Source organism: Sphingobacterium sp. GW821-FHT03E03, from assembly GCF_059420745.1.
Genome location: NZ_JBWKUH010000001.1, coordinates 288358 through 403700, shown reverse-complemented (window position 1 = coordinate 403700; position 115343 = coordinate 288358). Strand labels below are relative to the sequence as shown.

Annotated in this window: 94 protein-coding genes (2 of these 94 only partly in view); 57 read left to right on the top strand and 37 right to left on the bottom strand. The window is 39.7% G+C overall.

What is annotated here, in order from left to right; translation table 11 throughout:
- A protein-coding gene (locus tag AC07UV_RS01655; RefSeq protein WP_120257019.1) for a DeoR/GlpR family DNA-binding transcription regulator crosses the window boundary here: on the top strand, positions 1–72 show its final stretch. It extends 675 nt beyond the left edge of the window; only the last 72 of its 747 coding nucleotides appear in the window; its start codon lies off the left edge, out of view; the stop codon is at positions 70–72.
- A gap of 51 nt (positions 73–123) precedes the next feature.
- Here the strand turns inward: AC07UV_RS01655 and AC07UV_RS01650 are convergent, their stop codons facing one another.
- Both AC07UV_RS01650 and AC07UV_RS01645 read right to left on the bottom strand, forming a co-directional pair.
- Positions 124–690, bottom strand: a complete 567-nt coding sequence (locus tag AC07UV_RS01650) for a YceI family protein (RefSeq protein WP_495182498.1) — start codon at positions 688–690, stop codon at positions 124–126.
- Positions 691–909: 219 nt separating this feature from the next.
- Positions 910–1479: a dihydrofolate reductase family protein gene (locus AC07UV_RS01645; RefSeq protein ID WP_495182497.1), complete on the bottom strand. Its 570-nt coding sequence runs from the start codon at positions 1477–1479 to the stop codon at positions 910–912.
- A gap of 609 nt (positions 1480–2088) precedes the next feature.
- Here AC07UV_RS01645 and arr point away from each other — a divergent pair.
- From arr to AC07UV_RS01625, 4 genes are all read left to right on the top strand, one after another.
- A complete protein-coding gene (gene arr / locus AC07UV_RS01640) occupies positions 2089–2502 on the top strand; it encodes an NAD(+)--rifampin ADP-ribosyltransferase (RefSeq protein WP_495182731.1) in 414 nt (137 codons plus the stop codon).
- Between the two features lie 308 nt (positions 2503–2810).
- Positions 2811–3866, top strand: a complete 1056-nt coding sequence (locus AC07UV_RS01635) for an NAD(P)-dependent alcohol dehydrogenase (RefSeq protein WP_495182496.1) — start codon at positions 2811–2813, stop codon at positions 3864–3866.
- Positions 3867–4396: 530 nt separating this feature from the next.
- Positions 4397–5110: a 2OG-Fe(II) oxygenase gene (locus AC07UV_RS01630; protein ID WP_495182495.1), complete on the top strand. Its 714-nt coding sequence runs from the start codon at positions 4397–4399 to the stop codon at positions 5108–5110.
- A gap of 16 nt (positions 5111–5126) precedes the next feature.
- Entirely contained in the window at positions 5127–5405 is a 279-nt protein-coding gene (locus AC07UV_RS01625) for an Ada metal-binding domain-containing protein (RefSeq protein WP_495182494.1), read from the top strand.
- 62 nt (positions 5406–5467) lie between these two features.
- On the opposite strand, the gene AC07UV_RS01620 is transcribed toward AC07UV_RS01625, so the two are convergent.
- Positions 5468–5671 (bottom strand): Lrp/AsnC ligand binding domain-containing protein, encoded by a 204-nt coding sequence (locus AC07UV_RS01620; RefSeq protein WP_495182730.1) that lies wholly within the window; start codon positions 5669–5671, stop codon positions 5468–5470.
- 3 nt (positions 5672–5674) lie between these two features.
- On the bottom strand, positions 5675–5932 hold the full coding sequence (locus AC07UV_RS01615) for an Lrp/AsnC family transcriptional regulator (RefSeq protein WP_495182493.1): 258 nt from the start codon (positions 5930–5932) through the stop codon (positions 5675–5677).
- Positions 5933–6121: 189 nt separating this feature from the next.
- Here AC07UV_RS01615 and eat point away from each other — a divergent pair, with 189 nt between their 5' ends.
- Genes eat through AC07UV_RS01590 form a run of 5 tightly spaced genes read left to right on the top strand, consistent with a single transcriptional unit; the run spans position 6122 to position 12072 of the window.
- Positions 6122–7444: an ethanolamine permease gene (gene eat, locus AC07UV_RS01610; RefSeq protein ID WP_495182492.1), complete on the top strand. Its 1323-nt coding sequence runs from the start codon at positions 6122–6124 to the stop codon at positions 7442–7444.
- Positions 7441–8802, top strand: coding sequence for a glutamine synthetase family protein (locus AC07UV_RS01605; protein ID WP_223582806.1), 1362 nt, complete (start codon positions 7441–7443; stop codon positions 8800–8802). Before eat ends, AC07UV_RS01605 begins: the two co-directional genes overlap by 4 nt.
- A 7-nt stretch (positions 8803–8809) precedes the next feature.
- A complete protein-coding gene (locus AC07UV_RS01600; protein ID WP_495182491.1) occupies positions 8810–9958 on the top strand; it encodes an iron-containing alcohol dehydrogenase in 1149 nt (382 codons plus the stop codon).
- Positions 9942–10718 (top strand): gamma-glutamyl-gamma-aminobutyrate hydrolase family protein, encoded by a 777-nt coding sequence (locus tag AC07UV_RS01595; RefSeq protein ID WP_495182490.1) that lies wholly within the window; start codon positions 9942–9944, stop codon positions 10716–10718. Before AC07UV_RS01600 ends, AC07UV_RS01595 begins: the two co-directional genes overlap by 17 nt.
- Positions 10696–12072: an aldehyde dehydrogenase family protein gene (locus AC07UV_RS01590; RefSeq protein WP_495182489.1), complete on the top strand. Its 1377-nt coding sequence runs from the start codon at positions 10696–10698 to the stop codon at positions 12070–12072. The genes AC07UV_RS01595 and AC07UV_RS01590 overlap by 23 nt, the downstream gene beginning before the upstream one ends.
- A 121-nt stretch (positions 12073–12193) precedes the next feature.
- On the opposite strand, the gene AC07UV_RS01585 is transcribed toward AC07UV_RS01590, so the two are convergent.
- Positions 12194–13456: a metallophosphoesterase gene (locus tag AC07UV_RS01585; RefSeq protein ID WP_495182488.1), complete on the bottom strand. Its 1263-nt coding sequence runs from the start codon at positions 13454–13456 to the stop codon at positions 12194–12196.
- A 95-nt stretch (positions 13457–13551) separates the two neighbouring features.
- On the opposite strand from AC07UV_RS01585, the gene AC07UV_RS01580 reads away from it, so the two are divergent.
- Positions 13552–13920, top strand: a complete 369-nt coding sequence (locus tag AC07UV_RS01580; RefSeq protein ID WP_495182487.1) for a VOC family protein — start codon at positions 13552–13554, stop codon at positions 13918–13920.
- 34 nt (positions 13921–13954) lie between these two features.
- Here the strand turns inward: AC07UV_RS01580 and AC07UV_RS01575 are convergent, their stop codons facing one another.
- The 3 genes from AC07UV_RS01575 to AC07UV_RS01565 form a co-directional block, all read right to left on the bottom strand.
- Positions 13955–14596, bottom strand: a complete 642-nt coding sequence (locus tag AC07UV_RS01575) for a DUF8737 domain-containing protein (protein ID WP_147420299.1) — start codon at positions 14594–14596, stop codon at positions 13955–13957.
- A 131-nt stretch (positions 14597–14727) separates the two neighbouring features.
- The gene (locus AC07UV_RS01570; protein ID WP_495182486.1) at positions 14728–15099 is read right to left on the bottom strand and encodes an alpha/beta hydrolase family protein; all 372 of its coding nucleotides are present in this window, start codon (positions 15097–15099) and stop codon (positions 14728–14730) included.
- A 977-nt stretch (positions 15100–16076) separates the two neighbouring features.
- Entirely contained in the window at positions 16077–17132 is a 1056-nt protein-coding gene (locus AC07UV_RS01565) for a 3-oxoacyl-ACP synthase III family protein (RefSeq protein WP_495182485.1), read from the bottom strand.
- A gap of 761 nt (positions 17133–17893) precedes the next feature.
- On the opposite strand from AC07UV_RS01565, the gene AC07UV_RS01560 reads away from it, so the two are divergent.
- The 3 genes from AC07UV_RS01560 (at position 17894) to AC07UV_RS01550 (ending at position 20448) form a co-directional block, all read left to right on the top strand.
- Complete coding sequence (locus tag AC07UV_RS01560) at positions 17894–18640, top strand: nucleotidyltransferase domain-containing protein (RefSeq protein WP_495182484.1); 747 nt, start codon at positions 17894–17896, stop codon at positions 18638–18640.
- Positions 18637–19695, top strand: coding sequence for a DNA polymerase beta superfamily protein (locus tag AC07UV_RS01555; protein ID WP_495182483.1), 1059 nt, complete (start codon positions 18637–18639; stop codon positions 19693–19695). The genes AC07UV_RS01560 and AC07UV_RS01555 overlap by 4 nt, the downstream gene beginning before the upstream one ends.
- A gap of 387 nt (positions 19696–20082) precedes the next feature.
- Entirely contained in the window at positions 20083–20448 is a 366-nt protein-coding gene (locus AC07UV_RS01550; RefSeq protein WP_495182482.1) for a hypothetical protein, read from the top strand.
- Between the two features lie 17 nt (positions 20449–20465).
- On the opposite strand, the gene AC07UV_RS01545 is transcribed toward AC07UV_RS01550, so the two are convergent.
- On the bottom strand, positions 20466–21308 hold the full coding sequence (locus tag AC07UV_RS01545) for a helix-turn-helix domain-containing protein (protein WP_495182481.1): 843 nt from the start codon (positions 21306–21308) through the stop codon (positions 20466–20468).
- Positions 21309–21438: 130 nt separating this feature from the next.
- Between AC07UV_RS01545 and AC07UV_RS01540 the strand changes: the two genes are divergently transcribed.
- A complete protein-coding gene (locus tag AC07UV_RS01540; RefSeq protein WP_433900636.1) occupies positions 21439–21999 on the top strand; it encodes a GNAT family N-acetyltransferase in 561 nt (186 codons plus the stop codon).
- 972 nt (positions 22000–22971) lie between these two features.
- Here AC07UV_RS01540 and AC07UV_RS01535 read toward each other — a convergent pair.
- Positions 22972–23979, bottom strand: a complete 1008-nt coding sequence (locus tag AC07UV_RS01535) for an AraC family transcriptional regulator (RefSeq protein ID WP_495182480.1) — start codon at positions 23977–23979, stop codon at positions 22972–22974.
- A gap of 128 nt (positions 23980–24107) precedes the next feature.
- On the opposite strand from AC07UV_RS01535, the gene AC07UV_RS01530 reads away from it, so the two are divergent.
- From AC07UV_RS01530 to AC07UV_RS01500, 7 genes are all read left to right on the top strand, one after another.
- Positions 24108–24476, top strand: a complete 369-nt coding sequence (locus AC07UV_RS01530) for a hypothetical protein (RefSeq protein WP_495182479.1) — start codon at positions 24108–24110, stop codon at positions 24474–24476.
- A gap of 1 nt (position 24477) precedes the next feature.
- Positions 24478–24873, top strand: coding sequence for a nuclear transport factor 2 family protein (locus AC07UV_RS01525; RefSeq protein WP_495182478.1), 396 nt, complete (start codon positions 24478–24480; stop codon positions 24871–24873).
- A gap of 226 nt (positions 24874–25099) precedes the next feature.
- Positions 25100–25666 (top strand): RNA polymerase sigma-70 factor, encoded by a 567-nt coding sequence (locus AC07UV_RS01520; protein WP_495182477.1) that lies wholly within the window; start codon positions 25100–25102, stop codon positions 25664–25666.
- An 86-nt stretch (positions 25667–25752) separates the two neighbouring features.
- Positions 25753–26841, top strand: a complete 1089-nt coding sequence (locus AC07UV_RS01515) for a FecR family protein (protein ID WP_495182476.1) — start codon at positions 25753–25755, stop codon at positions 26839–26841.
- A 147-nt stretch (positions 26842–26988) separates the two neighbouring features.
- Positions 26989–30450: a SusC/RagA family TonB-linked outer membrane protein gene (locus AC07UV_RS01510; protein WP_495182475.1), complete on the top strand. Its 3462-nt coding sequence runs from the start codon at positions 26989–26991 to the stop codon at positions 30448–30450.
- A gap of 23 nt (positions 30451–30473) precedes the next feature.
- On the top strand, positions 30474–32255 hold the full coding sequence (locus AC07UV_RS01505) for a RagB/SusD family nutrient uptake outer membrane protein (protein WP_495182474.1): 1782 nt from the start codon (positions 30474–30476) through the stop codon (positions 32253–32255).
- Positions 32256–32275: 20 nt separating this feature from the next.
- Positions 32276–33724, top strand: a complete 1449-nt coding sequence (locus AC07UV_RS01500) for an arylsulfatase (RefSeq protein ID WP_495182473.1) — start codon at positions 32276–32278, stop codon at positions 33722–33724.
- A 132-nt stretch (positions 33725–33856) separates the two neighbouring features.
- Here the strand turns inward: AC07UV_RS01500 and AC07UV_RS01495 are convergent, their stop codons facing one another.
- The 3 genes from AC07UV_RS01495 to AC07UV_RS01485 form a co-directional block, all read right to left on the bottom strand.
- Entirely contained in the window at positions 33857–34924 is a 1068-nt protein-coding gene (locus tag AC07UV_RS01495; RefSeq protein WP_495182472.1) for a 2,3-butanediol dehydrogenase, read from the bottom strand.
- Between the two features lie 293 nt (positions 34925–35217).
- Positions 35218–35454 (bottom strand): hypothetical protein, encoded by a 237-nt coding sequence (locus AC07UV_RS01490; RefSeq protein WP_120257052.1) that lies wholly within the window; start codon positions 35452–35454, stop codon positions 35218–35220.
- Between the two features lie 408 nt (positions 35455–35862).
- Entirely contained in the window at positions 35863–36507 is a 645-nt protein-coding gene (locus AC07UV_RS01485) for a DNA alkylation repair protein (protein ID WP_495182471.1), read from the bottom strand.
- Positions 36508–36812: 305 nt separating this feature from the next.
- Between AC07UV_RS01485 and AC07UV_RS01480 the strand changes: the two genes are divergently transcribed.
- The 9 genes from AC07UV_RS01480 to AC07UV_RS01440 all read left to right on the top strand — a co-directional run bounded on the left by AC07UV_RS01480 (position 36813) and on the right by AC07UV_RS01440 (position 44789).
- Positions 36813–37328, top strand: a complete 516-nt coding sequence (locus tag AC07UV_RS01480) for a hypothetical protein (protein WP_495182470.1) — start codon at positions 36813–36815, stop codon at positions 37326–37328.
- Between the two features lie 157 nt (positions 37329–37485).
- On the top strand, positions 37486–39138 hold the full coding sequence (locus AC07UV_RS01475) for a carboxylesterase/lipase family protein (RefSeq protein ID WP_495182469.1): 1653 nt from the start codon (positions 37486–37488) through the stop codon (positions 39136–39138).
- Between the two features lie 279 nt (positions 39139–39417).
- On the top strand, positions 39418–40551 hold the full coding sequence (locus AC07UV_RS01470; protein WP_495182468.1) for an NAD(P)/FAD-dependent oxidoreductase: 1134 nt from the start codon (positions 39418–39420) through the stop codon (positions 40549–40551).
- Positions 40542–41255, top strand: coding sequence for a methyltransferase domain-containing protein (locus AC07UV_RS01465; RefSeq protein WP_495182467.1), 714 nt, complete (start codon positions 40542–40544; stop codon positions 41253–41255). Before AC07UV_RS01470 ends, AC07UV_RS01465 begins: the two co-directional genes overlap by 10 nt.
- Positions 41252–42304 carry a type III polyketide synthase gene (locus AC07UV_RS01460; protein WP_495182466.1) on the top strand — a complete coding sequence of 351 codons (1053 nt, stop codon included), beginning with the start codon at positions 41252–41254 and terminating at the stop codon, positions 42302–42304. Before AC07UV_RS01465 ends, AC07UV_RS01460 begins: the two co-directional genes overlap by 4 nt.
- A 17-nt stretch (positions 42305–42321) precedes the next feature.
- Positions 42322–42759 (top strand): 3-hydroxyacyl-ACP dehydratase FabZ family protein, encoded by a 438-nt coding sequence (locus AC07UV_RS01455; protein WP_495182465.1) that lies wholly within the window; start codon positions 42322–42324, stop codon positions 42757–42759.
- Positions 42756–44027 (top strand): beta-ketoacyl-[acyl-carrier-protein] synthase family protein, encoded by a 1272-nt coding sequence (locus AC07UV_RS01450; RefSeq protein WP_495182464.1) that lies wholly within the window; start codon positions 42756–42758, stop codon positions 44025–44027. The genes AC07UV_RS01455 and AC07UV_RS01450 overlap by 4 nt, the downstream gene beginning before the upstream one ends.
- 4 nt (positions 44028–44031) lie before the next feature.
- Positions 44032–44286, top strand: coding sequence for an acyl carrier protein (locus AC07UV_RS01445; RefSeq protein ID WP_495182463.1), 255 nt, complete (start codon positions 44032–44034; stop codon positions 44284–44286).
- Positions 44283–44789, top strand: a complete 507-nt coding sequence (locus AC07UV_RS01440) for a 4'-phosphopantetheinyl transferase family protein (protein WP_495182462.1) — start codon at positions 44283–44285, stop codon at positions 44787–44789. Before AC07UV_RS01445 ends, AC07UV_RS01440 begins: the two co-directional genes overlap by 4 nt.
- 166 nt (positions 44790–44955) lie before the next feature.
- Here the strand turns inward: AC07UV_RS01440 and AC07UV_RS01435 are convergent, their stop codons facing one another.
- From AC07UV_RS01435 to AC07UV_RS01420, 4 genes are all read right to left on the bottom strand, one after another.
- Positions 44956–46551 (bottom strand): RagB/SusD family nutrient uptake outer membrane protein, encoded by a 1596-nt coding sequence (locus AC07UV_RS01435; protein ID WP_495182461.1) that lies wholly within the window; start codon positions 46549–46551, stop codon positions 44956–44958.
- Between the two features lie 10 nt (positions 46552–46561).
- The gene (locus tag AC07UV_RS01430) at positions 46562–49819 is read right to left on the bottom strand and encodes a SusC/RagA family TonB-linked outer membrane protein (protein ID WP_495182460.1); all 3258 of its coding nucleotides are present in this window, start codon (positions 49817–49819) and stop codon (positions 46562–46564) included.
- Positions 49820–49966: 147 nt separating this feature from the next.
- Positions 49967–51160: a FecR family protein gene (locus AC07UV_RS01425; RefSeq protein WP_495182459.1), complete on the bottom strand. Its 1194-nt coding sequence runs from the start codon at positions 51158–51160 to the stop codon at positions 49967–49969.
- Positions 51161–51233: 73 nt separating this feature from the next.
- Entirely contained in the window at positions 51234–51746 is a 513-nt protein-coding gene (locus tag AC07UV_RS01420) for a sigma-70 family RNA polymerase sigma factor (RefSeq protein WP_120257063.1), read from the bottom strand.
- Between the two features lie 544 nt (positions 51747–52290).
- On the opposite strand from AC07UV_RS01420, the gene AC07UV_RS01415 reads away from it, so the two are divergent.
- The 3 genes from AC07UV_RS01415 to AC07UV_RS01405 all read left to right on the top strand — a co-directional run bounded on the left by AC07UV_RS01415 (position 52291) and on the right by AC07UV_RS01405 (position 54065).
- Positions 52291–52818 carry a hypothetical protein gene (locus AC07UV_RS01415; protein ID WP_495182458.1) on the top strand — a complete coding sequence of 176 codons (528 nt, stop codon included), beginning with the start codon at positions 52291–52293 and terminating at the stop codon, positions 52816–52818.
- Between the two features lie 117 nt (positions 52819–52935).
- On the top strand, positions 52936–53331 hold the full coding sequence (locus tag AC07UV_RS01410; RefSeq protein WP_495182457.1) for a VOC family protein: 396 nt from the start codon (positions 52936–52938) through the stop codon (positions 53329–53331).
- A gap of 308 nt (positions 53332–53639) precedes the next feature.
- Positions 53640–54065, top strand: a complete 426-nt coding sequence (locus AC07UV_RS01405; protein WP_495182456.1) for a DUF3995 domain-containing protein — start codon at positions 53640–53642, stop codon at positions 54063–54065.
- A 133-nt stretch (positions 54066–54198) separates the two neighbouring features.
- Here the strand turns inward: AC07UV_RS01405 and AC07UV_RS01400 are convergent, their stop codons facing one another.
- From AC07UV_RS01400 to AC07UV_RS01390, 3 genes are all read right to left on the bottom strand, one after another.
- Positions 54199–54771: a hypothetical protein gene (locus AC07UV_RS01400; protein WP_495182455.1), complete on the bottom strand. Its 573-nt coding sequence runs from the start codon at positions 54769–54771 to the stop codon at positions 54199–54201.
- Positions 54772–55053: 282 nt separating this feature from the next.
- Positions 55054–56640 (bottom strand): discoidin domain-containing protein, encoded by a 1587-nt coding sequence (locus AC07UV_RS01395; RefSeq protein WP_495182454.1) that lies wholly within the window; start codon positions 56638–56640, stop codon positions 55054–55056.
- Positions 56641–56852: 212 nt separating this feature from the next.
- The gene (locus AC07UV_RS01390; protein ID WP_346087331.1) at positions 56853–57569 is read right to left on the bottom strand and encodes a DUF3667 domain-containing protein; all 717 of its coding nucleotides are present in this window, start codon (positions 57567–57569) and stop codon (positions 56853–56855) included.
- 203 nt (positions 57570–57772) lie between these two features.
- Between AC07UV_RS01390 and AC07UV_RS01385 the strand changes: the two genes are divergently transcribed.
- From AC07UV_RS01385 to AC07UV_RS01370, 4 genes are all read left to right on the top strand, one after another.
- Positions 57773–58528: a response regulator transcription factor gene (locus tag AC07UV_RS01385; RefSeq protein WP_495182453.1), complete on the top strand. Its 756-nt coding sequence runs from the start codon at positions 57773–57775 to the stop codon at positions 58526–58528.
- Positions 58529–58602: 74 nt separating this feature from the next.
- Positions 58603–59202 carry an NAD(P)H-dependent oxidoreductase gene (locus AC07UV_RS01380; RefSeq protein ID WP_282253795.1) on the top strand — a complete coding sequence of 200 codons (600 nt, stop codon included), beginning with the start codon at positions 58603–58605 and terminating at the stop codon, positions 59200–59202.
- Between the two features lie 129 nt (positions 59203–59331).
- On the top strand, positions 59332–60453 hold the full coding sequence (locus AC07UV_RS01375) for a vWA domain-containing protein (RefSeq protein ID WP_223582882.1): 1122 nt from the start codon (positions 59332–59334) through the stop codon (positions 60451–60453).
- Between the two features lie 65 nt (positions 60454–60518).
- On the top strand, positions 60519–61985 hold the full coding sequence (locus AC07UV_RS01370) for a sigma 54-interacting transcriptional regulator (RefSeq protein ID WP_495182452.1): 1467 nt from the start codon (positions 60519–60521) through the stop codon (positions 61983–61985).
- A 356-nt stretch (positions 61986–62341) separates the two neighbouring features.
- Here AC07UV_RS01370 and AC07UV_RS01365 read toward each other — a convergent pair whose 3' ends face one another.
- Positions 62342–62740, bottom strand: a complete 399-nt coding sequence (locus AC07UV_RS01365) for a DUF1801 domain-containing protein (RefSeq protein WP_223582884.1) — start codon at positions 62738–62740, stop codon at positions 62342–62344.
- Between the two features lie 513 nt (positions 62741–63253).
- The gene (locus AC07UV_RS01360) at positions 63254–64525 is read right to left on the bottom strand and encodes a sialate O-acetylesterase (protein WP_495182451.1); all 1272 of its coding nucleotides are present in this window, start codon (positions 64523–64525) and stop codon (positions 63254–63256) included.
- 161 nt (positions 64526–64686) lie between these two features.
- On the opposite strand from AC07UV_RS01360, the gene AC07UV_RS01355 reads away from it, so the two are divergent.
- Positions 64687–65532: a DUF5694 domain-containing protein gene (locus tag AC07UV_RS01355; protein ID WP_495182450.1), complete on the top strand. Its 846-nt coding sequence runs from the start codon at positions 64687–64689 to the stop codon at positions 65530–65532.
- A gap of 159 nt (positions 65533–65691) precedes the next feature.
- Here AC07UV_RS01355 and AC07UV_RS01350 read toward each other — a convergent pair whose 3' ends face one another.
- On the bottom strand, positions 65692–66327 hold the full coding sequence (locus AC07UV_RS01350) for a carbonic anhydrase family protein (RefSeq protein WP_223582887.1): 636 nt from the start codon (positions 66325–66327) through the stop codon (positions 65692–65694).
- A gap of 408 nt (positions 66328–66735) precedes the next feature.
- On the opposite strand from AC07UV_RS01350, the gene AC07UV_RS01345 reads away from it, so the two are divergent.
- From AC07UV_RS01345 to AC07UV_RS01315, 7 genes are all read left to right on the top strand, one after another.
- Positions 66736–67461: a hypothetical protein gene (locus AC07UV_RS01345; protein WP_495182449.1), complete on the top strand. Its 726-nt coding sequence runs from the start codon at positions 66736–66738 to the stop codon at positions 67459–67461.
- 45 nt (positions 67462–67506) lie between these two features.
- Positions 67507–68274 (top strand): hypothetical protein, encoded by a 768-nt coding sequence (locus AC07UV_RS01340; protein ID WP_495182448.1) that lies wholly within the window; start codon positions 67507–67509, stop codon positions 68272–68274.
- A 422-nt stretch (positions 68275–68696) separates the two neighbouring features.
- Positions 68697–69800, top strand: a complete 1104-nt coding sequence (locus tag AC07UV_RS01335; RefSeq protein ID WP_495182447.1) for a hypothetical protein — start codon at positions 68697–68699, stop codon at positions 69798–69800.
- Between the two features lie 505 nt (positions 69801–70305).
- Positions 70306–72975, top strand: a complete 2670-nt coding sequence (locus AC07UV_RS01330) for a M14 family metallopeptidase (RefSeq protein WP_495182446.1) — start codon at positions 70306–70308, stop codon at positions 72973–72975.
- Between the two features lie 51 nt (positions 72976–73026).
- Entirely contained in the window at positions 73027–74025 is a 999-nt protein-coding gene (locus AC07UV_RS01325; RefSeq protein WP_495182445.1) for a DUF4369 domain-containing protein, read from the top strand.
- 31 nt (positions 74026–74056) lie between these two features.
- Positions 74057–77218: a SusC/RagA family TonB-linked outer membrane protein gene (locus tag AC07UV_RS01320; RefSeq protein WP_495182444.1), complete on the top strand. Its 3162-nt coding sequence runs from the start codon at positions 74057–74059 to the stop codon at positions 77216–77218.
- A 19-nt stretch (positions 77219–77237) separates the two neighbouring features.
- Entirely contained in the window at positions 77238–78746 is a 1509-nt protein-coding gene (locus AC07UV_RS01315; protein ID WP_282253807.1) for a RagB/SusD family nutrient uptake outer membrane protein, read from the top strand.
- Between the two features lie 217 nt (positions 78747–78963).
- Here AC07UV_RS01315 and AC07UV_RS01310 read toward each other — a convergent pair whose 3' ends face one another.
- Positions 78964–79755 carry a hypothetical protein gene (locus AC07UV_RS01310; protein WP_282253808.1) on the bottom strand — a complete coding sequence of 264 codons (792 nt, stop codon included), beginning with the start codon at positions 79753–79755 and terminating at the stop codon, positions 78964–78966.
- Positions 79756–79936: 181 nt separating this feature from the next.
- Between AC07UV_RS01310 and AC07UV_RS01305 the strand changes: the two genes are divergently transcribed.
- The 3 genes from AC07UV_RS01305 to AC07UV_RS01295 all read left to right on the top strand — a co-directional run bounded on the left by AC07UV_RS01305 (position 79937) and on the right by AC07UV_RS01295 (position 85403).
- Positions 79937–81109 carry an AraC family transcriptional regulator gene (locus AC07UV_RS01305; RefSeq protein ID WP_282253809.1) on the top strand — a complete coding sequence of 391 codons (1173 nt, stop codon included), beginning with the start codon at positions 79937–79939 and terminating at the stop codon, positions 81107–81109.
- A gap of 250 nt (positions 81110–81359) precedes the next feature.
- Positions 81360–84164: a TonB-dependent receptor gene (locus AC07UV_RS01300; RefSeq protein ID WP_495182443.1), complete on the top strand. Its 2805-nt coding sequence runs from the start codon at positions 81360–81362 to the stop codon at positions 84162–84164.
- Between the two features lie 12 nt (positions 84165–84176).
- Positions 84177–85403 carry a Ca2+-dependent phosphoinositide-specific phospholipase C gene (locus AC07UV_RS01295; protein ID WP_495182442.1) on the top strand — a complete coding sequence of 409 codons (1227 nt, stop codon included), beginning with the start codon at positions 84177–84179 and terminating at the stop codon, positions 85401–85403.
- A 90-nt stretch (positions 85404–85493) separates the two neighbouring features.
- Here the strand turns inward: AC07UV_RS01295 and AC07UV_RS01290 are convergent, their stop codons facing one another.
- The 7 genes from AC07UV_RS01290 to AC07UV_RS01260 form a co-directional block, all read right to left on the bottom strand.
- Complete coding sequence (locus AC07UV_RS01290) at positions 85494–88364, bottom strand: TonB-dependent receptor (protein ID WP_495182441.1); 2871 nt, start codon at positions 88362–88364, stop codon at positions 85494–85496.
- 26 nt (positions 88365–88390) lie between these two features.
- Complete coding sequence (locus AC07UV_RS01285; protein WP_495182440.1) at positions 88391–89665, bottom strand: serine hydrolase domain-containing protein; 1275 nt, start codon at positions 89663–89665, stop codon at positions 88391–88393.
- Between the two features lie 29 nt (positions 89666–89694).
- Positions 89695–90717, bottom strand: coding sequence for an alpha/beta hydrolase (locus tag AC07UV_RS01280; RefSeq protein ID WP_495182439.1), 1023 nt, complete (start codon positions 90715–90717; stop codon positions 89695–89697).
- A gap of 12 nt (positions 90718–90729) precedes the next feature.
- On the bottom strand, positions 90730–91590 hold the full coding sequence (locus AC07UV_RS01275; RefSeq protein WP_495182438.1) for a prolyl oligopeptidase family serine peptidase: 861 nt from the start codon (positions 91588–91590) through the stop codon (positions 90730–90732).
- A gap of 20 nt (positions 91591–91610) precedes the next feature.
- Entirely contained in the window at positions 91611–93173 is a 1563-nt protein-coding gene (locus AC07UV_RS01270; protein WP_282253817.1) for a long-chain-fatty-acid--CoA ligase, read from the bottom strand.
- A gap of 124 nt (positions 93174–93297) precedes the next feature.
- Positions 93298–94194, bottom strand: coding sequence for a helix-turn-helix domain-containing protein (locus tag AC07UV_RS01265; RefSeq protein WP_495182437.1), 897 nt, complete (start codon positions 94192–94194; stop codon positions 93298–93300).
- Positions 94195–95557: 1363 nt separating this feature from the next.
- Complete coding sequence (locus AC07UV_RS01260) at positions 95558–95923, bottom strand: luciferase domain-containing protein (protein ID WP_495182436.1); 366 nt, start codon at positions 95921–95923, stop codon at positions 95558–95560.
- Positions 95924–96431: 508 nt separating this feature from the next.
- On the opposite strand from AC07UV_RS01260, the gene dinB reads away from it, so the two are divergent.
- On the top strand, positions 96432–97613 hold the full coding sequence (gene dinB, locus AC07UV_RS01255; RefSeq protein ID WP_495182435.1) for a DNA polymerase IV: 1182 nt from the start codon (positions 96432–96434) through the stop codon (positions 97611–97613).
- A complete protein-coding gene (locus AC07UV_RS01250; RefSeq protein WP_495182434.1) occupies positions 97594–100530 on the top strand; it encodes a DNA polymerase III subunit alpha in 2937 nt (978 codons plus the stop codon). Before dinB ends, AC07UV_RS01250 begins: the two co-directional genes overlap by 20 nt.
- Before the next feature lie 203 nt (positions 100531–100733).
- Here AC07UV_RS01250 and AC07UV_RS01245 read toward each other — a convergent pair whose 3' ends face one another.
- Positions 100734–101336 carry an FMN-dependent NADH-azoreductase gene (locus tag AC07UV_RS01245; protein ID WP_282253822.1) on the bottom strand — a complete coding sequence of 201 codons (603 nt, stop codon included), beginning with the start codon at positions 101334–101336 and terminating at the stop codon, positions 100734–100736.
- Between the two features lie 109 nt (positions 101337–101445).
- On the opposite strand from AC07UV_RS01245, the gene AC07UV_RS01240 reads away from it, so the two are divergent.
- Positions 101446–101832, top strand: coding sequence for a winged helix-turn-helix transcriptional regulator (locus AC07UV_RS01240; RefSeq protein WP_282253823.1), 387 nt, complete (start codon positions 101446–101448; stop codon positions 101830–101832).
- Positions 101833–101984: 152 nt separating this feature from the next.
- On the opposite strand, the gene AC07UV_RS01235 is transcribed toward AC07UV_RS01240, so the two are convergent.
- Positions 101985–102362, bottom strand: a complete 378-nt coding sequence (locus tag AC07UV_RS01235; protein ID WP_495182433.1) for a winged helix-turn-helix transcriptional regulator — start codon at positions 102360–102362, stop codon at positions 101985–101987.
- 104 nt (positions 102363–102466) lie between these two features.
- Between AC07UV_RS01235 and AC07UV_RS01230 the strand changes: the two genes are divergently transcribed.
- The 4 genes from AC07UV_RS01230 to AC07UV_RS01215 all read left to right on the top strand — a co-directional run bounded on the left by AC07UV_RS01230 (position 102467) and on the right by AC07UV_RS01215 (position 106337).
- Positions 102467–103444 (top strand): NmrA/HSCARG family protein, encoded by a 978-nt coding sequence (locus AC07UV_RS01230; RefSeq protein ID WP_495182432.1) that lies wholly within the window; start codon positions 102467–102469, stop codon positions 103442–103444.
- 228 nt (positions 103445–103672) lie between these two features.
- Complete coding sequence (locus AC07UV_RS01225) at positions 103673–104812, top strand: hypothetical protein (RefSeq protein WP_495182431.1); 1140 nt, start codon at positions 103673–103675, stop codon at positions 104810–104812.
- Positions 104813–104879: 67 nt separating this feature from the next.
- Positions 104880–105539 carry a SanA/YdcF family protein gene (locus tag AC07UV_RS01220; RefSeq protein WP_282253827.1) on the top strand — a complete coding sequence of 220 codons (660 nt, stop codon included), beginning with the start codon at positions 104880–104882 and terminating at the stop codon, positions 105537–105539.
- Positions 105540–105542: 3 nt separating this feature from the next.
- Complete coding sequence (locus tag AC07UV_RS01215) at positions 105543–106337, top strand: hypothetical protein (protein ID WP_495182430.1); 795 nt, start codon at positions 105543–105545, stop codon at positions 106335–106337.
- 338 nt (positions 106338–106675) lie between these two features.
- Here AC07UV_RS01215 and AC07UV_RS01210 read toward each other — a convergent pair whose 3' ends face one another.
- The 4 genes from AC07UV_RS01210 to AC07UV_RS01195 form a co-directional block, all read right to left on the bottom strand.
- Complete coding sequence (locus AC07UV_RS01210; protein ID WP_495182429.1) at positions 106676–108217, bottom strand: protein adenylyltransferase SelO; 1542 nt, start codon at positions 108215–108217, stop codon at positions 106676–106678.
- 356 nt (positions 108218–108573) lie between these two features.
- Positions 108574–110202, bottom strand: coding sequence for a SusD/RagB family nutrient-binding outer membrane lipoprotein (locus tag AC07UV_RS01205; protein ID WP_495182428.1), 1629 nt, complete (start codon positions 110200–110202; stop codon positions 108574–108576).
- A gap of 11 nt (positions 110203–110213) precedes the next feature.
- Positions 110214–113264 carry a SusC/RagA family TonB-linked outer membrane protein gene (locus AC07UV_RS01200; RefSeq protein ID WP_495182427.1) on the bottom strand — a complete coding sequence of 1017 codons (3051 nt, stop codon included), beginning with the start codon at positions 113262–113264 and terminating at the stop codon, positions 110214–110216.
- Between the two features lie 520 nt (positions 113265–113784).
- Positions 113785–114768 carry a type I glyceraldehyde-3-phosphate dehydrogenase gene (locus AC07UV_RS01195; RefSeq protein ID WP_495182426.1) on the bottom strand — a complete coding sequence of 328 codons (984 nt, stop codon included), beginning with the start codon at positions 114766–114768 and terminating at the stop codon, positions 113785–113787.
- Positions 114769–115310: 542 nt separating this feature from the next.
- Between AC07UV_RS01195 and AC07UV_RS01190 the strand changes: the two genes are divergently transcribed.
- Positions 115311–115343, top strand: the 5' portion of a protein-coding gene (locus AC07UV_RS01190; RefSeq protein WP_282253836.1) for an endonuclease/exonuclease/phosphatase family protein. It continues 885 nt past the right edge of the window; the window shows 33 of its 918 coding nt (coding positions 1–33); its start codon is at positions 115311–115313; its stop codon lies beyond the right edge, outside the window.

The following is a 115343-nucleotide window of genomic DNA, read 5'->3' as shown; positions in this document are numbered from 1 at the left end:
ATTGTGACAGAACATGAATCAACGAGCCCCCAGATGCGTAAATATATCGCTCAGGGGATTGAGCTGCTTTAGACAAACAATGATGTCGCAGTTTTTTTGCTACATCATTGTTTGTTATCAAAGCTATTTCGCGGCTTTGATCTGAATGTCCAATGTAAATTCGTCCTCAATAGCCCGATTCCCGAGGTCGGAGAAAAAGCTGGCCGAACGATATTGGATATCAAAATCCAATCGATTTACCTTTACACCTAATGCTTCGGCCGAAAGTCCGTCAGCAGTGCTGGTTACCTTTGCGGGAAAAGATATCGCTTTCGTTTTGTTTTTAATGGTAAGATTCCCTGTGATTACTGGAGTAGCCTTGCTGTTATCCACTTTGCTGATAATGAATTTTGCTGTTGGATACTTCGGTACATCAAAGAAATCTTCATTTTTAAGATGGCCAGTTAGCTTTGGCGCATCAGTACATGCCATAGAATTCATATCAATGGTAAATCCACCACCGGTAATTTTACCTTGTTCTGTTTGGATCGTTCCGTCTTTCAAGGCAATGGTACCAACATGACCACCGACGACTTTCTTCGCATCCCATTTGATTATTGATGATTGTGTACTGACTTTATACGTTGTTTTTTGCGCAAAAGCAAAGGAAGTACTGCAAATAATAGCAATGAATAATAAGGTTCTTTTCATAGAGATGATTTGTTTAAAATCAAATATACAAGAAAGTAGGCATATTCAAATGAGTAAGATAATGATTATATAAACGATAGTTTTAAATCAATGATTTTAACCATTCCTGAAAAAAGTGGGTAGACTTTTATAACATGATTTATCCCGTAAAACTAGGAAATATTAGCTCCTAACCCGTATAAAGTTGGCTAGGAGGGGAGCTTATCCATTGTAGGAATATTATCTTTTAAGCGGTCCAATATATTTATAGCTATTGATGAATATGCCAGTCGGGGTTGCCTTTGAGTCGAGGAAGACAAGTTCCTGGGCGTACACCTTATCTGAGAGTAGGCGCTTGCCATGTCCCAGCAAAACGGGGTAGGTAATGAGCACCACTTCGTCGACGAGACCCTGCTCAAGTAATAGAGAGGTCAGTGTAGAACTACCTACAACAATCAGATCGGGACCATCCATTGACTTAAGAGCATGAATAGCGGCGACGATGTCCTCATCCATATTTTTTACTGGCCCCCAGGTTAGACTGTCGGGACGGTGTGTTGCGACATATTTCGTTGCAGCATTTATGGCATTGGCCATAGGGAAATCTCCCGCATTGGGCCAGAAGCCACTAAAGATATCATAAGTCTGACGACCTAAAAGAAGGTCGAAGTCTGAGCTATATGCCTGAAAGAGCATTTCCGCTCCTGCGGGACTTCTATAGGCAGTTGTCCATGCGCCATAGGCGTAATCTCCATCGTGTTCGATGATGCCATCAAGGGAGATGTGTTCGAAAATTCTGATCTTTCTCATTGTTTCAAGTGTTTGATTATCAATTCAAATTTAGTGAAGTTTAGAAGCATGGATGAGGTGCAATTGCGACAATATAAGGGGGGGGAAACCTTTAGGTCAATCTGCTGTTTTTAGGAATAATTACGAATTGTCCGAAGGTCGATGCGAGATGGTTTACGAACAAAATACGGAAAATGTATAAAAATATGTAGAACTTTAATCCTGCAGATACCGGTGCATGTAGATTTTAAATCTCCCTGTGCCAACGGTACATTCGGCGATGTAAAAAAAGATACGCGTATGGAATTTTCACCTTTCAACAACGTTGTTAAACTTTGTCTTCAGGGTATGAGCATGGAAGAAGCCAAGCATACTGAAGAAGCCCTTCACTTATTTATGCAAGCTTGGGACGAAGCCACAGACGATCACGAACACTTTCTTGCTGCTTATTATGTCGCTCGGAATCAAGAGACTATTTCCGACAGATTGACATGGTTGGAGGCGGCCTTGAGCCATGCATTAAAACTAAATGATGATACGGTTAAGAGTGCATTGCCAAATCTTTATTTGAACCTGGCCAAATGCTATGAAGCGCTGGGGGATAGCGATAAGTCTCATGGATATGCTGATTTGGCTGCAGTCTTGGTTGAAAAACCATCAGATACCGGTCCTTTTTATCATGGTACAAGAGCTGATTTACCAGTGGGTGCGCTATTGACAGCGGGAGGTAATTCCAACTATCAATCTGAACTTACCATGAATCATATTTATTTCACCGCATTAGTTAATGGAGCTGGACTCGCGGCGGCTTTGGCGAGAGGCGATGGTCGCGAACGTGTTTATATTATTGAACCAATGGGAAACTATGAAAATGATCCAAATCTAACAGATAAAAAATTCCCAGGTAACCCGACTCGTTCTTATCGCTCCACAATGGCATTGAAAATCATCGGTGAAGTAAGCGACTGGGTCAGACCGAGCCCCGAAGAGCTTAAGCGGTTCCGTGAACGTTTGGCGGATGGTAATGGAGAAATAATCAATTAAATGCAAGAGGAATATTACCTGTCCAGTATTTAGAGAATGCTAGATTGGTGCTTCTAAAGAAAGCTCATGAAGGTGATCAGGGGCTATGAGATTGATTTTGAAAGGGATTAAAATTTGAAAGGCATCAAATTGACTGTTCAGAGCGGTTGACCAAGAACATTTTGCGATTTTCATTGTTTGTTCAATGTCAATAATGCCTGACAGATTCTTTTTTTCGGGCAAATCCCCATTAACTTCGCACAACGTGGTAAATGGATCTTATTTATTGATAATTTGGATCCAATTGGTATTTTATAAAAAACAAAAGAATGATTAAATCGAAAGGTTACGCGGCGAAGGATGGCAATTCCCCGCTTGAATATTGGGAATTTGAAAGAAGAGAACTTGGTTCAAATGATGTGCTAATCGATATCTTGTATAGTGGTATTTGCCATTCAGATATTCACCAGGTGCATGATGAGTGGGGTGGGACACAATATCCAATTGTTCCGGGGCATGAGATCGTTGGCCGCATTAGTGTGGTAGGCAGTGCGGTGACCAAGTTTAAAAAAGGTGATCTAGCCGGTGTCGGTTGTATGGTGGCATCCTGTGGTGAGTGCGATAATTGTAAAACGGATCAGCAACAGTTTTGTTCGGAGAAGAAAACGGTGTGGACTTATAATAGCACGGATGTGATGCACGATCACTCTTGCACCTATGGTGGGTATAGCGATAATATTGTGGCTGATGCAGACTTTGTCTTGCATGTACCGGAATCGCTTGATATCAAAAAGGTGGCTCCTTTACTTTGTGCGGGGATCACCACTTACTCGCCCTTGAAACGATGGAATATCAGCAAGGGGCATAAAGTTGGCGTGCTAGGGTTAGGTGGTTTAGGCCACATGGCAGTGAAGATCGCTGTCGCCATGGGAGCTGAAGTTACGATGATTAGCCATTCGCCCCGTAAAAAAGCAGATGCGGCGCTGTTAGGTGCCCAGAAGTTTTTAAATACGCATGAGTCTTCGGAGTTAAAGGAGTTTTCAGCCTATTTTGATTTTATCATAGACACCGTATCGGCGCCTCATGATTATAATCTCTATTTGGCATTACTAAAAACCAAGGGTGTATACATCTGTGTTGGTATCCCAGCAGCGCCAATGGAAATTAACGGACGCTCGATTATGGGAGGAAATAAAATTTTGACGGCTTCAAGCATTGGTGGTATACAGGAAACACAGGATATGCTTGATTTTTGTGCTGAACATAATATCCTTCCAGAAACCGAATTGATTGACATCGATTACGTGAACGAGGCTTACCAACGTGTATTGGACAGTGATGTAAAATACCGGTTTGTCATTGATATGGCTTCATTAAATAAATAGTGTCAACAACATAAAAAAAATAGGAATCGTCCACTATTGAGGTGAACCTCAACAGTTAGACGGATTAACAAAATTAAGTTTTTTGTACTAGAGCTCGGTATTCCACTGGGCTCTTTCCATTTAACCTATGTTTTATTCTTTAATTTGTTTCCTTAAATTCTCTTTCTAAATATTCATTTCTAAAAGGATTCACTTTTATTTTTTAATCGCTTTTTCTCAAAAAGCTTTCCCTAGCCTGTTTGTCTACGGTTGAAAATCTGCCATTCTGCCGATCTGTATTTATTCCTGATTTTCTGGCTCGTATCTTTAAAACCTATTCTTTTTTTAGTTTTTATACTGAAGCTGCTCATTGTTTTGTTTAAACTGCTCTTTTCGATCGTTTTAGCAAAAAATGGTGCTCGATATGAATGATAATTTGTTGCGCATTTTGTCAAGATTGATGATATATCTCCAAAAAAGGAAAAACAGCAGGTTTCGGATTTTTTACCTTGATTGATAGGCCTAATTTTGAGCTGTTGAAAATTATCGTCATGGAAAATATAGCATCTAGATTGCTGGTCAGGGATTGGACAGTCATCACCAGGGAACTACATGATAAGGGCTTTGTGATTGTACCTGATCTATTAAATCAAGTCGAATGTGATGAACTGGTTGCAGCTTACGGTGCTGACAATAGGTATCGAAAAACTATTGTAATGGAGCGTTATCGCTTTGGTTTGGGGGAATATAAATACTTTCAATATCCCTTGCCCGAGCTGATTACGACAATAAGGGAAAAAGTATACACATTGATTGCACCAGTCGCCAATCAATGGATGCAGGAGCTTAATATGGACCGAAGATTTCCGGCTTCGCATGCTGCCATGCGAGAACTTTGTCAGCAGCATGGACAGGTGGAACCTACCGTCCTTATTTTAAAGTATAATGCTGGCGGATTTAATACGTTACACCAGGATCTATACGGTGAAATTTACTTTCCCATGCAAATCGTATTGCTGTTGGATCAGGTGGATCAGGATTATGCCGGTGGTGAGTTTGTTATCACGGAACAGATACCACGGGCGCAGTCTAAGATTAATGTCTTAAAACCCAACCGCGGTGATATGATCATCTTTACGACTAATTTTCGTCCGGTTAAAGGCGCAAGAGGTTACTATCGCGTAACTATGAAACACGGGGTATCGACTATTCATAGCGGCGAGCGACATACGTTAGGGCTGATCTTTCATGACGCTAAATCATAAAAACTAATCCCAGTCAATGGTCAGACATATAGATTTAGGAGGAACAGCGGCTGATAGAACGAAGTCCTTAAGTTCCTGCATTCGAAAGGGTGAAATTACCTTGGGCGGGTATAAAAAGGCTAAGATTTACGGTCGTTTAAACTGTGCCACGGGTAAACGGATGAAAGTCGAACATCGTGTTTTCTTTCGGGATGAAACTGATGCTGTCAGCCATGGATATAGGCCATGTGGTCATTGTATGCGGGAAAAGTACAAGGAGTGGAAAACCAAGCAGCAGGGGCTGGAGTATGCTTAAAATAAACGCAGATCTCGCTCTGAAAATTTGCAACCACATTTTAGTTTGCCAGATGAAGATCGTTAAAGGAAAAGTGGAAGTCGTGTCGCGTTGACAATTTCTTTCATGACAAAATAGCTTTCCATATGTCTGATTCCTTTAATCGTTGCAAGCTTATTGAAGTTAAATTCATGATAATGGTCGACATCTCTGACCATAACCTTGAGCTGATAATCAAAAGCTCCTGTCACATGGAAGCATTCGACCACTTCCGGAAATTTCTGTATTTCTTACATAAATAGCAAAGCACTTTCGTTTGAATGCTTTTCCATACTGATCGATACAAGAACCATCAGGTTCAGGTCCAGTTTTCTTCGATCCAGCAAATATACCTTTTGTTTGAGCACAGCTGTAGCCGTCAACTTCTTAATCCGTTCGTATACAGGAGTCATGGATAAGTTGACTCGATCGGAAATTTCCTTGTTACTCATGTTGGCATCCTGTTGCAAAAGGTCCAAGATCATAAGATCTTTTTCATCTAATTTCATTGTTGTAGTAATTTAAATCTAAAAACAAAGGGGTATAAGCCTGTCGTTGGAATAGCAAATCTAAAAATAATAATATTTCAATATAATTTTACTAAAATAAGTTTAATTGCAGGTATTTAACACTATAATTTAATTTAAAGTAGTAAATTCATATTACTTAATATCAATTACCAACCTAGAAAAAGAATTATGAGTGATCCCCAATTAAAGAAAGTCCTTGGCCCCGTCATGTTGTGGGGATTGGGGGTAGGGTATGTAATTTCAGGAATGTATTTTGGATGGAACCTTGGTCTGGCAGAAGGAGGGACCTTAGGGTTAGCCATTGCAACTATATTCGTCATAATTATGTACCTCACCTTTACCTTCAGTTATACAGAAATGGCTTGTGCCATACCGAAAGCTGGAGGGGCTTTTGAATATGCCAATAGGGGACTGGGAAAACAATTGGGGTTTGTTGCAGGGATTGCTCAAAATATAGAATTCGTTTTTGCACCGCCGGCCATTGCAGCGGCGATAGGTGCTTACCTTCATTTGCTTCATCCTGGGATAGGCTATCTTACTTTTGCGATCGGAGCCTATCTGATTTTTACAGCAATGAATATTTTAGGTGTGAAACTCGCTGCTTCGTTTGAATTGGTTGTGACAGTCCTTGCGGTTATTGAATTATTGATATTCGCCGGTGTGACGCTGCCAGCATTTGAATTTTCAAATCTTCAACAAAATGCACTTCCCAATGGGTATTCAGGCATTTTTGCATCCATTCCATTTGCCATCTGGTTTTTTCTAGCCATTGAAGGGGTCGCCAATGTGGCTGAGGAAACCATCAATCCACAGAAAAATGTATTGATCGGTTTTGGGTCAGCTATCGTTACTTTGGTCGTGTTGTGTATCATTACATTTTTATCAGCGGTTGGTGTCGCTGGTTGGGAAGCAGTTGTCTATCCACCGGGAAGTACCGAGGCCTCGGATTCTCCTTTACCTCTTGCTATTGCCAACGTCATTGATAGTTCCCATATTCTATACAAATTACTAATTGGGGTAGGGTTGTTGGGTCTTATTGCGTCGTTCCATGGTATTATTTTGGCCGGGGGACGTGCCACTTTTGAATTTGGGCGAGTAGGATATGCACCATCTATCTTAGGAAAAGTTCACTCACGCTTTAAAACACCAGCTAATGCGCTATTGGTCAATATGGCTGTTGGTATAATCGCACTACTGACGGGGAAGACGGCTGGGATCATTACCATTGCCTGTTTTGGGGCAATCAGTCTCTATATTATATCCATGTGGTCTTTTTTTGCCTTACGCAAGAAAGAACCCGCATTAGAGCGCCCATTTAAAGTCCCTTTGTATCCCTTATTTCCTATGCTTGCGCTGATCATCGCCCTGATCTGCCTGGTTGCTATGATTTACTACAACCCATTGACAGCCTTACTATTTTTTGGGCTTGTCATCTTATCATACCTCTATTTCTTAATCTTCCTTGACAAGGATAAAACCATCAAATCATGATCGACAAAAAAGAAATTATTTCCAAATTAAAGGCAAGTACGAGTACACACGTAAAAGTCGCCGTAGCAGATATTGATGGCGTATTGCGAGGCAAATTTATGCACCGTGATAAGTTTATCTCTTCATTGGACAATGAATTCGGCTTTTGTTCCGTCGTGTTTGGATGGGATGTCAATGACCAAGTTTATGACAATGTGGAAATTACAGGCTGGCATACCGGTTATGGAGATTTTCCTGCCCGTATAGATGGGAATACCTTCCGAAAGATACCCTGGCAGGAGGATGTTCCATTTTTTCTGGCTGACTTTGAATCGTCACATGCTACAGATCAAAATGTGTGCCCGAGGGCGCTGTTAAAAAATATCATAGCACAGTCTGAACAGGCTGGCTACAAACCTATTTTTGCACAGGAATTTGAATGGTTCAATTTTATTAAAGGAGATATCAATGCATCACAGAACAGCTTTAAAGAAATGACACCGATTACCTCAGGAATGTTCGGTTATTCCATCTTGCGGATGTCTGATAATTATGGGTTCTTTCGTGATCTTCTTGCGATGCTCGAACAGTTTGGTATTCCCTTGGAAGGTTTGCATACTGAGACTGGACCTGGCGTAATGGAGGCGGCGATTCAATGCAGTAATGCGCTTGAAGCTGCAGATCGGGCTACACTCTTTAAGTCAGCAGTAAAGGAGATCGGTAAAAAACATGGTATTGTCGCTAGCTTTATGGCCAAGCAGACGAAAGAACTACCGGGCTGTAGCGGTCACGTACATCAGAGCCTCTGGGACCTAAAAAAAGAAAAAAATCTATTTTATGATGCCGACGATCAGTTAGGCATGAGTGAACTGATGAAGCAATTTCTTGCTGGACAACTGTATTGTCTGCGGGATATTCTACCCTTATTTGCACCAACTGTTAACAGCTATAAAAGACTCACGGAGGGCGCTTGGGCTCCCACGACTTTAACCTGGGGGATAGACAATAGGACTACGGCCCTGCGGGTCATCGATGGTGGACCAAAGGCTACACGTATTGAGCATCGGGTGGTTGGTTCGGATGTTAATCCATACCTCGCCATAGCGGCCTGCCTAGCGAGTGGACTTTACGGTATCAAGCATAAACTATCCTTGGACAATCCGTATACTGTGGGTAATGGTTATAAAGATTTGCAACATGGCGTTTTACCAAGAAATCTCTATGAGGCTACGAACCGGATGGCGCAGTCTGAAATAGCATCAGAATTATTCGGTGAAAAGTTTGTTGACCACTTCTGTAAATCCAGGTTATGGGAATGGCGGCAGTTTTCAGAACAAGTAACAGATTGGGAAACAAAAAGATATTTTGAAATTATTTAACTGCAAGATGGATACAGATAAAATTTATGGTTTTAATTTTCCGACACCGATTCGTTTCGGTGCAGGAGCGATCAATGAATTACCGGATTACCTATTGCGCAATGGTCTTAACCGCCCTTTATTGGTAACGGATCCAACTATTGCCGAACTTCCTTTTTTTAAGGAAATCCAGCGTAAATTGACGGGCAGAGGGATAGACGTGATTGTGTTTCATGATTTGCACAAAAACCCGGTTAAATCCGATGTGCTGCAAGGTGGAGATGTCTATCGGGGGAACAATAGGGATTCCATTATCGGTGTTGGAGGCGGAGCAGCACTTGATGTTGCGCGGGCAATAGCACTGCGTGCACATCATCATCGTGATCTCTTTGACTACGACGATCTTATCGGTGGAGATATTTATGTAACCAATGAGATCCCACATCTAATCACTGTACCCACTACAGCAGGTACTGGAAGTGAGGTTGGTCGTAGTGCTATTATTTCCGAAGACGAAACCAAAAAGAAACGTATTTTGTTCAGCCCTAGGTTGATGGCGAAAATAGTCTTTGCGGATCCGCTCCTCACGATGGATCTTCCGGCATTCGTCACAGCGGCTACAGGAATGGATGCCCTCACACACAATATGGAAGCTTATTTAGCAAAAGGATATCATCCGATGTGTGATGGTATAGCGTTAGAGGGAATGGCGATGGTGGCAACAGCTATTGAAAAGGCAACCAAGGAATCTGATTTACAGTCTCGTTCGAAGATGCTTTTGGCCTCACTCATGGGGGCAGTGGCCTTTCAAAAGGGGCTGGGTATTGTCCATAGTCTGGCACATCCTCTTTCCTCGTTGTTAGACACTCATCATGGACTTGCGAATGCCATTAATCTACCTTACGGTATGCAATTTAATTATGCGGGATTCGAAGATCGTTTTGATAAAATGGCAGTAGCGCTCGGTATTGGCAATAACGCTGGCGATAAAGTCGTGGATTATTTATTTGAACTGAATACACGCCTGGATTTACCTACCCATTTATCATCCATCGGTGTGCAAAAGCAACATCTTGCACCATTGTCGGAACTTGCATACACGGATTTCTGTCATCCTTCAAATCCGAAGCCGGTGACAACAGAAGACTTTCTTGCTATTTATGAAACAGCATTCTAATAAAAATAGTATGATCAAAATTGGTATAAGCGCCTGCTTCTTTTATCCTGACAAGGAACGTACAGTCTTTGGTCCTAAATCACTGAGCTATATGGAAAATGATATGGCCCGTTGGATAGGGAAAAAAGGCGTACTTCCGGTGCTGCTTCCCGATTTAGAGGGGGAGCTGTTGACGGATATTATTGATCAGATGGATGGTATCATCCTCCAGGGGGGGAGCGATATTGCTCCAGCGCAATACGGTGAGGATCCCATAGGGAAGTGGAGAGGAGACGCTTACCGGGATCAGTATGAACTAAAGATATTGGATTATGCGATCAGGAAGGAGAAGCCCATATTGGGTATCTGCCGAGGATTTCAATTGATGAATGTCTATTTTGGGGGTTCACTTTATCAGGATATTCCTTCACAGAAACCTGGAGCAGGAGCCCATCGGTCGGCAGAATTATACGATACGATTAATCATCCCATAAACTTTGTACCTGGAACCTTGCTTGGGGATTTGTATGGACATGTTGCTAATCCCAAGGTAAACACCGTACATCATCAGGCGGTCAAACAGCTTGGACAAGATTTGGAAGTATACGCTCATTCGGATGATGGTTTTATCGAGGCATTTGGATATACCAAAGCAGCTCCAGGTAAAGTGATGGGTGTACAATGGCATCCGGAGTTTTCTGCTACGCAAGCCGGAGAACTGTTGGATGAAGAATTGATTTTTAATGTTTTTCTAGAACATGCAAAACAACATAGAAATTAGAAACCCCGCTACGGGGGAGGTAGATGCTGTGATCCCTGTTATCACAGCATCCGAATTAGATACAGCGGTCGCTCTTTTAAAAAAAGGACAACTTTCTTGGGCAAAAGTGCCATTACAACAACGTTTAGACTGCATAATTGCCTTTGGACAGTTAATTCTGGCCAATAAACAAGAACTTGCCGAAATACTGACGAAGGAAACGGGAAAACCTATTACCCAGTCGCTAAACGAAATTGTAGGGGCGCAGAACCGTATCGAACATCTTCGGACAAATGCGGTTAAATGGCTTTCTGAGGAACTCATTACAACAACTGGGGCAACCCACGAAAAGATTGTGTATGAACCACTGGGGCTGATCGCCAATATTTCCGCATGGAATTTCCCTTATAATGTTGGGTTTAATGTATTTCTATATGCACTTGTAGCTGGCAATGCGGTGCTTTATAAGCCATCAGAGTTTGCTACTGGTACAGGTATACAGTTTGAGAAATATCTGTATCAAGCGGGTATTCCCCAGGATGTATTCAAATGTGTTGTCGGAGATGCCGAGATCGGCCAGCAATTATTGGAGCTACCTCTGGATGGCTATTTTTTTACAGGGTCATATAAGACTGGTCTCCATATTGCGACCACAGTAGCGCATAAATTAGTTCCCGTCCAATTGGAACTAGGGGGGAAGGATCCGCTGTATGTTGCCGATGATATCGTGGATATTAAGAAGGCCGCAATTCTTGCCGCAGAAGGCGCATTTTACAATAATGGACAAAGCTGTTGTGCTGTTGAGCGGATTTATGTCTCGGACAAGATATACGATCAGTTTGTTGAAGCTTTTGTTGAAGAAGTAGCCTCTTATACCATTGGAGATCCGATGAAGCAAGATGTATTTATCGGGCCACTAACCAGAGCCGCTCAGCTGACTGTGCTTGATGCCCAAGTAAAAGACGCGCTTGCAAAGGGAGCAACCTTGCGCCTGGGGGGGCATACACTGGAAGATACAGGTTATTACTATGCACCTACAGTTTTTGAGTATTGCAATCACGACATGGAATTGATGAAGGAGGAGAGTTTCGGCCCGTTGATCGGCATCCAAAAGGTGACTTCAGATGATGAGGCGATCCATCTAATGCAGGATACCACGTATGGCCTGACTGCAGCCGTATTTTCAGCTGATCAGGATAGGGCCATGGCAATACTGGAAAAAATGAACACGGGAACAGTGTATTGGAATTGCTGTGATCGGGTAAGTCCCAACGTCCCTTGGTCTGGACGAAAAAACTCAGGGCTGGGATCAACCCTATCTGCGCAGGGAATCCGCGCTTTTGTTCAGCCCAAAGCATACCATCTGCGACCATAGATTTTTTGTCTAAAGATCGTTTGTAGGGAATTGATTCCCTAATTTCAAAGTTTTAAGTCGTTTTTTGAAAAAACATCTGTTTATTTCTGTAAGGTTTAATACTGTCGTCTATGACATCGTATTAAACCTTACTTTTTAAATGGAATATCGTGATCTCAGGTAATATTCCCACTCGACTGGGGTAATCCAGGTAGCCGAAACCTACATTCACATAAAGTGATTGATGTTTTTCCCGATACAGACCGGCCCATTCACGATAAGCATATTTAATTGGGCTCCACTGATAATCTGGATTGCTAAAGCCGAATTGACCACCATGTGTGTGTCCGCTAAAGGTGACATCGATCATCGGATATTTTGGTAATACCTCAGCCCTCCAATGTGACGGGTCATGTGAAAGGAGGAAGTTGATAGGTGAAGAAGGATCAACCTTGGACATGGCCAGATCGAGGTCGCCATAATTGTGCGGGTTGTTTGCCCCCCAGTTCTCTACACCTACAAGCGTGATTTTTTCATTATTTACGACAATCTCCTTCGACTCGTTTAACAGGAGCTGCCAGCCAAGTTTGCGATGGATATCTTTTACATTGCTCAGGTTCTGCTGTTTGGTCAACTTACGCTCATTGTTGAAATGGAACCTATTAAAATGATAGTCCCCATAGTCGTGATTTCCCAAAATAGAAAAGACACCCAAGGGGGCCGTTAGCTTACCAAATATGGAGAGGTAGTCATCCATCTCATCGGCAAAGTCATTCACCAGATCTCCTGTGAAGAAAATGATATCTGGCTTTTGTGAAAGCAATAGGCTTATACCCTTTTTTACGGCATTTAAATTATAAAGACTGCCAGCGTGTATGTCAGAAATCTGAGCGATGATCTTGCCCTCGAACGATTGTGGAAGATCGGGTAAAATCAAATTGACCTGTTTGATTTGGTAATCATAGAGATTGGATATAAAACCACGGGTTAAAGCGACTAAAGGGATACTACTTAACAAAAGACCACTTTTGATAATGAAATCAGATCTTCCTATGGTCTTTTTATTTGCATCTGGTATTGTGTTATTGTTTGTTAGTCGTCTGCCAATATTTCTAAAAAATATCGAAAGTATATCCACGCCGATGGAGAAAAGAAGGATTGCCTTTGCAAGTAATAATGAAATAGGGAAGAACATGAAACAAGCGGCGAAAAAATTGTTCCACTCGAAAAATAAATTCAAGAATATGCAGACATAAGAGAAAATACTCAATAACCACCAGATTACATTTGCGATTAATGGTTGTGATTTCCATACGGCCAGTCTACGTAACCTTAAATATATTAAAATATCAAAAAGAAGAAATATAAAGATGATTTTTAAGTAAGTGTATAGCTGTGGGATCATATAAAAGTTTGTTTGTCTGAACCAAATCTTGCCATAGGGCAAGCGTCTTGACTAAATAATTTATTTATCTTGTATTCTTGTTAAAAATAGTAAATATGAACACAAAATTTGAAGCTGGGATTAATATTGCCATAAAAATTCCCAAAAATAAATATGAAAAGACGGTAACTTTTTACAGGGATATTCTGAAATTGGATGTCGAGGAGAAGCCGATCGATAACCCAACGGTCTCCAGGACACATGAGGTGAAGTTTGGGCACAATATTATTTGGCTGGATTGTGTGGATAACTACACCCATTCCGAAACTTGGTTGCAGCTTACTGTTCCGGATGTTGCTGAAGCGACCGATTATCTATTGTCAAGTGGGGTGGAAACCTGTGACGAAATTGAGGAACTTCCGGAAAATATGCATTGGATTACCGACCCTGCAGGTACCGTGTTCAATTTGCAGCAAAAGCGATAAAATGTTGATTTCAGGCTATGTTGTTAGCATCAGTTTATTCTTGGTGTTCAGCAATAGCGCTGTTTCCCAGCAGGTGAAAGTGTGATAACATTACTATAGGTACTATGATTGTTGGAAGCAAGACATAAGGAAACTGTAGCACAGCAATATTAGGTTGATCAAATGCTATTGACTGTAAAGGTAATGGCGATGATAATATGCCAATGACCACAACAGCTAGTAGTGAACAGATGCCCAAAATATTCCATGCTTTGAAAAATGCAGATGTTAGTATTTTTGGATTGAAGCTACTAAAGATTAAAAATAGAACGGCAGTAATGCCGAAAAATAGATCATAGTTCCAACCCAAAAATGTCATTTCTATAGGCAGCATTTTATGCTTAAAAAGTTGAAAAATAATGAATTCAATAGGGAGTCTGATGATATGGATACCAAGCAGATAATAAGCGTTCAAGCTTAAATTTTTTGATAATCTATAGTAACTGATACTCAGTAAGAGCGCGCTCACCAAGACAAGTACAAAAGTAGGTGGGAAAATCAGAAAAATATTAAGGGATGACACCGCTGAGAGTGCAAATGCCCATATTGCAATAGGAATGACCACCATTTTATTGGGAGAAGCGAGTCCAAATAAAATGAGGCATGCTAAAGTGGAAACGGAAAAAACTACAGGCATAGAAATGCAGATTTACGATATAAAACTACAAGAAATTCTCTTTGAAATACTTGTCCTAGGGCAAGTATTTTGACTCTCAGAAAAATTATCCTATAGTTTTGCTAACTTATGCCGTTGGTCGAATCTTAAATTTAATCAGTTGAGCTCAACCGTTTCTCTTTCAGCCATTTTGATAGGTGGTTGGCGACTTCAATATTATTCAGGTCAGAAAAGGGGAAGTGTGTATTTCCATGAATACCGACCTCGTGAAGATGGACGACAGTGGCGTCACCCCCATGTTTATTGATTGTTGCCGCCCATATTCTGGCCATTTCTAGTCCTGAACGCCAGTGATCCATATTCCAGACTTTGCTGGGCTGTTTGGCAATATTATCTCCGTAGTAAATCACGATGGGAATTTTGGTGAGTTTTTCGAAATCTGCTAATGGAATTTCAACACCTTTGAGCTCACCAAAAAGTCCTGTGGATTGGATTGGTTGTGGCAGTTCGCCTTTCGGAAACATGAAGCTGCTATATGGTTCAAAGGCGACAACGGCTTTAACTCGGCTGTTTTTAATTGCCGTAGACCATCCCGGGCCGCCCCCTGTTAATGTGTTACCAATATACTAACACGATCGACACAATTAATCCGTTTCTTCCGAGTGAATGCTTCTCCTTCGGGATATTACCTAAAGTTTAACGCATTTTTTTCTTTAGGATCTTATTGAAATTATATCTTTTTCAAAATTGCGAAATACGCTAGTATATAAAGTTATATGAATTACTGAAATAAATACCATAATTACTGTTCATAGGAAGGTAACAAGATGATCAAAGACAAGTTCCGCAAGCGATAAACCACACAAAAATCGGATACCTTGCTATTTTCTGGATAGGAGATGAGCTGATAAAGCTATGCTATTGTTAATAAACCTTTGGGATTGATGGGATATCAGTTATTATTTGTATCTTTAGGAATAAGGTTTGTTATTCATATAACCCATTCGACAAACCAAACATGATAAAAGCTTCTCGTTTTATCTTTAAATTTCTCCAATTATATCATCGTGAAATTTTCTGTTTAGAACCAACCACACTCAAGTTTAATCCCCACAATTCATGTACCCATGGTTATGGGACGCACCCTCACAATGTAAATATTATAAGTCATGAGTAAAGATCAAAAAAAGGAAAAAAGTACGAAAGAGAAAACACAGTCGTCATATCAAAAAGAAAAGGACTCGATTTCAAAGGATCTAACAGATAATGTCTTTCGTAAAAAAAAGAAATAAGCAATTGTAGAAGTTAGCTTAATTTAATAATGGTAGATTATTAATTTGGAGCGAGTATAAAGAGTGGAATATTAGACCACGCTTTTGCTCGCTCTTTTAGTATAAAATTTAAAACAACTCTTAGTTGTTTAAAAAACTCCTTTCATAAGATTGAGCTTGTTTTGTTTCCGCTCATTGAAAGTAAATTGACTAGACATGTTGACGAATTGCTAAAGTCTATAGGTGAATGCATTGATATTCATTCCTGCACCTACCGAGGCAAATAAGATGATATCATTTTTATTGAATGAATGTCCTTCAATTTTTCCCTGCCTAATTAAATCATAGAGTGTTGGAATAGTTGCAACACTGCTGTTCCCAAATTTATGAATGGACATCGGCATGATATCCTCTGGCGGCTGCATATGATATAATCCATAGAATCGCGAAATAATGGCCTCATCCATTTTCTCATTGGCCTGATGAATTAATATCTTTTTTATGGCATTAATGTCAAGATTAGCTTTCTCTATGCAGACTTGCATGGCTAAAGGAACCTTACTCAGCGCGAATTCATATATCTTTCGTCCCTTCATCTTAATGTAACGGGTGCCTTCTTCATGTTGGCTGTTAAAGGAGCCTCCAAAATAAAGATAGTCGGCCTCATCAAATGCATAAGTTGCACTTTCAAAAGATAGTAATCCTGCCTCCTCTGTTGTCGCTTCTACGATAACTGCGCCAGCACCATCAGCATAGATCATTGAATCACGATCGTATGGATCTACGACACGGGAAAGAGTCTCGGTACCGATAACCAAACAGCGTTTAGCCATGCCTGATTTGATAAACGCATTAGCTTGTATCACGCCTTCATTCCAGCCCGGACAACCGAACAAAAGATCATAGGCGATACAATGTGGATTTCGTATACCTAATTTTTTCTTGACTCGTGTTGCCAGACTGGGAACAGTATCCGATTGAACTTTTCCATAGGGTACATCGCCATAGTTATGTGCGACGATAATATAATCAAGTGTCTCTTGATCGATGTCTGCATTAGTGATTGCCCGCTCTGCGGCAATAGACGCTAGATCAGAAGCCACCTGATCATTATTTGCATAACGACGTTCCTCAATGCCAGTAATATCTTTAAACTTACCTATAATGGATTCAGGGTATTTGATAGGCTCACCAGCCTCATCCAAAAAAATACGATCTTCAAAATTTGCGTTATTGATTTTATTGTCCGGAAGATAGCTACCTGACCCAATAATTTTTATATTCATTAATTTCCCTCCGTTTCTCAATTATTGAGTTTGTTTTTGTATTGTTCTTTGTGGACAGCAGCAATTGGTTACGATGCCCAGTGATTTATAAATTTCAATGTAGACATTTTCTTGACTGAGCCTTCTTTTGCTTAATTTACCAAAATTATTTAAGATATCCCTATACAAGTTAAATAAAAGGAAACTCGATCATTGTTTTCGGAATATATGCTGGAAATGTATACCAAATTCATAATGAGGGGCTACGCATTTCGAGATCTTGGGTCCTCAGATAAGCTTAGTAAGCTGTCTGTCATCGTGATTTCGGGAAATAGCATCTTACATAAATTTACTCCATCGGGGCGGATATCAATCGTGTTATGGCAGCTATCGATCTATATAAAATAGTTTTTATTTTATTTGCAGATTTACTTTCGCTGAACCCCTGATTTTTATAGGTAATACCACGTAATTTAACTGGAAAATGAGTTATATAAAGATCGTTGTCTCTGATCAAAAAAATGGGTGATCAAAAAGTAATGAAATCAAACAATAAGATACCTACTGAACTAAGAGATACCATGCGATGGAAAAACTACGTATTCTACCTGCGTACTTAAGGAATAGCTTATGTAGCGTGTTTTTTTATGTAAAAATATCTTGCTGTAAATAAGTTAGATATAAAAATTTTTATCTGTTTTTTTGGATACGCAAAAAGGCTACAGTATCCCAGTTTGATATTTGTGACAACGAAAAAGGAAAAACACATAAAAGTATCAAACATGGAAACAAAGATAAAAAATAGGCTAAATGAAATAGCGGAAATAGAAGGTATAAGTATACTGTTTGCCTGTGAATCGGGGAGTCGTGGTTGGGGATTCCCTTCAACAGATAGTGATTATGATGTTCGGTTTTTCTACATAAGGAAACCTTCAGATTATTCCAGCGTTTTTCCGTTGGAAACAGAATTGCGCTATCCAATAACCGGAGAACTGGATATATCCGGTTGGGATCTAATTAAAGTCCTGGCGTTGTTGTACAAAAGCAATGTTAGCCCATTCGAATGGATACAGTCACCAATTGTATATCACGAAACTTCCGGATTTAAAGAAGGTTTTCTGCCATTGATCGAAGACTATTTTAGTGCGCGCAGACAAGCGCATCATTATCTGGGAATAGTTCGTAGTAAGATCGGCGATCTCTGCGGTGGGACTATACGACTCAAGACCCTGTTTTATATCTTGCGATCTTTGCTGGCTGCAGAGTGGTGTATCACCTACCGTTCTTATGCACCAATGGCTTTAGTCGATTTATCTGGATTAATGCCAAAGGGTATACGAACCGAAGTCGCGAAATTAGTACAATTGAAGAGTGAGGTAGACGAAGGTTTCAACTTTAGCTGTCCCGCAATAATAAAAGATTATCTGGAAGAAAGATTTAATCATTTGGAACATGAAGTGCATGATCTTCCAATGGTTAAGCTCCATAAGGAGGAGCTAGAAGATTACTTTAAAACTATACTGAAATGACTATACATGAACTTAGGGATAAAGGACTGATCTTGTTTGAGGCAGTGGTCGGAAGTCGGGCTTATGGACTGGCGACCGCTACTTCGGATACAGATATCAAGGGCGTCTTTTATTTACCGCGCGAATATTTTTTTGGAAATAAATATATTGCTCAAGTTGCCAATTCGAGTAATGATGAGGTTTATTATGAAGTGGGGCGTTTTGTGGAACTCCTTTCCAAAAGCAATCCCAATATATTGGAACTTCTGGCTAGTGCCGATGAATGTCTCTTATACAAAGATCCGATCTTTGAACGGTTTAATATTCAGGAATTTATGACTCGCGAGGCGGTGACTACTTTTGCCCAATACGCAATGGTTCAGGTACATAAGGCGAAAGGATTGAACAAGAAAATTAACAACCCCATGGACAAGGAACGTAAAAGCTTGCTTGATTTCTGTTTTGTAGTCGAAGGGAATGGTAGTCAACAGTTGAAACAATGGTTGGTCAATCGCCAATGGAAACAGGAAAATTGTGGATTGGCAAAGATAGACCATACCAAAGGCATGTATGCATTGTTTTATGATTTGACAGGAAAGTTCGGATACAAAGGTATTATCTCATCCACAGCAAGCGATGAGGTCTCCTGTAGCTCGATTGCAAAGGATCAAACGTCCAGTGCATATCTCTTTGTTAACCATGAAGCCTATTCTTCCTATTGTAAGACTTACAATGAGTACTTTACTTGGGTGGCCAAACGCAATGAGGTTCGTTTTCAGGGCACAGTGGGCCATGGTCAGGGGTATGATGCCAAAAACATGATGCACACGATCCGCTTGTTGGAACAGGCAAAAGAGATCTTGTTCAATGGTGAATTGCATGTACATCGGCCAAATAGGGAAGAGCTCCTGCTCATTAAAAGTGGAACATACAGTTATGAGGAACTTTTTCTGCGCTCCCAACAGCTTTTTAAAGAGATACAGGATCTTTCTTTATCGAGCATGCTTCCAGCGGCACCGGATCAGGCTATGCTGACAAAACTTTTGGTGGAATTACGGGAAGAACTCTACTGCTGATGTTTGTCCTACTTCGAGGCGCAACCTCATCGATTGATTGAAGTTCGCCTCAAGTTGCGATAGATCTCCACAATCGATATGTGTGGTCTGTTCAAGAAGCTTAATTTGAAATTAATGATGCTGCAAATAATCGATTATTTTGGACAGATATTAAGTCCTACCCTCCGAATCATAAATCTATCTGGTATTCAGGATCATTACTTACTATATTTATAAAGCTAATTAAAAGTGCATATTTCGGTTGCTGGAAAGGCTATGAGTAAAATTGAATAATGGTATTTTGGGGTTTAATGCGTTACAAGGGATCTTATAGAGTACCACAAGACTCGGTCAGCATTTGTCAAAATATGCCAATTGAAAAAGAATAATAAAAACATTTCAAAACAGATGAGTTACGATATTTCACTATACAGGACTGAAACAAAGGTAAGGGAGGAAAATGCTCATGATGCGGATTTTTTCGAAAAAGAGGAAAACCTTGTTCCTTTTACTGGACAACAGTTTCAAGAGCTTAAAGAGCGACTTTTAAGCTACAACTACAAGATCACAGGAGAGGATGATCATGGTCTACATTTTAGCCATTCCGATGGTGATTTTGGCACTGCCTTATTAACCGGAAATGCCCTCTACTTTACAGCAAGCTGGAATGCAAACTCAATTTTTGAAGTAGGAATGGTCGCTTCAGAATTTACTGACAGTGGGGAATACGCAAAGTATGATTTCCAGCGTGGGGAATGGGAGGTATGGGAATGATCAAGCGTTCCCATAAATTATTCTCTGTATTGCGTTAAGGTCATACCTGTTTGTTTCTTAAAATAACGTGTCAAATACGAACTGTCTTCAAAATTGAGACGGTATGCAATCTCTTTAATGGATAAATCTGTGCTGCGCAAGAGAGCCTTTATTTCCAATGTAACCTGTCTATCAATCAATCCTTTTGGAGAGTCATTCAAGAAATCTTTGATGATTTGTGATAAATAAAATGGGGTAATGTTTAATTTGTTGGCATAAAATGCGACACTGCGTTGCTCAGTACTATACTTACCAACGAGATCCCAAAACTTCCAACATAATCTTTCAGTATGGCTATATTGCCGCATTGTGTTGATCCCCGTTACTGGCATCGCTTCAGCGATATAGAGAAAGATGTTTTGTAAATGATTTCGCAGCATTGTATGCTGATGGACCGTAGATGCCGCCTTTATATATTTGATTTGTTCTATCCACATTTTCAGTAAAATAGCTTGCTCGGGCTGGGGTCGGCACAACGGCGATTGGTGCAGAAATAAGAAAAGTTCATTTGGTAAATCATAGGCGACCTCAGATGCCATTTCTTTGTCTACAAAACAGTAAAAGGCGCTAAAATCACTCGATAAGCGTTGCACACCAGTGATACTGTCTTCCGCTAAAACCATGATATCGTTGGGTTTGAGTAGATAATTTTTAAAATCTACATTCACCACGGCACTGCCTTTAAGGCAAACGATAAGATTGGTGTAACTAAGGGGTAAAGGGTAACCGAGACTTTCTCTCAAGGTACTTTCTCCAAGGCTGACAATTTCCTTTCCTTTAATCATATTGGCAAATAATTTATGCTGGATTGCGATAAGCACTTTGAATATTTTTTTAGCAGTTTATACTTCTTTATAGTTTTCAAAAGTACCCATTTTACACAGGTTTTGTTTATATAAGCCTGTAAAGTCCCTATATCTTTGCAACGTACTAATAAAAAAATAGATTATTATGATTTTAGAAACAGAAAGATTGATTTTGCGACCATTTAAGGAGACCGATGCTGCAGATTTATATCATTATGCCAAAGACGCTAATGTAGGACCAATAGCGGGGTGGCCACCACATACGAGTGTGGAGCAGAGCAGGGAGATCATCAATACAATATTTGCACAGGCTGGGGTATTTGCGATTGCACTGAAAGAAGATAATATTGCCATTGGAATGATTGGTTTAATTTTGGGGAAGAACAGCAATTTCCCAATTACAGAAGCTGAAGGGGAGATTTCCTACTGGATAGGGGTGCCATTCTGGGGACGAGGTTTAATGCCCGAAGCGATCCGTGCAGTAGTGCGCCATGGTTTTGAAGATTTAAGATTGGTGAATATCTGGAGTGGATATTATGAAGGCAATGCCAAGTCTCAGATTGCACAAGAGAAGTGTGGATTTAGATATCATCACACAGAAGAGGGGAGCCATAATGCCTTTTTGAACGAGGTTCGTAAGGAACATATAAGCCGTTTGACACGTGATGATTGGACTATGGCTAATTATGGTAAGGTTTCATTCTAATAGGTTTGCGTGTCACTTCAAAATATATTTTGGGACTGTATTATTAAACTCTATATATAGATATATCAGCTTCACCCAAAAATGGGGCTGATATATTCTGGTAAATACTCATTTTTTTCTTTTGTTGCACGACCATGTTTATTTGTATGAAAGGCTAGAAATAGTTCGTTTGTTTGGATCAGAAATCACTTCCTATGGTCAATAATATTAAAATTGTAGTAGGGGCTAAGAATATTATTGTTCTTATCTATGGGACTTGCCTGTATTCCATTCGCTGTTGGCATAAGCTTAAAGCTATGATAATCAATTTTTGAGCCTTTGAAAGGAGGATCTAACGTTATGGTACTGTCAGTGGTCTTGTATCTTCCATATGAAATATCCGAGCCAACCAAAAATACACTTTCATATATGTAAGTACCATCACTCCGTAGCCCAATACAAATACCATTTATATCACCATTAAAATATAATTCCATTAAAACAGGCCTATTGAGTTCCTTTTTTACACTATGATTCAGTAAAAAGGCAGTGATCGTGATACATATGCACACAAGTGTTAGTAAAAAGGAACTTAACTTTTTACTCGTTTTGTATCCTTGGACATCCTTGAAAATTACAAAAATGGTTAATAGGATATCACATATTAGAATGAATATCCAAACGAAATCAACTATAAACGAAGTTCCATACTGCTGTTGATTAATATAACGGAGGCTTATAAAACCTAAAATCGCGACAATAATAGTTCTTGGAAAACTCATAAGAATTCAGGTTATATTTTTGGCTATTTTAATCATTCAAGTTTAAAAATCCATTAAAACACATTAATTTTCATCTTTTTTTACATTGTGAATTGGATAAATATTTTGTTCTTGGTTCAAGCTCTAACTAAGTGGTTTTGCATGAGCCATTGGAACAGGCTAAAACACGGATATTCTTATAATTTTTATATTATTGTAACACCATACTAATCTAGAGACCAGCTATTCGATATGCTGTAGGAGTTTTCCCTGTCCATTTTTTAAATGCCCGAGCGAAGGCACTTGGCTCAGCGTAGCCCAAAATGGTTGAAATTTCTTTTACCGAAGAACTGCTGTTTTGCATGTAATGGACAGCCAGTGACTTACGCACCTCCTCAACAATTTGTACATAAGATGCTCCCTCATCTTTGAGTTTACGTTGTAAAGTCCTTACACTGACATTGAAATTTCCTGCTACCGCTTCGATCGAGAGTGAGTAAAGGTAAGAGTTCGCTAGAAGGTAGTTAAATATCCTCTTGGAAAGAGCACCTGTTAACTCGTTTGGATTTTGCAATTTGTTCATTTGGTTAATGAGCAAAGTTTGCACCTCATAGTTGGCTGTAATGATCGGAAAGTCCAGGTATTCTTTGGGAAATTCTACCATATAATGTTCTGCTTTAACTATTGGACATTTCAAAATCGTCTCGTAGTCCATGTAGCGATCTTTCTGAAAGCTTGGTAGACCAACCTTCGTGGGGTTTAGATTTTTAAGCAACAGCCCTTTCAATTCATAAATTGTAAACGCTATCAGGAAGTCCCCGAATTGTCTTTGGGTCATCTGGAAATGGTCAAAACCTGCATTTTTAAGGTATTGGATGACACATGTTTTAGGTCCGAGTTCTATTTCCATTGTATAAAGATCCGTAACTACGTGCATCATCGATCGTACCTGTAGAAGAGCGTCTTTCACGGTGCTGCTCGTTTGGATAATCTGTCCAACAATATTCAGTGCCGCTAACTGCATTGTGGCTCCAAAATGCAAGCCTATCAGCTCATCGTTGGAAAACTGAACAATGTTCTTCCACAGATTTTCCACCTGTTGGTTAGAGATATCAAACCTGGCGCTGTTCATTAACTGGGCAATCGAAAACCCAGATAATGCAGTAATTCTAGCATTATCTAGCCCACGCCCGCCACAAAAGGCAATTAAGGCTTGCAACATGGTCTGTCTATAATTCATACTGTAAATCTAATGATATGTTTTACAGTTTGTATCTGATTGTCGCATAATGTCAATACCCTGTCGCTTATAGATAATCCAAAGCCGTCCGTACAGCAGTACTTTTGAGTAACAAAAAGATAGAAATTATGACACTAAAAAATGTATTGCTGACCAATGCGATCAGCTCAGGAATGACCGGGATCTTATTAGCGACCATGCCTTCTTTATTTACACAACTATTTAAAACACCACACAGTAGTCCATTTATCTTGGTGGGAGGTTTTCTGATCGTGTTTTCTGTATTTGTACTGGCAACGGCTATGAAGAAAATTATCTCGAAAAGCTGGACCAAATTTATCATTACGCTAGATGTTATTTGGGTTATTGCCAGCGTTATTGCTGTCATCTCCTTATTTTATACAATCAGTATGATAGGTTCTGTTATGATCCTAGCTGTTGCCGTATGGGTTGGAATGATGGCTTATTTGCAAAACAGAAATCTAAACACTATTTGAGATGGAAAATATCAATGCTTTTGTGGATACCTTCCTAGCTAGCTTGCAGCGGCGAGAACTGAAAAACCTGGTTGATCTTTTTGCTGAAGAGTTTTACCTGGAAATTCCGGGCAATACAGCAAAGATAAAATGGCTGGGATCGAGAAGGTCGAAACCGGAGGTGGAACAACTTTTTAAGTTACTATGGTCAGCTGTTGAACCTGTAAGCGCAGCTATACAGACCGTATTGACCAACGAAGATCAGGCTATTATAAAAGGGAATTTTACCTCCAAGATGTTGGAAACAGGAAAGCTGGTCAGTTCTGTATTCTTTATTCACTTGAAGATACACAACCATAAAATTATCGAATACACGCTCTTGGAAGACAGTTATGCGGTTTCAGAGGCTTTGCTATAAAGGTTGCCTTGTCTAATGAATAGGATAAAATGTATAAATTCAATAAAGAATTTATACATTTTATATAAGGAGGGTCTGTACCAACTGAACAGTTGTATGCAATCTATTAACTGAAACAATTAGCAAACCAAAAATAGTATTTGGCTAAAAAAGTATGGTTTTTGTATTCTTGTATATGTGTAAAAATTAATATCTTTATTTTATATAGACCATTTTTCATAAATAAATGCAGGATTTTAATCAAGCCCCCTTCCTATGGAATGAATTGCGATATGCAATAGCGTTCGATCGAAGTCAGGTTGCATTTAAAACCTTATTCAAAAGCTTTCATCCCGATCTATATGAGTTTGGTGTCGCCATAATTAAGTCGTCGGAACCGGTAGAAGATATTATCTCAGAGATATTTATGAAATTGTGGCTATTGGAAGATAAGTTAATGGAAATAGAAAATATTAAAACTTATCTCTTTAGATCTGTTAGAAACAATGCCATAAAATATCTTGAAAGACAACCCTCTCATGTTGATATTTCTGAGATTATTGATTTCAATTTTCAATCTCCAAGTGTTGAACAGGAATATATCTCAAATGAGAATCTGAAAATTATACAACAAACTATTGAGGAACTGCCCTCAAAATGCAAAATGGCTTTTACCCTCGTAAAAGACCTTGGCTGTACGTACCACGAAACGGCCGCTATTATGGAAATTTCCAAAAATACGGTGGATCGGCATATACAGCTTGCCCTGCGTCGCCTAAGAGAATCAATTTCTTTAAAAAAAATAAATAGCTAGTATACAGTTGTTTGTAGTTTTATTTCATTTTCAATTGGTGACATTCATCCTCTTTTGGCTCTTATTTTAAAGATTCAAGAGGAACTATGAACCAAGATCAATTTCTAGATTTATTAAATAGACAGCTTGAGGGAAGACTAAACCCTGAAGAAAAGCGACTTTTGGAGAAATTGATCAATGAAGATAGTCGAAATAAAGTTCTTTATAATTTTATTGTAAGTAAAGTTCAATCTTCGCAATCGAGTATCCCAAATACTGAATCCGCATTTGATCAAATATGGCAACGGATAGAAAGTACTGAGTCAGAAATCAACACAGTGAAATCCGAGGAGATCGCGACTCCGTCGTTACGCTTATCTTTATTTGAGACGCTGAAATTAAATGTTAAGAAAGTGGGCTATCCTTTTTATTTAGCTGCTGCCTCTGTACTAATTATCCTTTCCACCGGCATTTGGTGGTATAAACATCAAGCGAGATCCATTGAGTATGGAATGCATTATAGTAGTGCTAAAGGAGAGAAGAGAATTCTTAATCTTCCAGATGGCAGTACAGTTTGGCTGAATGGAGATAGTAAACTTTATTTGGCCAAAGGTTTCAACAAAAAGGATCGTCATGTCAAATTAATTGGCGAGGGTTTCTTCTCGGTAGCGAAAGACAAAAGGCATCCTTTTATTGTGTCATACAAAGACGCTGAAGTGAAGGTTCTTGGCACCAGGTTCAATATCAGAGCATATCCTGACGAGCATAAAATACAGACTTCACTCGTAGAAGGTGCGATCGAAATGACAGATAGAACGAATGGTGAAACCTACCGTATGATACCGGGTGAAAAAATAACTATTGCGGAAAAATTAGTTCAGCAGGCCTTGCGAAAAACTCGCATTCCATTGGTACAACGTACAGAACTCCAAATTCAAGAAGGGGAAAAAATGCCATCGGAGACTTTGTGGCTTGAAAATAAGCTCTCGTTTGAAGGCGATCCGATGTCAATCGTCGCTTCTAAAATTAGCAAATGGTATAATCGAAATATTATAATTAACAATACGGAGCTTGAAAATACGACGTTCACAGGAACTATGGAAGGTTATAATCTTGACATGGCTTTAAAGACTATTACACTGGCTAATCCAGCTATACGTGTTAAACATGAAAATGACACAATTATTCTATATTAACCCTAAATAAACGATGAATAAAGACTATACATAACCTATCAAAAAAAGGATACACCAGTTGATGTATCCTCTAAGTTCATGAAATAAAGAGTACAAGGTCCCTGAGAAAGATAATGTACTCTATGGTTCCATAATCAAATTAAAACTATGAAAAATAATTTACATGGTCAGGTATTTTTTGCACGAAAATCAAGTACCATTAAATATGCATTAATGACAAAATTAACGCTAGCGCTCACTTTTGCATTTACCGTAAAGGTTTTCGGAATAAGCACCAAAGCTCAAGAGAAGGTATCTTTAAAAATCAGGAATACTGATCTTAAAACTGTGTTAAAAACGATTGAAAAGCAAACCAAAGTTAAATTCATCTATTTTGACAATGTTGTAGATGATAAAAACCTACCTTTAATCTCAGTTGAAAATCAAAATTGGAACAATGCTTTGGCGCCATTGCTGAATAGATTTCAGCTTCGAATGGAAAACACAAGTGAAAATACTTACGTGATCACCATTAATCGTAAATCACTACAGGGCCTCGATATCAAAGGAAAAGTTGTGGATCGTCAGGGCTTTCCGCTATCTGGTGTAACCTTGGTTGAAAAGGACAAGGATCGCGGTACAAGTACCAACGACAAAGGCGAATTTATGCTCAGAGTAAGTGGCCCCAATGCAATACTGCTCGTTAGTAATGTCGGCTTTATAAGTCAGGAAGTTTCAGTTAGTCAATCTTTTATGGCGATTACCTTACAAGAAGATTTAACCTCTTTAGAAGAAGTTGTTGTCGTTGGTTATGGTACACAGAAGAGGGCAAATCTTACTGGATCTGTGGCTTCCGTTGATATGGAAAAGGTATTGGGCGATAGGCCGGTAACGAGTAGTTCCCAAGCCTTACAAGGTGCATTACCGGGGCTTCAAGTGACATTTGGTGGGGGGCGTCCGGGAACTTCAACCGAATTGAATATTCGTGGTTTACCTTCAATTAATGGTGGATCTCCTTTGGTTTTGGTGGATAATGTACCTATGAATATGGATGATGTCAACCCAAAAGATATTCTAAATGTCACTGTATTAAAAGATGCGGCTGCGGCTTCAATTTATGGTGCTAGAGCTGCTTTTGGTGTTATACTCATCACAACCAAGAAGGGGACTCGAAATCAACCAACCAGCATCAATTACTCCAGTAATCTAACTTGGAGCCGGCCGTCAACTTTGCCGGAAAAGGCAACTCCTTTGGAGTTCGTTCAGGCATTAAAAGACTTCGGAAACAGTTCAAATTGGGCAGGTCAAAATGTGGATACCTGGCTTGAACTGTTAAAGGAATATCAGACCAATCCCTCTAAATATGCCGATGGTATAGCCGAGATAAACAATACAAAATATCCTTTGAAAGAATACGATCTCTATAACGAAGTGTTCCAGACAGGATTTGAGCATTTACACAATCTGTCTATCCGGGGCGGTTCCGAAAAGATAGCATATAGGCTATCCGGTATGTATAGCAATGAAGATGGCATTATGATTACCAAAAAAGACAGCTACAGCAGGTATAATTTTAATGCTTTTGTGAATGCTGAACTGTTTAAGAATTTTAATGCAAGTGTCAATGTATTTTATAAAAAGGATAATCGCCTGACTCCAGCAAATATGGGCGAAATGTTTTACAGAGCTCTCACATTCGGATCCTATCTCAATCCGGGTGAAACTGTTGATAACGATGGAAAAACTATTCCCTATGGAACTCCAAACAATTACCTTAGGTACGAGGATGCCGCACGTAGATATGAGGAAAATCTTAGGCTTTTTGGAAAATTGGAATATAATCCTTTACCCGGCTGGAATATAACCGCCGAGTATACCTTTAGCAAAAATAATCTAAACAATAAAAATGCCCAGAATAGAAATAGGTATATGAATCCGAACAATTTCAATACGGAATATCTATTTAATCAGGATTTTTATACCCGGTCAAATTCGCAAACAGATTATAATGCCTTAAATTTTTATACGAGCTATAGTCGTGCGATAGCAGATCATAACCTGAAAGTACTGGTAGGAACAAATTATGAGAAAAGTTATATCGAATCCTTTTCAGCCACAAGGTACGGCATATTGAGCCCAAATTCGCCTTCATTGGGGACAAGTACGGGGACACAAAATACATCCGATAGTTTCGGTCAATACGCTGTGTTGGGTTATTTCGGAAGAATTAACTATGATTACAAAAACCGTTATCTTTTGGAGCTAAATGGTCGCTTGGATGGTTCTTCCCGTTTCCTTAAAGATAGTAGGTTTGGATTTTTTCCTTCTGTGTCCGCGGGATGGAACGTCGCAGAGGAAGGTTTCATGGAGCATCTTAAAAACAGCATTCCAATGCTGAAATTTAGGGCTTCTTATGGAGAGATAGGCAACCAAGTAGTATTGAGTTCCGATAAAAATCAGGTCTATTTCCCAACAATTCCACAGATGACTACGGGCAATGCCAACTGGATAGACCCTAATACGGGTGTCCGTTATCTGACGATCAATCCGCCCAATTTAATCAGTTCGACTTTTTCCTGGGAAAAGGTTCGCACCTTAAACCTAGGTGTCGATATTGCATTGTTCAACAGTAAACTGAATGGAAGTTTTGATTGGTTCAGACGTCAGACAATTGGCATGCTTTATCAGGGAGCAGATTTACCGGCAGTTTTGGGATCTGCACCACCATTTCAAAATGTGACTGACCTTGAATCGAAAGGCTGGGAGCTCGAACTTTCCTGGAAGGACAAAATCAAAGACTTTAAATATTCTTTTACCTTTAATCTTTCCGACAATAGGGCATTCATTACCAAGATCAATAATAGCGCGGGATTGATAGATGGTTATTACAAAGGGAAAGAAATTGGTGAGATATGGGGCTATGTAAGTAATGGATATTATACAAATGACGACTTTCAGCCTAATACATTGGATGCTAATCTGATGAATGGCAAACTTAAAGAAGGTATACCTTTTTTCAAGGGAGTGGCGCAGAATCCCGGTGACATGAAATACGCGGATCTGAACCAAGATGGTATTATTTTCAATGGCACCAATACGATATCCGATCCGGGCGATATGAAGATCATCGGTAACAGCAATAGACGTTTTCAATTTGGATTAAATAGTAATTTTTCTTATAAAAATATTGATCTGAGCGTTTTCATCCAGGGGGTGGGTAAGCGGGATATTTGGTTAGATAATTTCCTGATGTGGCCCTATAATAATCAGTTTGGAACGCTCTACAAGGGCAATCTTGATTATTGGACTCCGGAGAATACGGATGCGACCTATGCAAGAATATATGCAAATGCTGGATTAAATACCAGTGCCAATAGGCGTCGGCAGACGAAATATCTTTCAGATGCATCTTATCTGCGTGTACGGAATATTACGGTAGGATATACAGTGGACAATAAAATTTTACGCAGTAAAGTGGTCAACAACATCAAATTCTTTGTGTCGGGTGAAAATCTATTTAAAGCCGACCACATGCCCAGAGGGATGGAAGCCGATGGAGAGGACATCGGTTCGGGAGGGATTTATCCATTCCTGAAAAAATACAGTTTTGGTGTCAATGTTACTTTTTAATCATTAGAAAAACGTAAAATATTATGAAAAAGAGATTTATCCAATATATCATTTTCCTTGGTTTGAGCACATCCTTATCCAGCTGTAGCAATTTACTGGATCTGGATCCCGAGGGGACTTTAACCGAACAGAGCACATTCACTAATTACAATAATTTTATTTCGTATGCGTGGCAGTTTTATGGTACCTTCCCAGGATACAACGTTTCTATTCCAGATTCGGAGGTGAACAGCGATTTATTTGCAACTGCTCAAGCCAATAGTACTTCGGACTGGATCTGGCAGCGTATGGTTGTTCCTTCAACGAGCGCAGATTATAAGGATCCATTTATACAGATTCGTTCCATTAATATTCTTTTGGATAATATTGATCAAGCCAACCAATTGTCTGAGCCTGAGAAAAAACATATTCGCAGTATCGGGTACTTTTTCAAAGCTTACCAATACATGGACCTGTTGAACAAATTCGGCAGCGCGATCTGGGTAGAACATACCATCGATGATGGCGATAAGGAAATCTTATATGGTACACCGAGCGACCGCGATGAAATCGCTGCTCATATTCTGGAAATGCTAAGCTATGCGGGAGAAAATATCAAAGAAAACGGTGATGGACCTAATACGATAAACCGTAAAGTTGTATTGGCCTTGACCGCACGCTTCGGTTTGCGTGAAGGTACTTGGCGTAAATATCGACAACTTAAAGATGCTGAAAAATACCTGCGTCTATCAGCTTTGGCTGCGGAGAAGATTTTGGTCAATAATATTCCGTTGATAAACAATTATGATTTGCTTTTTAACAGCGAGTCATTGGCTAATGTCAACGAAGTATTTCTTTACAAACAGTATGAATTGAATCAGATTACACATGGTCTGGCCTCTAGAGCCCGTAATTCAGCTGGTCGTTGGGATCTCACCAAGAAAGCCGTCGATATGTATCTGATGAAAGATGGGCAAACCCGCTGGACAAGTACTGCATTTGATGGGGATCAAAGTGCTTACGACGAATTTCGGAATCGGGATACCCGTTTATACTATACCATTCCACCTCCTTACAGAGTAAAAATGGGGAAAACAAATTTACTATGGGAATATACGGATAATCCAAATGATCGGGAATATATAGATTTAATGGCTACTTTATCTGACGATAAGCATAAAACGTTACCATGGATGAACTGGGAAGGTCTGATATTGAAAGAAGAACCCCATTATGTAGATTTTACAAATGGACAGCCCTATAGTGTAAGTTATACGGGCTATCGTTTCTATAAATTCAGCAATAAAATCAATCGAATCCAAAATGTTGATATCAATGATGCACCAATATTTAGACTTGGTGAAATTTTGGTTGGGTATGCAGAGGCAAAATACGAATTAGACGAAATCAGCCAGCAGATTATTGATCAAACGATAAATAAATTGAGAGCACGGGGTGGTGTAGCGCCATTGCAGTTAATAGCAATTCCACAAGATCCTACACGCGATCAATCAGTGAATGCCATCCTTTGGGAAATACGTAGGGAACGGGCAGTGGAATTGATGGGCGAAGGTTTTCGATTCGACGATCTCAGAAGATGGAGAAAAATGGATTATGCAGTAGCGACAAAATTGGGCCGATATATTACTAAAGGTGTGGACGTTCCGGCCAATACACCTATCCCAGTTGAAAATGGATCGACAAAAGGGTATATCTCTTACGAAGGTAAGGCGCCGTCACCATTTCCGGAGTATTATTATTTATACCCGTTTCCTTCTTCGGAACTTGTACAAAATAAAAATTTAAAACAAAATGAAGGTTGGTAATTACTTAACTTTGGATATACATGAACCTACTAAAATCTATTAATAATAAGAAGGTAGCTGTAGCTGTTTTCTTACTGGTTATCTCAGGAGCCACATTTGCTCAAAATAGGGCGACAAGACCCAATATTGTTTTTATTATGGCGGATGACCTCGGTTATGGGGATCTTGGTGTATATGGTCAGATAAAAATTGAAACCAAGCATATTGATTCACTAGCCAATAAGGGAATGAAGTTTGAGAACTTTTATGCTGGTACCTCTGTCTGTGCTCCTTCGCGTTCTTCCCTAATGACAGGACAGCATACTGGGCATACCTATGTAAGAGGAAATAAAGAAATCGAACCAGAGGGACAACAACCGTTAGCAGATTCGGTACAGACAATCGCTATGTTGTTGCAGAAGGCGGGTTATGCGACAGGAGCTTTCGGAAAATGGGGGCTAGGGATGGTCAATACTACCGGAGCGCCAGATCAGAAAGGATTTGACGAGTTTTATGGTTACAATTGTCAACGTCAATCCCACCGTTATTACCCTACTCACCTTTGGCATAATAAAGAGCGGATTGAGCTTGATGGTAATGGATTATTGGCCAAAGGTCAATATGCACCAGCATTGATCCAAGAGAAAACTCTTGCCTTTATTGATGCGAATAAAGACAAACCTTTCTTTCTCTTTGTACCTACTGTGCTTCCCCATGCCGAACTTTCTGGTCCAGAAGATGAATATTACCAGCAATATGCCAATTCATTTGATGAAAAACCACATAAAGGAAATGATTACGGACCAAAGGCAACAGTTCCGGGTTATGCTGGTGTAGAGAAACCGCATGCTATGTATGCAAGCATGGTAAGTCGTATGGATGCTTATGTTGGTCAGATCGTAGAAAAACTACGTCAAAACAACTTGCTTGACAATACCATAATCATATTTACAAGTGACAACGGTTCGCATAAAGAAGGGGGAGCAGATCCTAATTTTTTCAATAGTTCTGGAGGTTTGCGTGGAAATAAGCGCGATTTGTATGAAGGAGGTATCAGGACCCCGTTCATTGCCTATTGGCCTGGAAAAATAGCCGAAGGAAAGACATCAAACTACTTGGGTGCTTTTTGGGATATCATGCCGACTATGGTCGAACTTGCTAAGGCGGATAAACCCAGATATACAGATGGGGTTTCTTTTGTTCCTACTTTATTGGGACGGAATAAACAACAAAAGCAACATGATTATCTTTATTGGGAATTCCATGAAGATGGTGGACGTCAGGCCTTACGAAAAGGTGACTGGAAACTCATTTTGCAGAAAGTAACTACTGGTACTCCGATTAAAGAGCTGTACAATCTCAAACAAGATCCAAAAGAACAGAACAATGTTGTGAATAGCAATCCGAAAAAAGTACAGGAATTGCAACGCTTGATTGAGAAAGCGCATGTGGAGAGTGCTATCTTCCCGTTGACCAATAATACCAAATAAAATGTAAATCATTTACAAAAGATTTGGCAAACCGAATAAATATGGCCGCTTGAGTGTCCCAAGCGGCCATATTTATAGCGATCACATTATTTTTTCGATACGTTGCTTATTATTGTCTGTATCCTGACTGCGTTAATTTTTCTGTATATCAATTAAGATTTTGACTTCAGTGGGATCATTAACCAGAGCTTCAAATCCTTCTGAAACGATATTGTCTAAGCTTATTTTGCGTGTTACAAGTTTTTCTACGGGCATACGTCCACTATCGATAAGCGCGATAACTTGTGGAAAGATATTGCGATAAGCGATAATACCTTTAATGGTGATTTCCCGCAAGACTTGATCCAGTGCATCGGTAGTTACAGGTTTGCCAAAAAGTGCAACTAAAACAGCCGTTCCACCATTTTTTAAACTATCAATTCCAGTTGTATAGGAGGCTTGTACACCCGCGCAATCTAGAAATACATCCACTCCGAGCTCCGTGATGGACTTAATTTTTTGTGTTAAGCCTTCTTCTTTTGCATTGATGATATGGGTAGCACCGATGGCTTTAGCCTTCTCCAAACGCTTGTCAGCGATATCAGTCACAATAACTTTTGTTGCACCTGCGGCAAGTGCTGCCTGAACGCACAGTAAACCTATTGGACCAGCTCCAGAGACCAATACCGTTTCTCCGATTTTAAGTCCACTTTGGAGTACTGCATAAACTGCTACAGCTGCAGGTTCCACTAATGCCCCATTTTCGAACGACATGCTATCAGGTATTTTGTGTACCATATAGTCTTCGACGACAACATACGGCGCAAATCCACCATTGCTGGATAGGCCTACAAATCCCAAAGGTTCAGATAAATTATATGCACCATTTGCGATAAAAGGACTATCGAAGTTTTTAAAAATCGGTTCTACGACCACACGGTCACCTACTTTTAAATGATGGACGCCCTCACCAATCGCATCTATTACTCCTGAAAACTCATGCCCTAATGTAGTGGTTCCTTGATGCCCATTTAGTGGATAAGGTTGATCTACTGGGATTAATTGGGGACCGTGTACATATTCATGTAGATCAGATCCACAGATTCCTGCGAAATGAACAGCTATTTTAACTTGACCAGACTTCGGTTCAGGAATTTCTGTTGATTCTACTCTGATATCTTTTGCAGCATACCAACGTGCGGCTTTCATTGTATTCGTCATATTATCTCCTTTTTTGAATATAAACTAAGGTAAGCAGAATGATTAGGGATCATCGTGATCCATATCTCGAACGTAAATGAGATGGATCATTTTAGCCGAAAATTAATAGAGGAGATCTTATAATTCGAAATTGTTTATCAGGATTTTATCATCTCTAAAAGTTGATCGTCAATTTCGTTTACCCCTATGTTGCAGGGCTGATACTTTATTATCCATCTGTTTTCATACGTCCCGTTTTAAAAGGGGTATGAAAACAGGTGAAGTGTATTCAGTATTGAACGATTTAGTTCATCTTAATCATTGTCATGATTTTCAGTAGCATAGGAAAACTTAATTGATTTTTGTGGATAAGTTTCCATACTCATACGGCTGGTATTTTTGATGATACTTTTTAAGCTGACCCGATCACCTAATTTAAAATAAGCTTCTACGATTTGATAATCCAATAGATAAGGGCCACAAAAGTAATTTCCATTGGCATCTTTTTCTATGGTTCCCTGATAAAGTCCCGCTTTTGTTTCTTTTGGCATATGTGTTTAATTTGAAAACAAAGGTAGGAAGAGTAATTGGTAATTCGGTGTCAATTGTCATATTCCTTTCGCGACTGTCAATATTTATAGCCAATAATGGTATTATCGTCATTTATTTCGCATGTTGGTTTGATCTTAATATCGTGCTAATCCATTTCAGATAAACTTTGTTTTTCGAGAAGTCATTATGCCCTTCATTGTTTAATGTGATGAAACGATCTGAGCTTTTTAACAGTTTGGAAAGTTTCGTAGAGGAACCATAATAAACAGCCTTGTCACCGCTGCCTTGGAAAATAATAATCGGACATTTTACCGCTAATATCTCAAATTGAGATTTTCCGCTGTGCGATCTCAATTTTTGGCCACCGGGATATATTACCGGACAGCTTTATGAGAAATCCAGTGATTTTATTTATTAAGTTTTGCAACCTGAATGGCGATGAACTTTGGTAAATAGTTTGGTGTACAATTTTTAGCCACCATTTCGTCTTTATAAAGCCCTGTTTGCTCACCGATATTGATACATCTTTTTCTGAAAATCTCCTGAAAAATACCGATTTGAGCAGCAGTAAAATTCATCGCCCACTGGACTTCAGATACTTCATTTTCAATTCGGGTTTCAATCTTCGAAAGCAATTCCTCGCTATTGGGCGGCGGCGTTTGTCCCACCCATCGCAATCGGGCTTGATGGTACCAAAAAGTACGTCTTTGAAGGGGAGATGTACTATTTTCCCAACTTTCCATTAATGCAATTGTGCGTTTGTCTTTGGCAAGTTGATTCGCCATAAGCCAATCAATCAGCTGCAGTTTTTCCTCCTCCCGATGTTGTTCAATATCACTGACCAACCTGTCAATAATTTCTTTAGAAAGTAATTTCTTGTCCATCAGTAAGATCGCCAATTGTCGGGCAAGATAGTGTGTAGTAGACCACAGTTCCATGGCTAGTTCGTGGTCTTTTTTTATAACGTTAGCAATTTTACGCAAGTCACCAAGTTTGGTCTTTTTGTCGCTAATTTGCGTGATAATATTTTCTGCTGTCGATGATAGTTCCATAATTGTTTTCCGATAAATAACAGATGTAGGACATTTCCTTGCTTACTCATTGTCAAGACACCAGTGTAAGGTGCATCTTATTATATTTATGTGCTGATCAAGCGTTATTATATAGTGAATTTACTAATTTTTTAACTGCCGATAACATGATAAAATATAATCGGTATAAATTATTATTCTATTTTTGTTTGCTGAGCTCGTCTTTTTTGAGCAAAAGACAAGAACCTACCTTGTTTGGTATAAAGCTAAGGATGTGCGGAGGCCGTTCAACAAGATGAAGTTACTTTTGATGTTACATTTGGATAATGGAATTAAGAAAAGAAATTGAACCTGATTTTCAAACATTGGAAAAAGGCTATCCGGAAGTTCTAAAACTCATTCTAGCATATTCTGACTATTGTGAAGAGAACGGGGATGAAGATAATACCGAATATCAAAAGCTTGAAAATACGCTTCATGAAATGACCGGTAAAGATATGTCTCAGTTTAATCTTTGGGAATGGTGGGAGGAAGAAGGCGCTGAAGTTTTGGCATTCAGAATATCACTTCCCGCTCCGAAAATTATTGAACATATCACAAAGGATGAACTGGTAGAAATTGTGCGACGTCAAAAGACTTTTGTTATGCAGGACGAGGATGATAAAAGTTTGAAAGGGCAGTTTCATTATCATCTTGATGATTATTTCATTGATTTTCTAACCTTAAATTTTACAACTTTTGACCGCTGTCTTTTTCAAAGACAAAAAGATAAACAAGGCAATTATTTTGAATATAATCAAAACGAAATTGTTGAAAAATTATGGAATGACGGTGCGAGATAAGGTAAAGGCATTTGATTTTGTAATTTGACAAATGCCTACAAGCGAGAGTTTATCTAATTGGTGCAGTCCTGTGTAAGATATTGAAAACCTGTTCGTTTAATTTTATTTTAGTATTTTAACTGAATGAATACTAAAGCATAAACTAAGCGACATTATTATGATAAAGACTTTTTTTACTGTCACAGCGTTCCTGATTATATCATTTGTTTTTGCCCAACAGCCTCAAGTAAAGGTTGAGGAGGGGATAATGGAGGGAATTACGTTATCCAGCGGAGTGCAGGCATTCCGTGGGATCCCTTTTGCAAAACCGCCGGTTGGCAATTTGCGATGGAAAGAACCACAACCTGCCGATCATTGGACAGGGGTTCGAAAGGTAGATCGCTTTGGAAATTCACCAATGCAGAAACCGATCTATGGGGATATGAGATTTCGTTCTCCGGGTATAAGTGAAGATTGCCTCTACCTGAATATATGGCGACCAAAGGCGGGGGGATCTGGTAAACTTCCTGTTTTAGTTTATTTTTATGGTGGCGGCTTTAATGCCGGTGATGGATCAGAAAATCGTTACGATGGAGAGAGTTTTGCCAAAGCAGGCATTATTGTCGTTACGGTCAATTATCGTTTGGGCATCTTTGGTTTCTTTGCGCATCCGGAACTAACCCAAGAATCACAAAAAAATGCATCAGGGAACTATGGTCTCCTGGATCAATATGCGGCATTAAAATGGGTCAAAAAGAATATAGCTGCCTTTGGAGGTAATCCTGATGAGGTCACCATAGGTGGCGAATCTGCAGGAAGCATGTCTGTTTCTGCTCAGATGAGCAGTCCGCTTTCTAAAGGGCTATTTAAGCGTGCTATCGGTCAGAGCGGAAGTGTTTTTAATTTAAGATATGGCACTATTTCCCTTGGGGAGCAAGAACAACGAGGTGTTACATTTGCGGCCAAAGTCAATGCAGGCAATCTCAGCCAATTACGTGAAATTCCTGCCGCAGAACTACTTGACCGGGCCAGTGAGCCCGGCGCCTTTATGACACGTCTGATCATAGATGGTTATTTTCTCCCCAAATCACCGTTGGAAATATTTGAAGCAGGGGAGCAGTCCAAAGTTCCTCTACTTGCGGGCTGGACGTCTACAGAGGCTCCTTATCTCGCCTTCACAGGCAAGTCTTATCCATCACCGGACAACTACGAAAGGTTAGTACGCGAACAGTTTGGCACTGGAGCTGATGAAGTGCTCAAATTGTATCCCGGAAAAACAGAAAGTGAAGTCCTCAAATCGGCGACTGGACTAGCCAGTGATAATTTTATTGTTTACAGTACTTGGAAGTGGCTCGATTTGCAACGAAAAAACAGTGGTCAACCTGTTTATGTTTACATATTTAGCAAAGCGCGGCCACCGATGAAAGCAGCTTATAGCAACGTGGAGACAGGGCTCGCTGGTGGGATAAATAAAAAATCTGACAATACGGACAAAGAGAATCTGCCACCAGCCCTCCCAGGAGCATCCCATGCCAGTGATATTGAATATCTATTGGGCAACCTGAATAGCAACGATGTTTTTGACTGGACGAAGGATGACTATAAAACTTCACTACTGGGACAGCGCTACTTCATCAATTTTATTAAGACCGGTAATCCCAATGGGAGAGACCTTGCTGTGTGGCCAAAAACCACAGCAACAGATAAATTTATGAATATACTTAACATAGCTATTGAAGCAAAGGCATCTCCCGAGCAATTCAGAGAAAGGTATCTTTTTCTTGACGGTTTATTTGTCGAAAAGGAGCAAAGATTTCTAAAAAGTCCATAGCCAATCCAGTTAAAGCTCTGATTGATGAAAAATACAAGGGTGAGGGGAAGCTCTTGGTTTTCTATTTGCCGCAAGATCAAAACTATTTATGGTCATCGCTGTTATCAAAGAAACTTTTCATAAACCAGATTAATCATAAGGCTTGTGAGTTACATTGCTGATTGTGCTTATTTTTTGGCGTTATTTTGTTTGAATCAAACGGGAGTGACCAATTGGAGACTGTAATGACTTATGAAGATAATATGTTAAAGATTACCAATGTAAAGCGAATTGTGATGTATGACAGTAAATCCTGATGTGATAATTATAGGTGGCGGTCTTGCCGGGCTCACGAGTGCACTTCATCTATCCAAACAAGGATTAAAAGTAACATTAGTCGAAAAGCACAATTATCCTCACCATAAAGTGTGTGGAGAATATCTTTCTAATGAGATTGTACCCTATTTGTGCTGGCTTAACGCCAATATAAATGAATTGCATCCAACCTATATTCAACATCTTAAATTCACGACGCAAAATGGAAAATCGGCTCAGGTCAAATTGCCCTTGGGCGGTATCGGCGTAAGCCGGTATTGTTTGGACGATTTCTTATACCACAAAGCAAAAGCAAATGGATGTACGATTGTGATAGCCAGCGTTTCTGGAATATCTTTTAGTGACGATATATTTGAGGTTTCGGTTCAAGATCAGATTTTAAGAGCAAAGATTGTGCTTGGTGCTTTTGGAAAACGTGCCAATATCGATCAGATTTTAGCTCGTGATTTCATGAAAAAGACATCGAAATGGATGGCGGTTAAAGCACATTATTCAGGTGATTTTCCGGATGGCCTAATTGCGTTACATAATTTTCCGGGAGGATACTGCGGCATTTCAAAAATCGAGCATAATGCGATAAATTTATGTTATCTGACAGATGTAGAGACGTTTAGAAAATATAAAAATGTCGTCGATCATCAGAAGCATGTCTTGTTTACGAATAGTCATCTTAAATTTTTTTTTGAACGCAATACGGTACTTTTTGATAAACCGCTTACCATTAGCCAGATTTCATTTGAAAAAAAAACAGTGATAGAAGATCATATCCTGATGGTCGGCGATGCGGCGAGCCTGATCCACCCCTTTTGCGGTAATGGGATGGCGATGGCGATACACAGTGCAAAAATAGCTTCCGAACTTATTGTGGACTATTATGCTGGCAAAATAATCTCACGTGAAGGACTGGAAAAACGTTACATCAACCAATGGCGAAAAAACTTTGCGAGACGCCTATTTTTCGGAAGGATTTTAGCAAAAGTGCTACGATACGAAGTTGGTATTAGGGTCTTAATGTGGCTTGCCACAATTTTTCCCCCAGGGTTGACATGGATAATCAAACAAACTCACGGAAATATGAAGCAAATAAAATGGGAATAAATACAAAGTTTAGAACTGAGAAAAACGAAATTATGGACGATTTTTCACTTGAAGGTGATGAACTTCGCGTTACTTTGGACGAAATATCGAGAATAAATCATTTTTTGGGGGGCAACAAGATTACTTTAAATGGTGTCCGGACATTGTTGTTAAAAGCCGATACAACCAACACACTAACCATTGTCGATATCGGCTGCGGTAATGGTGAGATGTTACGTATGTTGAGCGACTATGGTTACAGTAATAATATAGATCTTAAAATAGTGGGAATAGATGCCAATCCATTCACTGTTAACTATGCTCAAGTTTTATCAAAAGATTATCCCAATATTTCATACCTGTGCGGCGATGTATTCGATAAGAGTTTTGAAATGGCAAAGTTTGACATTGCGCTATGTACTCTTACATTACATCATTTTGATAATGATCAGATTATAGAACTAATAAATATCCTTGTCAAAATTTCAAACATAGGGATAGTAATCAACGATTTGCAGCGAAGCAAAATTGCCTATCGACTTTTTCAAACCATTTGTGTTGTTTTTAAGTTAAACAATATGACCAAGAAGGATGGACTTATTTCAATATTACGTGGCTTTAAGAAAAATGAGCTTGAGGAGTTCTGCAAACAATTACATTTAAAAAACTATATGGTCCAGTGGAAATGGGCATTTCGTTACCAATGGATAATTTCCAATATATGAATATTAAAATAACAAGTGTTGCCAAGCAACTGCCCAAATACTCCAGCACAACTGCTGAAATACTTCCGCTATTGGATATATGGCTTAAGGGCCAGGAACACCGGTTTATAAAAAAAGTAAAGAAACTTTTTGAGGGTTCGGCTGTCGACACAAGGTATGCTATTATGGATCCGCATGAGGTTTTTACTGCAACATCATTCGAGGAGAAAAATAATATTTACATGCGGGAATCCATAGTATTAGGTGAGGAAGCACTTCGTAAGGCTCTCGAAAAGGTAGGATGGACCCCCCAATCTCTGGATTATATCATCACCGTCAGCTGTACAGGGATTATGATCCCCTCATTGGATGCATATCTTATCAATAGGATGAAACTCCGGCAGGATATTGTCAGGCTGCCAGTTACTGAAATGGGTTGTGTTGCTGGAGTTTCCGGTATTATTTACGCCAAAAATTTCTTGCAGGCCAATCCTGGAAAACGTGCAGCTGTAATTGCCGTCGAAGCACCAACAGCAACCTTTCAGCTGTCAGACTTTTCAATGTCCAATATAGTTAGCGCTGCGATATTTGGAGATGGCGCCGCCTGTTGTTTACTTTCATCTCATGAAGCAGATCGAGGCCCTGTGATACTCGACCAACAGATGTACCATTTTTACAATACTGAAGACATTATGGGTTTCAAGCTAACAAATGGCGGTATGCAGATGATATTGGACGTTGAGGTTCCCAATATGATCGCATCGCATTTTGATGCAGTCATACATCCATTTTTACAGGAGAATAGTTTAGAAATTGAAGATATAAAATATATGATTTTTCATCCTGGTGGTAAAAAGATTGTCGCAACAATGGAGCATATTTTTGCCGAGTTTGGCAAAGATATTACAGATACCAAGGCCGTTCTGGCCCAGTATGGCAATATGTCAAGTGCTACAGTTCTTTATGTTCTCGAGCGTATCATGGCACACGAGCCCCAGGCCGGAGAACTAGGGTTAATGTTGAGTTTTGGCCCCGGTTTCTCAGCACAGCGAGTTTTATTACAATGGTAATCTTAAAAAACAAGTCGATGGATTTGAATGATATTATTGCGCAATTGCCTTATGGGGAGCCATTTTTATTTGTGGATGAATTGGTGCATGTAGATGAAGAAGGTATTATAGGAAACTATACTTTCAATGAAAATCTGGATTTTTACAAAGGGCATTTTTGCGGTAATCCAATTACTCCGGGTGTTATTTTGACCGAAGTAATGGCTCAGATAGGGCTGGCCTGCTTTGGAATTTATTTGCTCGGTAGTGATTTAAACAATGGTATTGCGATGGCATTGACCTCAAGTGAAATACAATTCTTAAAACCGGTGTATCCTAAGGAAAAGGTTACCGTTTTTTCGGATAAGATATATTTTAGGTTCGGGAAGCTCAAGTGCGCTGTCACACTGAAAAACGAAGCTGGATATGAGGTTTGCAAAGGAACCCTGTCAGGTATAATGAAGAGAGAGCTATGAATAGAGTTGTAATAACTGGACTAGGGGTGGTTGCCCCAAACGGAGTAGGAGTACCCGCCTTTTCAACGGCCATAAAAAATGGACTTTCGGGGATAATGCATGATCCACTACTGGAAAGGCTACAATTCTCTTGCCAGATAGCAGGAACGCCAGCGATATCTGAAGATCTCAAAAGACAGTATTTTACCGACTTGGAACTGAGAGGATTTAATAGCACCGGAATATTGTACGGTGTCATTGCTGGTATGCAAGCATGGGCAGATGCAGAGCTACCAATAGATGTTTCTTCTGAACCGGATTGGGATAGTGGAACTGTTTTTGGTTCAGGTACCTCCGGCATAGATAAATTTCGTGAGAGCATTTATAAAGTAGACGATCTGCAAACACGGAGACTAGGAAGTACAGTAGTGGCACAGACGATGAACAGTGGAGTCAGTGCATACCTAGGGGGAAAACTCGGACTTGGAAATCAAGTGACAACCAATTCATCAGCCTGTGCTACGGGTACGGAAGCCATTCTGATGGCCTATGACCGCGTTCGTTCGGGAAGAGCAAAACGGATGGTAGCAGGAAGTACAGGAGATAGTGGCCCTTACATCTGGGCAGGTTTCGATGCCCTGCGGGTCTGTAGCTCTCAATATAATGAGCATCCACAACAAGGGGCCCGGCCAATGAGTGCAACCGCCGGAGGGTTTGTCCCCGGTAGTGGAGCAGGGGCTTTACTATTAGAAGATTTGGAAAGCGCCTTGTCGCGTGGTGTAAGGATATATGCAGAATTACTTGGGGGCCAGGTCAATTCAGGAGGTCAGCGTGGAATGGGGAGCATGACAGCTCCTAATAGCGATGCTGTGCAACGATGCATCATCGATGCACTTAAAAATGCTGGCATTTCTGCTATGGATATTGATGCCATCAATGGGCATCTTACTGCAACAGCCAAGGACGCGCTCGAAATAGAAAATTGGACTAAGGCGCTTGAACGTAACGGGAAAAACTTCCCTTACATCAATTCGCTCAAAGGCTTGATCGGACATTGCCTCAGCGCGGCAGGTAGTATTGAAAGTGTCGCTACAGTATTGCAACTGTACGAAGGGTTCTTGTTCGGTAATAGCAACTGTAATGACCTACATCCCGACATCGCTGCTCTTATAGATCCGCTGAAAGTGCCGCTGAAAACAACCTACTTGAGACCTAATATTGTAGCCAAAGCCAGTTTTGGCTTTGGCGATGTAAATGCCTGTCTAATATTTAAAAAATTTAATAACTAAGTCTATGAACAGAGAAGAACTAATTGACGCATTAAGGCCTATCATAGCACCATATACTGCAAATGATGACGCTTTTGGGAGCCTTAGCGAGAATACTGATTTCATTCACGACCTCCAAATCAATTCTGCCAATCTGGTTGATATAGTATTGGATATTGAAGAGAAATTCGATATTGTTATTGACAATCCCGATATGGAACGTATGCTCAATGTAAAGGCAGCTATTGATATTATAGAAAGCAAACTTCAAATGAAATGATTGGTAATGACGTCATCGATCTGGCGCAATCCCGCAAAGACAGTAATTGGCGACGTAGGGGATTTATTCCGAAATTATTTGGTGCTAATGAGCAATTGTTAATAGCAAGTAGTCCAGATCCCGAGACTACGCTATGGCTCTTATGGAGTATGAAAGAGGCAGCTTATAAGATATGGAATAGAGAAACCAAGATCCGGAAATATATGCCTAAAAAACTGGTTTGTACAATATTCCAGCAGTCGATCAGTAATGCTTATGGCCGGGTTTTTTGTGAAGGGAATATCTACTATACAGAAACAATTCTTGCGCCTGATTTTGTACATTCCATAGCCGTTAGCGTTTTTAGTCTTCTAGACTACGTTATTGAAATCGAAAAAAATGAAATTGTCAAAGACCATTTTGGCATTCCATATGTTGCTGTAGAGGGGGGGACAGAACTATTTGCAGCTTCAGTAAGCAATCATGGTCGTTTTGAAAAAGTTGTTGCTATTTTGCGCATATAAGGTAAGCTACTTCTTGGCATTGCTCGGAAAGGTCTCTCTTTTCGCTTAGGTAGGCTATTCCTATTAAAAGTTGTGTTGAACAAAAGAAAAATAAAAATGCAAAAGCGACATTCCATAAGGCATGCCGCTTTTGCATTATCGGATAAAAGAATATTGTTGTATTGGATTAGTAACCCGGATTTTGCACCAAGTTAGGTTCTACCTGAAAACTACTTTCGTGAAATGGCCATAGGTATTGGTGATTTAAGAACTTTCGATCCTCAATTTTAAGTACCTCAGACTGTCCAGCACCATTCAAACGCATGTGACCGAGAGCTGCTTGATTAAGTACCGTTTCTGCCGTTTTCCAGCGCAAGATATCGCTATAGCGTAATCCTTCGCCAGCAAATTCGATTCTTCTTTCGTTGCGGATGAGCGCAATCCATTCCTGCTGCGATTTTGCAACTAAATTGACATCCGCAATGCTCATATCAAGTCCGGCTCTTTTGCGAATTTGGTTGATACAACTTTTAGCCAGTTCATCTATTTCATTCAACATAATCTTAGCTTCGGCATAGGTTAAAAGTACTTCGGCATAGCGGGCTAAAGAAAAATGCATATTTCCACCAGTACGGAACGCATCGGCTTGGTCCACAAATTTCTTAAACCAGTATCCCGATCTACTACTGCGTAGGTTTTGGTAGTAAAAAGCGCTTTTGGAATCATAGATGTCTATTTTTTCATTATTGAAGAGATCGCCATGACCAAATACACTGGCTTCATACCGTGGATCGCGGTTTAATTTTGGATTAAGCTCATAGGCTTGCTTGCTGTGTAATGGACAGTTGTCAATTGGTCGCCCCTGTAAAGTCCAATAACTATCCACGAGTGCTTTTAGAGGAACGACATAAGATTGTCCATTTCCGGTTCGATATTGTGGTGCCAGATGTTGAAATGACGCCGTTGCTGAGTTGTTATGACTCTCCATATCGAACTTGATAATAAACTCTTTGTTGGTTTTATCTGCTTGATAATTAAATAGATTGGCGTATTGAGGGTGCAGTTGATATTTTCCACTATCCATTATTTCCTTAGCAAGCCTCGCCGCCAGTTCGTACCTTCCATTATAGAGCGCATAGCGCATAACCAATGTTTTAAAGGAATATTTATTGAACATATATGCATTTGTAGTACCTTCATTTTCCGGAAGTCTATTGGCGACATCTTCACTCATTTCAAAGAGTTTGTCGAGGATTTCGGCTTTAGGGGTAACAGCTGGTGTTGCCTCTTCCAGTTTAACAGGTGTAAGCACAAAAGGGACATTATCCCAAAATTCTGTGATCCTGAAGTAATGCCAGATGCGCAAACCTTCAAGAATTGCTTTATACCTTTGCCTTGTAGATTCATTTTCGACATAGGGTACATCAACATTTGCCAAATAGGTGTTAATACGTCCTATATGCTGATTGTGTAAATTCCAGTAATAAACAGCTAAAGCAGAGTTGCTGGTCATATTGCCGTTGGCAATGATCATGTGGTGGTCTGTCTCAATGCGGGCATAAGCATTGTCCGAACGACCTTCGGTCATGTAAAAAAGGAGACGACGTTCACCAGGGCCCATAAAAGCATCCAAATAACTGCTATAGACCACACGACGTAGATCCTCCTCTGTGTTAAAAAACTCATCAAAGGAAGTTGCTGTTGGATCTCGTTTATCAAGAAATTTTTCGCAGCTACTAAGTGTCGCCAATGCTATTATCAGGGTAATAATTTTCTTTTTCATTGTTATGATATTAAAAAATGCTCGCACTTAATCCAAAACTGTATGTTGCCATCCGCGGGTAATTTCCATTACCACTACCGATCCGCTCAGGGTCTAGTCCTTCCCACTTTGTCAAGGTGAATACATCTTGGGCGTTTACATAAATCCGCAGGTTTTTGACACTTTTACCAATGGATGGAAAAGTGTATCCAAGTTGAAGTGATTTAACACGGAAATAGGCCGCATTGCTGAGCCATACATTACTCAAAAGTGTGTTCGGCGTAGAGCCTGTCCATAAACGTGGGAAACGGCTATTTGGATTTTCCGGACTCCAATGGTCGGCAACATATTCAACACGTGGCGCCCCTAGATCATTGCTGTTTCCATCTACATAAACTGGATAGGCTTCCTGACCAGCTAGCCTACCAGTTCTCTTACCCACACCTTGACCTAACGCAGAAAAATCCCAGCGTTTATAATGCAGGTCAATATTGATAGCGTAATTGTAATAGGGAAGAGGATCCGCCAGATAAACACGGTCATTGTCGTTAATGAGACCATCCTGGTTTTGATCGACATAACGGATATCACCAGGTCTAGAATTGGGCATTTTTGCTGCTGTTTCATCAATTTCTTGTTGATTCTGAAAGTAGCCATTTGATTGAAAGCCATAATAATTATTGATTGGGATCCCTTTATACCATATCTGATCATTATTGCCTTTGAAAATCAAGCGGTCATTTTCATTATAGCCAGCCTTGAGTATGCGATTGCGATTATTGAATAGCATCGCACCGACTTTATAGGAGAAATCATCTTTCTTGTCAGACCAGTTTATCGAAACTTCCCAGCCATTATTCTCTACCGCACCAATATTTACTGCTGAGACTAAGGTGTATGAGCCTGTTAGGGGCGGAACAGCAAATTGATCATAGATTAAATCATACGAATTCTTATGGTATACCTCGGCTGTTAAAGAAAGTCTATTTTTGAAGGCATTCATATCGAGACCAAGATTCCATTGTTTTTGTTTCTCCCATGAAAAATTAGAATTAGGAACGCGCATTGTCCATCCCCAAGTATTGACAGATTCCTGCCACAGATACGGGGCTACATTTTCATTACCAATTAAACCGTATGAGGCACGGATTTTAATATTGTTGATCGCCTCGGATTCGAGAATAGGTTTGAAAAAGCGTTCATTATGCAGGTTCCATGCAAAGGCCCCTGATGGAAAGAATCCCCAGCGATGACCCGGTGCAAATTTACTGCTTCCATCCGAACGACCTGTTAATTCAAATATATAACGGTTATCAAATGAATAGTTTAATTTACCAAAAAAAGAAGCCTTGCTAATTTCTCTAAAATCGGTGAAGGTATAGCTCATGATCTCAGAACCTGCGGTGAGATAGATTTTGTCTTTGTCCTGACGTAGTTCTTTATTGTAATTTACCAATGCTCGCGCAGTTAGTTGGCTCTCGCTTACTCCCTGTGAGGCATTCACATCGTTACCCCATATGCTGATTGGCGCCCCTTTTTCATCAAAGAATTTATAGGTTAATCGCTTTTGTTTGTCGGCAGATTTATTGATCATGTATGATACATTTCCTTCGATATTTAGGTTACTGTTAATATTGTATTTAGGTCGGAGATTGATCGTACTACGGTCATGCATATAGTTTTTGGTACCACCATGTTTAATCGAAGCTATCGGATTAATGTTGTTATGCAGAATGAATGGTTCAGGCCTGTCTACATCATAGTAGATCTGTTGTGTTGGGTTTAGGCGCCAGGCTTGTTGATAGAGCCCGTGACCATCATCATTTGCCATCAGCCTATTGACTTGTAAACGATGCGCGTAAAAATCGGCCATCAAAACAAATTTATCTGCAATATTGATATTTGTGTTGAATCTGGCCGAGAATTTTTGCGTCCCTTCAATATTGTTAAGGCCATTTTCCTTAATATGACCCAACATCAGGTTAAAAGTACCTACACCTCCACCACCAGAAATACTAGCGTTGTTGTTGATTGCTGTAGAGGTGCGTTCCATTATTTCATCCAGCCAGTTAACTCCTTTTATTTTTCCACTCGCATATTGTTCAATTGTTTCATCAGAATAGATCGCTGGTTGCCCTTGTTGGATCAGTGTTTCATTTCGCAATTTCATAAAATCAACTGCGCCAACAAATTCTGGAAGATCTATCGGTTTGTTTATTGCATACCAGTTATTTGTAAAAACCTTGAATTGGCCAGTTTGTCCACGCTCCGTTTCGATGATGATAACGCCATTGGCACCGCGGGAGCCATACATAGATGCTGAAGCCGCATCTTTAAGTACCGTAATACTTTTCACTTGGTTAGGATCGATATCGTGGATACTCTGTTCCATTCCATCTACGATGACCAGAGGATCGGCATTTTGTAATGTACTGATACCACGAATAGAAATGGTGCCAGGTACACTGCCAGGAAGGCTATTCCCTCGCATCATTGTAACACCAGCAATTGTTCCCGAAAAGGCATCCTGCATTTTATAGATTGGACGGTTTTTTACTTTTTCCATATCCATTTGGGATACGGAGGAGGCTAGGTGCTTTTTATCGACCTCTGAAAATCCAACGACCACCACCTCTTCAAGCCCAATTTCGTCGTTGTCCATGACGATATTGAGCTCAGTTTTGTTGTTGATGGGAAGTTCAAGTTGCTTAAAACCCACCGCGCTGAAGATCAACGTACCTCTATTCCCATTTGGGAGAGAAAGTTGAAATTCACCTCTAGCATTTGTTGAGGTTCCAATGTTTGTCCCTTTGAGCAAAATGCTGACTGCATTTAATAGATTTCCTTTTGTGTCATGTATTTTCCCTTTAATAGCTCGTTGCTGATACAGCATTTCGCTACTTGATTGATCATCAGGTACATTTTCCTGTTTCCGTTTTATGACGACAGTACCACGATGTACCATGTAATAGAATGCGCTATTTTTAAAGAGCTGATCAAGTGTTTTATTCAGGGTTGCATCTGTTATTTCAAGATTTGCTTTTTCATTATTCAGTAAGCCCTCCATAAAGATGAAACGTACTCCTGTCTGCTTGGTGATGTTTTTGAGGACCGTTTCAATCTTTGCATTTTTGGCGTGCAGTGTAATCTGAGCAGAGCTTGAAGCATAGGCACCCATCATGGATGTTGCTAATAATATTCCTGTCAGTTTCATTTTGATTAGATTGTTCAAAATTTTTCCTTTGTCTATAGGACAAAGAATTCCTTTTGAATAAAATAAATTATTCATAATTTGGTAGAGAATTAATAGTTTATGATCAGTTGTTAATTCAGTTAGATGCAGGAGTATTGGAGTACTTCTGCATTCTTTTTCATACAATATTTAGGTATTTATCTTCTTACATATTATAAGTCCTCCTTTTCTTAGTTAGATAGTTTATTTATTTTTGTCAGTCAGTTTGTTAACGATTAATTTTTCTTTGTCGATTGTTAACTGATAGCCGGTAAGGTCTTTCAGTAGATTACAGACCTCTGCAAGGGTCACATCTCTTTTTATACCTCCTTTGTAACGCCTTTTGTCTAATGAAACGTTGGATTCAATGTTGATACCATACCATCTGCTTAATTCATCGAGAATCTGCTGCATATTTTTATTATCGAAATAGAAATAGCCGTCTTTCCATGCCGTTGCTTCTTCCATATCTGGTATAGGAAAGGCTACCAATTGACTGTTAACCATTTTTACTCCATTTCCAGCATCTATAAAAATCTCTTTTTCTTGTCCATTGACTTTTAGGCGTCCTTCTGTTAATAGTACTTTGGCGTTGGGCTTATAGGAATTGATATCAAAAGCTGTTCCTATAGCTTGAATACTAAGGTCATTAGCCTCTATGATGAATGGTCGTTTTTTGTCCTTGGCAACTTCAAAATAAGCTTCACCTTTTAATGTTACCTTCCGTTCATTTTCAGTGAAATTTGCTTTATAAATCAGTTCTGATTCCGAATTCACCCATACACGTGTACCATCACTTAGCGTTATCGCTATAGTAGATCTCTTGGGCACAATTAAGGTGTGTATCGGGTTAGACTCTTCGGTTTTGAGCTGTGAGTATAGTAATTTTCCATCTTTTAATTCGATACCTTGAGAAAGGCTTTGATCGACTTGTTTATTCATTAAGTTAATGTCTTCTTTTCCTTTAATCTTCAGGATAGCACCGTTTTCCCCTGGAAGGACATCATTTTTCTGTCCATAGACCTTATCTGGGATAAGATAATTGATAGGTTTTAGATAGGATCTCCAGATCCAAACAAAAGTAAAGAGTAATAGTAGTGCAGCAGCTACTCCGATAGTAGTTTTCCATTTTCCATTCCACCGACGATAATTTGGAGCAATTTTTCTTTCATTATATTTGGTTTTTAAAATTTCCCACTCCTGATCTAGATCGGTGCTGCGTAAATCAAATGGAACTTGGATATCCGTATTCGCAAGACGGTGGCGTAAACTATCCTTTGCCTGGGGATATTTTTCCAACAAACGTTTTAGCTCATTTTCCTGTGCAGTAGATAATTGTCCATCTTTCAGGAGTAATGAAGCCAATTCAGCCAATACTATTTTATCGGTTTCTATCATAATTCAATAACTAAATAACTTGAGGAATCAAAAAGGGTGACTCGGGATAAAAAAAAATAAAAAGGAATAATCTTTAAAACAAAAGGAAGTTTAAAATTAAATTTAGGAATTTGGTTTTCAAAAGGTTTATTGCACGCATGCGTTGGGTTTTTACGGTGTTGACGGACACATCCAATTCCTGCGCTACCTCGTCATATTTCATGCCATCCAAGTAGATTAAACGGCAGATTCGTTGACAGCCTTCAGGTAATTGGTCAAGTTCGCGGTGTAATGCGCCAATCAGTTCGGAATTGATAAGATCGTCCAGGATATTATGATTGTCGGATTCTTCTACGGTGATGGAATTGCGTATCTTATCAAATACCATATCCCGTCGTTTGGTGTTCATTGCCATATTTTTTACGGAGGTGTAGAGAAAACTTTTTATAACCCGTTCTCCTTTCTCCAACAGCTCTGGTCTATCCATTAGGACAATAAAAGCATCTTGTACAATATCCTTGGCTATTTCCTCCGAGTTGACCCATGGAAAGGCAAACGTACAGAGCTGTAGAAAATATGTTTTAAAATAATATTCGATGGATAACATTACCTAGCTATTTTTTAAAAATATAGCTATTATACAAAAATATTGGGAACAATGTGCTTAATTCATACAAAGCGATACCAGAGCTGTTTTTGTCAATAAATAATTGAAATGAACATTTTTAAGCGTTGTTTTTTTGCTTTAGTGGGATGATTCGGCTGTTGTTTTTATCTTGTTTGCCCTAAAATTGTAACAAAAAAAGTTTTGTATTTATCCCAAGAAACTTCCAACATCGGCTACAATTATTTCACCAGTTTTGAAACCTGCGCGGATTTTCCTCCTTCCACTTCAGGTAGATGCCTTAGGAGATTTGTTTTGACTATTCCTATGCATACTGCATTCACTCTTATCGGTGCAAGCTCAATTCCAAGCATACTGTAATGCTCTCAACAGCAGGTGTATGTCATTAATTGAATTTGGGTTAATCCACCGCCGAAAAATCAGGAATCAATTTTAGTCTGAAAGCTAGAAAAACCGCCATTTTCAGGGATATATTAGTCGGACACCTTTAGCTATTTTTGATATCTAATATGATTAAAATAGTGCGATGAAACAGATTCTGGTTTTAATTTCCTTTGTAGCATTTGCTGCCTGTAAAATCAATACACAGAAATTGCAGATTTCTGCTATTCAAACCGTACCAAAACGAGTGGCAAAAGAGAATCCCGAAACTGGTACAACATATACTTTTACAAGCCGTAACGAAATAACAGAGCGGCTCGCGCCCCAGATTTTTATGCTTTCCAAAACAGCTGAAACGCTAGAATTTCGTATACAAGGAAATATTCATTCCAGTGGACATTCGATGAGTCGGGTCAGAAAAATTCGTTTCGAAAAAGGCGAACAATATGGTAATACCATTACACTGCGCTACTTTGTTGAAATCAAGAAAATCCCGGGCAAGGAAAATGCAGATGTACGCGGTTATAATTTTACAAAAGATGAAAAGTATAAAATACCGAATGATGTTAAATTGATAAAAATCGAATTGTATGAAGATCGGTTTAATGAATCATCAGTTACCAATCCATCCCTTATCGCTCAACATACCTTTAATTTTTTTGCGAAAATATAAAGGGCATGGAAAGGTGCATTTTTTTGATAAAGCAAGAGAAATGCAAAAACTTGCCACATGGCAATCTTTAGTCTGGTAAAAACCTACTAAATTTATACTGTACAAAAATAAGATGATATGAAACCTAAAAAGATATGGGCCAATTTGGCGGTTGCTAATCTAGAACGCACACAGAAATTTTATGAAGTACTGGGATTTAAGCCCAATAATCCACATTCTTCTAACGACCTGGTCAGCTTCTTTTTTGGAGAAAATGATTTTATAATTCATTTTTTTCTAAAAAATATACTGGAATCGAATGTAAAAGATGTCAATTTTGGTGATTCACAGATAAGCAATGAGATTATATTCACGCTTTCCGCCGAAAGCAAAGAGCAGGCCGATCAATGGGCCAGTGAAGTTGAAAGTGCTGGGGGAACGATTGTATCCAAACCGACCAGTTTCGGTAATAACTATTATGGATTTGTCTTTGCTGACCCTGATGGTCATAAGTTTAATGTCTTCAAGATGTAGGCGAAATTTGGCGTTATGAATGCTTCTTTTTTTGAGTTACTGCTGGCCAGCTTAATGATTGTGGTGCAGCAAGGTTCAAAAAAATGCACTTTGGTTATACGATATCTATAAAGCGGATACCTAACTACAGATAACAGCCGTCTACTGGAAGAGTTCAAATTAGCCTATGGGAAAATGGCACTCATTTGCAGTTCATCCTATCAATTCATGCAATAACAGGACAGGGGCTAGCTGATACCATTGTTATATGTTTGGTCAGTATGTATTTAAAGACGGAACTATTCTAAAGAATATTTTATATTTATCGAATGGAATTTATATTATCAATAGTAATTGCCAATATCTTTATTTTTCTAGCATTACTTCATCTCTTTTGGGTATTCGGAGGTCAGTGGGGGATTAGTGCTACCATACCTACGGACTTGAATGGAAGAAGGTTATTTAATCCTGGTTGGCAGGGGACTTTACTTGTCGCCATTGGATTATTATTTTTTGCATTGATAAACCTCTCTGCCATAGGGGTGGTAAAGGTTCCTTTCGAGAATCACTATGTTCTTTATGGTATGTATGTGATTAGCGGTATTTTCTTTTTGCGATTTATAGGTGATCTGAAATATGTTGGAATATTTAAGAAGTATAGACAGTCGGTATTTGCATCACGGGATACCTACATCTATAGCCCCCTGTCCTTGTTTTTATCACTTTCCAATGGACTTTTAGCCGTTTTATTATAAGGGATACGGCCCTGTTTTTCTGCCCTTGTATTAATGATCTGTTTGCCCATAATTTTTAAATTACACAGAGCACATTTTGCCCTTAATAGCTATTCGATTTCTTTTGGGGATATGCTTCCTTGTTGAAGGGTCTCTATAGTAGGTCTTTTCTTTTTTGAATTATTTCAACAATTTCCTGCGCCTTATCTCCCGAAATGTTTCCGCCAAAATTTATTTCTTTATTCTCATAGCTGAAGGTAATACAGCCATAGGTTTGTAAATTGATCAAACTACCACGGGAAACAAGAAAATTTAAAAAACTGAACTTATAATCAACCAATTTTAAATTTCTTACCTTATTTAAATCATATTTCTGTGGTCTGGTGAGGAATGTCCCCTTTTTTTCGATCGTTAGTCCATATGTTTTTAATTCAACCTTTGTATTGCCAAACAGATTCCAGAGAAAACTACGATAGACTGTGACAAGAAAGAAAGTCCAAATGAATGTACCTGCCAGTAATTTGAAATCACCATTCACAGTATACAAATTGCTTATTAACAAGATATCGATACCTGTGAAAAATATTAACAACGGAATAAATACAAGCATCGTGGCTGGAATTCTTTTCTCTGCGAATTCGAATTCCAATAGTTGAAGATCGGTCATTTGATTTTTAATATAATTTGTTTTACTCTCCTCGGGGTATTTTACTTGTTTTTGGTCCATGATTAACTTTTCATCATTTTATTAAGACATACAATAACTAAAATAGTGATTTATCGATTGAAATCCATATTCCAGATTTAAAGGGACAGTTTTATCGTCATCGGTCTATATTGGCGGTCGATACCAATATATTAGAATAAATAAAAGGAGCAGTTCAAAAATCAAAAATGTGCTCTAGGAATTGAATATTTGAAAAAGATAGTGTAGACGGTTACGAAATAAAAAAAATAGGAGTGTCCGACCTTTGTGGACACCCCTCTATAGGTTTAAGCGAATTGAAGACTAATTAGAGAAGACTCCAAAGTCCGCAAGGTGTGAATAGAAGAAATCACCCCAAGAATTCACAGACTCTATTTTAAGATAGCGCGTGCTAATTGTTGAATCAAGATTAACATTGATCCAGGAACCAGAAACTTTGCTAAGCTGAGCAGATTTAATTAAGGTCCAACTTGTACCATTGGTGCTGGTATAAATATTAATATCTTTCATTGCTCCATTCAGATTATCGCGGTTTCGAAATGCAAGTCCTTTTACCAACCGTAGAGCACCCATATTCACAGAGAAGAAGTGAGGTTGTGGTGTTTGGGCTGAAGACCATGGTGTATGCCAGATTGTACTTCTGTTCATATCTAACACATTGCTTGCGGGAGCACCAGATTCGTTGCTGTCACTGCCTAAGATTGACCAGCCTGTTGTTGGCAATAGTTTATGAGTGACAACTTTGCTGAGATCAGGAACATTATTGACAAAGTTGTAAGCATAACCTAATGTTGAGCGGCTTCCGTTGACATGCATAAAGCCGATACGCATTTCATAATTTCCATTTAAATCATAAAAATCTGCCAGCGGGCACTCGAATCTGAAGCTATCTTGGCCAATGATTTTTGTCGCCCATTGTACTGCATCATAATCATTATTGCCACCAAAAGGTTCCCTGTCATGCCAAACGACGATATCATTTACAGGTTTGGTTGTGGTAAATTTTCCGGAAATAATGATTTTGTCGTTGCTGTAGCTTGAGGATAATGAAGTGATCTCCGCAGATGCCGCACCATACCAGTCATTTCTTGTCACAGTGCTAAACACTTGACTGTTATTAAAGGTTGCTGCTGTGGTAGCTGTCAATGAAGTGGTGGAGATTCCATAAGTTGAATTACCAGACCCCATCAATGCAGTACCTAAAGTCGGAGCCAATGTCTTGTTCATCCGGTTATGGCTAGCATTTAAGCCGTGGCCAAGTTCATGAATCATTCCACCTATCCAGACTGTCGCTTTCCAGCCAATATCTCCACCTATCCCGAGGTTTTTGGCATCCAGATTAATGTAATCCAATGCATAACAGGTCGTGCCAGTACCATAGAATGGCGGCCCCCCTGGATTGGCCGGATCGGTATTATAAGTAGGAATAATAATCAGGTTATGCTCACTTTTTTTGAACGTGGGGTTCTGTGCAAAATAGGCATCTACTTCGGACTTTACAGCACCGCTACCACCTGAATAGGGGTAAGTTGACTTACCAAATTTTCCGGCAATGTAATGGATATTGATCAGGGTGTCATTTGTCAGATCCAATCCGAAGGATTTGCGCCCAAAACCTTCGCGGTTCATATTCGAGGCAAACATTTCCTGTGCATCAAGAAGGATTCTACTGATTCGTTTTCTAAAGTTAGGGATTGAATCGACATCATTAGGCACGAAGTAAATGACATTGAGTTTGTACGGATTTTGGCGCCATTCATTCGTAATCGTCGCGCTGGATGCTTTTAGTTTTAGATTTTCACTGTTTTCATCCGTTGGGATGAGCGTCTTATTACACGACGCTACACCCAGAGCCAAGGTGGCAATCAATAAATTTAAAAGTTTTCTCATAATGGTTTATATTGTATAATAATGAATATAAACCATTGAGCTTATTATCTAGAAAAAAAATTATATTTTTTATCCAATATTGTTTAGTCAATCGATTGATATATGGATTTTAATAATTGTTTTGTAACATTTATTAATTCAGTTGATAAAAATTAAGTTATAAGACGGAGGTGATTTATCCCTTTTATAAATAGATCCGAAAACTATTATTGTCAATGAAAGATAAGATCTATCGTCGAACCAATAATAAAAGCCGTTATTATAAACATTATAAATCCTAAAATATGGGCGACTAATGCTTTTAAATAGCTAGCTATTTTAGGGGGATCGAAAAACTGTCCCATTGCCCAAGCACAGTATATGAATGCAATTTTACTAGCATACATCATGAGATGTATATGGGTAATACCTTCTATTATTGCAAAAACACAATATATTAACATAGTCATTCCCAAAGTAAAACACAACAGGATGATAATTTCAAAGAGATTGAAACCATATTTTCTAAAAAATAGTTTAGCCCAAAATGCAATAAATATCCCTATCATAATATTAGCATAACCATAATGAGTTTGGATCCAGATAAATATAGTGCCTGTAGTGGAGTGTCGGGAATTATAGTAACTAATATATTTGTCTTCGATATGAAAATAATGGCTTACAATCGAGTAGATCAGTGATGTGACAATAATAAAAATAATAGGTTTGACCAAGCGACTTCGATTTTCGGAAATGTAATTCCGTATATTTTTTCCCGGAGTGGTGACTAGTTCTCGAATAGTATATAAAATGCCACGTTCGAAGTGAAGGACGTGTTCGATCTCATGGGCGATATAGTGCGCATCTATCCTTTTTAGGACCGCAGGCTGGCCACAATTTGGACAAAAATTGGAGATGATATTAGTTTCACAGTTTTTGCAATTTGTCATTTTTAAGGTAATTAAGGCTGTAATGATATGTTTCGGTTTGTTGTTCGCCAAAGCTCTCCGATTAGGGATAATTGTTGTCCACGTAGTCAATAGATTTTTGGCTGCCTATTGATTTCTATTTTGCTCAAAATTATTACAGATTATCATAATAAAAGCTACACCTGAGTGTAGTTTTATTTATTTTTGAAGTATAGAGTTTGAACATGGATGTTAACGATTTATTTTCACCCAAAAATACGGTGGATAGTCTTTCAGCAAAAGATTTAGAACAGACCAAAGATTATATAGAAATAGTTAAAGCTTTCGCACGTATTACTTACCAAAGTATCTATGTGATAGATTATCAATCGAAAGCATTTGAATTTGTTTCAGATAATCCGTTGTTTCTGGCAGGTTTAAGTTCAAAACAGGTTGTTGAGATGGGATACGGATTTTATCAAAAATATGTCCCCGCGACGGATTTTCAGATGCTCATTCAGATCAACAATGCTGGCTTTAATTTCTATGAAAATATTCCATTGGAGGAGCGGAAGCTTCACGTTATATCCTATGATTTTCAAATACAAGATGCAAATAAGAAATATATTTTGATCAATCACAAGTTAACACCGTTTTTTCTAACCGAGAAGGGAAAGATATGGAAGGCCATGTGTATCGTATCTCTATCTTCAAATGTATCTTCAGGAAATGTCACCATAGAAAAACTTCATTCTGATTTATTGTGGGAGCTTGACCTATTGACCGGTAAATGGATCGCCCGTAGAAAAATTAATCTCACAGAACGTGAAATCGAAATATTACGTTATTATCATCGCGGACTTACTATCCACGAAACTTCCGAGAAGATCTTCATTTCAATAGATACGGTGAAATTTCATCGGCGGAAATTATTTGAAAAATTGGGCGTAAGCAATATGAATGAGGCCTTGACCTTTGCTTTGAATAATAGGTTGTTATGAGTGTTCCGTTGCCAATCTCGTTTTGATTAAACGACAAGATTCGCAAAAGAAAATGTAATTCTAATCGTATCATTATGAATATTTTAATTGTTTACAGTCATCCGAGCGAGAAATCCTATACTTTTGAGATATTCACCCATCTGAAGAATATATTGGCAGCCCAAAAATGGAATGTTGAAGTTTCTGATTTATATGCAAATAATTTTCAGGGTATTATGACCGCAACGGAATACCAAAGAGAAGGGAATGCGGATACAGCGCTGCCAGTTCCTAGGGATGTGATTGAAGAGCAGCAAAAAATTGAAAATGCTGACTGTATTATCTTTCTCTATCCGGTCTGGTGGAGCGATTGTCCGGCAATGATGAAAGGTTGGTTTGACCGGGTATATTCGGTTGGCTATGCCTATGGACAAAAGCCAGACTTGCCTAAAATGAAAATAGTCAAATATGGAATAGTCATCTGTACTGCAGGTCATCCCAATAACTTTTTAGAGGAAATCGGCATTGCCCAAAGCATGGAGAAAGTTATGCTTGAGGACAGGTTAGGGAAACGCTTTCAGCACAAGGAAATGCTAATACTAGGGGGCACCTTGGCAATTGACAATGTGCGGGAAAAACATCAGGAACAAGTCAATGAATTAGTGAAAAAGATGAGCATTAACCCGTTGTTGTGATTGGCATAATCGGGGCGAAATTTTGAATATACGGCTCTTTATAAGAATTATTATTTCGTAAATTTATCCTATGAAGCGATTCCGATGTCTATAGATAAATTGCTTCTTCATTCTTAATATAACAAATGCATGGACAGCACGAAACGAAATAGGGGCTTTCTCTTCACACAATATACCGAGCCGTTTCAGACACCTTTTGATAAATTATTTAATATTTTCAAAGAACTGATTACACATACTGCCGGTGATTTTGATGAAGCTATTGATTGGCTGCGTCAATTGGATAGAGAGTTCAAATTGACCACTCCAGAATATACGATCGACGATTTCATTGCGGATCTCAAGAACAAAGGATATATCCGAGAAAAATTGGGCTTTGGTGGTGATGGCGGTGTAGATCTTACCTCCAAGCTGGAAAAAGCTTTGCGACAGAATGCGTTAGATCAGATTTTCGGAAAGATGCGAAAAGGATCGTCAGGTAACCATAAAACCAATCATCAGGGGCGAAGCGACGAAAATATGGGCGATTTTAGAAGCTTTCAGTTTGGAGACAGCCTAGAGAAAATCGTATTGACCGAGAGCTTGAAAAATGCACAGATCAATCACGGGATAGGAGAGTTTAGCTTATCAGAAAATGATCTGGTTGTAGAGGATACGCAGTTTAAATCGCAAATGAGTACGGTATTGATGATTGACATCAGCCATAGTATGATTCTATACGGGGAAGACCGGATCACACCCGCGAAGAAAGTGGCTATGGCCTTATCGGAGCTCATCATCACACGTTATCCCAAAGACTCCCTTGACATCATTGTCTTCGGTAACGACGCCTGGCCGATAGCGATCAAAGATCTGCCTTATCTGCAAGTAGGACCTTTTCATACCAATACTGTCGCTGGCCTTCAGTTGGCGATGGATATACTCAGACGAAAACGGCATGCCAATAAGCAGATCTTTATGATTACTGACGGAAAGCCGAGTTGTTTAAATATGCCGGATGGCACTTACTATAAGAATCCGATGGGTTTGGATCCTTTTATTACCAGCAAGTGCTATAGCATGGCAGCACAAGCCCGAAAGCTGGGGATACCCATTACCACCTTTATGATCACTTCAGATCCTTATCTGCAGCAATTTGTCAACGAATTTACAGCTTCAAACCAGGGCAAAGCATACTACACAGGACTTGGAGATTTGGGCGGAATGATTTTTGAAGATTACGAAGAAAATCGCAAAAAAAGAATACGATAAACACATCGTTTATCGATAATAGGATATCATCTTGCGCAACGTTTGCGCCTCATCATTAGGAATATATGGATTATACGAAGATTACAACATTTGGCGCATTGAAAACATCAGGTTACAAACCTAAGACGATAAAAGAAGAATTGCGCCAGAATCTGATTACAAAAATAAGCAAAGGCGAAAACGTTTTCACCGGCGTACATGGTTATGAGGACACAGTTATTCCCGAACTTGAAAGAGCCATTCTCTCCAAGCATAATATTAATTTTCTAGGTCTTCGTGGTCAGGCAAAGACACGCCTGGCTAGGCTTATGATTAATCTGCTGGATGAATATGTACCTGTGGTACAAGGTTCGGAGATCAATGATGACCCGTTTAATCCTATATCGCGCTACGCGCAGGAATTATTGAAGGAAAACGGGGATGACACCCCGATAAGTTGGCTTCATCGAAGCGACCGTTTTGCTGAGAAACTTGCCACTCCTGATGTGACCGTAGCAGATTTAATCGGTGATGTAGATCCTATCAAAGCCGCTAATCTGCGGTTGAGTTATGCGGACGATCGTGTGATTCATTTTGGCATGATTCCACGGGCAAACCGTTCGATATTTGTGATTAATGAGCTGCCCGATCTTCAAGCCAGGATTCAGGTGGCCCTTTTTAATATCTTGCAGGAGGGAGATATTCAAATTCGTGGATTTAAGTTACGTCTACCATTAGATGTACAGTTTGTGTTCACTGCAAACCCAGAGGATTATACCAATAGGGGAAGTATTGTGACACCGTTGAAGGATCGGATAGGATCCCAGATACTAACACACTACCCCGCATCTGTTGAGGTGGCAAAGGCAATTACTGCCCAAGAGGCCAATTTGGAAGCTGCGCAGAAGGAGCGAATATATGTTCCCGAGCTGGCTCGTGAATTAATTGAGCAGATCAGTTTTGAAGCCCGAAATAGCGAATATGTTGATGAAAAAAGTGGTGTCAGCGCACGGATGAGCATTACAGCATTTCAAAATCTGTTAAGTACAGCTGAATTGCGCATGCTTAGAAATAAAACAAAAGCGACTGCGGTGCGCTTGAGCGATTTTATGGGTATTGTACCGGCTATAACCGGTAAGGTGGAGCTGGTTTACGAAGGTGAACAGGAGGGGGCTGCTACTGTGGCGTTGCAGTTGATCGAAAATGCCGTAAAAAGTATCTTTCCGATCTTGTTTCCCAAAATTGAGAAGCTGGAAAAGGAAAACGAGCGTTATCCCTATGATGATATCGTTCGTTGGTTTTCGGAATCGGAAGGTATTGAGCTGTCCGATGAACTCTCTGATGCGGATTATGAGAGCTTATTAGATCAAATGACACCTATCCAAACGCTGATACAACAATATCAGCCAGAGACCAAGACAGAGGATCGCTACTTCCTGACCGAATTTGTACTTTGGGGGCTAGCGCTAAATAACAAATTAAGTAAATATAGGTTAGGCAATGGCCTGCAGTTTCAAGATAACTTTCAAGGATATCTGAGAAACAATCTATAACAATCGGATAAAAACTTCCCTCTGTTAGTTCGAGGGAAGCTTTTTTGTTTTATGTGTTTATCCTTTGTAGGATATATAGCAGGGAATAAAGATAAGCCTTGACTGTTTTTCCAAACGAATATAAATCCATTGATAGTGAAATTTGCAGAATATTTAGTCCCTGATTTCTCTCGGCTGCTGGCTGCATACTTACCTGTCGACCTTATCATAGTTTACTCCAAGATAAATTTGATGCATTTTTGTTGGCAAATAGGGATAGGCAATACGCTTCTTTTCCCATTCAGATCATATATCAAATAAAAGGACAAACTGAGCACATCCCCCAGTTTTGGTCAATCTATAAATTCGCATGTGTTTTACTTCTTTTTCAGGTAACGGTTTATTACTGGACTGAAATCTATTTTGGAGGATATCTGCATATGGTCTACCAAAATTGATTCCGGAAATTCATCCAACGATTTAAAATTAATACAGCCTTTTTGGAATTTGGCTTTGGGCAATTTTGATTTTAGCTCATCCATGAGTTGTGGCTTGGAATACATCACCAACGAGTGGAATGAAATATAGTTTTTAGCAACTGTAAGTCCATATTTGAAAACACCCTGTTCATTATAACTGATCGCATTGGGATTAGACATGAATTTTCCAAAGCTTTCAGAAACAGCTTTGTCATTTTCTAATATTACTTTTCGGAATTGACTAATCGCTTGTTGTTCGGTTTGCGAAAGTGTACTGATATATTGTTCTATTTCCATAATTTTTTATCGTCCCTAGGTCTTTTGTTTACCATCTAAAATTATTCAATTTTCTTTGATTCAGCTATAGTTCTAGATTAAAAAAATAAACTCCTAAGTTTAAAGACTTGCTGGTCGAAAGGTACGATTTCTAAGGTATATCAAACGTTTATGACGACAGAAGGTCTTGATCAAATCTGGACTAAAAAGCTAAATGTAAAATCAGAGGTCCGTTATATCAATGCGTTCGATTTTAATAAGGGCGAAACAACCAGAATGAAGGGCCTTGAATTGAAAACAGAGAACTATATTCTGTGGGAATATATAACCTAAGATAAGGAATCGACGGGGGCAAAGTGTCATTTTTGAGCCTCTGGGAAAGAACAATAAAATTGCAGCAATACTAAGACACGCTAATTGGAAGGAAATCATGGAATACAATAGATGCTGCAACTATAATTAGTCCATGTTTCTCCAGCGATTGAAGATTACTGTGAGGATGGAGCCCTGAGATAGGCTAACCTCTGCTCAAAATCACCGTTCTAAATGTTGCGATTGTTTCTCATATTCATCCTGCGAGAGCAGCCCTGAGGCATACCTAATTTCCAGCACCGTTTTCTTTTCTGCTGCTGTCAATGGTCGTCGTTCTAATCTTTGGACTGTTTCTTCCTCATTGTCCAGCGCACCAAGTATATTGGTCTGCCGATAAAATGCCTGAAAATATCTCAGCCCAAATTTTCGCAGGGATGGCGCATCAAAATGCAATCCATCCGGATTGGAATTTAGCTTGCTAGCACTCACAAAATAACAATTGTCACTATTTTCGGTAAAACCTAATAAAGCTTCATTCACCTCGCGGGATTCAGGAAAGTATTGTCCGTAGCGCCCCAATGGTAAAAAGTCGCCAAGGCCACCCGAAATAAAAGGAATGTCGGCCGCTTCCAAGGCATTTCGGAATGCATCGACTATATTTTTCAATTTTTCAGCATATTGCTTTGAACGTCCCATTAAACTGTCATTTTCACCCTGATGCCAGAGTATGCCATCCAAGGAACTGTTTTCCATGGCTAGTTTGGCCTGAAAAATAGCATTTTTGAAGAGTGGACCATCGGTGCGCCAGTCATCCAGACTACTTCCGCCATCAGCACATGGAATAAGTCCGATCTCACGATCTGGATTCTTCTCCAGCCAGCCAGCGGCGAAGCTTGATGCAAGACTGATTCCAGACGTTGGACGGTCGCAATTGATAGGTTCCCACATCGTTTGCCAACATCCGTTGCGGAGCATTTTTATTCTTTCATCAAAAAGTAGGGGAACCTGATTTAAAAATCCTCTTCCAGCCATATTAGATTGGCCAACCATCAGAAAAGAATGTACCATATGTTTGTTATTATCTTGTTGTCCGTTTAAATACTCATCCACAATAGGCAGATCTGCTTCTGCCCAGTCGTAATGCTTTAGCTCAGCGGCATCTACCCATATCGCTTGCGCATGTTCCAGTGTATCCACTTCACCCGAATGCAGACTGCATACAAATGGATAGAGCTGTAGCGAGAATTCGGCGTAATGGTGCTCTATCACCGTGAGCGCTTTATGTATAGTAATATCAATATTGAGTTCCTCTTTGATCTCCCTGCGTAGGCAGTCTTCTTTAGACTCTTCGGCTTCAATCTTCCCACCCGGAAATTCCCATTTCAATGGTAACTTCATCGACGCAGAGCGTTGGCAAATCAGAATTTTATTAGCGTGTTGTATAATCGCACAGGTTACTTGCAGCATAGTGCTCAAAGGTATTAATTTTTTCATAATTTGTCTTTTTGCATATTAAAGCTGTTCTGGAAGCTTTCATTAGCCATAAATAATGAGCTAAGCTATTCCGCCTAGGCCCACCTATAAAACTACACCCAAGTGTAGCCTGTATTCGAGCAAACTGTGATATTTTTGAATCAATAAGAACAAACTAACACATGAAAAGCCTGAAAAACACAGCACAGTTGATTCAATTATCTAACAGAGCAAAAGGGATCAATTTAAAAATCATCCTCATATTGCTTTTTGGAATTTTTTTTGGAAAAGTTTATGCGCAAAAAATTGAAGTCTTAAATTTTGCGACTTTTCACATGACATATACACCTGATGCACATAAAGTAAAATTTAATGAAAAGGATGACAAAAATAAGAATGAGGCTTATAAAATAGCAAAGATGCTGGCGGAATTCAAACCGACAATAATTTGTGTGGAAGTACTTCCAACCAAAAATGAGGAATTGAACGCAGACTACAGGAGTTTTAAGGAAATTAAAGATTATACCCCAAAATATGGAGGGGAGATCGCCTTAATTGCTTACGAAATTGGTAAAATGACTGGCGTAAACAAAATATATGGTATCGACGAGCAGCAGACAGCAGCTTATAACTATAATATAGGAAATGAACTGGAAAATCAGGTGGACAGTATAACCTCAAAAAAATACAACGCCAATATTCTTAAAGAATTTATGGCCGCAGAAAACCTTTCTGTGCTAGAAAAATTGAAGCTATTTAATCGCAAAGCGACTTTCCAAAAATTTATAAATCTAAATGCTGATATATTAACTCACAACAGTACAAAAGGCAATTTCGAAGGGGCAGATGAAGCGAGCAAATTTTATAGACGAAATCTGCGGATATTCTCCAATTTAAACCAAATACCAGTCAATAACGATGATCGAATTTTTATAATAATGGGAGCTACCCATAGCGCTTTTTTGGATGAATTCATGCAGAGAAGTCCTAAATACCAGCTTGTTGATATTGAAAATTATCTGAAATAAATAGTAGGAATACAAGGTAATTTAAGGCCATTTGGATACTTTCCAAACGGCCTTTTTATATTTATAGCATAACCCATGTCTTCGTGTTATGCTGTATAGTTCTTTGAATAAGTCCTCAAATTTTGATCCTCAAAAGAGTAATCACATTGTTTAATAAGCTTATAACCAATTTACACTTCCTGTTTCAACATCATAATTGGCACCAACAATCTTGATCTTACCTTCTTCTTCAAGTTTACGAAGTGTTGAACTTTGTCTGCGAATATCTTTAATTGCATGTTTAATATTCTGTTGGTTAAGTTTCTCCAGCAATACACTATTTTTTGATGAACGCTCTTCATTCTCATCAATCACTTCATTGATAATAGGATCAAAATGATTAACTAAATGGTTCAAGTTGTCCATTCCCATTTTTTCGATTTGTGCAGCATCCAATCCACCTTTCAAAGCACCACATTTGGTATGGCCTAAAACGACAACCAGTTTAGATCCAGCAACATTACAGCCAAATTCCATAGAGCCTAGAATATCTTGATTGACAAAATTTCCTGCAATTCTGATACTGAAAATATCACCCAAACCCTGGTCAAATATAAGTTCAGCAGAAGTGCGGCTATCGATACAGCTTAACACCACAGCAAATGGCCATTGACCCTCACGAGTAGCATTCACCTGTTCGAGTAGATCCCGGTTTGCTTTTAGATTATTGACAAAGCGTTGATTGCCTTCTTTTAAGAAGTCTAATGCTTTTTCAGGAGTAATTGTCGATTGTGTTTCGTACGTATGTGCCTTCATAAAATTTAAATATTTGAATATTAAAGATAGGATAAATTCGTTAAATTTTAATGGCAAAAAGAGCTCCAATTTCTTCTCCCTTGAATTTTCTGGCTGTACAAAGCAATGCACAGCACATGTAGGACTATTTTTTCGGTATCTGTTAAACGGGTAGATAGAAGCCTAATATATACTAGATTGCCCTCAAATTTGCTGATACAATGACTCATGTCACCGTGAAGCAAAAAAAGCTTATGAATCTGCGAATCATAAATAGCTATAAACAAATATTAAATAGCCTTTAACTTTTGTTGTTATGTAAGTTACCTTTATATCGAATTGGTTTTTAATTCTTTTAGGAAGTTATAAATCTGCTTGACAAATAGTATCAAGAAAACTTTTCTTGCTACACATAATCGAGAAATAAATATGAAATTGATTTTTATTATTCTTTTTTCCATAAGCCTTGTTTACGGGCAGTCCGATAAAAATATGACCGTCGGCTATGGAGATCGGTACGACAGCTTGCCTAAAATAAATTTCAAGACCGCGGCAGCAGAAAACTATGAAAAGGCATTCAGCGCCAATACCGTCATCGATATCAGGCCTGCAGTTGAAAAGAAAAATTTTGTGATTCCAACAGGAAAAGGTAAGTTAAAATTTAAAAAGTATGATTCCTCAGCAGGCCAAGGAGATGGATTCCGGGGTTGGGAGTATAACCGCTATTTTCCACAGCTGAAAATGTATATTTTGATAAGCCATTCTGTTGCTGAAAGTTTGGGCTTTAGCGATTTGGTTTTGTTGGATAGCATTGAGGGTTGCCAACATAGGATTGCTTCGGTAGGTGATGGTGCTGTTGAAATTCCTATTCCATCTCCTGACGCACGGTTTCTGGCATATTACTACAATGAGATTTACGCACCTAATAGCTGTTTTATAGGAATTCTTGACGTGCGAAAAGGAACTCCATTTCGGATTCGTCTTTCCGAAAACAGTAGTTTTCAAACCGAAAACTGGGCAGTCGAAAATATTAGATGGATCGATCAGAATACCATAATTGTAAAAGCTTATACACTTAAAAAGGTCGGCAATGAGAGAAGCAAGCAGTTTACTTATTACACTGCTGAGTTAAACAATAAGATAAATATCGAGTAAAGTACCATTCATTGTGGACGTTCTGGATTTTAAAATAACTTTATCATGTGGAAAAATATTACGCTTACTATACTCGCGCTAATGGCTTTAAGCTGTAGAAACGAAAGAGAACAAAAAAACCGAACTGATCCACAACATGCAGTTATCACTGGGGACGAAAAGAAAGATACTGCAGGAATTCTACTGACTGAAAATAAGAATATGCAGCTAGGAGGTAGCGATAGCGTGGACCTATCCGCTGTACACAATACGAATGAATCTAACACAATTACAAAAATAAAATTCAATGAACTTGTAGTAGTCATTAATGGCATGGCTATTTTTGATGCAGAAAAAATGGAACGGATTCAAAAAGATACTGCTGAGATCGAAGCTGAAGTTGGAGAAACCATTGAAGGACGTACCATCTCCATTTCGAGCGAGCAACTTATCGGTTTGAACATTGAGCAACGGTATGAAACGAGTGTAACCATTATGAATGAAGGGCCTCACTGTGATCTTATTGATTGGGAGCATTTTAATTCCAACTGGAAGTCGTTAAAACAAAATTCAAATGGGCAATTTGTAGGTGATAAATACACCGAAGAGGATTATAATACTTTTCCCGAAGTCTCGATGGATGAGTTGAAACAAACAGTAAAAGAGCAGTGTGGAGAGGATTGGTTTAAACTTTTGGAAAAAACAAATTCTCCACGTGAATATCCTTGTGCCATAAGTCTAAGTCGATATTTCTTACGAATCGTAGGTAAGCGGAAAGACAATGGACAAAAAGTAACCAAATTAATTATTATTAAAACCCCGATGGGATGTTAATGGTCGAATGAACCATTCTATTTTTGCCGTTATTTTCCGAAAATCACACTTTCGCAATCTTAAACAATATCCCCATAACTATTGTGAAAATGGTCTTCGCAACTGCTGTAGTCTTTAGGTTACCAAATTGCATAATAAGTATCAATAGAAAACGTAAACGCTAAAGTATGTATGAACGCCTAAAGCATCTTGTTTCGCCGCTTTTTATTTTTTTTCTTGTTCTATTAATTATCAATGATTTTTTTCTCAAAGCGGTATTCCATAATACGTTTACCGGAAAACTATCTGATTTCAGTGGACTTTTTATTTTTCCTATTTTCTGGTCCGTTATCTTCCCTAAACAAAAATTAACGGTTTTTATATCCACAGCAGTCTTATTTGTCTTTTGGAAAAGTGAATATTCCTCGGTTATCATACAATTTATGAAGCCCTACTTTGGTATTGGAAGAACCGTGGATCTTTCGGATCTGATCGCATTACCCATGATATTGTTGGCATGGTTCTACACAAAAAGGAGGGCACAACAGTCCGTCAATCCAGTCTTAATGACGCGATTGAGCACATATTTTAGCGCAGCTGTCGCAATTTTCTCTTTCTGTGCTACCAGCCAGCAAAGATATATCCAATCTTTTGATCAGCCGCAGTATGTACTGTTAAAAGATCCGACAATCCAGCATCTTAATTTTGATGATGAATTGGAATTTCATAAAAGCGATTCCTTACTTGTTGTCAAAATAAATTATCTATCTACCAGTAGGCCTGAGCGGAACGATGACTACAATAAGAACCAATCGATCAAAACTCTTGATCTTGCCGTTTTACATCGTATAGCAGATAGTGCCAGTCTGATTTCGCCCGGAAAAACAACCTTGCTCACCGTCAATACCAAGGAGGGGATTGATTCTTTAAGATTTAACGGTGGGCGACTTGATGGAAGGTTCATCAGGACAAAAGGAGGTAAGACTATCATTGAAGGATTTTATAAGATGGGATTGGAAGACTCCACCTGGATAATCAGGGACACGATCAGTGTCGATAAGGTCATAAAGACATTTGTTAATGGAGAAACAATCAATATCAAACACTATAACCGTGATAAACTCCAATACTCTTCAAATATCAACACCCGTTCTGACACCATTTTTAATATTTATTTGCAGTTGGTAATTCAGGTCTTATGTATGGCGGGTATATGTTATTTATTATATAGAAATTATCGCAGGACCATCCCGGATCATTTTAAGCTCAAATTACTGTGTAGGTTGCTGTTGTGCTTTATTTCACCGCTCGTCGTCTGGCTGTTTTATATCGGGATCACGTTATTGCTTATGCATTATAGTCAAGATATTTTCGAGACTTTGGCGACAATTATCATTATTTTTATCGCAGTTTGCCCATTGATGTTTGTCATAGTTTTTTTGATCAAGCTCAGAAGGCCAATAGATATTCTCTGGTACTGTCTCTTATTCGCTCTAGCAGCCAGTATCTGGACAACGTATCTCACACTTGGAGCGCTTTCACAATGAAATGATAAACTCACCTCTTTTGAAGTCCTAAGACAACGAATAATAATCTAAAGGAAATTACTACCATTGCTTCGGATAAATGTAGGTGCCCCGAAGAGTTTATAGCTATCCTTGGTTTGGCATCTTAGGTGTATTGGGCAATGATATCCTTGTCACAAAATCGTGATTCCTGATAAAAGCAAAAAAGACTACTTATTTAGTAGTATTTATCAATAAGATGTTTTATATTTGTGATCAAATCGTTTATCAATTGGCGTTGGCAGCGATACAACCTAACAAAAACAAAGTTCAAATGAAACCACAAAGATCAACCTTTTCCGTCATTCACAACATGAAAAACATTCGATTTAACCTTACTCCATTTCGAATGCGCTATTGCGCTTAAATTTTTCCTTCTAGACTTTTTTAATGGATAGTAGGGGATAGTATTTCTCTTATTATCACTCATGCCACAAGTAGCATCATCCTACTTGTCTGTATTCACTTATTAAACTAATTCATCCCTATGAAAAAATACGAAGTATTTTTCCAGTGCTCGTTATTGCTTTTTTTTCTGTTGAGCAGTATTCTTTTTGCTTCTGCCCAGGAGGGCTCAGTGCCCAAAGTGTTTCAAAATGAATCCGGCGGGCAAAACTTGGAGAAAGATTATTATTTTCCGGCAGGAAGCCTTTTTGCAGCAAATATCCCCACGCCAAGTCAATTTTTCAATCATCAAATAGGTCATAGTCATACCCGTTATGACCAGATTGTTGATTATTTTAAGATACTTGAGCAACATTCCAGCCGGATAAAGATAGATACGATTGGTCGTACCTGGGAAGGACGACCGTTGATCGTGCTGAAAGCTTCTTCACCTGAGAACATACGCAATAGTGAACAAATTCGTCAACAACATATTGAAACGATTAACAAAGCAAAAGAGAACCGGATCGTATCTAATGAGGCACAGCCCGCATTGGTGTTTTTGGGTTTCAGTGTGCACGGTAATGAAACCTCAGCAGCCGAAGCATCTATTTTAACAGCTTATTACCTAGCTGCTACTGAAGATCCGGCTGTTGCAACTTCACTTACAAAGGGAATATTTTTTATAGACCCTGTCCGTAATCCAGATGGTTATGATCGTTATGTCAATTGGGTAAATGCTAATGCAGCATTTCCACCAAACGGAAGCCCCCTGGATAGAGAGCATAACGAAGTTTGGCCTGGAGGCCGAACAAACCACTATTGGTTTGACTTAAACCGCGATTGGATCAATCAGGTAAATCCCGAAAGTAAGGCGCGTGTCAGCTTCTTTCAACATTGGCTACCCCATTTTCAAGGTGACTTCCATGAGATGGGAGCAGCATCTTCCTTCTTTTTCGAACCCACAAAGACCGATGCTCAAGAATCTCCTTTAGTCCCTAAAAGTACGTATCAGCTAAATCAAAAATTCGCTGCTTACTATGCGAATGCATTGGATAAAATAGGATCTTTTTATTTCACCAAAGAACAATTTGATAATATTAATCCAACCTATGGATCTACTTATCCTGATCATGTCGGAAGCCTTGGAATCCTCTTTGAGCAGGCAAGTCCACGGGGACTCTTTCAGAAAACAAGCAATGGCGATCTAACTTACCCCTTTGCTATTCGAAATCATTTCAGAATAGCCTTGGCGAGCATTACAGCATCTATTGATCATCGTACGACACTTTTGGAAAATCAATTGAGATTCTTCCAGTCGACGTTCGAATTAGCTCAAAAAGATCCAGTTAAAGGTTACTTGGTAGATCTAAAGTACAATAATAACACAGCAGCACATTTCAAGGAACTTCTTGCCAGGCATCAAATCCGCTACCTAACGAACAATCGTGACCGTAAGGTAGATGGTAAAGATTTTGAGAAAGGAACTTCCATCATTATTCCGACAGCGCAGGCAAACTATCGGCTGGTCAAAGTCATCTTTGACGAAACCAAAACATATGTGGACAGCGTTTTTTATGATGGCTCGGGCAATTCCATTGCTTACCTCTATGGCTTCTCTTATGCTAGTCTAAAACAAGGGGTGGACAACGGAGAGAGCGATCAAAGTTCTGCTATCAATCCGCAAGCTATTGCCCTGACAAGGAGTAATTATGCTTATCTCGTAGACTGGCGGCAGGAGGGAGCAGCTTGGTTGTTATCCCAATTGCTACAGCGTGGAATCCTTGTGAAGTCCACTAGCAGTCCCTTTGAACTATCTGATCAGGGCATGACAATAGGGTTTGATTATGGAAGTCTGCTGATTCCCATACAAGGTCAGCCCATCTCAGCAGATGAATTATTTGATCTCTTACAGAAATTGAATAAAAGAGGAAATATAACGATTGCATCCGCTTCCACGGGATACAGCGGAAAGGGAATAGATCTCGGAAGTAGTGGATTTAAAAGCCTCGCACCTCAAAATGCATTGCTTTTAACCGGAAATGGGATTAGCGCTTATGAGGCCGGAGAAGTGTGGTATACATTTGAGCGCCAATTGGAACAGCCTATCTTACGGTTAAATCTTGATCAATTTAGTCGTGTAAACCTCGAGGAATATCAAGTACTTGTATTGGCTAGCGGCGAGTACACCGGATTGAGTTCGGCTGCTATTGAGCGTATCCGTGCTTGGGTAAAAAATGGGGGAACATTAATTGCTTTTGGACGTACTGGACAATGGCTTGCAGAACAGAAGATTGCTTCTTTTAAATTTCTTGACGGGAGGAGCGATAGTGTAGTGCCGAAAGAGGGAAAACCAACGAAAACAAAGGAACGTTTTGATTATGCTTCCGCCCAAGGTCGGGAAGGAACAAAACGTATTGGTGGAACCTATTTTAACACTGAAATTGACAGAACCCATCCCATCGGTTATGGTTACACCCAGAAAACAAAGCCTGTTTACCGCAATCACACTCTTTTTGTTGAGCTGGGTGACCAGGCCTATAATAATGTTGCAATTTATAGCAAGTCTCCCTTATTAAATGGATACGCATCGGCCGAAAATCAAAAGAAAATCGCAGGTACAGCCAGTATTCTCGTAGAAAATAGTGGGAATGGACGTATTGTATATTTTGTTGACGATCCCCTATTCCGAGGTATTTCCTTTGGCAATGCACGCAGCTTTTTTAATGCGGTCTTACTTGGACAGGTTCTTCAATCTGGGATAAGAAGATAAACGATTCCATTTATATCAATTAAAATAAACACTCCTAAATAATTTAAATAGATGAAAAATAAACTAACATTATTTACTGTTTCGATGCTGTTTCTTGCCACACAGGCATCGGCTCAAAAAGTAGCAGCGCTACGTTTAACCGGAAAAATAGAAGGATTGAAAGAAGGTAAAATATATCTTCAACAATACGATAATAAAGTATTTAAAACGATTGATTCTACCTCGGTCCACAACGGTCGATTTAGTTTTGGGACTAAAGTGCCGTTACCCGAACTCTATGGTCTGAAGTTGAATGAAGAAGGTTATCCCGTCCAACTTTTCTTGGAGGATGCTCCAATTGAAGTGCTCATCCAGTCTGGAGAAAATGGCGATCATGCTACCGTGAGAGGATCAAAAGCTCAAGCTTATTTTGAGCGCGCAAATAAAGAGCAACGTAAGTATACTGCCAAGCAGTTTATTGAAGCAGATCCCAAATCTATTGTCGCTGCGTATGCATTGTTCCGCAACTATTCCTATAATCTGTCTCCGGATGAGCTCGAAGAGCATATAAAGTTGCTGGATGCCTCATTGCAACAAACACAATATGTACGCATCTTGAAAGATTTAATCTTAAAACAGCGTGCCGTATTGCCGGGTAATAAAGCCTTAGATTTTGTGTCTACTGGTCCCGATGGAAATAAAATACGATTCAGTGAGCATCTTGGTAAAGGATATGTGCTGCTTGATTTTTGGGCAGCCTGGTGTGGTCCTTGCCGTCGGGAAAATCCCAATATTGTTGCAGCTTTCCAGAAATATAGAAACCATGGATTTAGCGTATTTGGCGTATCACTGGATAAGAAAAAAGCAGATTGGCTAAAAGCCATTAAGGACGATGGATTGGATTGGACTCAGGTTTCTGATCTTTCGTTCTGGGATACAGAAGCTGCAGCTCTGTATGGTGTCCGTTTTATCCCGAGTAACCTACTTATCGACGAGCATGGTATTATCGTGGCCCGTAACATTAAAGGCGATGCGTTATTGCAGAAATTAAAGGAAATCTACGGCGAGTAAAGAACAAACAAAAACATCAAACAGAAAAACAATGAGAAAATCAAGCTTGTTTTATTTGCTTCTTTCATTAGCTGGCAGTGGGGCCGTGGCACCTTCCTTCGCACAGGAGCAAACAAAATCTATTATAAATGCTGTACTCAGTGGTGTTGTACAGGACGCTGCTACCGGAAAGCCTCTTGCTGGTGCAACCTTAAGTCTAAAGGATGTAACCCATCATGTAAGTACCGATAAATTTGGGAGATTTCAATTTGTAACCGGACAGAAATTGCCCTTTACAGTTACAATATCCTTTGTGGGGTATACAAGTCAGACCTTGGTCATAGATCATTCTCCAGTGGTTATTGAACTTGAGCCTGTGGATCATACACTTGAGGAGACCGTCGTCGTAGGTTATACTACTGCAAAAAAATCAAGTTATACAGGATCCGTAGCGACGGTAAGTGGCAAAGAATTGGATAATCTACAGATTACGACAATTGGGAAAGCATTGCAGGGGACGGTGCCCGGGCTACAGTCCATTGCCGCAGCAGGTCAGCCTGGGAGTGATGCCGAATTATTTGTCAGGGGTGTAGGCTCTGTAAACGCATCAACAGCACCGCTTTATGTCGTAGATGGTACCCCCGGGGCCAATCCCAATAGCCTCAATCCAAAAGATATCCTTTCTATTTCGGTCTTAAAAGATGCGACAGCAAGTGCACTATACGGTTCACGTGGTGCAAATGGCGTCATCGTGATCACAACAAAATCCGGTGAGCTGAACAGTAAGACTGCCGTTAACTTTTCGGCGAATTACGGTTATACAGGGAGGGCAGTGAAAGATTATGAATACCTATCCCAGCAGGAATATTATGAATTGCAATGGGAAGCAATCCGCAATACGCAGCTCGATCAAGGGAAATCCGCCGGCGATGCTGCCCAGTACGCCACAGATTATTTGGTCGATGGTGCGCTTAAAGTAAACATCTTTGGGACTAACTATCCAAAACCCGTAGGGCTCGATGGAAAGCTGGTTGCAGGAGCAACATCGCTCTGGAACGATAACTGGGGAGAAGCAATTGCCCGAAGGGGGATACGCCAGCAATATGACCTTAGTTTGAGTGGTGGCGGCGCAAGTACTCGTTATTATCTTTCTGCCGGTTACCTCAATGAACAAGGCTGGATTCGCACGGCTGATTTCAAGCGGTATAATTTCCGAACAAATATACAATCTAAGGTGAACAACTGGTTTGAAGTTGGCGGGAATGTTGCCTTGTCATCAGGCTTTCAACGTGCGCCTACGCAGAGCGATAGCAATACCGGCAACTTCGCTAACTTTCAGCGTTTAGTGTCCGATCTGTATCCCGTCTATCAGCGCAATCCTGATGGGAGCTATGTGCTGGATGAACAGGGCAATAAGATCTGGGACTATGGGTTATGGCGCCCAACAACAGCTGCGAGTGGTTCAAATATTTTAGGCAGCGCTGAAAATGCAATTTCCGGTACCAACAATGAATCAGTTTTGTTGGGGACCAATATCAAAATATCATTTGCGGACAATTTATTCTTGAAGACCTCGGCCAATATCGACTACCGAAACACGAGTTCACATACCTATTCGCATTCGTACTATAGTACGGGTGTCCTTACAGATGGAGCGGGATCCGCAAGCCGAAGTTCGAGCCGTACACTCAACTATACGGTCAATAGCTTTCTGAACTATGCGGCTACATTTGGTAATAAGCATAGCATTAGTGCTCTGGTTGGTCCCGAAATCTATGTGGAAGGAGCTTCTTCACTATCAGGTAACCGCACGGGCTTCCAGGTACTTGGTAAAACGGAGCCATCCGCAGGGACACTGAGCGGTGTTTTTAACGGGACTTCTTCCGATTATAAGCTCGCAAGCTGGTTGGGACAGGTAAATTATGATTATCTGGACCGCTACCATTTTTCTACGAGCTACCGTAGAGACGGTTCATCCCGCTTCAGTAAGCAATCGCGTTGGGGTAATTTCTGGTCCGTCGGTGCGGCTTGGAACGTGAAAAAAGAATCCTTCCTGAAAGAAATCAGTACGATCAACAACCTGAATTTACGGGCGAGTTATGGAGCCCAGGGAAATGATAAAGTTGGTAACTATGCCTATGGCGGATTCTATTCCATTTATAACAGTTTGGACAATCTGGGGCTTTTACCGTCTGATTTACCTACACCAGATTTGAAATGGGAAACAAATCTTAATCTCAATATCGGTGCTGATATCGCTTTATTCAATAATCGGTTGGTAGCACAGATTGATGTCTATGACCGGAAGTCAAAAGACCTGCTTTTCCAAAAGCCACTTTCACCGTCTACAGGTTATAGCGGGATCGATGCCAATATTGGCTCATTGAGCAACCGTGGAATTGATGGGCAGATTACAGGGGTACCTATTCGAAACAAAGATTTCAGATGGTCTATTACAGCAAATGTGGGGCACTATAAAAATAAAATCACCAAACTACCACAAAAAGAAATTCTCACTGGATCCATTGGGCAGTATGGTAACACGAAAAAAATGGTTGAAGGTGGTTCCATCTATGATTTTTATATCAAGGAATGGGCGGGAGTAGATCCAGAGACTGGCAAGGCAACCTGGTATAAGGATGTAAAAGATGCGACAGGAAATATAACTGGGCGCACGACGACAACGAATCAAAATGAAGCATCATTTTATTTTGAAGGAAGTTCATTGCCAGATCTTTATGGTGGTATTAGTAACAGCTTTAGTTACAAAGGAATAGATTTGTCTTTCTTGTTTTCCTATAGTCTAGGCGGAAAAATCTTTGATGGTGATCAACCCATGATTATGCATGTGGGTTCAGCACCGGGGCGAAGTTGGTCCAAGGAAGCCCTCAATAGATGGACACCCGAAAATAGAGATACCGATTTCCCCCGATTGTCTTACGTGACCGATTCCTGGAATAGTATTCCTTCCACACGTTTTCTACGGAGTGCAAGCTATGGACGCCTAAAGAATTTGAGCTTAAGCTATACTATTCCGCGTAATCTTGTGTCAAAATGGTCTCTTTCCGATGTCCGGATACGTTTTGTAGGTGAAAACTTATTGACGTTCTATGGAACTCAGGGCCTGGACCCAGAGCAAACAGTAGGTGGAGTTACCTACTATCGCTACCCGGCACAGAAGTCATACGCTCTCGTCCTCAATGTTTCCTTTTAACATTCCTATTTGATTTATTATGAAATTAAAATATATCACCATCATTTTTCCTTTATTGGTACTCTCATCCTGTCGAGACAGTTTCTTTGAGACTGCTCCTGCAACCCAGATTACGACTCCTGAGGTATTTTCTTCTGAGAATAATATTGATGCCTTTATCAACGGATCAATCCGCTTTTTGATGGAAAATAGCACCTCTCAAGACAATCCTGGGCTCCCAACCATATTCCTCACACATGAAGTGATGGGAGAGGACGCTATAGCACGGGATGGCCGCTATGGTTTTCGGGACTCATATCCCTATAAAGATCCTTTTGACAACACCACTCGCCGGGCACTTTTCTTTTGGACCTTGCAATATAAATCTATTGACCATGCCAATAATCTGATAGCCAATGTGAAAATTGACGATAACAGTAAAGAAAGCTTAAAACACCTCAAGGGGCAAGCCTATGCCTTGAGGGGATTGAATTATCTCAATCTCGTACGTCAGTACCAGTTTACCTATGTGAAAGACCCAAATGTCAAGGCAATACCGATTTATACCGAACCAACGACACCAACGACGGTTCCCAAACCACTGGCTACAGTAAAGGAGGTTTATGAGCAGGTTATTTCCGATTTAAAAGAAGCCGAAAAATTATTGGCGGGTTTCAAGCGGAAAGTGAAGAACAGACTAGACCTCAATGTCATTTATGGTCTACTGGCTAGAACATATTTGACACAGGAAAATTGGGCGCAAGCACGTGATTATGCAGCAAGAGCACGTGTCGGTTATCCAATTATGACGGCAGAGCAGTACAAGGAAGGATTTAACGATGTCAGCAATCCGGAGTGGATCTGGGGACACCCACAGACCGCGACCCAAAATTTGGGTGGAGCTTCTTTCTTAGCCTATATTGAGACAACTCCTTACGCAACAGATGCCAAAGGTGTAAATCTATATTTTGGTTATAATAGCATTATTCCTGACCCCAATTTTATCAGCTTATTTACAGCTGCTGATGTGCGTAAATCGCTTTTTGAGATTGCCAAGCAACCTGCTGAGGCGATTTATCGCTCCTATCGTTACCGTAAGTTTAGAAATAAACACCCCAACCGCGATGGACATATCGTTTTAATGCGATCATCAGAACAACTGCTTATCGAAGCCGAGAGTAGAGCTCGCCTGGGCGATGTAAAAGGTGCTATAGACCTCCTAAACGAATTAAGACGTAAACGGACTTTGCAAGATCTTGATGTCGCAAATTTCGATAAGGCAAAGGCGGTACAGGAAGTTTTATTGGAGCGCCGTAAAGAACTATGGGGTGAAGGTTTCCGTCTTTACGATATTCTTCGGACGCAGACGGCGCCTGTACGTCGTGAGGCTAATGAGACCTTTGTGGATGATGCTGGAAAGACAGTAGCTGTGATGGGACATTATATTCTCAAGTTTCCGGATGGATCCAGCTTATCTCCAAATAGCAAATATTTTTTATTTCCTATACCTCTAAATGAACTGAATAATAACCCAAGTTTGCAAAACTAATTGATGGTTAGTTGTTTATAAGGGGGGGGCTAAAAGGCCACTTAGAAGAAACACTAAGTGGCCTTTTATTACAATGCTGCTTCTTTCTAGTATAGAAAAGAAGCAGGCTATCAAATCGGGGAATGAACCAGTTGTTAATAGATCATTTATTCCATTTATTGATGAAGGCGAATTTCTTCCGCTTGATGCATGAATAAGCTAGCAAGCGAGATTTAGCTTATTCTATTTTTAATAAGAGTGCTATATCCTGTTTTGCGAGAACATGACCTTTATTGACAATATTACTTTTTAGATAAAGAAAACATTGGTCGTTATGGTCGAGCTTACCGATAGTCAGTTTTACCGATTTTATATCGAGCGTATTAATTTCTGATGGATCCATCTTATCGGGGTCTGCAATTAGTTTTCCCTCTTTCCTAATTTCTTCAAAATCCCAAGAGTATCCCTTCCATGGTCCCGCAACTAACGTTGTATTTTTGCTGTCCATGATGCGTTGACTTTTGTATTTCAAGGGTATACTGTCGATCACGATCGTATAGTCCTTAAGATGAATTGCGAGCTCTTTTAAATAATGTGGAAAGTCTTCGGGCACGAAATAGATGCTGTTGTCTTTGTGAATGATCTTAAGCTTTACAATCCCTATTTTATCTATTTTTACCGATTGTGAAACTTGTATAAATACCGCGTACTCCTGTTCGCTAATGCCCAAATTTTTGTGATAGGGCATAAGTTCCCCAGGTTTTAATTCACTCATTGTTTTTAGAAACCAATCTTGGTTCTGTTGAATGGCAAGTTTCATTTTTTTGAGAATTTCTGACTCGGCGGTATTCAGAGGAGGGGTGCCCAACACCTCTGCGACATAGTCACCCTCAGGAAGTAATCTGTCAACGAATTGAAGCGCCATTACTGTGCTGTCTGTTTTAGTCCTCTCTTGAGCAAATCCATTCATGGAAAATAGTAGGGTAGCTGTGCAGGCGATAAAAGAAAGATATCTACGGAGAAATGTCATGTTGAACTTGAGCTTTTGTAAACGTTATAAGCGTTTAAGTTACAGCTTAATTCTGATAAATAAGAAGCTGAAAAGGAATCACATAATAGGAAATGGCAAAGAGAACTTGCTGAAAGTACATTTAACAATTTGATAATACCTGATTATTAACTTTGCAGAGCAGCTTGATTAGATTAAGAACGTGAATTATATTATTATCGTAGGGGCAACCCAAGCCTTAATGGCTTTGGGAATTTTATTGAAGGACAAAAAAAATAATGGACAGCATGATAATATCCTTTCTTATTTATTAGCCTCCATTTTTTTGCACCTGGCAATCAGTTTTGCATTGAACGTCTTTTGGCCCAATTCAAAAATCCATCAGCAATTCAATACATTTATCGCATTGGCATATCCCGGTTTGTTATGGTGTTATATACGTTTTCTCGAACATAAGGGAAAGTCCATCGATATTCTTTTGGCGATGTTTCCATCGATAGGTGCATCTATTGGTTACTTTTGGATTGCTGCCTATGTGATCAACCATTCTGGCGAATTACCACCATTCATCAAACTGTACAATTCAATATCTGGTTATGCATATACGATATTATATATCGTGTACCCGTTAAAAATTTTGGCTAAGACACATACGATACCGACATTTTGGAAACTTGAAAAACGTATGGTTAGACTGGCCGCTTCCCTGTTCCTGTTTGTTGGGCTCGCATTTTTAATCATCAGCATCTGGACTCGACTATCTGATATATCCGTCTATTTTAATCTTATCCATCTGTGGCTCCGTCTGATTATTTATTCTATATTGGCGGTTATCTGCATATCTATTATTTATGTCAAAGTAAGCTCCTTCCTATATGTTCATTTATATCAGCAGGAGCAAGTAAAGCCGCATATTCTTGACCATCAGCATGAAAATCGGTTGGACAGCTCGATGGGGAAATCCCGATACCCATCTGCTGAGGAAAATGAAAGGAATGCCGGTATAGACTATGTAGGTATTTTGGCGAAGGTAGAAAATCTGATGTCCCAGCATAAAGTCTTCTTAGATCCAAGTCTCACATTAGATATTCTTGCTACAAAGGCCGATGTATCACGTCACCATCTTTCCGAAACGTTAAATCAGTACCAGGAAAAGTCCTTTTATCAGTATGTTAATGAGTATCGAATTAAGGAGGTTATTACATTAATGGATCTGTACAAAAGCAAAGGAGAGACCATCAATATACTTGCGATGGCATTTCAGGCTGGATTCCATTCCAAATCCTCGTTTAATCAATATTTCAAAAAGGTTCAGGGCTGCACACCTTCGGCCTATCTCAAAGCAAAACCACATTATAACCTAGTGAATACCTAAGTGAATATTCTTGTCCATCGGGCTGGAAAAGCGGGTATTAATTAATCCTAAAAGCGGTGTTCTACGTCGCGATCAGCGTATCAATTTATCGGTAACCTAATCTTAATGCAAAGTTAATGTTTGTAAATTCCATTAAATGAGTGCTTTGTGGTGTTTGATGCTAATTGGTCGTACTTCTTTATCGAGAAAGACGACAGGCATCTCATGAAATATCAATTTCGTAGCAAATAACAAAAATTGATTACATGATATGAAAAGAACATTACTCTTTTTGATTTCGTTGATGCCATTCTTTTTACAGGCGCAACAAATTACAGGGACTGTCACTTCAATGACCGACGAGGTATTGCCCGGTGCTACAATACAGGTCGGGAAGTCTACCGCACAAACAAATCTCGATGGTAAGTTTACATTGATTTTAAAAGAAAAGGGACCTGTTCGACTTGCTGTTTTCTACACCGGTTATCAAGCATTTGTGTTAGATACACTTGTTTCAGGCGAGGGAGTTCATTTGGGAATAATCAAATTGCAACCATCCAATAATAGCCTGGGCGAGGTTGTCGTCGTCGGTTCTTCAGCTGGTTCTCAGCTCAAGGCATTAAACATCAAAAAAACGGCAAATGCTATTATGGAAGTATTGGCGGCGGATGCTATTGGTAAATTACCCGATCGCAATGCTGCCGAAGCGGTACAACGCATTCAAGGGGTTTCCATTGAACGAGATCAAGGGGAGGGGCGATATGTTTCCGTACGTGGCACACCCATACAGTGGAGTGCGTCTTTGTTAAATGGGAACCGGCTTCCTTCCGCTAGTCTTGACTATGCAGATCGACGGATTCAGATGGATATTTTCCCCTCAGAGATGATTCAATATGTGCAGCTATCAAAAGCAATCACTCCGGATATGGAGGGAGATGCTATCGGAGGGTCGATTAATTTTATTACCAAAGCAGCTCCCTTAAAACGTACACTCCATATCAATGCGGCTGGCGGCTATAATGGACAATCTCAGCGCGGATCATACAACAGTTCAATCCTCTTTGGCGACCGTGTTGCGCAGGGAAAATTGGGTTATATCCTTTCGGCAGTAATCTGGGACCGAACAGCTGCCCAGGACCGATATAACCTAAACTATGATTTTTCGAACAGTAATGCTACGCAGGCTTTTTCCATCACAGATCTACAATTGCGGGATTATATTGCACGCCGGCGTACACTGGGATTTAATGGTGGACTTGAATATGCATTCAATGAAAGGCACAAAATCATGGCTAAGGGACTCTATAGCGAATATATGGACGCTCAGCGTGTCCGTGAGAATTATTTCTATTTTAATACCAAAACAGCGACCATAACAACCAGAGCCGCAGATTACCATACAAGCCTTTACTCTGGAGAGCTTAGCGGGCAGTCGAGTTTTTCAGAACGATTTGGATTGGATTGGGCACTGAGCATGGATAAGTCCGCTTTTAAATTTAAGGACCCCGATTACTATCCAATGGCAACCTTTTCCCAAAAGGTTGATTATGATGGCTTGGCTCCAGATGGAAAGAAATACCTCGCGATGGATTCGCCAGACGGAACTGGGGACTATATTGACCATATCCTACCTCATCTTGCTTCCACTACAGCGATTAGCGCAGAAGCCATGAAATTAACACAGGTTGTCAATATCAGGAGCAAAAATCAAGAACGTAACAAGCGTGTTGGGGTAAACTTGAAATATACACCTAGCAATTCATTGATCGTTAAATTTGGTGGAAAGTTTATCCACAAGGATAAGCAGGTAGAAAACCCCTATAGTATTTATGTGGCCGGTATCTCTGGAGCTGCTCCAACATTAGCCAGCTTAGGTACTGAACCCTATCCCTATCGGGGTGGTTTTTTGACCGAAATAGGATCGCCCTACAACAATGTGCTTATTGATCAGGTAGCTATGGCATCAGTGAGGCAACTTGCATCACCGGAGGGTATTGCCGAAAACAAGTTGTACCCATTCCGCGTCGATTCAGCTAGCAACGCATCAGGTGCCGCCAACTACTACAGTGGAAAGGAAAATGTATACGCAATTTATGGTTCTGCTGAATTTAAATTGACAGAGCAGCTCATCATTATAGGAGGAATACGAAACGAGTACAACAAAGTTACTTTTTCAGGCAACAAAGTATCCACGCTTGCAGACAAATCGACTAAAGTAGAAGCAATCAATCAGGACAATAGCTATAATGCTTTTCTGCCAATGTTGCATGTAAAGATCAATGCGACGAAGAATGATATTATTCGGCTGGCATTTACGCGAAGTTTCACCCGTCCCGATTTTGGTAGCCTCAATCCAGGTACGACACAAGACGATATCAACCGTGTCATCACCCGTGGTAATCCAAACTTAAAACCCACTTTTGCTAGCAATTTTGATCTCATGGCCGAACATTACTTTGGTGGCATAGGTATGGTTTCAGCGGGGGCATTTTACAAGAAACTTTCCAACCTGATCTATTCCAATCAATCTACACAAGATATTAATGGTATTTTATTCAATGTAAATGAACCCGAAAATCTTCAAAACGCCTGGCTGTTAGGTTTTGAAGCCGGCATATCCAAGCGATTTACAGAGCTGCCAGGAATATGGAAAGGATTTGGCGTAGATGCAAACTACACCTATACAGACTCAAAAGCGAAAGTTCCGCGCTTTGACAAAGGAAAATTGATAGAAGATGAAAGTGTGATTCCTAAGCAGGCAAAACACTTGTTCAATGTTTCTCTAATCTATGAAAATAGCAAGTTTATGGCACGTATTGCCGGCAACTATAAAGGTAAATATCTTGATGCCATTCGTCAGGTCGCTGGACCTGAACACTACCGTTGGTATTCGAGCAATTTTTCGGTAGACTTTTCTTCTTCCTACAGCATCAACTCGAAATTCAGATTATTCGCCGAATTAAATAACATTACTGGAGCCCCGGTGCGCTACTATCACGGTGTATACGATCGTGCCGAACAAGCAGAATGGTATTCTGTCCGTGGTCAAGTGGGGATCAGTGCAAAACTTTTTTAAAATATAACAAATATGGAATTCAAACAGATTATCCTAACAACGTTGTCCACCCTGGTACTAGGTACTGGAGTTATTCGTGCTCAACAATCCGAGCTTCCACAGCTCAATACATTAAAGATCAATCAGATTCAGGTGCTTGGTACGCATAATAGTTATGCTAGGCCTGTCGATCCACGTCTTGCTGCCTATGCTGACCCTATTTTTGCAAAAATGATGGAAAAAATGACCACATTAATCCCCGCGGACAAGCTTGCGTCATTTAAGGAGTTTCATCCAAATACGATGACGATGAGCGAAGGGTTGAAATATGACCACCCGTCTTTTGATGTACAGCTCGACAGTGGTATCCGTAGTTTAGAAATGGATGTTTATTATGACCCTACAGGACATCGTTTCAATAAGCCTGCTGGGTACGAGGTATTAAATAGCATGGGTGTTTCGGATCTGGCGCCCTATCAAAAGGAAGATTTGGAAAAGCCAGGTTTCAAGATGCTCCATATTGCAGATTTTGATTTTCGATCGCATTACGCTACTTTCCGAGGCGGCTTGAAAGCGTTAAGAAATTGGTCCGACAGACATCCCGGTCATCTTCCGATCTTTATTATGGTCGAAGCAAAGGACAAAGGCATACCAATCTTTCCGAATAGCGCTGAAGTTCTTCCATTTGACGAGAAGGCATTCGATCAGCTGGATGCCGAAGTTATCGAAATATTGGGAAAAGACAAGCTTATTACCCCAGATGATGTACGTGGACAGTATACAACGTTACGCGAGGCCGTGCGTTCTGGCAACTGGCCAACCATTAAAACATCCCGTGGAAAATTTGTTTTCTTGTTACTTCCGGCGACTGCTGGGATGAATCTGGAATCTGCTTATATTAAAGAGAGACCCAATCTTGAAAAACGTATCATGTTTGTACAGTCTGAACCCAATGATAGTTTTGCATCTTTTATCCTGTTGGACAATGCGCTAGTTCGTCAAAATGAAATTCAAAATCTTGTAAAACATGGTTATATTGTTCGTAGCCGTTCAGATATCGAAACATACGAAGCAAAGATCAATGACTATACAAGGGCAGATGCGGCTTTTAATAGTGGAGCCCAGATTATATACACCGATTTTTTTAGACCAGGTAATGGTTACCATACATCCTATTATGTGAAGTTGCCTCATGGCAACCCTGCTCGTTCAAATCCTATTAATGGAAGAAAATTAAGCGTTGATACTCAGAAACAATAAAAAGAATAAAAATAGTACCGCTTCAATATTGAAGCGGTACTATTTTTATTTGAAACTTTTAAAACTCTAGTAAACAATGATACTAGGGGACTAAAAGCGAAAAGTGGCTGTTAGAAAGGATGCACGTGGTGGAATGGACACTGTCGCATAGGGTGACTGTTTTTGAACAGCGAGCGTATATTGCTCTTTGGTAAAGCTATTATTGCCTTCCAATGTTTCCAATATACCTCCTGGTCTTACCCAGCTCATTACACCATATGTATTTAATAAGTTATTGATATTGAGACTTAGTTTTACGCTTTTGCTGAGGTCATAACCCGCTCCAAGGTCAAATTGAGAAAAGGCGGGCAAGGTGAATGCGTTGACCACATTAGCTTGCCTTTTTCCAAGGTAGGACCAGGTGATAAAAGTATAGAATTTTCCATTAAGATAGGTGGGCGTGAGATTGAAAATAGCGCGAGCATTATTATCTGTTTCGTTGCCTGAGTAGGAAATCTTAGTATCATCTTCAGGTCCAGGATTATTGGCTACCCATGACTCGAGATTAACTATTTTAGAACGTTGAAGAGTAGCTATACTACGTATGTTAAAGTGCTTGTCGATCTTCCAGTCAGCTTCAATTTCCACACCCATTGTTCTATATTTTCCGTATAACATCTCAGGTGTATAAAATCCGCCGCCGCTGGCTTGCAAAAATTGCCCGTTGGGTACACCACTAAGAACACTATAGAATGGTGTGACAAAGATGTTGAGCGTTTTTGTTTTAGCTTTTAATCCAACTTCTATTTGTCTAGTCGTACGTTCTTGGGGGTGTAGTAGTCCAATTGTTTCAGGTCTATTGGTAGCGAAGTAAACATCTAGGTCTGGTGCTTTTTTACCTTGAGAATAACGCCCATAGAGTGCAATATTGGTATTGAAGGTATAGTTTAATGCACCGGAAAAAGAAACCGTATGAAGAGTCTTATCATAATCTACCCTTGTTATTTTGTCAACAGTATTGTTGTCATAAAACGTCTTGGGATTTCCATCTGTACCTTCCTGTAGTCCAGTTTTCATATAGATACGTTCGTTATATCCTTTGATATTTACATTTTCATAACGGAGACCCCAGTCAAACGTCAACTGTGGATTTATATACCAGGTATGGCCAAAAAATAAGGCCGCCTGATTTTGTTTGGCATTGAATGTTAGCGAGGCACCATTGTCGCCATATGCTTGCGCGATACCGTCACTGTTACTTATTTGATGTAAGCCCGTCGTGCCGGCGAGTGTCGCGCCGGTAAACTCGAGTGAAATCAGCTGGGGCCTATTTTCAATTGTGCTAAGCGCAATACCATCTATACCTGAATAACGTCTTACATTTGAATAGCCATAATAACCCCCCAGTGTAAAATTCATCTTATCTGTAACCTTTTGAAAAGAAAACTGATCAACAAATTCCTTGACGTTATTTTTATAGGCACCAAAAGTGGTCATAAATATGGAATTGAGCAGAAGGTCCTGTCCAGGAAGTTCATTCTTGTTAACCGTGTAGACTGGTAATCCATTTGAACCTAGCGTTGAAGTAACCTGCATAAGTTCGGTTCCTGTTTTGGCATTCTTGAAAGAATAGGAACCGATTCCCAAACCCTGTTGTCCGGTCATTAAAAAATAGGTCGTCATGTCCGTTGTACTCATTGCTGTGACAGCACCGGGTGTGTTATAGAGAATATCATTGCTTGAATAACGTGCCGCATTATTAAATGACCAGCCCGCACCCAATTGTTGTTCCCAATTGACACCGCCTGAACGATATTTACTTTTGACTAGATTCTTTGGATTAAAAGAAATAGAACCACCATATCTAAAATCCTGCGAGGTATAATCAACTGCTGGCATCAACACCGTAGCGTTAATGTCAAAACCTTGGGCCGGTCTTGGTTTGTCGAAATCTTTTGTCGGAATAAACTGGACATAACCATTTTTGTCGTTCAAGTATTTCGCGAAAAACTTAAGCGTACCTCTTTTCAGTTTCTTGACTACATTCGCCTTGACCTGACCGCCATTATTCATGGGATATCCAGGATATCTGCCGCTTTCATCATATCTGTAGAAACCACCAATATTATAAAACCAGTTATTTTTCAATGGCCCACCAATATTCAGATCAACACGGGCATAGCTCCGTCCATCGATCCCGACCAGACCATATTTTGTTCTCAGTTCACCCTCGAAACGATCCGTTCCAGTTTTGGATACGTAATTAAAAACGCCTCCAGGGGCATTGGCTGCGGTAATAGATGCAGTTCCCCCACGTACAGCTTCCAATCGATATAAGGTTGCATCAGGACGGAGGAAAAAATCAGGACCATAATTGAAATATGTCGTGTTGGTTACCGGTAAACCATCTTCTTGCATGGAAACATATTCGTAACCAAAACTACCATCTTGTGTCCCAACGGTGATGCCTCTGCTGGCCACGCTATTGCGTATTTCGCCTAGTGACGAATTAACAAACACCCCAGGTACATTTTTCAAGAGATCGGCAGCACTCAATGGGACTACCCATTCTATTTGTCCGGCATCTAGTGTACTGATCGCAACGGACGCGTCCATACGCTTGCGTTTGTCAAAAGTTCCCGTCACAAACACTTCATCCATCTTGTTGTTTTCGGATGTAAGTATCACTGTTGTATTTTGCCCAGGACTTGCCTGTTGCTCTTTGTTGAGATAACCGATGGAGGAAACTTGTAGTATAACAGACCTACTCGTTACCCCTGCTATCTGGAATGCCCCCAGATGATCACTCACAGTTCCCAAATTGCTGTTTTTAACTTTGATGGTAGCCCCCTGTATCGCTTGTCCACCAGTATCTTCTATTTTCCCTGAGAGGATATTTGACTGTCCAAAACAGAACGTAAAGGCGCAGGTCAAAAATAAGATGAGAAGATAATTTTTGTAATTTATTGATTGTGTTTTCATAGCGGTTATAATTGGTGATATCGACATTATAACAGTGCTTGGTAAACTGACACCTTGAATTTGTCGCCGAGTTCGCTGTGCCTTAGTGGCCACTGTTGTATAAATAGTAGTGCAATTATTTTTTCTCGCGGGTCCGCCCAAAAAGTCGTTCCGAAGAATCCACCCCAAGAGATGCTTCCTTCTGATAGACCCAATCTCGCATTGCCTTCACTTGAAGTGATCTGAAAACCAAGTCCAAATTTATCGTCCCCCAAAGAAAGATCTCCGATCTGATTTTTGGTCATTATTTCTATCGTATGTCGTGATAGTAAACGATGACCATTATAGATACCTTTGTTTAATAGCATCTGAAGGAATAGGGCATAGTCTTTTAATGTTGATACAAGGCCGGCCCCACCAGCGTAGAGTCCATTGTGATTAATTGGATAGTCAATAGAGACATTCGGAAAAGTATTGTCAGCCCATGGCATGACTGTTCCAGTTTGCTTATCTTCTGTGTAAACTTGGACCAGTCGATGTTGCTTTTCTGTGGGTAAGTCAAAATAGGTATCCTCCATTCCTAATGGTTCAAAAATTCGAGTTTTGAAAAATTGATCGAGTGTTTTTCCTGAAGTGACCTCAACTAACCTTCCCAATACATCTATACCCAGACTATAAGTAAATTTTTCGCCAGGTTGGTGGATAATAGGCAAGGTCCCCAATTTGTTAATCATTGGTTCAAGTAGTAGGGGAGTTTTTGAAAATCCGGCGATGATACCTGCTTTGGCATAGATTGCTTGCATCTGTGGCGATCCAATTTGGGCGTAATCTAAACCAGAAGTGTGTGTAAGCAGGTCGCGAATTGTAATCTCGCGCTTGGCGGGTACAGTAGTAAATGTACTGTCCTTTTCATTAAACTTATCTAATACACGAGGTTTAGCAAAGGAGGGGAGATAGCGTGAGATTGGATCATCTAATAAAAATTTACCTTCTTCATAGAGCATCATAACGGCGGTGCTTGTAATCGCCTTTGTCTGTGAAGCGATCCGGAAGATCGCATCCTTGTCCAAACTCTTTTTAGGTTTTATCCGATCTACTCCAAAAGCTTTATGATAAACGGTGTTTCCATGATGAATCAATAGAGCAGCTGCACCTTTTATCCAACTACTGTCGACGTACTGTTGTAATAACAGATCAATACGTTGGAGGCGCTCTTGGGAAAATCCATGGATTGTTTTTTCAAGATTACCTTCTTTGCCAGGTACTTGCGCAAAAGATAGCAAGGGCAGCAAGGCATAAATTAAATAAATAGCTATTTTCATCTTTTTCTGAGCAAAGTAATTTTTGAAAATTATTTTATAGATTTATAGAAGTATTCATACATAAAACTGTATAATTCCGGAAATACCCTATCAGGTAATAAACCATGTGGATAACCGGGAAAATTATGCAGTTCTACTGGAATACCGGCTTTGATCAGTTTAACACCTAAATCCAATCCACCATCACGTAGAGGATCGACACCACAGGTTGCGATATATGTAGGGGGTAATTGGCTGAAATTATCGGTCATTCCTGGCAATACATTCTTAGGGATGTTGGAGGCATAATCTTTGCCTATGTACAGTTTCAATAGGTAGGGTATATCGGCTCCTTTCACGCCTGGTATTTGCCAGAGCTCACGTACAGAAACGTGGTTTGTATCTATATCTGCAGGAGGAAAAAATAAAGCCTGAAGGGCGATTTTTGGTCCCTTTCGTTCGCGATTCAATAAAGTCATGCTGCCAGCAACTCCAGCTCCGGCGCTACCGCCACCCAAACCTATTTGTGTTGTATCCCCCTGAAAATTTTTCGCATTCTTAATACTCCATAGAAAAACAGCATACGCATCGTGAACTGCGGCTGGGTAAGGATGTTCAGGTGCGAGTCGATAATCTACCGAAATAACGACAACCTTTCCCCGTATTGCCATATTTGCACAATGCTTATGGTCTCCGTTCAGATTTCCATAGACAAACCCACCACCATGAAACCATAAGAAGATTGGGGCAGTAGCACTGTATTTGGGTTTGTAGATCCGAACTGGAATGTCAGGATCACCCGCCTTCAAACCGGGGACATTGCGATATGTTATCTCCACACTATCTGCATTGGTTAATAGCGGTATAGTGGATTGCTTTTCTTTCTCCCTTACGGACTTGATATTTTCATAGTCCAACTGTGTGAGGGGCATCAATGCCAATGGAGCGTATTTGGGGAGAAGTCTCTGACTTACTTCTTGAGGAGTAAGCGGGCGGACTGTGTGCTTATCTTGTGCCCGAATCCCCAAGAGATGAACAAAGACCAAACATGTGATAAAAATAATCTTTTTCATGTATATATATTTTTAGTGACCATACTGTTGTATCCATTGTATTGCTGTTCCGTATACGCGTTTTCGAGCGTTCTTATCCGTCATATTCAAATCATGACCAGCGCCTTCTATACGGACAAGCTCATGCACAATTTTCCTATTGGAAAGCGAATCGTTGAGCTGTTGGGACTGTGAGAAGTCGACGACTGGATCTGCTGTACCATGTACTATCAGCACAGGGATATCTTTGATGTGTTTTATGGGACTAGACTTGTAAAAGCTAATGTCCAATGGTTGACCTGATTCATAAGTATGCCCTGTCATTTTTACAATGACATCTTTTAGCCCGACTTTTTCTGAATAAGCAAGTGTCGTGGTATCAGTTAAATTGACAGGACCACAAAATTCAACAATGGTTTTAATCCGCTTGGACGATGTATAGCCATACAAGAGCGCCAAATGGGCGCCAGAGCTGACCCCGGTCATTGTAAAACCATCTTTACGCGTGTTCCACTCCGAGGAATGGGCTATACAATAATCCAGGGCTTGATCTATATCAGCTAACATTTGTTGATAATGAATAGCCGCATGATCTGCATATCTATGATTGATACTAACAACGGCAATACCATGTTGAAATAAAGTATCCTGATAGTCTCGTATATATTCTTTACCAGCCATTGTCCATGCTCCGCCATGGATCAGCAGGACAAAAGGTGTATTTTTATTCCTTTTAGCTGGAAGGAATACATCCATGATCTGGCGTTCGTGCTTGCCATAAGCAACATCCATTAGCCGGCTTTCTTGTTGTTGAGGGAGCTGTTGTATAGGTTTGCTGCTTTTGCATCCAAATAAGGTTAACAAACTGATCAGTAATAGCAGATTTCTTTTCATTGTTACAATATTTTAGTCAGTTATTTATTTAATTTTTCATTGTCGGCAGCCCGCAGTTCTTTTTTGAGAATTTTACCGGTTGCGGATATAGGCAATGCATTGGCAAAGTGGATCACACGGGGATATTTATATTTCGCCAAACGATCTTTTGTCCAACAGATCAGCTCATCTTCGGAGATTTCCTCCTGCTCTTTTAGAACTACAACTGCTTTTATTTCCTCCCCAAGTTTTTCATCGGGGATACCTATAACAGCAACTAGAGAAATTGCTGGATGTTTCATCATAATTTCTTCTATCTCTCTTGAGTAGACATTCATACCTCCACGAATGATCATATCTTTTGTCCGATCCACAATAAAGTAGAAACCTTCGTCATCCCGATAAGCTACATCACCCGAATGCATCCAACCATTCTCAATGGCTTCTTCTGTTGCGGTATGTTTATTATAATAACCTTTCATAACATTATGTCCCCTGAAAACCAGTTCCCCGGTCTCATAGTTCGGTAGGGTATTGCCATCCTGATCTATAATTTTCACATCTACGCCCCATACCGGGAGTCCAATAGATCCTGGCTTGAAGCCTAAACGGATATCATTAAAAGTGACGACCGGAGAGCCTTCACTCATTCCATACCCTTCAATCACTTGAACATTGAACCGATCCTGAAAATCTTGTAATACTTTGACCGCTAGGGATGCCCCTCCAGAGACGCAGAGTCGTAAACTGTTACTGATATCTTCGTCCCTAAGCTGTTGATGGTGGAAGTTGAGTAGCGCCCAATACATGGTAGGAACACCAGCAAAAACTGTGATGTTTTGTTGTACAATGATTTCCATAATAGTCTGCGGATCAAATCGAGGTACCAGAACATGTTTTGCGCCCCTATAGATCCCGGCATTCATCAGTGTTGTCATTCCAAAGATGTGAAATAGGGGCAATACCAGTAATTGTACGTCACGATTACTTGTTTCAAAGAGATCCGCAACGAGCTGAGCATTGCAGAACAGATTGAAATGAGTAAGTTCTGCACCTTTTGGGAGGCCAGTCGTCCCGGATGTATAGACTAAAACAGCAGTGTTATCTGCTCCAGTCTGTGCACTCGTAAACTCGTTGGAATGGCTTTTTATAAAATTGTTGTAATGCATGATCCGTTCGTCAACAAATTGGATATTTTGATCTAGTGTAATGAAATGTGTGCATTGAGATGCCTTGTTGAACGCATAAAAACATTGATCGGCGATAGGTAAAGTTTCTTCGTTCGAGTAACAGAAATATACTTTTGCATTGCTGTCATCCAAGTGATATAGGATCTCATCCTTTTTCAATAAAATATTTAGTGGAACAACAATAGCGCCCAGTTTAAGTACAGCATAATAGATCACTGGAAAATCGATGATATTTGGTACGGACATCGCGATTTTGTCGCCAGAGATTAATCCGATATTTTTTAATGCATTGGCTAGACGGTTTACCTGTTGATTCAATTGCGTGTAACTCATTTCTATTTTGCCATCGGAGATAGCAACATGGTTTGCATAGCGTCTTGCAGAATCTTCAAGAATTAAAGATAGATTAAACATACATTTATAACTGGTTAGTTTTAAGTACTCTAAAAGGAGTTTCCTAATGTGTTATAAAGTTATGTTAACATAGTAAATTGTATTGTATCGAAACGGAAATGCTTTGATACGAAATGGGAGTATTTTAATGCGCTGAATTTAGCCTATCTTGTAATGGGGAGGTGCCGAAAAAACGTTGATACAAGCCAGAGAAATGCCCTCTATTACTATAACCTATTATTTGGCTGATTGTTGCAATAGGTAGGTCTGTGGTTCTAATAAGTTCACGGGCTTGTTCAAGACGTAGTTTGATATGGTATTGATGAATCGGTAAACCATATATTTTCTTGAAATTTTTCTTAAGATCATATTCGTTTAACCCGACTTTTCTACTAAGCAGTTTGATTGAGAGCGTTTTGTTGATATGATTCTGTACAATCTCATGAGCATTATTTATCGCTGAAAGATGCCGATTGGATATATCATCAAAGTGGAGATCTATTTCTTCGGTACGCAGATAATCGATCCAGTAATAAATGAATTCCAGCATTTTGCTTTCTAACAACATTGCGCTGGGAATATCATCCGGACTCAACGTTAATATTTGCTTCTGTAGGTTGATGATGTTATTATTGTAACAGTATTTTTCAAAATGATCTGGAAATCGGCCATTATGGAGATTGAGGTATTTTTCAGGAATAAAAAAACGGAAACCATCCACTTCAGTGATTTCCCATTCAAATCTTTTGTCACCTTCAATTGAAGCGGAATGTATTTGCCCGCTTTTGTTGACGCGAAAATCTATTAATCCTTTTTTGCCCACTTGATCCTTTGAGATAAACATAGATTCTTCCTTAAATTTCCATTTCCCTCTAAAATAATGGATATCGTTGCGGATATACAACTGTAGGGCACCCTCTCCAACATTTTCTGGAAACATAAGATTTATCGAGTTCCATGCACAATTATTCCCAAAGCTGTAGTTGTTGGTCAATGTAGCTGCAAAATCTGCAGGGTCGATGTAAGGCAATTTAAGTTCCATTTTCTTAACAATTGGTTTATTTCGGTATTAAGCTAATGATTCTGCTGTTGCTAATATAAACATTTTCAGTGGATTAAAAGATGTTGTAAAAGTAAGAATTTTCATCACCGGTGTATGTGATCGTCCCTGCTGGATGCAAATTAATTCATATATGTAGTCTAATTGCAAAACTAAGGTCGAAGTCGTGATGTGAAATGTTGAAGAAAATTCATAGATTCATGGTAGTTTGGGATAAGGCTGCCGAAATCTATTTTAAACGCCCTGGAAATGAAGATTTATATGCTTATTTCTAGTATACAAAAGAAGAGTTAGAGGAGATAATTGCTAGGGTAGAAAGCGACAAGGAAATAGAAATAATAAAAGTAACTAAGCTTACGAATAAAGATCAATCGATCCTATTTTGTGAAATTCGAAAACCTATTTATATCGCAGATAAAGAGTATTTAAAAAAAAACGAAAAAAAGGTGAATCCACGGATTATTGTCTCTTCGTTCTTTCAGATCTCAGGATAACTGGGGAACGCTATTGATTAAATTTTTATTTACTGGCGTAATAACAACTTTGACTGTAAAGACGCTGTAAATTTGCAGTCGAAAGCCAGCTATATTTTGCGAGTATAAATTGTTTGAATTGGTAGAACGCTACGAATTCAACTCCTGAATCGGAGCGAATGGGATTCTCGGCCACGTAGTTATGTGCAATTTGATGTACCCTCTTGCAGATCAGATTGCATTCTTCCTGTTGTTGCTTATTTAGATTAGGAAATTTAATTTCCAGCCTTTCATTTATAGGTTTTAACCAATTTTTTCCAAATTCCATGGATAGTTGGAGTCCATAATTTAATATTTCAATTGATAGGTTCATTTGAGCCATAAATCATAATAAGTTTGTTGATCTAGTTTTGTTTTTGCTCGCTATAGAGGCTTACTTGTATAGGTTCTTGATTAGCTTTTTATATACCATAACTAAAATAACAATTTATCCTTAAAAACATGCTGCCAGCTCTAAAACAATTCAAACGAAAATCCATATATCCACATTTCTGGAAATCAGGCATTGGACGACTATCTCGTTTTCAAGACTAGAAATGTGATTAACTATGAATATTAGATTAGGTTTTGTTCAAATTAATAATGAATTATGTTAAGGTATATTGCAGCGATCTGCCTGGTTTTCTTGGGAATAATGCTTAAATATTCCTCTCAAGACAGTTATAGGCCATTAAGAAAATATTGTATTTTTTTATGATTGGAGGGTTGTTTTCCCTACTTTATAACCTATTTCAATTACTTTAGATGATATACAAAATTCTACTTTTGTTTAACACGGTCGTAAGCCATGTTCAAGAGGTAACATGCATAGCCTATGTCTGTTTATTGTGAAGGTGAAAACTTATCCATCCTGAATTTTTAAGTACATGATGATCCTTAATTTTTCTTTCAAGCATCAGGGATTGTTTTAGCTCTTTATTTAATAAGATGTCCAATAAGCCATTACTGTGTACATGTGCAAACTCTCTTCCCTTATAATTAAACTGAGTCCCACCATATGTATGTATTCCAATCGTAGTTTCGGGCATCCGCGCCACATCTTCTTCCAGTTCATCGATCCAATCCAGTAATTCGGGTTTGGTAAAAAACATCCAAAATCTCATCAGACTATCAAATATAATGGCGACTAAAGGGATATCCTTTAAAAAACTAGCTCCTTTCACTACAAAAGAAAACATAGACTATCTCTCACTTAATAACTTAATATGCTCCATTACTCTGAAAAAACAAGTATACCTGCATCTTTGGGCATCAATGAAGACAAGAAGCCAATCACTAGGAATGCGAAAATGCTGGCTGTTAAAATTCCTTGAAGTGTTTTGGAATTTAGTGCTCTATATAGCGTTTCTTTCAAATTCATTGTATTTGATCGTTTATTCTGGTCTATTAAAAATGAGGTCTTTAGTTAAAACTGTGGTGTGGTTTGTATCTTTTTTACAATTTAGTAAGAATTTAAGAGATTGATGATCTAAAAATTACGATACCGATAATTTATTTCGTAAAAACCAACCGTACAAATCGTATTTAAATCCCTATAGCATGCAAATTATCTGATTGATCCTGAGTGTGATATATATTATATCAATCTCTTATGTTGATTGTTTGCTAATAATATTAGTAATTTTGAATACAGCAACTACCGAAAATAAAAGTCGTTCGGAACGGCTGGATAGCGAATTGAAAAACATGGAAAGGAGTATAGTACATTGTGATCTAGATACATTCTTTGTATCTGTCGAGCGTTTGCAGAATAGCAAGCTTATTGGAGTACCTGTGCTCATAGGGGGGAGCAGTGACCGTGGGATAGTTGCATCCTGTTCCTATGAGGCCCGTAAGTTTGGCGTACATTCCGCTATGCCGATGCGGCTAGCCATGCGTATGTGTCCCGAAGCGATTGTGGTGCGGGGAGATCATGATATGTACAGTCAGTATTCCAGTGTCGTGACGCAGATTATCGAAGAGGAGACACCCATTGTTGAAAAAGCAAGTATAGATGAGCATTATCTTGATGTCTCGGGAATGGATCGCTTTTTTGGCTGTTGGAAATGGACACAAGAGCTTCGCCAGCGGATTATCAAAGAAACAGGATTGCCCATCAGCTTCGGATTATCCGTCAACAAGACCGTTTCCAAGATCGCGACGGGGACAGCCAAGCCCTGTGGCGAAAAGCAAGTTCAAGGCGGTACCGAAAAAGGATTTCTAGCTCCACTGTCCATCCGCAAGATCCCCATGGTCGGGGATAAATCTTTTACACTGCTGCGTAATATGGGGATCTCCAAGATCGGAACCTTACAGCAGATGGAAGTATTCACGATGCAGAAAGTCCTCGGCGAGAATGGGATCAACATCTGGCGTAAAGCCAATGGTCTGGACGATTCATTGGTCGTACCTTTTCGTGAACAAAAGTCCATGTCCAAGGAAAACACCTTTCAGCAGGATACCATCGATATGGATGTACTTCGCCGCACCTTGATCAGCATGGTCGATACACTGGCCTTCGATTTGCGGAAAGATCAGAAGCTGACGAGTTGTGTCACCCTTAAGATCCGCTATAGCAATTTCGATACCCATACCCAGCAGCTGCAGGTCGGTTATACCAACTCCGATCGAAAGTTAACTGAAGTTGTGCTCTCCCTTTTTAAGAAACTGTATAGCCGCAGGATGCTGATACGGCTTATCGGGATCAAGTTCTCAGGACTGATCTACGGTTCCTATCAGACCCATCTTTTTGATGATAGTGCCGACGAAGTCAACCTGATGCAGGCTATGGACAAGATCCGAAAACGTTATGGTGCCGAATTTCTGATGAAAGGTATCTGTGCACCGTTACCTGAGAAAGGAGGGGAGTATGCTCTTAAATCTACATAGTTACTTTAGCCTACGATTTGGCACACTGAGTCTACAGGATCTTATTTCGGGGATGCTGGCAGGTGGTTATGATACTGCAGTTTTGACCGATATCAACAACAGTTCGGGATCGCTGGGTTTTATTAAAATGGGGCGTGAGGCTGGACTCAATCTCCTTGCAGGCATGGAATTCCGTGATGGTGATCAGCTTTGTTTCATCGCCATCGCCAAGAACGAACAGGGATTTCGGGAGATCAACGAATATCGGACCAAGCTCAATATGGAAAACCGCGCCACACCCGAGTGTGCACCCGAGTTTGAACAGGTCTTTGTGATCTATCCCTTTAGCCGGATCAATACATTTCAATTGCGGGACTTTGAATACATTGGTATCCGCCCAAGTGAGCGCACCCGCGCGCAACTGCTGGAGCGGAAGCTGCTTGACCGCTGTGTGATCTTCGCACCCGTTAGTTTCCGCCGAGCTGATTATACCCTGCATCGGCAACTACGAGCTATTGACAACAATCTGTTGATATCCCAATTGGAAAGGGAGCAGGTCGCTGCCGAAGATGAAGTCTTTGTTGCTAAGGTCAAGCTGATGCAACTATTTTCCGAGTTACCACAACTGCTGACCAATACCAACCGTATACTAGGACAATGTTCCTTCAGTTTTGATTTTACTAGTGTCAAGAATAAAGCGACCTTTACCGACAATCGCTACAACGATAAGCAGCTATTGCATAAGTACTGCATGGAGGGATTTATCAGACGTTATGGCCGAAATGATAGCTTTGCTGCCGATCGTATCCAGCGCGAACTTGAAATCATTGAAAACCTGCGTTTCTCGAGTTATTTCCTTATTACCGATGATATCTGTCGCCATGCGCGTAGTCGTAGTTTTCATTACGTAGGCCGTGGATCAGGAGCAAATTCTGCCGTGGCCTATTGCCTCGGGATTACGGATGTTGATCCCATAGCCCTCAACCTTCCTTTTGAGCGTTTCCTCAATCCGAAGCGGAAGAGTCCACCCGATTTTGATGTCGACTTTAGCTGGAATGAGCGGGACGAAATGTATGCGTATATTTTTAACAGTTATCAGACCGGTCATACAGCATTGATGGGTGCCATGAGTACATTTCGGTCGCGTAGTATCTTACGTGAACTCGGTAAGGTATACGGTCTGCCCAAAACAGAGATCGACCGACTGGTGCACGAGCCGGAGCATATGCTCAATAAAAATGAAGTCACGAATACTATTTTGAGCGTGTATAACCGCATGGCCGATTTTCCCAATCAACGAACCATTCATGCCAGTGGGGTACTGATTTCCGAGGCGCCGCTGACATGTTATTCTGCCATGGACAATCCACCCAAAGGGCTACCCACCATGCAGTTTGATATGTATGTTGCCGAAGATATCGGTTTTGAAAAATTTGATATCCTTTCCCAGCGCGGTATCGGCCATATCAAAGATTGCTGCACCATTGTTCGGGAGAACCTGGGCGTTGTCATTGACACCGACAATCCAAAGCGCTTTTTCGAGGACGACAATATTGCCGCACAGCTCAAATCAGCCAATACCATTGGCTGCTTCTACGTCGAAAGCCCGGCCATGCGACAGCTACTGACCAAGCTGCGCTGTGACGATTACCTGACCCTGGTGGCAGCCTCATCCATTATCCGCCCTGGTGTCGCCAGTTCAGGCATGATGGGTGAATACATCCGTCGCCATCACGATCCCAGCACAGTAGTCTATCCACACCCTGTATTCAAGGAACAGCTTGAAGAGACTTACGGGGTTATGGTGTATCAGGAGGATGTAATGAAAATCGCCAATGCCTATGGTGGGCTTGATATGGCCGACTCCGATGTGCTGCGACGTATGATGTCGGGCAAATATCGCAACAAAGACCATCTACTTGAGATCGAGGACAAGTTCTTTTCCAACTGCAAAACCAAAGGCTATGATGAAAAAATCAGCTGGGAGATCTGGCGGCAGATGGAAAGCTTTGCCGGATACTCGTTTAACAAGGCACACTCTGCATCCTATGCGGTAGAGAGCTACCAGAGTCTGTTTCTCAAGACCTATTACCCATTGGAGTTTATGGTTGCTGTACTGAACAATTATGGTGGTTTTTACAATCGTAAGGTCTATGTCAATGAAGCGCGCGTATCTGGTGGTACCATTTGCCTGCCCTGTGTCAATCAGTCGATTTTCAATACCTCGATCCAGGGTAAGGATATCTATCTCGGTTTTGATTGTCTGCAGCATCTGGAAGGGAAATTAGCCCATCGGATTATAGCCGAACGTGAGCGAAATAGTATGTATCAGAGTATGGAGGACTTTGTCAAAAGGACGCAGGTTGGGCTCGAACAGGTTATTATTTTGATCCGTGTAGGAGCTTTGCGGTTTACGGGGCTAGGGAAGAAGGAATTGCTGTGGGAGGCCCACCTGTTGATGAGCAGACACAAGCCCGCTGGGGTAGGTATGGCCCTGTTTGAGACCGAGAGCCGCAAACCGATTCTTCCTCCTTTGGAAGAAGATATCCTGGAGGACTATTACGATGAGATGGAGCTCATTGGTTTTTGTGTGACAGGGACGCTCTTTGACCTTGCCAAAAGCGATTACCGTGGTGATATGCCATCCAAGGAACTCCATTTTCACAAGGGTAAAATTGTACGCGTTGTCGGCGATTTTGTCTGTGAGAAATTTGTGAAGACCAAGCGTGGCGACCAGATGAAATTCGGAACCTTCCTGGACACTGAAGGGCATTTCTTTGATACCCTACATTTCCCACAAACACTCGTAAAATATCCCCTAAGAGGAGCGGGGATCTATCTGATCGAGGGCAAGGTCATTGTCGAATATGGATGTCCATCCATTGAAGTTATCCGCTGTGCGAAGATGCCTTTAAAACCCGATCCGAGGAGTGAGTAAAATAGCTTAGTTAATTCGAATATATAAAATCTTAAAGCGTGTACGACAGCATTATATTGCTTCCCATCCTAGCATTTATACGGCAGGAGAGAAACTGTATTTAATACATTTGCGATTTTCTTGTTAACCGCTGATTGCTCTGCCAGATAAAAATCCTTGTCAAAATTTGAATGACAAGGATGAATTTCTGATCAGATCTTATATTAATCAATGGTAATGTTATTGATTGCTCTTTCGAGTGATGTCTCCATTATTCCGGGAATTGAAAGACCTTCTGCGCGGAAAACACTGATGTCAGAAACACCGTAAAAGCCAAAGATATTTTTGATGTAAGGAATATTGGAGTCGTATATTTGGTAAGGGCCTTCCGAATAGATATTTCCAGAGGTAAAAGCGATGTAAAGCTTCTTGTCGTTTAACAAGCCCTTTGGCCCATTTTCATCATATTTGAAAGTATATCCTGCCCTTGAAGTAAAATCGAAGTAAGCTCTCAGAGTCGCGGGAACCGAAAAATTGTACATTGGAGAATCAATGACAATAATGTCAGCTTCCTTTAATTCCGAAATTAAATCTTCCGAATATTTGCTGATTGATTGCTGTTCTTCAGAATGATTTTCAGCGGGTGTAAAAAACGTATTTATATGCACCTCCTCTAAAAGTGGAACTTTACTTTTTGTAAGATCGCGTTCTTTTACAATGCTATCGGAATACTTTTCCTGAATTTTTTGAATAACAGCAATTCCTAATTTTCTACTTGCAGATACCTCCGCTCTTGGACTTGAAATAATGTGAAGTATGTTTTTCATTTTTCTTTGTTAAAATTTCTTTAACAAAATTATGTATATTAGCTTATTAAAAGTTAGTAGTAATCAAAAGGTTAGTAGTAACCTTTAGGTTAGTTTAAAGTCGAATCTCATGGAAAATACAATTCATTTAGAGGAGCCCATTACAGCTACAAAATGTTCCGAAAATCTTTCCTCTGTTGAAGATGCAATTTATGTTATCGGTGGAAAATGGAAATTAAAGATTATTATTGTTCTGCAGGAAAACGGGAATATCAGATTTAATGAGCTTCAAAGAAATATTAAGGGGATCTCCGCGCGAGTGCTTTCAAATGAACTGAAAGACCTTGAATTAAACGGTTTTGTCAAAAGAGTTGTGCATGCTGAGCAAACGCCAGTGGTTGTAGAGTATATTTCCACAGATTACAGCAGAACCCTCAAAAACGTTATTATAGCACTTTCGGATTGGGGAAAAATGCATAAACAAAATATTCGGACAGAAACATTTTTAAATCAATAAAATTAAACTGTCAGCTTATGATGAATATTTCTATGATGAAGTTGTTTTTGATTTTTGCTTTTCAAAACCAACCTCCTGTCTGCCAGACTGCCTACGATATGAAATGAAAATAGTGATGATCTTGTCCAAGATCATCCTACAGAAACAGGATGCTATATTTTTGCCTGCACAAACTCGCCTTTTTCACTGACAGCTTTATTACCCCACTCTGTAATAGCCTCCAAAACCGGAACAAATGATTGACCAAAATCGGTTAATTTATAGATGACTTTGATAGGAGGTTTTTTACCATATACTTCCCTGGACACTAACCCATCTTTTTCCAGTTGTTTCAACTGCAAGCTCAATGTCATTTCTGTAACGGACGGCATTTCTTTACGAAGTTCACTATACCTCTTGGCCTCGTCCTTTAAATGATACAGAATAACCGCTTTCCATTTTCCACCCACTAAATCCATTGTCAAGCTTACCGTACAAGGGTAGCTCTTCTCATTCAGTTTTACATAATCACTGATACATTCAATTTTCATTTTGTTTTTTTTTGCAGCTATCTATTTTGATAGTTATTGCAAATCTACTTTGCTAAAATTAGTTTTGCAACTATAAAAATTATAGTTAATTAAAATAATGAACAATGATATCAAAATTAAAAAAACAAGACGCTTTGGAGTACGATGATCGACCAATAATCACCGTCGTTGGTGTGCTGGGCAAACAAGGCTTGAGCGCCGCTCGTTCACTTGTGGAAAGTGGACTTTATCGGGTACGAGGCATTACCCGCAGGGTCAATTCAGCAGAAGCGATTAGGCTGGCAGAGCAGGGAGTTGAACTGCTGAATCTGCCTCTTGATCTTGGCTATAAAAAGGCTTTTATAGAAGTATTTAAGGGTTCTTATGGCGTTTTCTTGATGACGCCGAACATTGCCCCGCCAGCTACCCACGAATTTGAATTAGGGAAAGAGTTGGCGGATGCTGCCGTGGAAGCTGGTGTACAGCATGTTATTTTCAGCAGTTTGGAAAACGTGGATAAAATATCAGGCGGAAAATTGTTTGCCCCTCATTTTACAGACAAGGCCAGGGTCGAAGAATATATCCGAACGCTGCCCGTGACAAGCTCGTTTATTTACATGGCTTTCTTTTTCACAAATCTGCTTGAATTTTATACGCCGCAAGTAAAAGGAGACAGCCTTGTGTTCCCGATTTATTTACCCAAAGATTTTCGGGCGCCATTTGTTGATCCGCTTACAGCTACCGGAGCAGCAGTTCTGGAAATATTTTCCAATCCTGTTGAATACTCAGGTAAGTCCCTTCCAGTCGTAGGAGATATGATCTCCCCTGGGGAAATAGTGGAAACTTTCACAAAAGTTACAGGCAAAAAGGCTGAGTATGCCTCGGCACATACAAAAGAGGACATGCTTAAACACTTTCCAGAATTTGAGGCAAATGATGATTTGGTGAGGGAGATTTTGGGTATGGCAAGTTACGTTATTGAGTATGGGTATTACGGTAAGGAACGTGATCTGGAATGGAGTAGACAGGTAAATCCTCAAAGCTTTACATGGGAGCAATTTCTTCGCAATACAGGTTGGAAAGGTCAAAAACTTTTGTTTTGATTACACTTCATTCTAGACATCAACTCAGATGGAAAGCATTACAGCAAAAAATAGCTACATATTTTTCGAGGTGTGATAATTTCGAAAAAACCGCAAATACCTACGGATGATAATTTGTCTCCAGCGAATTATAATTCGTTTAATTTCCTATAGGTTTTACAGTTAAATTTGAGTATAAAATAAAGCTGACATTGTCAATTAGTATATTTCATTTTAGAATAATCATACATGAAGAAACTATTATTACTAGCCATTTTACCTTTAATTTTTTCTTGCAAAAGTCATGAAAAAATAGATTTAGCGACATTGAACTTAAACGAGCCGATTGAAAAAATCAGCAGCTTTGATGACGCATTATTGATTGGTGTAGAAACTGTTGAGTATCCTTTTAGTTTGTTGTTGGAAGTTGAGAAATCGAAGAGATATAGTTTCGATGGAATTAATTTGGAAGGCCAGCGGATTATTTTTCAAATCGAATCGGAGAAACTGAAAACAGATAGCATTACACGCCTTGGTGGCGGACATATCGACATCAAGCAAGCTAAAAATACCAAAGAGTTAAATGAAGCTTTAAAAAATTACGATGCAAAGCGTAAAATCTATGGTGTAAGAATTGAGTTGAAAACGCCAGAAATACAGACCAATATCTTAAAGAAACTAGAGGCTAAATATGGTAAGGGTACTAAAAATCCAAATACCGACAACGGTTTGTACTGGAATATAAAGACCCAAAATAAATTTATTTTTTATGCTCCAGACTACAGCAGGTTAATCCTACTGAACAATACCGATCTGTCTAAAACTTGCTACTGGGATATTATGAATGGTTTAATTGATTTTGGCGGATGCAATAATGAAAAATACATGGCAGACTTGATGAAAAATGCGACTAAGCCAGAAGATGTGAAAGAGAAACCTACGATAAAAATTGAGAAGGATTGGAACATTAATGGAGTGATTGTGGGTAGAACAACGGAAGAAGACTTTTTAAAATCAGCCACAAACAAACGTTTTGAACGAATAATAGAACTTGATGGTACTACCGGAAAAACGAACGAAATCTATTATCAGAATAACTATCACGATTTCTATTTTTATTTTGCTGCAAGCAAAAGCAATCCCGATAATCCAAAGGAAAACTTCATTAATGGCTACGCCATCAACGACTTTAGAAAGGTGGATATCACATTTGACAATGGCCTAAAACCAGGTTTAAAATTTGAAGAAGTGCTAAAGTTGTTAAAAAAGCTGAAAATAGCCTATCACCCGGTTGATTTCGCCAATTATATCGAAATTAAAACTTCACCCTATAAAGTGACCTTAAATTTTAATGATAAGATGTTGCTTAATGGAATATTTATTAAATAGCTTTGTGAGCAGTTTTGCCGAAGAGGCAAAGAAACCGATTTTTATAAATTGTTGCAAAATCAAACGCATGAAAAAGATTAAAAAGTTCCTTTTACCGGTTATCATCCTAGGTCTAATAGCTCTAGCTTTCGTTTTGTTAACCAACAGTAACGTAACAACCCAAACCGAAAAGCTGATTTTCACCAAACTTAAAGATGTGCCAAAAACGAAGGTAGTCATCATTTTTGGCGCTGGTATAAACGGAGATCAACCCAGTAGGTATTTAAAAGATCGGTTGGATGCTGGGATTTCACTGTACAAAAATAATAAAGTGGATAAAATATTGCTGTCGGGAGATAACGGAAGAGATGAATACGATGAGCTCACGGTAATGAAGTTATATTGTCAGAAAAACGGTGTCGATACCACAAAAATTTTCATTGACTATGCTGGGTTTGATAGCTACTCGACTATGTACCGTGCAAAACATATTTTTCATGTTGATACAGCAATCTTGGTATCTCAGAAATACCACCTGAACAGATGTATTTATCTAGGCGATAAATTGGGCATAAAATCATTCGGCTATAGTGCAGATAGGGGTGTTTATCCAGGTTATAAATACTATGCATTTCGGGAAAAACTATCCGTCACCAAAGCCGTTTTGGATATTATAAGGGGCAGAAAACCAAAGTATCTAGGTGAACCGGTTGATGTAAATGGAAAATCAAATTATACGAAAGAATAGCTTATGAGATACCTTCTTTTCTTCGCATCACTTATGTTTTTAGGTTGTAATCCTATCCCTAAAAAAGATAAACATCCAGATGTGCCTCAACTGATTGAGTTGCTAAAAGATGAAAGCAAGTTCAGAAAAGTTACTGATATGACTGGCTTAAGTAGTCTAGTTTTTTTAAACGACGATAGAATACTTTTAAAGCCCGACAACAGTAACTCGCCCGTAAAGATTATTGATGTAGATAAAAATATGCTTTTTGAAAAGATTTACGATTGGGAAAAGCCATTTTACATCGATAAACAAGGAAATCTATATTTCAACGGCAAGAAGTTTTTCTATCCAGATTATGGAAAACAAGAAGATTTTAAAACGGTGGTTATTGCAGATAGCCTGCGCAAAAAATCAGAAGAATTGAAAGATCTGAACGACAGCTTGCAGATGAACGCTTTAAATAAATACGAGGTAGAAATGCTGAAACCGTATGGGCTCAAACCTTGTCCCTACACGATCGTGAATACCGAGCGCTGCGATGTGTTTAAAGTAATCAACCAGACCTTGGTCGTTAGACAAACAGATCTTTTTAAAAGCGAACTTGATATAGCAAAAACTGAAATCCCTAAATTCGATGACGATGTTTTGATTGGTTGGCGCAATGGCAAACTGCCCAGTCCAGATTATTTGGCTTATTATGAACTGAAAAAACAACGCTTTAAGTGCGATGATATAACAATGCCCAAAACCGTAACATTAAAAGGCAAACAGTACTTTTTTGCTCCTAGTCTGGGTTTGTACCAAATCTTATTTTAATGCGGTCAATTAAAATCAAATACTATCGAAAAGCTTTTGCGACTGACATTATTTCAATTTGCTTATATCAAGATTTTTGAGCGTTTTTTTCTGTTTTAGCTAGCTCTTCTCTTATACACTTCCTGATCAGCCAAACGATAGCTCTATAAATCAAGTAGAGGAAAAATATACTTAAAACAAGACCAATAATTGGCCAAAAAGTCATTAACCACAGATTGAAATCAATTGTATGCATCCCCAAATTTAGTTATTTCTTTATTTTATTAAAAAAATATCTGTATGGACAGACAACAAGAGTCTCTCGTATTTATAAAAAGACCACAATGCATTAGCTGTTGTTATGAGCTACATGAAAGTGTAGAGCATCCTGCGGTGTCATCATAGCTGGATGGGCGCTTTACAGAAAATTCCGGAAATAGTTCTTGGTATGGATTTTCTAAAGCCTGAGTTAGTTTGAGTAGCATCTCTGTTTTCCCATTACTAATTTCTTCAATACACTGGTAAAGCAGGTAGTTTCTCAGTATAAATTTAGGATTTGTCGTTTTCATTAATTCCAGGGATTCTTCCTTTGAAATTGTATTTGAATGCAGACGGGATTGGTACTGTTGAATGAAGTCTGTAAGTTTTCCGAGCTTTTCTTCATTTAAAATAGTATAAGCTATCGGGCTGAAATGTTCCATTAGATCCGTATCTGGAGTTATTTTTTCTAATTGATGGAAGAATAGAGTATGATCAAATTCCAACTCCTGCATTAAGCCCTGCCAGTTGGTGAAAAAGTCTTCATCCTCTTTTCTGAGCCCGTCAAATCCGAATTTTTTGCAAAGCATTTTGTCATGGGATTCCCAAAAAAAAGTACCAAAATTATTTAGCGTGCTTTCCAGGAATTTTTCATCATTGATTATCGGTTGAAGGACATTTGCAAGTTTCCAGAGGTTCCAGTGTGCAATCTGTCCCTGCTTTCCAAATGCATATCTTCTTCCCGGAAGATCCGTTGTATTCGGAGTGAAATTTAAATTATATTCATCTACCATGGAATAGGGACCATAGTCAATCGTTAAACCTAAGATAGACATATTGTCTGTGTTCATTACGCCATGAACAAAACCTACTCTGAACCATTCTACCATTAAGTCTGCCGTGCGGGTACATACTTTTTCAAAAAAATCTTTATATTTCTGAAGATCGGATGAAACAATTTCAGGAAAGTAATTTTCAATCGTAAAATCAAGCAGATCCTGCAATAACTTTTGTTCACCCTGGGCAAACATCAGTTCAAAATGCCCAAAACGGAGGAAGCTTTCGGCCGTTCTTATCACTACGGCCCCTTTTTCGTACTGTGGATTACCGTTATACATGATATCCCGAATAACATCTTCTCCTGTAAAGGCCAGACTCAAGGCTCTGGTAGTGGGTACACCTAAGTGATACATGGCTTCACTCATCATGTATTCGCGTACAGAAGATCGCAATACAGCTCTTCCGTCTGCACGTCTTGAATAAGGAGTTGCACCAGCTCCTTTCCATTGGATCTCTGTTTTCTTACCCGCTGCATTGGTAATTTCTCCTGCGAGAATAGCTCTTCCATCTCCTAGCTGTCCTGCCCAGTTACCAAATTGATGTCCAGCGTAAGCTGTCGCGTAGGTCTGAATATTGTCGGGAAGCTGAGATCCCACCAGAAAATTAAGATCTTTTTCTTCAAATTTTCCCAGCCCTATTTCCTCAGAAAGAACCTCGTTAAAAGTAATTAATTGAGGCTGGTCAAAGCCGGCAGGTTTAATCGTGGCAAATAAAACTTTTGGCGTGCTTCTCTGCATAGGATTATTGGAAAAATCTCCGGGAAATTTTTTGAGGAAAGGTTGTCCGATGTTTTCGATATTCATACCTCAAAGATATTAATTATAAAAGATAAGATCTTCCAAATTATGGAAAGGTCTTGTATATTCTAAAAGAGAAGTTATTAACAGAGTTAAGCGGCAATATTCTGTTTAAATATTTTCCAGATAAATTCCGCGGTGATAAGTGATTCTGACAAAAGTAGATGTGTTTTGCCATGCTGTCAAACTGATAACGAAAGTGATAATGGGCATTATCCGCTGGAGATAAACCCTCGCCTTAACAAATCTGAAATTCTTAGGGATAAACTCCCTGTTCAAGATCTTAGAATAATCTTGAATTTTTAACATAATAGCCGGCAATCAACCGGCCATTATGTTAAAAAATGAATGAAAAAGTTTTTCTAAAAATGCTTGTTCGCCACATCCCACCACAGTCGTGTACCACCGTTATCGGGGCCGTTCAATAGCTGTACAGCAGCTGTGACAGACTGATTATTACTATCATACTCACGTTGCGGATAAGGCATGCGGCGGATGCCTGGAATTGTAGGTATGGTGTTCCCGCTGAAATTTACAATGTTAGGAAATAAAATGGGATAACCTGTACGACGGTATTCTGCCCAGGCTTCATCACCATCCGGAAACATGGCGATCCATTTTTGTGTTATGATGCGCTCAAGTTTCCTGTCATTCGAGTCTCCGTCCTCCCAGCGGATAGTCATCGTGCTCAAATAAGGAGAACCAATAGCCACGTTATTTTCGCCAGCTTTAATAGCTTTTGGGTCAGCATACGCTTTGGGTTTGCTCGTATTGTTATTTTTATAAGCTGTAACCTGGCTGCTTAATCCATACATTTCGAAGGAACGGTCTATACCGGTTTCGTAGTTGGTCTTTGCTGTTCCTGCATTGGACCAGCCGCGCAGCGCAGCTTCTGCTTTCAAAAACCAGCTTTCAGCGGCGATCATTAATTGCATCTGATTCGGAAAAGCTCGGAGCTTCGAATAGTTTTCATAACGGCTTTTGCCATCTATATTTATACCTGAGCGTATGCCTTTATACTGCCCAGCTACCAGGGGATCCGCTGCAGGGTCAAATAATTTTGCCATGCGTGGATCATCATAACCACCGAGTATGGATTCTACGGGCGCACTCATGCGTGTATCACCCCATGCACCAGTGATGGTATTTAAAGGGTGATCCGTACTGAGCCCGATAATGCAGTTGTCGGCGTTTACCTCAAGTAGTCCACCATTGGCAGGATTGAGTGCTTTTTCACCCTCCGTTTTTGCAATATTGGGTGCTATGGCAACGATACGTATCGCCAGTCGTAGACGCAGCGTATTTGCATAGCGTAGCCAACGCTTATAATTATCCGCTGTATAAGCCATATCAGACTTGGCCATTGCTGCGGATTTTGGATTATTCTGGATATCTTTTAAGATCGTTTTCGCCGTATCCAGGTCCAAAAAGAAGTTTTTGTATGCATTTTCCTGCGAATCGTAATCGATCTGTCCATTTTCATTGGGCATATTATATTTGCTGTAAATAATGGGGCCAACTTTGTCACTAGTGCGATGCATAGCCGATACTTTCAGAAGTTTGGCAAAAGCGAAGATATCCTGAAGCCGTTTATCTTGACGGGTGTCGCGTTCCACACGGAAAAGCGGATTCATGGCTTTGATGTAGCGATCTACAAAAATAGCCTGATACCAGCCTGGTACTAGGCTATAGGTAACGTTATTCGCGTTTCCGACGAAGGGAGTTGGGGGAGTAAGGTATCCCGCATAGGTGTCACTGCAGAGGTTATTGGCCAACTGATATTCACCGACGTTTTCGGGAATAATATCACGTTGTGCCTGGGCCAAAAATGAGGCGACTAGTGCATAGTCAGCATTTGCCTCTTCGTCCGTTACACCTGCAGGATTCGTGTTTAATTCAGTGAAGTTTTTGGTACAGCCCGTTAGCAAGCAGGTAGCGAGCAAGATGCAGATGAATCTGCTATAAGGGAAAAATTTGATTGTATTGTCCATGATCTACGTTATTAAAAGGATACCTTGAGATTTAAACCATAACTGCGGGTCGTTGGAAGGGCAAAGCTATCGTAGCCCTGGCCTCCGACACCCGTAGTTGTATTGAGTTCAGGATCATAAGGGGCATCGTTACGAAAGAAAAATAAGTTCCGTCCTGTCAGTGATATGGAGGCCTGCTTGATGCCTTGCCATTTAATAGGAAGCTTGTAGCTTAAAGCAATTTCACGCATCCGAATATTTGTGGCGCTGTAAAGCTGACCTTCGATGATACCATCACGGTTGCCTACTGCACTGTAGTAAGCCTGTGCCGGAAGAAGGCCTTCCCAAGCTGTGCCGTCCATTTTAACAGCTGCAATGTCAACACCGCCGCGATCCCTTGCTGCCGCGCTTTCTTCGCTTACACCAAAGGAATTGAGGTAGCCGTCGGTGATACTAATTACTTTTCCGCCGAACCGGCCGTCTATCGTAAAGCTCAGACCAAAATCTTTGTAAGTAACATTGTTGGTCCATCCCACAATGGCTTTGGGTGTATTATTGCCGATATATCCCGCAGGAGCGATCTGTGGCCGGCCATTGTCATCAACGATAATTGTCCCGTTTTGATCGCGCTTGAACATAGGAGCCCAGAAATCACCAAAGGAACCGCCAAGACGAAGGACATTAAAATTTCCGCCCATGGGGTAAGTATTTCCCAGGTTAGGCGCTAATTTTAGAATCTTGTTGCGGTTGGCAGTAAAATTAAATCCCGTGTTCCAGTTAAAATGCTCTTTTTTAATTGCAGTTACACCCAGAGCCGCTTCAATACCGTTATTCTCAACATTTCCTGCATTCAAAAATACGGTCGTGTTAACAACGCCCACAGGTCCTTGATACTCAAAATATTGATCTCTGGTATTGGTTTTGTAAAGTGCGATATCCAGATTGATACGGTCTTTCCAAAAACGGCCTTCATAACCTAATTCGATACTTTTACTGATTTCGGGTTTCAATGGTATTCCCATGTAGGGCCCCGATACATTTGGGGTCAGAATGCCCGTATTTAAGGTGTTTACAGGGATTGTACTATAGGCGGCAACATCGTTCCCAACTTGGGCAAAAGATAGACGGAGCTTACTGTAGGTAATGAAGCTTGGCAATTTGAATAATTCATTCAGGACTGTTGATACACCTGCCGACCAATAAAAATAGCCCTTATGTTCCTTGGGTGTATTAGCTAGGGTAGAAGCCCAGTCATTTCTAGCCGTTAAATCAAGGTAAACTTTTTCGCGGTAGCCCAAATTGGCCGAAGCAAATAAAGACTGGATCTGTCGACGTGATATGGTTTCAGTCGCTGACTGCATAGGGGCATCACGATAGATATTGCTCATCAGAAACTTATTGGCTATGGCGAGTCGAGCCAGGTCTAAAACAGTGCCATTTGAACGTAAGTCATTGATTGAGGTACCTGCTGTAAAATTTAAATCAAGCTGTTCGGCCCATTGTTTATTACCGGTTAATAATAGATCGCCATATAAGGCTGTACTTTCGCTTCGATCGATATTATAACGGCCATTGTCGCCAAGCTTACCATCGATAGGCAGGCCCGACAGTACGCCCTGTGTTCCCGCATATATCCGGCGTTCCCAATGATCCCAACGCTTGTTCAAGGTTCCGCGGGCACTTACAGACAGCCAATCTGTCAAGACATAACGGAATTGAGCCTGTCCGATAATATTATCCCTTTTTTGATCCGTAGGAATGCGATTGAGCACCCAATAAGGATTTTGCTGATGATGCGTTCCGGTAAGTTTAGCGTCGGCATTGATATTCCACCAGTCCTGCAAATAGAAGTTGCGGCTTTCGGAGAAATATTCGAAATTTTTATATTTATCAAAATCCTGTCCTCTAGGAAACAAGTATAAACCCGCTATCGGGCTGAAGTACAAACCTGAGGAAGGGCGGTTATGGATATTCTGACGCGAATACATCAGACTTCCATCAAAGAAGAGTTTATCGTCAAAGAAGTTCATCGAATTTCGAAAGGTGGCGCTATGCTGCTTAAACGTGTTGGTTGGCAGAATTCCCTTGTTGCTTGTATTGGCATACGAAAAATAGCTCTGTATGCGATTGGTTCCGCCACTCAGGGCTAAGGTATTGATAAAAGTTGTTCCGGTATTGTAGAAATCTTTTACAGGATCAGCGAAATTACCTTTCTCACCCCAGCTTTCCTCGCTCGAAGGTGTGGTCTGTCCATAGCGGTATTGCAATTTGGGCAGGTAAAAAGCTTTGTCAGCCGTGAAACCGCTGGAGAGATCAATTTTCAAGTTTCCCTCAGCTCCTTTTTTTGTGGTGATCATAATTGCACCATTGGCACCCTGGCTGCCGTATAATGCAGAGGCTGATGCACCTTTCAGAACATTGATGCTCGCGATGTCATCAGCATTCAAGGTACTCAGGATATCACCACGATCGGTAGCTCCACCGAAGGCGCCATCGTTGCCACTACCGTTTGTATTTGTGATCGGGAGACCATCAATGACATACAAAGGCTGGTTGTTGCGGTTTGATTTAAATCCACGTAGCACAATATTCACGGATCCACCCATACCCGATGAACTGCGGTTGATCTGCACGCCCGAGACTTTACCTGTCAGGTTATTCATGGGATTGACATCCTTTACTTTGGTCAGTTCGTCACCTTTTACGACCTGCGTCGAGTAGGTTAGACTTTTGGCCTTCCGCTGAATACCTAAAGCTGTGACCACGACCGTCTCCAGGGAAGACGATTTGCTCGTCATCTTGATGCTGATGTCGTTTTCTTGTGCCGTTATGGTACGCCTTGCATCTTCATAACCAACGAGTGTCACCAGCAGCTTGACTGCACCCTGAGGTACATTTAACGTGAATTTCCCCTGATCGTCGGTAGAGGTTCCGACGTTGGTAGATTCGAGGCGGACCGTTGCACCTCCCAAAGGTGCATTGGTGGCGAGGTCAACAAGGCTTCCTTTTAGCGTCCGTTGTTGACCATGGGCTAATGGGATGATCACTAGCCATAGAAGTAAAAAAGACAAGATTTTACTCATAATCATGTAATTAAAAATTGGTTAAAAATTGTGTTTGACCCAAGTAGATGAAGATGCAAACGCCGACAAGCCGAATCAACTTTAGTATTGTCTACATAAATGTAAAGAAAAAGTTACGCAATAAAAAAGACTTTTTTTGAAAAAATTTAACATGTTAAAAGTATCTGATAATCAATTATATATAGGTTAATCTGCCATTAAGGGTATCTTCCTCAAGTAGCTGCCTTGATATCTTAGAGAGTCTTTCAATGGTAAATTTAGAGACAAATGCTTGTCAGTAAACCCATAACTATTTCGATTGTCGAAATGAATGGAGAGCCAGTGTCAGAAGCGGTGCGGGATACCGACAACAAGATTATCGGCAAAATAAATTCGGGTGAAATTATCTAAAGGGATTAGACACTATCTCGAGAATTGCGTAAATTAGAGAGAGGGCTAACTCAAAACACCTAAATATAAAAGATAAGACCTTCCAAATTATTGAAAGGTCTTTTATGTTCAGCTTTTCATTGCGATTGCTTTAAATAGCTTGTATTTGTCTAATCATTTGATTGGTAAATCCCCATTCATTATCATACCAGGCCATTACTTTCACAAGATCGCCATCGACAACTCTTGTCATTTCCAGATCAACTGTCGCTGCAAACGGACTTTTGATGATATCTGTAGATACAAGGGGTTCATCTGTTACCGTTAGCACCTTTTTATAGCGATCAGTTTTAGATTCATCGATCAAAATTTGATTTATCTCTTCGATCGTTGTGAGCCTTTCGGCAATAAAAGTAATATCGGATATAGATCCCACCGGAACAGGTACCCGAACTGCTATGCCGTCAAACTTTCCGGCGTATTGCGGAAGTGCTTTTGTAGTCGCTATCGCAGCACCGGTAGCAGCAGGAGCAAGGTTAATTCCTGCAGCCCTTCCCATACGCGGTTCTTTTTTTGAAGGAGCATCTACAAGTGCCTGTGAAGCAGTATAACCGTGTGTGGTATTTAGAATTGCTTTTTTGATTCCTATCTTTCTTCCTAATATTTCGATGATCGGGCTGATATTGTTGGTCGTGCAGCTTGCGCATGAAAAAACAGAAACCTTTCCATCTTCGGTATTTACCCCATGGACAACAGTAGGCGTATATTTGGTAGGACCCGAGATGACTACAAATTTTGCTCCGGACGTCAAATGTTTTTCAGCATCGGCTTTGTTCGTGAAAATACCCGTACTTTCGATGATGATATCAGCTTGAATATCTTTCCAGAGTAATTTTTCAATTTCTCTTATGCTTGTATATTTAACAGTCTTTCCATCGACTATAAGTGTATCTCCCTCGATGCGTACATCTTTTTCATATTTACCATAATTACTGTCATATTTGAGCAGGTAGGCAGCGTTTTCTATACTCATCAGATCATTGATTCCGACAACCTCAAGGTCGGCAGTTTCAGTTATTATTTTTAAAGCGGCACGTCCGATGCGGCCAAATCCATTAATAGCAATCTTTTTCATAACATTCCTTTTAATTCTGTTTATATTTTTTTCTATTTAATGTATTATCTAAGTTCTTCTATTTTCCGATAAAAAAGATTGACATTGGTCAATAAATTCCCTTTGCTAAAGTCACTTCGTAGTTTTTACTGATTATTAAACTGTCCATCGTTATAGCTGCAGCTATTCGCAACTGTGGTATTTCGTAACATGCTGATTATAAATAAAAAAAAGTCAATTACATTTGTCAATTCTTTTTCGTCAAAAATTGGCAAAAAACAATCTAAAACCATAATTTGACGCGTCTTTGAAAGGGAATAAACCCTAGAGATGGAATTGGCATAAAAGATATTTGCAGATAATATTAAATAATTCTATCTGTACATAGAAAGCCGTTCACATTTTTATTTTCGCTAACATCAGCTTTGGTTATTCAGCTTTGGTTATAAAGAGCTGCTTTTGTCGAATTTTAAATGTTTGTACATATTTATTTTTTTGATTAATCTTGGCTCTGAAATTCATTTATGAATCTTCTAAAATTTTTAAATTAATAAAAACAGACAATGAAGTTCACTATTCTCTTTTTAATATTCGCA

Bases quoted from the DNA above. Each gene is read 5' to 3' on its own strand.
- AC07UV_RS01650 (WP_495182498.1), bottom strand. From the start codon at position 690: ATGAAAAGAACCTTATTATTCATTGCTATTATTTGCAGTACTTCCTTT.
- AC07UV_RS01645 (WP_495182497.1), bottom strand. From the start codon at position 1,479: ATGAGAAAGATCAGAATTTTCGAACACATCTCCCTTGATGGCATCATC.
- AC07UV_RS01635 (WP_495182496.1), top strand. From the start codon at position 2,811: ATGATTAAATCGAAAGGTTACGCGGCGAAGGATGGCAATTCCCCGCTT.
- AC07UV_RS01630 (WP_495182495.1), top strand. From the start codon at position 4,397: ATGGAAAATATAGCATCTAGATTGCTGGTCAGGGATTGGACAGTCATC.
- AC07UV_RS01625 (WP_495182494.1), top strand. From the start codon at position 5,127: ATGGTCAGACATATAGATTTAGGAGGAACAGCGGCTGATAGAACGAAG.
- AC07UV_RS01615 (WP_495182493.1), bottom strand. From the start codon at position 5,932: ATGAAATTAGATGAAAAAGATCTTATGATCTTGGACCTTTTGCAACAG.
- eat (WP_495182492.1), top strand. From the start codon at position 6,122: ATGAGTGATCCCCAATTAAAGAAAGTCCTTGGCCCCGTCATGTTGTGG.
- AC07UV_RS01605 (WP_223582806.1), top strand. From the start codon at position 7,441: ATGATCGACAAAAAAGAAATTATTTCCAAATTAAAGGCAAGTACGAGT.
- AC07UV_RS01600 (WP_495182491.1), top strand. From the start codon at position 8,810: ATGGATACAGATAAAATTTATGGTTTTAATTTTCCGACACCGATTCGT.
- AC07UV_RS01595 (WP_495182490.1), top strand. From the start codon at position 9,942: ATGAAACAGCATTCTAATAAAAATAGTATGATCAAAATTGGTATAAGC.
- AC07UV_RS01590 (WP_495182489.1), top strand. From the start codon at position 10,696: ATGCAAAACAACATAGAAATTAGAAACCCCGCTACGGGGGAGGTAGAT.
- AC07UV_RS01585 (WP_495182488.1), bottom strand. From the start codon at position 13,456: ATGATCCCACAGCTATACACTTACTTAAAAATCATCTTTATATTTCTT.
- AC07UV_RS01580 (WP_495182487.1), top strand. From the start codon at position 13,552: ATGAACACAAAATTTGAAGCTGGGATTAATATTGCCATAAAAATTCCC.
- AC07UV_RS01575 (WP_147420299.1), bottom strand. From the start codon at position 14,596: ATGCCTGTAGTTTTTTCCGTTTCCACTTTAGCATGCCTCATTTTATTT.
- AC07UV_RS01570 (WP_495182486.1), bottom strand. From the start codon at position 15,099: ATGTTTCCGAAAGGCGAACTGCCACAACCAATCCAATCCACAGGACTT.
- AC07UV_RS01565 (WP_495182485.1), bottom strand. From the start codon at position 17,132: ATGAATATAAAAATTATTGGGTCAGGTAGCTATCTTCCGGACAATAAA.
- AC07UV_RS01560 (WP_495182484.1), top strand. From the start codon at position 17,894: ATGGAAACAAAGATAAAAAATAGGCTAAATGAAATAGCGGAAATAGAA.
- AC07UV_RS01555 (WP_495182483.1), top strand. From the start codon at position 18,637: ATGACTATACATGAACTTAGGGATAAAGGACTGATCTTGTTTGAGGCA.
- AC07UV_RS01550 (WP_495182482.1), top strand. From the start codon at position 20,083: ATGAGTTACGATATTTCACTATACAGGACTGAAACAAAGGTAAGGGAG.
- AC07UV_RS01540 (WP_433900636.1), top strand. From the start codon at position 21,439: ATGATTTTAGAAACAGAAAGATTGATTTTGCGACCATTTAAGGAGACC.
- AC07UV_RS01535 (WP_495182480.1), bottom strand. From the start codon at position 23,979: ATGAATTATAGACAGACCATGTTGCAAGCCTTAATTGCCTTTTGTGGC.
- AC07UV_RS01530 (WP_495182479.1), top strand. From the start codon at position 24,108: ATGACACTAAAAAATGTATTGCTGACCAATGCGATCAGCTCAGGAATG.
- AC07UV_RS01525 (WP_495182478.1), top strand. From the start codon at position 24,478: ATGGAAAATATCAATGCTTTTGTGGATACCTTCCTAGCTAGCTTGCAG.
- AC07UV_RS01520 (WP_495182477.1), top strand. From the start codon at position 25,100: ATGCAGGATTTTAATCAAGCCCCCTTCCTATGGAATGAATTGCGATAT.
- AC07UV_RS01515 (WP_495182476.1), top strand. From the start codon at position 25,753: ATGAACCAAGATCAATTTCTAGATTTATTAAATAGACAGCTTGAGGGA.
- AC07UV_RS01510 (WP_495182475.1), top strand. From the start codon at position 26,989: ATGAAAAATAATTTACATGGTCAGGTATTTTTTGCACGAAAATCAAGT.
- AC07UV_RS01505 (WP_495182474.1), top strand. From the start codon at position 30,474: ATGAAAAAGAGATTTATCCAATATATCATTTTCCTTGGTTTGAGCACA.
- AC07UV_RS01500 (WP_495182473.1), top strand. From the start codon at position 32,276: ATGAACCTACTAAAATCTATTAATAATAAGAAGGTAGCTGTAGCTGTT.
- AC07UV_RS01495 (WP_495182472.1), bottom strand. From the start codon at position 34,924: ATGACGAATACAATGAAAGCCGCACGTTGGTATGCTGCAAAAGATATC.
- AC07UV_RS01490 (WP_120257052.1), bottom strand. From the start codon at position 35,454: ATGCCAAAAGAAACAAAAGCGGGACTTTATCAGGGAACCATAGAAAAA.
- AC07UV_RS01485 (WP_495182471.1), bottom strand. From the start codon at position 36,507: ATGGAACTATCATCGACAGCAGAAAATATTATCACGCAAATTAGCGAC.
- AC07UV_RS01480 (WP_495182470.1), top strand. From the start codon at position 36,813: ATGGAATTAAGAAAAGAAATTGAACCTGATTTTCAAACATTGGAAAAA.
- AC07UV_RS01475 (WP_495182469.1), top strand. From the start codon at position 37,486: ATGATAAAGACTTTTTTTACTGTCACAGCGTTCCTGATTATATCATTT.
- AC07UV_RS01470 (WP_495182468.1), top strand. From the start codon at position 39,418: ATGACAGTAAATCCTGATGTGATAATTATAGGTGGCGGTCTTGCCGGG.
- AC07UV_RS01465 (WP_495182467.1), top strand. From the start codon at position 40,542: ATGGGAATAAATACAAAGTTTAGAACTGAGAAAAACGAAATTATGGAC.
- AC07UV_RS01460 (WP_495182466.1), top strand. From the start codon at position 41,252: ATGAATATTAAAATAACAAGTGTTGCCAAGCAACTGCCCAAATACTCC.
- AC07UV_RS01455 (WP_495182465.1), top strand. From the start codon at position 42,322: ATGGATTTGAATGATATTATTGCGCAATTGCCTTATGGGGAGCCATTT.
- AC07UV_RS01450 (WP_495182464.1), top strand. From the start codon at position 42,756: ATGAATAGAGTTGTAATAACTGGACTAGGGGTGGTTGCCCCAAACGGA.
- AC07UV_RS01445 (WP_495182463.1), top strand. From the start codon at position 44,032: ATGAACAGAGAAGAACTAATTGACGCATTAAGGCCTATCATAGCACCA.
- AC07UV_RS01440 (WP_495182462.1), top strand. From the start codon at position 44,283: ATGATTGGTAATGACGTCATCGATCTGGCGCAATCCCGCAAAGACAGT.
- AC07UV_RS01435 (WP_495182461.1), bottom strand. From the start codon at position 46,551: ATGAAAAAGAAAATTATTACCCTGATAATAGCATTGGCGACACTTAGT.
- AC07UV_RS01430 (WP_495182460.1), bottom strand. From the start codon at position 49,819: ATGAATAATTTATTTTATTCAAAAGGAATTCTTTGTCCTATAGACAAA.
- AC07UV_RS01425 (WP_495182459.1), bottom strand. From the start codon at position 51,160: ATGATAGAAACCGATAAAATAGTATTGGCTGAATTGGCTTCATTACTC.
- AC07UV_RS01420 (WP_120257063.1), bottom strand. From the start codon at position 51,746: ATGTTATCCATCGAATATTATTTTAAAACATATTTTCTACAGCTCTGT.
- AC07UV_RS01415 (WP_495182458.1), top strand. From the start codon at position 52,291: ATGAAACAGATTCTGGTTTTAATTTCCTTTGTAGCATTTGCTGCCTGT.
- AC07UV_RS01410 (WP_495182457.1), top strand. From the start codon at position 52,936: ATGAAACCTAAAAAGATATGGGCCAATTTGGCGGTTGCTAATCTAGAA.
- AC07UV_RS01405 (WP_495182456.1), top strand. From the start codon at position 53,640: ATGGAATTTATATTATCAATAGTAATTGCCAATATCTTTATTTTTCTA.
- AC07UV_RS01400 (WP_495182455.1), bottom strand. From the start codon at position 54,771: ATGGACCAAAAACAAGTAAAATACCCCGAGGAGAGTAAAACAAATTAT.
- AC07UV_RS01395 (WP_495182454.1), bottom strand. From the start codon at position 56,640: ATGAGAAAACTTTTAAATTTATTGATTGCCACCTTGGCTCTGGGTGTA.
- AC07UV_RS01390 (WP_346087331.1), bottom strand. From the start codon at position 57,569: ATGACAAATTGCAAAAACTGTGAAACTAATATCATCTCCAATTTTTGT.
- AC07UV_RS01385 (WP_495182453.1), top strand. From the start codon at position 57,773: ATGGATGTTAACGATTTATTTTCACCCAAAAATACGGTGGATAGTCTT.
- AC07UV_RS01380 (WP_282253795.1), top strand. From the start codon at position 58,603: ATGAATATTTTAATTGTTTACAGTCATCCGAGCGAGAAATCCTATACT.
- AC07UV_RS01375 (WP_223582882.1), top strand. From the start codon at position 59,332: ATGGACAGCACGAAACGAAATAGGGGCTTTCTCTTCACACAATATACC.
- AC07UV_RS01370 (WP_495182452.1), top strand. From the start codon at position 60,519: ATGGATTATACGAAGATTACAACATTTGGCGCATTGAAAACATCAGGT.
- AC07UV_RS01365 (WP_223582884.1), bottom strand. From the start codon at position 62,740: ATGGAAATAGAACAATATATCAGTACACTTTCGCAAACCGAACAACAA.
- AC07UV_RS01360 (WP_495182451.1), bottom strand. From the start codon at position 64,525: ATGAAAAAATTAATACCTTTGAGCACTATGCTGCAAGTAACCTGTGCG.
- AC07UV_RS01355 (WP_495182450.1), top strand. From the start codon at position 64,687: ATGAAAAGCCTGAAAAACACAGCACAGTTGATTCAATTATCTAACAGA.
- AC07UV_RS01350 (WP_223582887.1), bottom strand. From the start codon at position 66,327: ATGAAGGCACATACGTACGAAACACAATCGACAATTACTCCTGAAAAA.
- AC07UV_RS01345 (WP_495182449.1), top strand. From the start codon at position 66,736: ATGAAATTGATTTTTATTATTCTTTTTTCCATAAGCCTTGTTTACGGG.
- AC07UV_RS01340 (WP_495182448.1), top strand. From the start codon at position 67,507: ATGTGGAAAAATATTACGCTTACTATACTCGCGCTAATGGCTTTAAGC.
- AC07UV_RS01335 (WP_495182447.1), top strand. From the start codon at position 68,697: ATGAAGCCCTACTTTGGTATTGGAAGAACCGTGGATCTTTCGGATCTG.
- AC07UV_RS01330 (WP_495182446.1), top strand. From the start codon at position 70,306: ATGAAAAAATACGAAGTATTTTTCCAGTGCTCGTTATTGCTTTTTTTT.
- AC07UV_RS01325 (WP_495182445.1), top strand. From the start codon at position 73,027: ATGAAAAATAAACTAACATTATTTACTGTTTCGATGCTGTTTCTTGCC.
- AC07UV_RS01320 (WP_495182444.1), top strand. From the start codon at position 74,057: ATGAGAAAATCAAGCTTGTTTTATTTGCTTCTTTCATTAGCTGGCAGT.
- AC07UV_RS01315 (WP_282253807.1), top strand. From the start codon at position 77,238: ATGAAATTAAAATATATCACCATCATTTTTCCTTTATTGGTACTCTCA.
- AC07UV_RS01310 (WP_282253808.1), bottom strand. From the start codon at position 79,755: ATGACATTTCTCCGTAGATATCTTTCTTTTATCGCCTGCACAGCTACC.
- AC07UV_RS01300 (WP_495182443.1), top strand. From the start codon at position 81,360: ATGAAAAGAACATTACTCTTTTTGATTTCGTTGATGCCATTCTTTTTA.
- AC07UV_RS01295 (WP_495182442.1), top strand. From the start codon at position 84,177: ATGGAATTCAAACAGATTATCCTAACAACGTTGTCCACCCTGGTACTA.
- AC07UV_RS01290 (WP_495182441.1), bottom strand. From the start codon at position 88,364: ATGAAAACACAATCAATAAATTACAAAAATTATCTTCTCATCTTATTT.
- AC07UV_RS01285 (WP_495182440.1), bottom strand. From the start codon at position 89,665: ATGAAAATAGCTATTTATTTAATTTATGCCTTGCTGCCCTTGCTATCT.
- AC07UV_RS01280 (WP_495182439.1), bottom strand. From the start codon at position 90,717: ATGAAAAAGATTATTTTTATCACATGTTTGGTCTTTGTTCATCTCTTG.
- AC07UV_RS01275 (WP_495182438.1), bottom strand. From the start codon at position 91,590: ATGAAAAGAAATCTGCTATTACTGATCAGTTTGTTAACCTTATTTGGA.
- AC07UV_RS01270 (WP_282253817.1), bottom strand. From the start codon at position 93,173: ATGTTTAATCTATCTTTAATTCTTGAAGATTCTGCAAGACGCTATGCA.
- AC07UV_RS01265 (WP_495182437.1), bottom strand. From the start codon at position 94,194: ATGGAACTTAAATTGCCTTACATCGACCCTGCAGATTTTGCAGCTACA.
- AC07UV_RS01260 (WP_495182436.1), bottom strand. From the start codon at position 95,923: ATGTTTTCTTTTGTAGTGAAAGGAGCTAGTTTTTTAAAGGATATCCCT.
- dinB (WP_495182435.1), top strand. From the start codon at position 96,432: ATGGAAAGGAGTATAGTACATTGTGATCTAGATACATTCTTTGTATCT.
- AC07UV_RS01250 (WP_495182434.1), top strand. From the start codon at position 97,594: ATGCTCTTAAATCTACATAGTTACTTTAGCCTACGATTTGGCACACTG.
- AC07UV_RS01245 (WP_282253822.1), bottom strand. From the start codon at position 101,336: ATGAAAAACATACTTCACATTATTTCAAGTCCAAGAGCGGAGGTATCT.
- AC07UV_RS01240 (WP_282253823.1), top strand. From the start codon at position 101,446: ATGGAAAATACAATTCATTTAGAGGAGCCCATTACAGCTACAAAATGT.
- AC07UV_RS01235 (WP_495182433.1), bottom strand. From the start codon at position 102,362: ATGAAAATTGAATGTATCAGTGATTATGTAAAACTGAATGAGAAGAGC.
- AC07UV_RS01230 (WP_495182432.1), top strand. From the start codon at position 102,467: ATGATATCAAAATTAAAAAAACAAGACGCTTTGGAGTACGATGATCGA.
- AC07UV_RS01225 (WP_495182431.1), top strand. From the start codon at position 103,673: ATGAAGAAACTATTATTACTAGCCATTTTACCTTTAATTTTTTCTTGC.
- AC07UV_RS01220 (WP_282253827.1), top strand. From the start codon at position 104,880: ATGAAAAAGATTAAAAAGTTCCTTTTACCGGTTATCATCCTAGGTCTA.
- AC07UV_RS01215 (WP_495182430.1), top strand. From the start codon at position 105,543: ATGAGATACCTTCTTTTCTTCGCATCACTTATGTTTTTAGGTTGTAAT.
- AC07UV_RS01210 (WP_495182429.1), bottom strand. From the start codon at position 108,217: ATGAATATCGAAAACATCGGACAACCTTTCCTCAAAAAATTTCCCGGA.
- AC07UV_RS01205 (WP_495182428.1), bottom strand. From the start codon at position 110,202: ATGGACAATACAATCAAATTTTTCCCTTATAGCAGATTCATCTGCATC.
- AC07UV_RS01200 (WP_495182427.1), bottom strand. From the start codon at position 113,264: ATGAGTAAAATCTTGTCTTTTTTACTTCTATGGCTAGTGATCATCCCA.
- AC07UV_RS01195 (WP_495182426.1), bottom strand. From the start codon at position 114,768: ATGAAAAAGATTGCTATTAATGGATTTGGCCGCATCGGACGTGCCGCT.